This is a genomic window from Shimia sp. Alg240-R146 (genome assembly GCF_947331465.1).
GTDB lineage: Bacteria > Pseudomonadota > Alphaproteobacteria > Rhodobacterales > Rhodobacteraceae > Shimia.
In genome coordinates, this window is record NZ_CAMZOK010000003.1 from 571,235 (window position 1) to 683,888 (window position 112,654).

Genomic DNA, 112,654 nt, shown 5'->3' on the forward strand with positions numbered 1-112,654 from the left:
CAAGATCATGTGACGCCGCTTGCCCCCGCGCCGACGGATTGCTAGGCCTAAGCCAAGCCAGTCGCAGGAGGACCCCATGGACAAGCAAACCCAGATCGAACTCGAAGCCGCCGCCTTCCGCACTCTGCGCGAGCATCTGATGGACAAGCGCACCGATGTGCAAAACATCGACATGATGAACCTCGCCGGGTTTTGCCGCAATTGCCTGTCGCGTTGGTATCAAGAGGCCGCAAACGCGCGCGGTATCGAGATGGACAAAAACCAAGCCCGTGAGATTTTCTACGGCATGACAATGGACGAATGGAAATCCACCTATCAAACCGACGCCAGCCCACAAAAGCAGGTCGAATTTGAGGTCGCTTTCAAAGAAAACGTCGGCGGAAAAGACTAATCAGCCAACACATTGCAGCCACATTTGCCGCAATTGTTTCCAATTTAGCTCCAATTTTCGGTAAATTTGGCCGGTAGGTCTGCCCCTAATTTCAGGCTTTAGGGGCAGAAAATGATTGGCTTATTGGCACTTGCAACAGTGGTCGGCGGAAGCGTCTTGATTTCGACGCTCGAAGCTGAAGATGAGATTTCGTCCGCAACCGATACAGACGCCCCGGATCCCGATCCGGAAGATCTTCCTATTGCCGATGTGTCCGTACTGATTGACGGCACCACCGCCGACGACACGCTTTCGGGCGGTGATGCAAACGACACCATCAACGGCGGCGGTGGCAACGATTGGATCCTCTCGGGCGGCGGCAACGACTCTGTCTCCGGCGGCGCTGATGATGACCGCATCGCCCTGGGTGGCGGCAGCGACATATACGGCGGTGACGGCGTGGACGAGTCCGGCAACGACACCGTGCGTGGCGGCAGCGGCAATGACTGGCTCTTTGACGTCACAGGCGCCGACACGCTTTTGGGTGGCCTGAACGAAGACACGTTGATCGGCGCGCAATCCGGCGTGCTGGATGACGAGGCCGACCTGCTGGGCGGCGGCTATGGCGACGACGTAATTCTTGGTGACAATGGCGACACCATCAACGGCGGCGAAGGCGTGGACACCTTTGGCATCGGCTTTGAATTTGGCCAGGGCTTTGATGCGGTGACCATCACCGATTTTGAATCCACCACCGAGGCCCTGACCCTCGCGGTCACCGGTGACATCGTTCCCGGTTCGCTGGAATGGTCCGTCAGCCTTGACGAGGCCACCGGCATCGCCACCATCGACATTTGGGGCAACGAAGACACCGGCAGCGGCCCTGTCGCCCTGCCTCCCGAAACCGTTCTGATTTTGGAGAACATGGACGCGGCCAGCGTGGCTGCCCTCAACCTCCTGTTTGCCGACGATCTTTCCGAGGTGGAATCCGGCACTGCGCCCGAAACCACTGAAGTGGCTCTCACAGATGGCGCCGATACACACACCGGCACAGATGCCGATGAAACTGTGCATGGCGGTGCTGGTGACGACACACTCTCTGGCGGCGCTGGTGACGACGTGATCACCGCAGGCGACGGCAACGACAGCGTTGACGGCGGCGAAGACGATGACCGCTTGGTTGCCGGCGATGGCAACGACACCATTTCCGGCGGCGAAGGCGACGACACTGTGGTCGGCGGCGACGGCAACGACTTCTACGGCTATGACGGCGCAACCACCACTAACGAAGGCGGCGATGATCTTGTGCGCGGCGGTCAGGGCGATGACTGGCTGCAGGACGCCGAGGGCGCTGACACGCTCTATGGCGGCTTGGGCGACGACACGGTATCCGGTGCTGACGTTGATGTCTTTGATGCCGAGGCAGACTGGGTCAGCGGCGGCTACGGCAACGACGTTGTGGTGGGTGACAACGGCGACACGCTTGTCGGCGGAGAAGGTCATGATGAATTTGGTGTCGGCTTTGATTTCGGCGCAGGATATGACGCGGTGACCATCACCGATCTGGACGCTGAAAACGAAGCCATCACCATCGCAATTTCCAGCGATGCGGCAGTGGACAACATGGATTGGTCCGTCAGCTTTGATGCGGCCACTGGCATTGCCACCATCGATATCTGGGGCACCGAAGACAGCGGCTCAGGCCCCGTAGCGGTTCCTGCTGAGACGGTGCTTGTTCTTGAAGGCATGACCGCTGAGGACGTTGCCGCCCTGTCAATCGCCTTCAGCTACTGACAGACCCGCGACCCTGCGCAGCACGCGGCAGCGTTTGGCAAACTCAAACAAAAAAGGCGGGGAACACCTCGCCTTTTTTGCGTTTTCACAAAGCTTTAGATCGCCGCTTTCAGGCTCTCATCCAGATAGATCTCGCGCAGACGCGTCGCAATCGGCCCCGGAGTGCCTTCGCCCAGCGCCACACCGTCGATCTCCACCACCGGCATAACAAACGCACTGGCCGAGGTGGTAAACGCCTCATCCGCACCCTGCGCTTCTTCAATGGTGAACAGCCGCTCCTCGATCTTGAGCTGCGCCTCAGCCGCCATGCGCAACACAGCCTTGCGGGTGATCCCGTGCAGGATGTCGTTGGACAAAGGCCGCGTCACGATCACACCGTCTTTGACGAAATAGGCGTTGTTGGACGTGCCCTCGGTCACATGGCCATCCTCAACCAGCCACGCATCATCGCAGCCCGCTTTCTTGGCCATCATCTTGCCCATCGACGGATAGAGCAGCTGCACCGTCTTGATGTCACGTCGACCCCAACGGATGTCCTCAATCGAAATGATCTTTGCACCCTTCTTGGCCGCAGGGCTGTCCGCCAGACCCGGCTTGTTCTGCGTGAACAACACAATCGACGGCGGTGTGTCCTCAGACGGGAACACAAAGTCCCGGTCGCCATCGCTGCCGCGTGTGACCTGCAGATACACCAGCCCCTCAACGATGCCGTTGTCCGCGACCAGCTTGCGATGGATCGCCAACAACTCGTCTTTGGTGCATGGCTCTGCCATCTCCAATTCATCAAGCGAGCGTTTCAGGCGCACTGCGTGACCTTCGAAATCAATCAGCTTACCGTCCAGCACAGACGTCACCTCATAGACCGCGTCCGCCATCAGGAAGCCCCTGTCGAAAATCGAAATCTTGGCGTCTTCTTCCGGCAGGTACTCGCCATTGACATAAACGGTGCGGCTCATCTGATCATCCTTCCTGTCTCAATTGCCCTTGATGTGCGGTATTCACACGGATTTCGCAACGGCTTTCATTGCCGCAACAGTTTCATCCAACCCGCGCCGCGCGCCGGTCTGTAGATATTCCATCGCCACCAGCGACGCCTCATGGGCGGTCTCACTTGACCCACCAACACAGTCCTCGATCACACGGCAAAAATAATCGTGCTGATGCCCGTCGACGAATGTGTAGTGCACGCAAACATCTGTCAGCCCGCCAACCATCAGCAACGTGTCGACCTTGAGCCCCTTCAACAGAATCTCAAAATCAGTCCCAAAGAACGCTGAATACCGCCGTTTCGGCACCACATAGTCCGTTGGCAAAACCCCCATCTGCTCCACTGCCAACGCGGTGTTGGGGTTGTCCTCAAGACAATGCACGTCTTCTTGCCCGTCCAGTTCGCGGCCAAAATCCACCAGATCGGGACGGTGTACCTCTTGGATAAAAATCACCGGAATATCGCTGGCGCGCGCCGCATCAATCGCGGTGCGTGCTGCCAACATCCGATCGGCATAGCCCGGCATATTGTCAATCGATCGCACTTCGCTGAAGTCGCGAAACGTGCTGGCCTGAATGTCGATCACAATCAGCGCTGCGCGCCCCTCAATCAGCTCGCGTTTGTTTGCTGCTGCGTTGGCCATATCCGTCTCCCCAAAAATTTAACCCCAAAGGGCTGCACTCGGAGGATGTACTCCCATGTCGTCAAACACCAAAGGCGTGTCGCGATCTTCCGCCAACAAAAGCGGCCCATCCAGATCTGTGACCATTGCCCCCTGCGCCACCAGCGTCGCGGGCGCCATCGCCAACGAACTGCCAACCATACAGCCGACCATGACCTTGTAGCCCTCGGCTAAAGCCGCTTCACGCAGTTTGAGCGCCTCAGTCAGCCCGCCTGTTTTGTCGAGCTTGATATTCACCACATCGTACTTGCCCTTCAGCTTGGACAACGTCGAACAATCATGCGCGCTCTCATCAGCACAAACTGGCACCGGCCGCTCCATCCCGATCAAGGCATCGTCATCTCCCGCAGGCAACGGCTGCTCCACAAGCGCCACGCCAAGCCGCACCAGATGCGGTGCAAGATCGGCATAAACCTCGGCAGACCACCCCTCATTGGCATCCACAATGATCGTCGACTTTGGCGCACCGGCGCGCACCGCCTCAAGCCGTGCCATGTCATCCGGCGTGCCCAACTTGATCTTCAACAAAGGGCGAAACGCGTTTTTGGCCGCTTGCGCCTGCATCTCGGCAGGCTCCGCCAACGACAGTGTATATGCGGTAACTTCGGGCTTTGGTGCAGGCAACCCAGCAAGCTCCCACGCCCGCTTTCCGGCTTTCTTGCACTCCAGATCCCAAAGCGCACAATCCAGCGCATTGCGCGCAGCGCCTGCAGGCAGGGTATACAGCCCGGCCCTTGTGACTGGGCCTTTGACACTTTCGATCAAGTCCGTAACGTTTTCTAACGTCTCGCCATAGCGCGCATAGGGCACGCATTCACCCCAACCGACATGCCCCTCATCCTCAACTTTCACGGTCAAAACCTTCGCCTCGGTCCGCGAACCGCGCGAAATGGTGAACACCTGCGCCAGCTTGAACACATCTCTCTCAACGGTGATCTGCATGCGCCCGCTCCTTCTTTCTGGCCCTAAATACCCTGAGGGTAAGGTCCGGCACGGCCGGACCGAGGGGGCAAAGCCCCCTTGATTGCTTTACACCGCCGCAAGCGCATCCACCAGCTTGGCTGCCCCAAACCGGAACGGATCGGTTGCGGGCAAGCCCATGTCTGCTTCGACCTGCGCCAAATAAGCTTTGGCCTCATCCTCACCCATGTTCTGGGTGTTCACTGACACGCCAATCACCTGACACCCAGGATTGGCCACCTTCGCCAAGGGCAAAGCCATATCGCGCAGCGCTTGCAACGACGGCAAATCGTATTCTGGCAAGCCGCGCATGTGCGTGCGTGTCGGCTCATGCGCCAGAACAAGCGCGTCCGGTTGCCCGCCATGAATAAGCGCCATCGTCACACCGGAATACGACACATGGAACAAGCTGCCCTGCCCCTCGATGTGGTCCCAGTGATCCGCGTCATTGTCAGGCGTCAGGTATTCCACCGAACCCGCCATGAAATCCGCAATCACTGCATCCAGCGGCACGCCATCTCCGGTGATCAGAATGCCGGTTTGACCTGTGGCGCGGAACGACGACTTCATGCCGCGCTTGCGCATCTCCGCATCCATGCAAAGCGCCGTGTACATCTTGCCAACCGAGCAATCCGTCCCCACGGCCAGCACCCGCTTGCCTGTGCGCGTCTTGCCGTTGGCAATCGGATACTCAACCTCGGGAATGCGCACATCGTGCAACTCACGCCCTGTCGCCTCGGCCACAGCCACCAAGTCCGGCTCCTCGCGCAGCAGGTTGTGCAGGCCAGAGGCCAGATCAAAGCCCTCTTCCAGTGCCATAACCAGCACCTTTTTCCATTCTTTGGAAATCACGCCACCGCGGTTGGCCACGCCAATCACCAGCGTCTTGGCGCCCGCTTCACGCGCTTCAACAAGGCTCATGTCGGTCAGCCCGAGATCGGCCTTACAGCCGTCCATCCGGAACTGCCCCACAGCGTTTTCCGGACGCCAGTCCTTGATGCCAATCGCCACCTTGGCGGCCAGCTGATCCGGCGCATCGCCCAGAAACAAAAGATACGGTGTTTTGATCATCGCGCGATCCTTTCAGTCATCCCCAAGTCAATCTTGTTGACCTATATTTGCCCACGCATCGCGCAAATTCCTTGTGAACCTCCTGCCAAATCCACACTGGGTCGAAGATTCTTCGATTATTTCATCCCCAATCGGGATTTTCTCCCGCAATCTTTATGAAACCCTCCGAATCTCCCGAAACCCCGCCGCAACGCAGCGTATTATGCCGCAGGCGCGAAAATTGCCTTGCGATCACCAGCGCAACTTCCTAACACTTCACGCAAGCCAGACGTAATTTCCTTACCGAGAGACCTGACATGAGCTTCCGCATCCAACCCGCCGCTCCGGCCCGCCCCAACCGCTGCCAACTGTTTGGCCCCGCGTCCAACACCAAGCTCTTTGCCAAGATGGCCGTCTCTGCGGCTGATGTGATCAACATCGACCTCGAAGATTCCGTTGCGCCTTCGGACAAAGACATTGCCCGCGCCAACGCCATTGAAGCCATCAACACCATCGATTGGGGCAAGAAAACCCTGTCCGTGCGCATCAACGGTCTGGACACGCCTTACTGGTACCGCGACGTGGTCGATCTGCTGGAACAGGCCGGCGAGCGTCTTGACCAGATCATGATCCCCAAGGTGGGCTGTGCCGAAGACATCTACGCCGTCGACGCCCTCGTGACCGCCATTGAGGCCGCCAAGGGCCGCAGCAAACGCATCGCCTTTGAGGTCATCATCGAATCCGCCGCCGGCATCGCCCACGTCGAAGCCATCGCCGCCGCCTCCCCCCGCCTTGAGGCCATGAGCCTGGGTGCTGCCGACTTCGCGGCCTCTATGGGCATGCAAACCACCGGCATCGGTGGCACGCAGGAAAACTACTACATGGTCCGCGAAGGTGAGAAACACTGGTCCGATCCGTGGCACTGGGCGCAAGCCGCCATCGTCGCCGCCTGTCGTACCCACGGTGTGCTGCCGGTTGACGGCCCGTTTGGCGACTTCTCAGACGACGAAGGCTACATCGCACAGGCCAAACGCTCGGCCACTTTGGGCATGGTCGGCAAATGGGCCATCCACCCCAAACAGATCGCGCTGGCCAATGAGGTCTTCACCCCGTCCGAGGAAGCGGTCAACGAAGCCCGCGAAATTCTCGCGGCGATGGAGCAGGCCAAAGCCAACGGTGAAGGCGCCACGGTTTACAAAGGCCGCCTTGTCGATATCGCGTCTATTAAGCAGGCCGAGGTGATTGTGGCGCAGGCTGAACTGATCGCGGCGAGCTGAGTGCTCACAAATGATGACGACAAAAGGGGCCTCCATGGCCCCTTTCTTTATGCCAAAGCAAAGCTTTGGCAGCGCCCCGTTGACCGGCAGGGGCTTGCGCTGCAAGCTACCGAGAGGTGAAACGCCTCCACGGGGCGGGCGCTACGCTTCCAGCCCCTCGGTTCGGACGCCGTGGCTCCTCAGACTTTGCCCGCTGTGAGCAGGAAGTGGCTTAAACCATACCGGAAACTGGCCATACTTTGGGTCGAAGCTCCAACCGATCCTGTTCGAGGCCGATGATTAAGAAACATTTTGATAATTTCAGGTTGCGATATATCCAGTGAACGCAATTACTGGGCGAAAAGAGACATTGGGCGTGGAGGAAATCGAGTGGGTGCATTGCAGATACTAGTATTGGCTTTTTCGGCTTGGGGAATGTCTTTGCAAGGCGTTGATTTGCATCGAGCTGCGTGGGAGTTGGAAATTGGTGTGGATATCGTTTCGCGCGCTGTTGAGGAACGCCTGCTGCACGATGTGAGCGACGATGAAAATGGGCCTTCTTCTAATTGCGTTTCTGCAAAGGATTTCATTAATGCGTCCGGTGAAATCCAGAACTGGGACAGTTTCGTTCCTTGTACTGACGCAGATGATTTTTTCTTTTACGGCATCGGCAGGGATTTAAATCTGATAGTTCTGCATCCTGGCGAAGTCGTCGTCGAAGATTATTTTGTAATCTACAAACGCTATTTAAGCTTGAAAGAAGAATACAATATTGGACCTATGGAGGCGGGAGATCCCGGTTTTCTTGTTTTGGGGCTTGCAGCCGCTGCGTCTATTGACGATGCGGAAAAGAAGAATTTGTACGAGGCGTATTCGCTTCACCAATTAATTGTTTTGCACGCGCAAGAAATTGATCAGTCATGGCTTAGGGGAGAGACAGCTGCAAATCTGTTTTATGGGTACTTCGGCGATGCGCTTTCACCATCCGGGATCGATACTTTCGGACAACTTGTTTGCGTCGTGAAGTACGACGTACTAGGATTGTCGGTGAGCGAAATCATGGCGTCGAAAGCTTTCACCAATTGCGTCAATAACCTCTAAAGCGAAATCCTCGCCGCCATGAAACAGACCAAGGCCAACGGCGAAGGCGCCACGGTCTACAAAAGCCGCCTTGTCGATATCGCGTCTATTAAGCAGGCCGAAGTGGTCGTCGCCCAAGCCGAGCTGATCGCCGCGGGCTAAACACCCAAAGACACCGATGACAAAAAGGTGTCTCCACGGTCCCCTTTTTTGCACAAGGGCCAGCGCCGGACCGGGGACGGCGCAACACCCCACCGGCTTGGCACTTTATCTCTGCCACTTGTCGCCAGACGTTCCCGTTTCGCACATCTTAAGAAAAAGCGCCGGCCCATGGGACCAGTCCGGCGCTGGCCCGGCGACCTACGGCCTTGACTCCGGGCTCAATCTCCTTAGGCCCGCTCATCCTTGGGCGAGCCCATCACCACATAACTGGTGATCGCATGTACCTGCTCCACTGTGCCCAAAACCTCGGTGTGAAAGCGTTTGTAGGATGGCAGATCCGCCGCTTCCACGCGCAGCAGGTATTCTACCTGACCGGTGATATTGTGGCACTCCCGCACCTCAGGTGCCTGCGCCATGGCCCGCTCAAAAGCCTCCTGCGCGTGTTTGGTGTGTTGATTGAGCCCCACCGTGACGTAAGCCACGAATCCCGTGCCCAAAGCGGCACGGTTCAGCACCGCGCGATAGCCTGAGATCACGCCGGTCTTCTCCAACGCAGCCACCCTGCGCAAACAGGCTGACGGCGACAGCCCAACCTTGTCTGCCAGCGCCAGATTGCTGATCCGCCCATCGCGGCTCAACTCGCGCAATATATGTTCGTCAATGTGATCAAGATCCGCCATTAATTGCAAAAATAGATGACATGCGCACAAATACGCAACCCGCAAGCGCCCATAATGCCTCAAACTGCGCCCATGACTTACGACATCCTCGCCGCCCTCACCTTATTTGCCTTTGTGTCCTCGATCACGCCGGGGCCAAACAATCTGATGCTTATGGCCTCAGGTGCCAATTTTGGCTTTGCCCGCTCTATTCCCCACATGCTGGGCATCGGCGTTGGCTTTGTGGTGATGGTTGTGCTGGTGGGCGTCGGCCTGATGCAACTGTTTGACTATGTCCCTGTGCTGCACACCATCCTGAAGATCGCCTCGGTGGCCTACCTGCTATGGCTGGCGTGGAAAATCGCCCACGCAGGCGCACCGCAAAACGGCAGCAAAAGCGGCACGCCGATGACGTTTCTTCAGGCCGCGCTGTTCCAATGGGTCAATCCCAAAGCATGGACCATGGCGCTCACGGCGGTAACGCTTTATGCGCCCGATCGCAGCTTGTGGGCCGTTCTGTCTGTCGCCGCGGTGTTTGGCGCCATCAACCTGCCCTGCGTCAGCAGCTGGACCGTCTTGGGACAGCAAATGCGCCGTCTGCTGACATCGCCAACCCGCCTGACCACCTTCAACTGGACCATGGCAGCCCTGCTGGTGGTCTCGCTTTATCCAGTGCTTGTCACCGGCTGACGCAAAATCGTGCGCAGCTTTTCTGGCGCCACACGGCGGGGATCGCCAAGGTAAATCTCGTGGTGGTGACCGTTAAACGTCATCCCTGCCTCAGGCATCACAACATCATGCAGATGCGCCAGCACCGGCGCCTCGTCTGAATATGGCCCGACATGCAGCGTCTGAAAACAATCGCCTTCCTCCAGCGTCTTTAGGGACACCTCCGCCAGCGCCGAGGTTTCCGCGCCCTTCTTGGCCAGCTTCACCTGCGCCGCCTCACGCGCAGTGTCCAAATCGGTCTTCGTCACAGCCTCCGGTATCCGGATCATCGCGCTCCAGCGCCATGCATCGCGCTCGGCCCGCACAAAACTGCCGGGATCATCCGCCCACCACAGCGCCTCCAGCGGCGGCACCACAAAATCCGCGTCCTGCGCCTTCTGAGCAAACTTGATACCATAGGCCAACGGATAAAGCGCCCCAAGAGCGCGGGCATAGACCGGTCCGCCAGGATCGCCCTGTCCGGTGATGCTCAAAAACTGAAGCTTGGGAAACACAACGCGATCCCAGCGACCGACCTTGCCGCTGTAATACGGCTTGTCCGCCTTCTTGAAATCCAGCTTCCCGCTCATGCCGTTGCCTCTGCTCTGTCTGCAAGCGGCAGGCAAATCTCTGTCAGCAGATCTTCGCGCGGCGTTTCCATCGGGTTGTTAAGGTACATCTCAAAACACGGCGCATCACCGGGCATCTCACCGGACTCCGGCAGCCATTTGCCAAACAACGCCTCATAAGCCTGCGGAATCAACTCGTAAGGCCCCCGCAGTGTCAAAACCGCATACCGACCACCGGCAACTGCATAGCCCTCAAGCCCCTCCGGCACATCGTCCAGCCGCAGCTCCGCGCCAGCCATTGACCGCAAATCCGCCTCTGGCGCGGCCTCGGGGTTGTCGAAATAGATCCCCACCGGATTGCCAATCCGCGGCCACAGGTTGTTTTTCTGGCAGGTGGCAAAGAACGCCTCAAACGCGGCGCCAATCTGGCTATAGGCCCCCTTGTGCACCACGCCCGCAATCACCCGCGGCGCCTCGTCTCTGATCGTGACTGGAAACATTGGACCTTCTCCCTGTTTGCGTGTCATCAGCGGCGCAACGTGTACGCCCTGTTTTCTGAACTGCGCGGGACTTGCGCCGTATTGGCTGGCAAATGCCCGTCCGAAGCTGCGCGGATTGTCGTATCCCACAGCCCGCGAAATTTCTTCCGGCCGCGTGTCTTCCAACAAAAGCAGGCATGCCGCTTTGTGCAGCCGCACCCGCCGCACGGCTTGCGCACAGGTTTCGCCGGTCATGGCATGAAACACCCGATGCCAGTGAAACCGGCTCATTGCGGCCTCATCGGCCAGCCGATCCAGCGACATGTCGCTCGCCGGATTATCATGGATATAGCGCAGCACCCGTATCAACCGCTTTTCATAATTGGCCACAGACCGCTCCGTTTTCGCTCTCGCCACCACTCTGCCACAGCCCCAACGCACAAATCTTGCTGAATTTGCCAGCGGCGGGCACACTGCCACAGACGTTGCAATTCCGTCAGGTCAGCGTCATATAGCGGGCACAGGGCAAGACCGCCAAAGAGGATGCGATGACCAATTATCTCGACTTCGAAAAACCCCTCGCGGAGATTGAAGGCAAAGCCGAAGAGTTGCGCGCACTGGCGCGGACAAACGAAGAAATGGACGTGGCTGACGAAGCCGCGGCACTTGATCGCAAAGCAGCCGACCTGCTTGACGAGCTTTACAAAGACCTCACGCCTTGGCGCAAATGCCAAGTCGCCCGCCACCCCGAACGGCCGCACACCCGCGACTATGTCAAGGCGCTCTTCACCGAATTCACACCGCTCGCAGGGGATCGCAACTTTGCCGACGACCTCGCGGTTACGGGTGGCCTTGCGCGTTTTAATGACCAACCGGTGATGGTGATCGGCCATGAAAAAGGCCACGACACCAAATCCCGCATTGCCCATAACTTTGGCATGGCGCGCCCCGAGGGCTATCGCAAAGCCGTGCGCCTTTTGGACATGGCCGACCGTTTCAATCTGCCGGTGATCTCGCTGGTGGACACCACCGGCGCCTACCCCGGAAAAGGGGCGGAAGAACGCGGCCAGTCCGAGGCCATCGCGCGTTCGACCGAGGCCTGCCTGAACATCGGCGTGCCGCTGGTGTCGGTGATCATCGGCGAAGGCGGCTCCGGCGGCGCCGTGGCATTCGCCACCGCCAACCGCGTCGCGATGCTGGAACATTCCGTCTATTCGGTGATCTCACCCGAAGGCTGTGCGTCTATCTTGTGGAAAGACGCCGAGAAAATGCGCGAAGCTGCCGAAGCCCTGCGCCTGACCGCGCAGGATCTCAAGAAACTGGGCGTGGCGGACCGCATCATCGAAGAACCCAAAGGTGGCGCACATCGCGACGCCGAAGCTGCGATCGACAGCGTGAAGGCGGCAATCACCGCAATGCTCAAGGAGCTGAGCAAGAAAGACCGCAAACAGCTGATTGCGGATCGCCGCAAAAAGTTCCTCGATGTGGGCAAAAAAGGCCTCGCAGCCTAAGCGACGCTCAACGCAACGCAAAACAGGCCGTCCCTTTCGGGGCGGCTTTTTTGGTTTCCGAGAGCAGGAGATGCCTGTTCTGAGCCCCCAGCGTACGCAGCCCCGAGCGGTTCATTCTCAGTTGTTGGGAGAGTACCAGATGGGCGACGAATACGCGCGTTCCTGAGTTGTCATCGGTACATCTGAACCCATCTCGACACCAAATTTGACGGCGTCATAGGCAGTCCATCGTGGCGTCGGTATTTCGATCACCCGCGCATAGTAGAAAGCCGGTTCAGCGGGATCGAAATCCGGGTCTGTCCAAACCGCCCCCAGCTCCGATGCCCCAATTGTGTTGGTCCAAGTTGGTATGGTTAAATCCACCGTGCTTCCGACAGCTGGGAGTTTTCCGTTGTCGTCCGGGCTGCGGTCTCCGCCCCAAGCCACATCGTAGACTTTCTCCATCACATCCCCAGTTTCTGCGTCTACCCAACCCTTGATTATCTGCACTCGGTCGAGGTTTGCGCCAACAGGGTCACGCAAAGAGTAGACCAAAAAATCCGGCGCTTCACCTTGGGCAACGGACAGGTCTGCGCCCATTGGCACGCCGCCGCTATAGCCCACGCGTGCAAGATCCCGCCGCGCAATCGCATCTTCTGCGTAGTCTCCACCGAAGAAACGAACAGTCATTCGCGGACCTGTTGTGGCATAGGCTTCGCGACGTTCCATGGCGTCAAATATTGATGTTCGGGTGTTTTCTTGCGCCCACACGGCGGTCAAACCGGCTGCGTTGTATCCCCACCCGTAATACGCGACATCACCATCCGAAAGTGTTTTGCCAATATGGCTGGCACGCTCTGAGCTAGGTTCATAAGCCGTATGTTTGCCAAAGAAATTGTCCTCAGCCACGGCAGACAGGCCCGTGTGTGAATCCGTCGCAGCGCTTGCCCCGAACTTGAACGGGTTGACGCCGAGTTCAGATTGCAGGGCGAGACCACGCAGAAGACCTGACCGCGCATATTCACCGGCAAGCATCTCGGGGTCTTTTCGCACGCTGGCATCAAGGTTTCCAAAGTCCCAAGTCTCGTAGTCGGCAAATTCATCTTCCGTCGACAAAAACGGGTGTGCTTCACCATCTCCTTTGATCTGTGACCATTCATAGAGCGGCTCCCACTTCGCACGGGCTTCAGCATATTCGCGATCCAGAGGTGGCCCGCCTTCGGCAAAGTCATCAACCAGCGAAAACACCCATCCATTAGAGAGGTTGCCATTGTGGGCAATCGCAAATGCGTCCCCGCCCGTTGTGTCTTCAAAATTCTGCAACCAAGCATAAAGATCGCGCGGATTTGGTGAGCCCACCGGTGGGGTGGTCGTATAAGGCAGTATCTGGCGTGCGGTCTCCGCACCGTCGCGCAAAATCACATTGCGATGCAGGTTGTTGCCTTCAACGAGCGAGGTCCACTCAAATGCGATGAAGGTGGTAAAGACACCAGGGTCGTTGAACTCTTCCGCTGCATCAATGATCTTCTCCCAAGCCGTTCCGAATGCCGAATTGCCAGGCTGGTAATTGAGCGCAGGCGAGATTGTGCCTTGGGCAAAACCTGCAATGAGTTGCTGCATTGCACGAAGGGCTTCTTCCCCACCTGCATTGAAGGCGTTGTGAAACTCACGCCCTTGCGGGTCAGCCAGAATGTTAGGGGCCCCGGAAATAATGTCCGTGATTGCTCCCATCGCGTCGGAATGGTCAGTGATCATGTAAAAATCAAAGGGACGAAACAGCTTTACTGGCTGCCCGGTATTCGAGGTGACTTGCTCCCCACGCGCAAACCGATAAGCATCGCGAGGCATTAGGCGTGTTCCGCCGCCACCTGCATCTGCTGATAGGCCGGTGTGTACGTGCGTATCCCCAAAAAACACGCGCTCGGGATAGGCACGATCCGCATAAGGTGAATACGGTCGCCCCTTCAAAAACGCATCGCTGGCGTCAGGGGGAGAAACTTGCGCTAGGGATGCACCACCCGAAAGCATGGTCATGCACGCAAAAAGGTAAGTAATCCGCACGAGCAGTATTCCTTTTTGGTTCAACTTGTTTTCCGAATATGGCGATCCTAACCAGCCGAACTGCACGACGCTATCAATTTTTGCATCACCGCTCCGCCCCCAAAGCTGCCCCAACGCCTTCCCAATCCCCGCTTGAAGCCCACCCTGTGTCCGCTACTCTGTCCCCATGCTGACGATCCTCAAACATCCGACCTTTTCCCGCCTCTTTGCGGCTCAGATCGTTGCCCTTATCGGCACCGGCCTCCTGACCATCGCGCTTGGGCTTTTGGCGTACGACCTCGCAGGACCACAGGCGGGTGCGGTGCTTGGCGTGGCCTACACCATCAAGATGGTGGCCTACGTGGGCCTCTCCCCCGTCATGGGCGCGCTGGTCGCCCGCCTGCCGCGTCGCTCCGTGCTGATCGCCGCCGATCTGGTGCGCCTTGCTGTCGCGCTGTGCCTGCCGTTTGTCGACAGTGTCGCACAGATTTACGCGCTGATCTTTGTGCTGCAAGCCGCCTCCGCCACCTTCACCCCCACATTTCAGGCCACCATCCCCGACGTTCTGCCCGACGAGGCGCAATATACCCGCGCGCTGTCGCTCTCCCGCCTCGCCTATGATTTGGAAAACCTGCTCTCCCCCGCGCTCGCTGGCGTCCTGCTCCTGCTGATCAGCTACAGCGGCCTCTTTGTCGGCACCGCGCTTGGCTTTCTGCTTTCGACCCTGCTGATCTGGCAAACGCACTTGCCTCCTCGCACCGACAACACACAGCGCCCTTTTCTCAAACGCATAACCCGTGGGAGTTGGATCTACCTCGCCACGCCCCGTCTGCGCGGACTACTGTCATTCAACCTCTCGGCCGCCGCCGCTGTGGCCTTTGTGTTGGTGAACTCCGTGGTTGTGGTCCGTGACACCTACGGGCTGGGGGAAACCGGCCTCGCCATCGCGATGGGGTGCTTCGGCGCAGGTAGCATGACCGCAGCGCTTCTTTTGCCTCGCCTGCTCGACACCATTTCTGACCGTCGCGTTATGGGACCAGCCGCCCTTGCACTTGCCTGCCTCACCTTGCTGCACGGCGCGATCTATGCGCTGTCCGGCCCGCTTCCGTGGCCGATGTTCCTTGGCCTCTGGGCGCTCACTGGCGGTCTCTATTCGGCGGTACTGACACCCTCAGGCCGGCTCTTGAAACGCTCTGCAAATGCCGACGATCGCCCCGCAGTGTTCACCGCCCATTTCGCCCTCAGCCACGCGTGCTGGCTCATTGCCTATCCCCTCGCAGGCTGGAGCGGCGCTCAGATCGGCATGGACGGCGCTTTGCTGATACTCGGAGCCCTCGCGACCGGTGCCGCCCTTTGCGGCCGCCTCCTGTGGCGTGCCACACCCGACGAGGTGGAACACGACCACCCCGACCTGCCGGACGACCACCCCCATGTGCTGAAATACGGACGCGAAAGTCACAGCCATGCCTTTGTGATCGACGACAATCACCATACATGGCCGACTCGCCCTTAACGCCAGTCGCTCGGCGCGCAACCGTTGCACCGCCGCGCGTTGCGTTCACAAACACGGCGCTCAAAATCCGCACCGTCGCGATACCGACGTGATACCGCCGCGATGCCGAACCCCGATTTTGGCATTTTTTGAAAAAGTAAACGCGGCCTCAGCTGGCCAGCAAACGCAGGCCCTGCGTCACATCAGAACGCACCGCAAGCCGCAATCCCGGCTCATCTCCGGCCTTCAACGCGGCAATGATTAACCTATGCTGAGTCGGTGGATCCGTCCGGCGCAAACGCCCGTAAAGTGCCCGCATCGTCGGCCCCAGTTGCAGCCAGACCGTTTCCGTCATCGCCAACATCGCCGGCGCCTGCGCCCGCAGATAAAGCGTGCGATGAAACTCCAGATTAGCACGGATATACCCAACTGCGTCACGCTGCGCGACCGCCTCAGAGACCGTGTTGTTGATGCTCACCAGCCGCTCAATCAAGGCCATATGCGCACGCGGCAGAGCGCGGCTCGCAAGCTCCACTTCGATCAATGCGCGCAGTGCCGCCAACTCTTCCAATCGTTCATTGCTCAATTCAGGCGTGGACACCCGTCCGGAGGTCGACAAAAACAGCGCGCCCTCGGCCACCAGCCGCCGCACCGACTCTCGTGCCGGGGTCATCGACACGTCAAATTCCTTGCCAATCCCGCGCAACGTCAGTGCCTCCCCCGGCGCCAACTCGCCATACATAATACGTGCCCGCAACGCGCGATAAACACGGTCATGTGCAGAGGTGGAAACGTCTTGCTGGGCACGGCTTGAGGGGATCATTGGTCAATTGTGATCACAAATGGCGCGAAGGTCAATGCACCGTCATGCAAAGCGATACCGGTGCAGTTCCTGCCCCTGATCCCGCAGCCAATTGCGCTGATCCCGATAGGTTCCGTGAATACGTGTCACTTGATCCCAGAACACTTTGGAATGGTTCATTTCCGCCAGATGCGCCACCTCATGGGCAGCGACATAGTCCAGCACCTCCTCAGGGGCCATCACCAACCGCCATGAAAACATCAACGCCCCGGCGGAACTACATGACCCCCAGCGCGACCGCGTGTCCCGAAGCGTCATTCGGGTCGGATGACGTCCCAATCGGGCGCCATAATGATCCACAGCCTCCGCCAGTCGATTGCGCGCCAACTCCCGCAGAAAGCCCTGCACCCGCGCGCCCGCACGCGCCGCATCGCCGGGCACTGCGATCTCATCGACCCCAAGCACCACCGATCGCCCTGAACCGGCCACCACACGCCGCATACGCCCGCCCACCGGCAGTTCAGAGCCCAGGGCGATCTGAACCTGTGTTGGCTGCTTGTCCAATTGCGCCCGCACCCATGATTCCTTTTCGCGCGCAAAAGTCAGCGCCTCGCGCTCCCGCACGCCCTTGGGCACGGTCAGCGTCACCCGCCCGTCCAGGCGCGACACCCGCAGGCTGATCCGCCGCGCACGGGTCGAATGGCGCAAAACCACAGTCAAAGGCGGGTTTCCGGGGAAGATATGTTGCGACATTGGCCCTCCTTGGGCGGGTTCGGGCGAAACCCCTTTGACACGGCCTCTTTCATATGGCAGTTGCCGCAGACCGTCGAGAGAGACTCAACCGATTCAAAGGGGATTTCCCATGCCCAAAGAAGAATGGGGCGTCAAGCGTGTGTGCCCAACCACAGGCAAGCGCTTTTATGACCTGAACAAAAACCCGATCGTCAGCCCCTACACGGGCGACGTGGTGGAAGTAGAAGCTGGCAAAAGCCGCATGATCGCGGCAGATGCCGAAGATGCGGCGACGCTCAAAGCCAAAAACCTTGAGACCACCGATGAGGTGCTTGAGGATGATGAAAACGTGGATCTGGAACTCGATGACGATGTTCTGGATGACGACGAAGAAGACGACAACGTTCCGTTGGAAGAGATCGCAGACGTGGCCTCCGAAGACGACGACAGCTGATCGTCGCACAAAGTTATCGGAGGCGGGATTTTTCACTTGAACCCGCCTCTGAATACGCCTAATCAGGCGCGCACAGGCTGAGAGGCCTGATTGATGGGGCCTTAGCTCAGCTGGGAGAGCGCTTCGCTGGCAGCGAAGAGGTCAGGAGTTCGATCCTCCTAGGCTCCACCAAATTACCCATCAAAACAATCTTCCGCTCGCCAGATATTAGACGTGGCTTTGCGTTTTACTTCAACGCCTTGCACCAAAGGCGCGGGGTAATTCTTCTTTGCTTGATGGCTTGGATATTCACCGTGCGCGGCGATCCCGAACCTCACACGATGCCGCTTATGAAAAACTGCCCTTGTCTGAGAATGCGCCAAAGTGATCTCATATGCAGCGCATCCCGAATCCACGATCAAAGGATAGTCCAATCAGCCGCCAGACGAACTTTTGCGCAACAATCGCGCGACAATCGGCGCGCCCAAAATGACAACAACAATGCGTGTCAAATGGTGGGCTATCACAAATCCCAAATCGGCCCCGACAATAATCGACAAGACCGTCATCTCTGCTTGCCCACCGGGTGCAAACGCCAAAAAAGCCTCCATCGGTGGGGCCAATCCCAAGAGCGTCACAGCTTCTGCAAACGCCGCCGCCAAAGCCGCCAGCACCACCATGAACGCCAATCCCGCGGCAACGATCTGGCGCAACTCTCGCAGCGTGACACCTACATAATGCACGCCAATACCGACCCCGATGAAAAACTGCGCGGTTAGGATCGCTTCGGCGGGCGGGCGCGAATGCAACAGACCCGCCATCGTCAGCGCAGCAGACACAATCATCGGCCCCAGAATCGATGCGCCAAACAAGCCGATTTTTTCACCGCCCTTCCAGCCAACCAAGGCCGCGACCACCATCAGAGCCATCTCGCCTATCGGTATCTCTGATGCGGGCTGACCGATCGGATTGCTCAGACTTGCGCCGTAAAGCCCCGTCAGAATAGCCGGTGCCAACGTCACGATCACCAGAACCCGCGTTGCATGGATCAAGGACAAGACACGCGCGCTGCCGCCGGCCTCTTGTCCGAACAAAATCATGTCCTGCAATCCGCCTGGCATCGCCGCATAATAAGACGTCACAGGGTCAAATTTTCCGACATGGCGGAAAAATGGCACTCCGATTGCAGCAATCAAGACCACATAGAGCGGAACCAACGCAATGGATCCCGCCATCTGCGGCAATGTCGCCACCACCTCCGGCGTCAACGACGTACCGACGGCCACGCCAAGGATAGTCCGCGCCGCCACTGACACCTGCCCAAATCCCGACAGCTTGCCGCCTGACAATGCCAACACAAGACAGGCGCTCATCGGCCCGAACAGAAACGGCAGGGGCAGTCCAAGCGCCCAAAAAAGGCCAGCGCCCGACGCGGCAGCGGCAAAGGTTTTCGCTCTCAGAAGTGTGGTGGTCATGGAAAGCGACTCATCTTTGCGCGGCTTGACGGTATTGCATCCACTTGTATACATTCGGACACAAAGAGGCAAGGCGACACGAAACATGCAAGACGACACACACTCATCCGACGGCCTACACGGAAACGCCACTTACTCCGCGCTCCTGTCCGAGATCCGCGATGGAAAGCTGTTGCCAGGTGATCGCCTGCGGGAGACCGAGCTTGCTGATCGCCTAGGCATCAGCCGCACGCCTGTACGTGAAGCCATCAGGCAATTGGAGGCCGACGGCCTTGTTAGCCATGTGCCACGTCAGGGCGCATCGGTGCGCAGCCTCAGCTATGCCGAAGTCATGGAACTTTACGAGATGCGTGCAGTGCTCGAAGGCGCCGCCGTGCGTTTTGCGGTGCGCTCCGCCTCGGATGTCGAAATCGCCGAATTGCGCGCACTCAACGAGGAACTTCTAGAGGCCGGACAAGGCACCCGCGCCTTTCACCTCAACCGTCATTTTCACGCCCAACTTCTGAACGCGGCCAAGAACCGGTTTCTGACAAAATCTGTGCAGGCCATGCAAAGGGCGATGATGATTTTGGGACCCACAACGCTTGCGGACTCCAGCCGATTTGAAAGCGCTGTGAAGGAACACACAGCAGTGCTAGATGCACTGCAAGCGCGCGACGCGGACGCTGCCGAAGCTGCCATGCGCCACCACATAGAGACCTCGCAACGCGCCCGGATCAAGGCGTTCCGCGCCACCGACGCCTTACCGACGTAATACCGACGCGATACAGCTTAGTCATTTGGCGCCGTGTTCTTCGGGCTTGATCAAGTCAACGCTCAGACCCCACCAAACCTGCAACCCGACATGCACTGAACACGGGGCGTCCACTTCCGTTCATGCGAACGCCCCGACTGAGTCCACGCAACCCCAACGCGAAGGACACCCTTCATCTCCTCCCCCTCGCATACGAAACCGTATGGCTCGCCTAATTCGTTTGGGTTGCAAGAAAAATTTCTCAACACTTCAACCTTTGAGAGTTTTTCAGTCCGTGATAACTTAACGGCACTCAATACCAATACATCTAAAAAAACAGGGATTAGTCATGAGAAAATATTTGCCAGCTGCGTTCGCGGCTGCCCTTTCAATTAGTGCGCCCGCCGCGCCAGTTCACGCCGGGAGCAACCCATCCCTTGGCGATGTGATGCTAATCGGCTTCAATTTTTGTCCACGCGGATGGGCCAATGCTGACGGGCAGCTTTTGCCAATCAACCAAAACCAATCACTGTATTCTCTCTTGGGAACACAATTCGGCGGTGACGGTCGCACAACATTTGGTTTGCCAGACCTTCGTGGACGGGCTCCGATTGCGGCCGGTCAGGGCACGGCCTTGCCTTATTATCAAGTCGGCGCAATGGGCGGGCAGGAATATACATCCATGACCGTCGCCAACATGCCAACGCACAACCACCAGATTGTCGGTGAGCCAACAACTCAGCTGATGGCGACAACAAGCCCAACAGCTTCAAACGCTCCGGGCGGCAATATGCTTGGTACATTTGGTGCCAACGAAAAGGCCTATGCCACGTCGCTTGGAACACCTCAGTTGATGCACAACCGCACGGTTGACCTGAACTCAAATGTGACTTTCGCAAACACCGGAAGCGGCAGAGCTCAGAACAACATGCAGCCGTTTGGCGTGCTGAAATACTGTATTGCAACCACTGGCGATTTCCCCTCGCGCAACTGATGCCCGTGGCGAATGATTTTTATTTCCAAACGCGCGCGACACAGGTCAGGCCTGTTCAGCCGCCGCGTGTTTTCGACCCAAGGATAAATCGATGAAGAAAATTATCACCCTTCTGTTTGCAGCAACCACAGCGGTCGCCGCAACAGCCCCCATAGCCCAAGCGGATGAGCCGTTCATTGGCGAAATTCGCTCGTTCGGCTTTAACTTTTGCCCCCGAGATTGGGCGCCGCTAAACGGCCAACTGCTCGCCATCAGCGGTAATGACGCGCTGTTTTCGCTGCTCGGTACGATCTATGGCGGTGACGGCCGCACAACTTTTGCCCTGCCGGAATTGCGCGGGCGTATTCCGGTTGGCAATGGCAGTGGACCGGGATTGACACCTCGCACCGAAGGCCTGCGTGCCGGGACTGAAACCGAGCTTGTTCAAGTGTCCAACATGCCATCGCACACCCACCAGCCCGCAGGCACCGTCAGTGCGCAATTGGTTGCCAGCAGCGAAGCGCCCACAACCAACGATCCCAATGGAAACTACCTGCCGACCAGTGCCGGAAACTTCTACGCTTCGACGCCCGGCACCATTCAGGACATGGCAACCGGCAGTGTGAGCGTGGACATTTCGGCGGAGCACGTCGCCAACACAGGTGGCAGCCAACCCGTTATCAACATCGCACCGACGCTGGTGACAAACTACTGTATCGCCCTTTTTGGCATTTATCCGTCGCGGTCTTGAGACAAACGGCCTTTCAGAAATTCAGGATGATAACATGAAAAAAATTACAAAAACTCTGGCCGTGGCGCTGTGCACGTTTGGTGCGGGCACAACGCAATCGGTTGCGGACACCGACCCCTTTATCGGAACCATCATGCAAGTTGGCGAAAACTTCTGCCCGCGGGGCTGGGCGTCAGCCAACGGTGCGATCCTCGCGATCTCGCAGCATACCGCGTTGTTTTCGCTGCTCGGCACGACTTACGGTGGCGACGGACGGACAACCTTTGCTCTGCCGGACCTTCGCGGGCGCTATAACATGCATGTCGGCACCGGCCCGGGCCTGTCGCCGAACCGCCAGGGCGAAGTCATTGGCCTGACTGACACCACGTATACGATCACCAATCTTCCTTCGCACTCCCATGCTGTAGGTGGAACGATGACAGCGTCAGTGGCGGCCAGCTCCAATGCGCCGAATACGGCGAGCCCGGCCAATAGCTACAAACCAACCTTCCCGGCTGGCGCCGCAATCTATGCGACCACAACCACGCCAAACGTCACGATGGGGGCCGGATCGGTCAACTTCACGCACAACGTGACGCTGGGCAACAATGGCAACCAGCAACCGCTGACCAATATGCAGCCTTACACCGCGATCAACACTTGCATCGCGCTTGAAGGCACCTACCCCTCGCGCCCATAGACAATCTGGGCCGCCGGACGCTGTCTGGCGGCCCAACCACCAATCGGACCATCAGAATGCGCCCCAAATCCATCGCGATCATTCAGCCTTATTTCTTTCCCTACATGGGCTACTTCTCCTTGTTTGACAGGGCAGACGAGGTTGTATTTCTTGACTGCGTGCAATTCCCGCGCCGCGGACGGGTCCACCGTTGCGAAACGCCATCAGTTGAAGGAGCCGGCTGGCTGACGCTACCCGTCGCCAAGGCCGAAAGATCCATTAAAATCAGATCACTGCAGTTTGCTGACAACGCGAACCAAGAATGGTCAAAACGCCTTGCGCGTCAGCCATGGCATGACACCATAGCCCACAGCACAGCGATGAACTTGGTCGACCTTCTCTGTATTTCAACCACCTCTGTCACTGATTACCTGTGTCGCCAAATCGACCGGATCTGCGACTATCTCGGTGTGCAACGCGCTCACGTGCGCAGCTCGCAACTCGACATCGATCCAACGCTGCGCGCGCAGGACCGCATTATCGCAATCGCCAAAAGCCGTGGGGCATCACACTATATCAACCCACCTGGTGGGCACGCGCTCTATTACCAGGACCGGTTTTCTCAGAACGGAATGAACCTGAGTTTCCTTCCGCCTTATGATGGCCCGTTTCGGTTTTTGTTGCCCGCGCTGGCCACATCCGACCGGACCGCCTTGCGAAATGACCTGGCACGACAACGCACGCGGCCTTTGGTGTCGCCAAAACGATGACACGCTCCGCAGACACCATCCACACCACCCTTTCTGATCCGAAAGTGCCAGTCTCCAAGCCCCGTTTGCCCACGGCGCAGGCGATCATGCCTTATCTGGAGTGTCTGGATCAAAGCCGGATTTACTCAAACCTGGGTCCGGTCAGCCAACAACTTCAAAAGCGGCTCGGAATGCTGCTTGGTGTGACTGAGGGCGGACTGTCGCTCACGTCGTCCGGCTCTACCGCACTGATCGGGGCCATTTTGGCCCGGGCGGGTCGCGCCGGCACCCGAAAACCTTTGGCGATATGTCCATCTTACACCTTTGTCGCCACGGTTTCCGCGATCCAATGTTGCGGCTACACGCCCTATCTTGTGGACGTCGCCCGCGACAGCTGGACGCCCGATCCAGAGGCACTGCACACCCATCCCCGTCTCGATGAAGTCGGTCTGGTGGTTATCACCGCGCCCTTTGGCCGTGTGCCCGACCTGGGGGCTTGGGCCAACTTCAGTCGCGACACCGGCGTGCCCGTGGTGATGGACGCCGCCGCAAGCTTTGACGTCTTGCTGCGCAGCGCCCAAGACTACCCGCCCGACATCCCAATCGCACTGAGTTTTCATGCAACCAAGGCATTTGGCTGCGGCGAAGGCGGTGGCGTTTTGACTTCAGACCCAGAGCTTCTGGAACGCGCTGTTCGCGCAACAAACAACGGTTTTTATGGCACACGGCAAGTCACCGGCGACAATATCAACGGCAAGATGAGCGAATACCACGCCTGTGTTGCTATGGCCGCGTTGGACGATTGGGCCGCCAAACTCTGGCAATTTCAGCAGGTGGCCAGCGCCTATCACCGCGCGGCCAAAACAAACGCAGTGACGCCGTTCCTCTGGATCGGCGGGGATGTTTCTTATGCCTATTCTCTGTTTGAGTCGGCGACGCCTGCGCAAGCCTTCGACCTTCGCCACCGCCTTGCAAACAAAGGGATAGACAGCCGGTTCTGGTACGGGTTTGGTCTGCATGCCGAGCCAGGTTTCGGCCCCTTTGAGGCTGACCCTTTACCGGTCACCCACGACCTGTCGCGGCGCTTGCTGGGCATTCCGTATTATTGCGACATGCCCAAAGGCGCGACGCAGGACATCTGCGCGACGATAGCAAAGGCCACGGCTGTTAGCTCAACAACAATTTCCCGAAACGTTGCGCAGCTTTAGGCACCACATGAGTGGCACTCTCGCGGGCAAATGAACCCGCCTCCAGATCACTCAATACCGATGCACCAGCTCCAATCAGACACCCTTCGCCAACCGTGACGTTGTCGGCCACGCCACTTTTGCCGGCAAAGAAGCAGGACGGGCCAATCCGACAACTGCCGGCAATCGCCACATGGGTGCTCACGAAACAATGGTCCCCGACATGCGTGTGATGCCCGATGTGGTTTCCGCTCCAGATCATCACGTTGTTGCCGATCTTGGCAAAAGGCTGAATTGTATTGGCTTCGAGGATCAAACAGTTCTCACCTATCTGATCGGTATAAACGTGACTGGCAGGGTGAATGAACGTCAGAAAATCATACCCGCGCGCCTTGCCTTCCTCATACCGCTCCCGCCGCAACTGGTTCATGCCGCGATAACTCAGCGGTCCAAAAACCACCCCCTGATCCGGCGCAAAATGGGTCTCCAGCGTTTCCCAGTCGAAAACCGGTTTCCCCATGAATTGGGTCTTTCCGTCCCGGAATGCGGCGTCCACGGTGTAGCCGACGATCTCATGATCTGACTCCCGTTCAAGATATACCGTCAGGGTCTCTGAAACCTGACCGATGCCAAACAAAACCACCCGAGCCATTACACGTCCGCCATGTGATTTTTCGCGACACCTTCCTTGGCCTCAACACGCGCGGGTCCGATTATGTTCATCCCACGTTCAGTATTGTCGCGGGCATACAAATGCGTCTGGCGATAGTGGTGCCAATGCAACGCACACAGATACAGAAACACAGGAAAAGACATAGCCTTTACGGCCCGTTGCTTGCGATACTCCCGCATGTACATCTGAATTCCGCGCCACAACATGCCTTCACGCGCCATCGCGCGCGCCAACCGAAAACCGATGATCCCCGAAGACACCAGCGCGCCGATGACACTGCCCCCCGTATCTGCGCGGGCAGCCATCGCCGCGCGTTTCTCTCGGAAGCCTTCCGAGCTTGTCACGTTGCGAACAACCCGCCCAAGGAACGCCTCAGCAGAATAGAGTTCCCGAAGCGCATCAGCGCAGCCATCAACCAACTCTTCGCGGGACATCTGTTTGGGGACAAAATTGCAGGCGTCATTGTCATCCGTCAGACGTCCCTCGGCACCAAGCCGATCATACAACGGAGTTTTGGGCAGGGCGACCAAAAGCCCGACAGACACCTGCGCGATGCTGGCGGCTTCGATGAACTGGACCTGCTCCTGAAAAATGCGCGTGTCATCATTATCGAACCCGACGATGAAACCTGCTGAGGTCACAAGACCCGCGTCGCGAATGTGATCGAGCTTGGACAACATCGACTCACCGCGAATGTTTTGCAGCTTTTTGGTTTCCTTGAGCGACTCCGCACGCGGGCTTTCGATGCCAATGAAAACCTCGCGAAAATTGGCCTGAACCATAAGATCCATCAACTCCGGATCATCCGCCAGATTCAACGTCGCCTCTGTCGCTAAAGACAGCGGGTAGCCGTTCTCCTCCTGCCATTTAATGACCGCTGGAAGCATCTTTTTGACCGCGACCTTGTTGCCGATGAAATTGTCGTCCACCACCACACACACGCTGAACCCAGCCTGCCGCACGCCTTCAAGTTCGGCAACGACCTGCTCCGGTGTCTTCACCCTGGGACGCCTGCCAAAGATCACAATGATGTCGCAAAACTCGCAGGTAAACGGGCAGCCGCGGGAATACTGAATGGACGCTGACACATAATGCTTGGTTTTCAGCAACTCAAAACGGGATGGCGGAAGTGTCGACATATCCGTCGGCTCTTTTTGCTCGTAGCGGGCCTCAACGGGAGCCCCCTGCGCCAATGCTTCGATAAAATCCGGCCAGGTCTGATCAGCTTCCCCGACAAAAACTACGTCGCACAAGCCGGCGAAAAACTTCTCGTTGATGGCGGCATATGGCCCGCCGACAACCACAGTTGCGGGCAGGTCCCGCACGTGTTCCAAAATCTCAACCATGCGCGCGCGTTGCACGATCTGGCCGGTCACACCAATCACGTCAAACCGGCGCAAAGCCTCAAAGTCGATTGCCTCCACCGACTCGTCAATCAACACAACTTCGTGGGTCGCAGGCAAAAGGCCTGCCAAAAGGGTCAGCACGCCCGGCATTGTCCAAGCCCGCTTGTCACCGGGCAACAGGGGCAAAGCGTATTCCCGCCCCCAATAAGAAGGCTCAAATTTCGGTGCAATCAGACAGATAGACAGTCTTTTCAATGGGATACCACCTGTATACATTTCACGATAAACGGGTAATTGCACTTGTAAACACACTGTAACGTAGTCAATGTCTTATCAGAGGATTAGAAATCGGCATAGCTTTCTCAGCGCTTTGATTGGCGCGTTTCCGGTCCAGAGCTTTCGGCACGCATTGCCAATTGGGGAGATATTTGCATGCAGTCGTGCTGGCTTAGAAAGGGACAGTTTTTGTCTGTGCCGGACACCCACCCCTGGTGGCGATCACATGCGCAAATTCCAACGGTTTTACCAATCCACGACCGGTTATGGCGGCTGTATGTGGCCGGTCGAGACGCCAACAACCGTGGCGCCAGCGTCCGCATCGACCTTGACCCGTCAAACGATATGAAAGTTCTATCAATTGCGCCGCAACCGTGCCTGCGGGTCGGGCCGGCAGGTGCATTTGATCAGGATGCGTCCGGCGTCACGTGCGCCGCGCCAGATGGCGACAAGGTGGTTTTTGGAACCTCCGGCCTGAGGCAGCTCACGGCGACGCCATACGAGCTTGGCATTGGCCTCGCTCACAGTTTGGACGATGGGGAAACGATCGAAAAGTCCGGTCAGGCCCCCGTGCTTGCAGCCGGGTCAACCAACCCTGCGGGCTGTGGTATTCCGCAAGTTATTCGTATGGGATCGCAATGGCACATGTGGTTTTCCAGCCTGCGAGAATGGACGTTTCCGTCCGACACCGACCCTGAGTTGCGATATGATATCCGGCACGCGGTTTCCGACGATCTCGCACGCTGGCGCGAGGACACTACACCCGCCATAGCCCTCGCCGGACCACACGAAGGCGGGCACATGCGCCCTTGGGTTCAACAGACGTCTGACGGGTTTGAAATGTGGTACTGCACGCGCGGCCGGTATGACGCATCCGACCCAAGCCTGCGCGCCTACAAAATAGGCTATGCCACCTCGACGGATGGACGGGCTTGGACACGGCGCGATACCGCACATGCATACGCCAATCCACCGCAGCAGGGGGATTGGGACCACGACATGCAATGTTACCCTTCCATCATCCGCCACAACGGAACCAGCTATATGTTTTACTGCGGGAATGAATACGGACGACACGGCGTCGGCTATGCTGTGCGCCAAGAGGGGGACTGCTGATTGGCCCAAGTCGACCCGATCACCGTCATCATCCAATGCCGCAACCGCCCCCTGTACCTGTGGGCGTGCCTGGACAGCTTGTATCGCCACACTCACCACCCGGCACGCTTCATTTTGACCGACAATGCCTCCGATGATCCGATGGTGCGCGAGGTTGTGCGCGGCTTTGAACGCCGATCGATGTTTCACAAAGTTGAGTGGCATTCTGAGAACGACCCAACCCGTTTGTTGCAGGCTGTACGAACCTATTCTGATGGTCTCGGTGACAAAATCGTGGTTTTTGACAGCGACGTCGTGGTCTTTGACAGCGACCCCTGCTGGCTGACCCGGATGAGCACTTTGATGGACGAAAATCCTAAGCTAGGTCTGCTTGGGTCATATGTCGACAAGCGCGATTTCATTCCATACGACGACATAGCGCCGTTGCTGCACGACAAAACTCGCGCCGAGGCCAACGCGCTGACCAAGGCCACAAGTCCTGAGCGTGACTTGCCAGCCATTCAGCCTGATGAGCCGCTTATTGATCCGTTCAACCCGGCGGGACGCCTTGTGATGGCGCGCAAAAGCATCCTGCACAAATTGGTGTTCTCGCGGGACGGCCAAGTATATCGCCACGCCCGCAAAGCCGGTGTCCAATGCGCTATCGCGACCACAGTACTGCATCGGCATCTGTCGTTGCTAAATGCCTATGACTATAGCGACTACAGCATGGAAGCCCGCAACGCGCATTTCGAAAAAGTCAGTGAGCCAACGCCCGTGGTCGAACCGCCGGATGACCAGGATTAATGAAATGCAGTAAGACGCCAGCGGGTTTGTCGTGCACTATAGCGCGGGCGCAGTTGTGGCCGTGCAACGACCGATTGGTCCTCCCCGAACTGAAGCGGTCCGCCCCTATTAGTTAGGAAACGGAGGATCAGGTATGATCGAGAGCTGGGCGGTTCTGCCACCTGAGGGCATCTATGCCAGTGTGGCACTCGCAGAACGCGAAGTTGAGGCATTGATGGGTGTAGTAAAATAACCGCTCGGGATCCGGTTGAACCCTCAACCATGTGCAGAGTTCACCTCAGCATCAAACCTATGACATCCCAATGACGTTTGAGGGCATCATTCTGGCCAAACGCACCGCAAGCCAGCGGATTTTGCCGTTTCGGTATTTTGTTGCTGGCCCACAGAATGGTCGGATGAAGGTGCTATAACCTGACGACGGTCACTGTTTCACGACGATGAAAACAGATTTTATGTACCCCATGGGCAGAGTTCTTCGACCTGTCGACGCCCAATTTTATTCAGTGTTTCTATGTTATCCAAATAAATCTTCTCGGGATCGGAAACGTGCGCAAGGACTTTGGTCATCTGATCTTGCCGCAGAAGATGTATGGTTGGGTAGGGTGAGCGATTGGTAAAGTGGCTAAGATCGTCTGCGGCCACTCCCTCAAATTGATATTGAGGGTGAAAAGATGCCAATTGCACATGCTCTGTCAGGTCTGCTTGCTCCAATAACTGCTGAAACCAGTCGAGTAGGGCGAGGTATTCATCGAACTCTTCCAGACCTTTAGTAAACATGAGCAAGCTGGTGGCAATGTCATGTTCGTTGGCTCCAAGCAGGCGCTGCAATTCACCCAAAAAGAACTGCTTTAGTAATGCATCGGTGGTGGCATCACATACAGCATAGTAGACTTGATCTCGGGTTATGACGCTGGAGGAAAATGGGCATAAGTTTAATCCTACGACCATTTGTTCAAGCCACAGACGGGTGTTTTTAACCACATCTTGATGAGCTATTGATAGCGTCTTGGGGTCAAACTTGGTGATACGATCAATCCTTCCTTGTTTGACGAGCTTAAAGCATATTTTTGCCCATACTCTGGTTTGTTTGCAAAAACCAAAACCATCGACTTAGCGCTGTTGCAACCGTCTGTTTACCGCCAATGGCCTGAAGCACACAGGCTACACAACACACCTTCGATTATTGTGCTTAGACGGACGTCGTGAGCAGTATTTCCCGAAGTAATAACCTTCGACCACTCAAATACTATCGCAATCGGCGTCGATATTAAGCTCTTGCTGCAAACACCATTCACACACTATCGGCGGTGCCTTGTTCTGGGAGAAACTCGTCAACAACGACGTAAGCTGTGATGACGATTAACGCTGCCAGACCAACTTGCATTACGCGCACAATGCTTTTGACGTCGGCTTCGTCTGAAAATGGCGCAATTGTTCCACCGTAGACAATTATCGCCGTGGTCAGCGCGGACCCTGCGGCGGGCGCGAGTTTGTGGTCGGACTTCATCAAGGTGCCCAGAAGCAAACAGGTTAGGACACTCAACAAAATGGGCGTCATTACTGAGGGTGCGATGACCGTGATTTCATACAAAACGATCGAAAATCCCGCCCCTAAGAGGTTCGCAGTTAACATGGCTTTAGCGACCGTTGTTCCGGCGGCTGGCATGGCGGCAAGCTGCTGAGCAAGGATCGCGACAAAGAATAGTACGAGCAATGCGGACGAGCCCGAGACAAAGAAGGCCAAAGCAAAGGGGATGGTCACAAGACACATACGCAGCAAGCGACGACGCTTGTCGAACGCCTTGGGCGCAGTTTGGGGTGTGGCCTGTGCAGGGTCTGGCGGGGCTGCTGGAAAGATTGCAAAGCACAAGGAGGTCACAAGGCCGGCAATCAATAGATTTGCCGGAATCCAAACTACGAGCAGCATTGCCAAATCGCCGGATTGCAAAACCATGTTAGGGACCATCATAGCCGCCATCAACGCGATGATACCCTGCAGGACCCCAGCCCCCAACACTGAGTAGGCAAAAGCGACCATGATGGCCAAAGCCACTCCGCAGAGAAACACAAACGGGTATGGCGCAAGCATAGAAAACAACAGCCATGACCCCAGCAGGGCCAGGATCGCGAACTTGAACAGATTTATGCTGGCCCTGATCGGCATCGCCGCAGGTGCCTGCAGGAAAAGCGCTGAGAACACAGCACCAATCGACCACATTGGCCACCCTAGAAGCAGCCCAAGCGAAAACACCCCTGCGGTTCCGCACGTCAGACGTAGAATTGCTGGCCTGGCTTCAATAGGCATAAGAAATATAGGCCACAGACCGGATGTATACGCGGCCGAGAAAGTTCAATATCGGACGTTCTGTAAGGTAAAAAATGACATCGGCCTGCCCGTTTAGTTGAAACTTCAGGTCGTCCTCATCATCGCCTTCTTCATAGCCTGGTAGAACAATTCGAACCGGAAATCGTTCCGCCTCTCGCATGAAGCCTTTGGTTGTTGGCGCGCTGGCCAAATCGCCTACGGTGTCCGCACCACTGACCGAAACTGCGCCACTAAAGCTTTCGATACGCCCTTTGACGACGCGGCCAGGGTGCATGTTGAGCACAACATCGACCGTATCGCCGACCTTGGCCAGCCCAAGGTTGTTTTCAGTCATGTAAGCCTCAACCCAGACATTTCGCGCATCCAGGAATGTCAGCAGGTCGCTACCCGACCTTGCATAGGTGCCGGGTGCGACCAGAAGATTTGAAACCACACCATCTGATGGCGCCTTAAGCTCGGTTCGTTCCAGATTTAGGTTAGCTTCAGCCAATGCGGCTAGAGCTTTCTGAATCTTGGGGTTTTCCTGCCCTTTCTGTCCGAGTTGCTGTTTGGCGCGCTCCAGGTCGGCTTGCGAGCTTTCCAACTCGGCTTCCGCCTCCATGATCTGTCCCCGCGCATCATCTGCTTTGGAGAGGGCGATCAATCCTCTTTTTTCAAGTGCGAAAACTCTCTGGGCCTGCAAGCCCAGGGTATCAAGATCTGCACGCGCCCGCGCCACTCTGGCTTGGGCGCCGCTGACTTCGGCGGATGACGCGCCGACATCCTGTGTAGCGGAAGCCAACTCTGCCTCGGCCTTGGCCTTATCGATCTCATAAGGTCTACGGTCGATCCGTACCAAGACCTCACCCGCATAGACAATTTGCCCGTTTTCGACCAAAACCTCGGTAACGGTGCCGCTCACTTCCGGCACGACCTGCGTCGCGATCACTTTGACACGCGCATTGCCTGTGAAAGGCGTCATTCTGTCGGCAGCGATGTACCAAATCAGGAAAATCGCCAGAAAACCTACGCTCGACCAAATTGTCTTTCTCATGACGTCTGTTCCGTTGTTTCGTCTACATCTTCTTGTTCTTGGTCGCCATCAATCCAGGCTTTGAACAACTCATAGAAAACCGCGAACAGCACTGGCCCCATGAATATCCCGATCATGCCATAAGCCATCATACCGCCGATCACGCCAATCAAGATAACAAGCATGGGCGTTTCCAATCCCTTGGAAATAAAGACTGGGCGTAGAAAACTATCCATAATTGCAGTAGGAACTGCAAGCACAGTCAAAACGAGTGCCGCCCCTCCGGACATCGAACTCCACGCATAGATCACAACAGGTAAAAGCACCAATCCGGGTCCAACCTGAATGATGCTCAGGATCAACGAGATCAGCGCCAGTGTTGCCGCCGAGCTAAACCCGAACGATGCCAAAAGAAGCCAGACGACGAAGGCCTGAATGGCGGCCACGCCAACAACACCTTTAGTAACATTGCGGATTGTGGCGCCTGCCATAAGGATAAACTCGCCGCCACGTGGTGCAAAAACGCGGTTCGCAAATCGCTGAACACCCGCCACAAGGGTTGGGCCGGGTTTCAGAAGGGCCCCCATAATGATCGCTGAAAGCGCCAATCCCAAAAGCCCAAGACCAAGTCCAACGGCCTTGCCCAGAACGGCCTGAAGGATTGCGATAATCTGCTCACTGTAGGTTTTCAAAGCCCCATCAAGGTTTCTTTCAAACATCGACCAGACTTCGCTCGCCTTTTGGCCAAGCAGAGGAATCTCACTCAGACCTTCTGGCGCTGGTGGCACCTTAAGCGTCCCTTCAGACAAACCCGTTGCAAGCTCTGAGCCCAGACTTGCCGAACTCGACACTGCCGAAGCTAACGGCCCAAGGGTTATGGCCAGACCGATCAGAACAAAGATCGCCGAAACAAGAGATTTGCGACCTCCCAGCCTTTTTTGAAGTCCGTCAAAAGTTGGATAGAGGGCTACGGCAAGAATAACCGCCCAAATTAGGACGCTCGCCAATGGGGTGACCATGACAATTGCGCTGTAAATAAACAGCCCCAAAAAAACCATTCGAATGGCCATGTCGACAAATTTGGCTTCCTGATTGGTTGACATAATTACCTCCGTTTTTATTGCCCATGTGTTTGGGAAATGGACCATTGTGTCGTTTGGTGCTCAATGGTCTCTGTTAAATTGAGTACTGTAGTTTGATTTAGGCCTTGCCGTCGTCGTCCCGATTTTGGGTTATGATAGCGTCGGCAAAAGTTGTTGCGGCAGCTAAAAAAACGCCCAGGCCGATGATCAGATAAAACATTGTAAAGATTTTTCCAGCAGCGGTTTCCGGCGAGAAATCCCCGTAACCAACTGTGGAAATGGTAATGACAGAAAAGTAGATTGCGTCGAGCCAACTCCACCCCTCAACAAATCGGTAAAACACACTCGCCCAAACCACCATTCCTAAAGTGACAGCAAGCAGCCATTTCACGCGACCATCACTCAGCGCAACCCCAACGCCGCGGAGCATTATTTTCATAGAATTCACACCCAGCCCTCCTGACTTGTTTTTGCAGTGCTTCGTTTTACGATAGCCCACGAGGCACTGGTATCGTTGGAACCCGACTTGCGCTCAAAGTTTGGGCCAGCTCGAACCCAAAGGCGCAGGTCAGATACACTATATTGTGATCACTCTGCCACAGCATTCCGATTTGTCGAGTTTTTTGAACCACTGTTGATTAGATTGATGGGATGACGTGCCCAAGTTGAGAGGGCTTAGGCAACCGCAATATTCTTCGCTGAGACCTCCAATGGGCAAAACCTCAAAACGAGTCAGGGCTTTCTCGGAGGTCCCTGAGGCGCGGTTTCCTTCTAGTAACTTCGCGCTGCTGAACAATTGGAAACCGGAAATCTGCTGTGGCGAGAAAGAGCAAACACTGCAGCTGCAAATGATCTCTGCGTTCGCAACCGCGCACGTACAAATGGCTGCAAAGTCCCGCCCAGTCGACATCCAACCCATGAACTTCACGGCGCTCTACACCAATGGCAGCGTCTCACGCAGCACTGCAGGGTTGGCTTTACTGTTTTGTCGGCTGAAGGCCCAACTTTGCAAACGCCGCTAACTGCGCATAAACGTGATTGGTGCATTCCACAGTGAGTGTCTGCTATCCGCCCACTCACGTATCGCACCCTCAAACTCCATTTTCCATAATGCGGATGCGACACTTGTCGAAATTCTAAGTTTTCAGCGGGTGGTCAGAATCGAACGCCAGAAAACTGCAAAAAATGCGGAGAAGGCAAACTGCATCGGAGGCTTATCGGGCACAAGCGTAACGCGCTGAAATTGGATAAAATTGGTGCCCGGGGGCGGAATCGAACCACCGACACGAGGATTTTCAATCCACTGCTCTACCCCTGAGCTACCCGGGCACGGGTGAACGTTCAACGTTCGGGTTGCGGCGTTCTATGTCACGCTCGGCATGGTGTCCAGAGGGATTCGCGAAATAATTCAGTGCAAACGTGACGCCTGCTTTTCCATCTCTTCCATGGCTTCCTCCGCCGCTTCTGGATCCTCGGATGCCACCGCATATGTGCCGTCAAACCACTTGCCCAGATCGATATCTGCGCAACGCTTTGAACAAAACGGGCGATACCTCTCAACGGCATCTTTTTTGCAGATCGGACAGCTCATTTTAGAACCTCCCGCAATTCCTGACGGGCCTTTTTGCGTTGCAATTCAAAATGTCCAAGAGGCGTCCAACCCACAAGGGTCGTGTCGATCGGATCACGTTTGAACGCCGCGCGCAGCGCACTTTCAAATCCGCGCCGGTCCTTCTTTGGCATTGGCGCCAAGTCCAGCACCACCTGCCCGCCAAGACCGCGCACACGCAAAGCCCTTGGAAGCGCGCGCGCGGCCGCAAAATTGGCCTTGGTGCCAGCCGCCGGCGAAGTATCTCTGCCGGTGTTCACATCCACCGCCACCAGGGCGCGGGTTGGCTCTACAAACAGGCTCACACCACCATCCAGCGAGACGCGACTGCCTTGCGCATCCTCCAGCGCGTCCAACACGCCGTGGGTATCAAAACAGCCTGCATCCGTCACCACCTCTGCCGGTTCGGACCAGTCGCGCCAAGCCGCCACGTGCGGGCCGTCGCCATCAATCAGCTTTTCTGCTGCGCCTTCAGCGTCCGCCAGGACCTGCTCGGCGAGATCAAGCATATTGGCGATGTCTTCGGCGATCTCGTCTCGATCCGCCCCCTCGCACGCAGAGCGCAAGATGAGCCCCACGCCATCTTCACGGGAGACCTCATGCGCCACCTCCAGAATGCGATCTCGCTCGTCATCCTCATGAATAGACCGACTCACATTGATCCCCGGCGCATCCGGCGTCACGATCACATACCGGCTCTTGAACAACACTTTCTGCGTCACCGGAATCGCCTTGCCCGGCTCCGCGTATCCTGTCACTTGCACCAGCATCACGTCACCCGGCGCCAGCCCTTTGACCTGCCGCAAAAACACGTTGCCGTCCGGGGTTTTCAAAAACATTCCCCCCTGCCCTTTGACAGGCCGGTCCGCAACCGCGCGATAGATCGTCCCGGGTCGCGGCGCATCGCCTTCAACCAGCAGGTCGTCCAATTGTCCGTCCACCATCAGAGCCGCGGCCTCGCGCCCGTTGATCTGGTCGAGAATAATCTGACGTCCCTTCATTGGCGTCCCTTTCAGTCTGATGTGTAAAGCGGAAAGCCTGCCGCTTGCAGCAGGTTGGCGGTTTCCGCCACTGGCAGGCCCATAATGGCCGTAAATGATCCGGAAATCCACGGGATGAACGCGCCAGCCGGACCTTGAATGGCGTATCCACCGGCCTTGCCTTGCCAATCATCTGTAGCGAGATAGGCAGTGAGCTCGTTTGAGGAAAGCCGCTTCATCTTGACGACGCTCTCCACATCCTTTTCCCAGATGTGATCACCCGTACGCACGGCAACAGCGGTCACAACCCGATGTCGACGCCCCGACAGCGCGTTCAGGAATTCAGCAGCTTCAGCAGCATCGCGTGGTTTGCCCATGATCCGACGCCCCAGCGCGACAGTGGTGTCCGCACACAGAACAATCTCATCAGGCGCGGCGGCCACCGCCAGCGCCTTTTCATGTGCAATCCGCCGGCAATAGGGCCGCGGCAGTTCACCTTTGTGGGGGGTCTCATCAATATCGGGCGGGCGGATGTCATCCGCCACCACACCGATTTGTGCCAGCAATTCCCGACGGCGCGGGCTGCCGGAGCCAAGGATCAATTTCATCCCAAGCCTCGCTTTCGCCCGCGCAAGGCGGTTACTTAAAGCGGTAGTTGATCCGACCCTTGGTCAGATCATATGGCGTCATTTCCACCTGAACTTTGTCGCCAGCCAGAACGCGGATACGGTTCTTGCGCATCTTGCCTGCCGTATGTGCGATGATCTCATGGCCGTTTTCCAGCTCGACCCGAAATGTCGCATTTGGCAGGAGTTCCTTTACGACGCCGGGAAATTCGAGCAGTTCTTCCTTGGCCATGGTCTCTCCTTCACATTGCACCCGCTTGGTGCGGGCTGCCCCTAAATGGGACCAATAACGGCGATATACAAGGGGATTCTCAGCGCGTTTGTTGGAATGTGACCTGACCGTCACGCAGGTTTCGGCGGTCGCTTGCCGGCTTTGATCTCGTCACACTCAAATTCTTCGACGAGGATTTGGTCACAACGAATTTCAACAACGTGGAATATTTGACTTAGGCGGCTCCTGTGCCCCACCGTTCCTTGAGTTGTGCCACGATGGCATCACGCGATCCACGATAGGCCGCGAGCCGAGCGTCACGCCCGTCACCTGCCCCCGTCGGATCAGATATCGGCCAAAACTCCAGCTCCGTGTGGTAATACTGCGTCAGCCGCTCCGCCTCCGCTTTACTTGCTGGCGTCAATGCCACAACTAGGTCGAAAGACGACAGTTGATCGCCGCCCTTTTCCATTTCGTCAAAGCTGCGCGATTGATGGCGGGCCAACTCAACACCGATTTCCTCACAGACCGAGATGGCAAACCCGTCGATCTCCAGATCCGAGTGAATGCCCGCCGACTGAACATAGACGTCCGTGCCATACAGCTTTTTCATGATGCCCTCCGCCATCGGCGAACGCACTGAATTCTGGTCACAGCAGAATAGAACGGACTGCGGCAAAGGTTTAAAAGGCGTCTCCTCCGACATCGCCTCAGCCCCCGAAGTGCAGCACGCAAATCAGCGTGAACAACCGCCGCGCTGTGTCCGTGTCGACCTCGGCCTTGCCTTCAAGCCGTTCCTGCAAGACGCGCGCGCCCTCGTTGTGGATACCACGGCGCGCCATATCGATTGTTTCGATTTGGCTTGGCGGCAGGTTTTTCACAGCGTCGAAATAGCTTTCGCAGATCGCCCAGTAGTCTTTTACCACCTGGCGGAACGGCGAAAGGCTCAGGTGGAATTCTGCCGCCTTGTCGCCTTCGTCCACCTTCACATCAAACACCAGCCGCTTGTCGCGGATCGACAGTTCAACGGCGTATGGCCCCTCGGGGACGACACGATCATCACGCACGGGCAGCTTGAAACTGTTCTCCTCCAACAGATCAAACACTGCGACCTTGCGTTCTTGATCGATCTCCGGCGTCGGAGGCGGCAGGTTTCGATCATCGATCTCGATGCGGGCGATATAGGACATGGCTGTCTCGCTGGCAGATGTTGCAATGCAGCATGACTATCCCAGCCGGCGCTTAGGAGCAATGCAGAGCTTGACTTCGCCTCTTTTGCCCGCAACCTCGCCGGACCACAATCAAGCGAGGCCAACATGTCTGACCTGCCTATTTTCGACCTCTCGGGCCAAAACGCCCTTGTCACAGGAAGCTCTGACGGGCTTGGTTTTGCGGCCGCCGAACTTCTGGCCAAGGCAGGCGCACATGTCTGGATCAATGGACGGGACAGCGCACGCTGCGACGCGGTCGCTGCCGAAATCTCTGCCAAAGGTGGTAAGGCCACTGCTCTGCCGTTCGATGTGGCAGACGAAGCCGCCGCCGACGCGGCCTTCGCAACGTTGGCCAAGGCGGGCGGGCTCTCAATTCTTGTGAACAATGTCGGCATGCGCGACCGCCGCACTTTGCAGGAATTCACACGCGATGATCTGCGCCGTTTGATGGACGTTGACCTGATTGCGCCTTTCCGGTTGTCCCAACGCGCAGCCGAGCAAATGGCGCCCAACGGGTATGGGCGCATCGTGAACATCTCCTCGATCGCCGGCCTGATCGCCCAATCCGGTGACGCCGCGTACACGTCTGCAAAGGCAGGCATCAACGGCATGACCAAAGCGCTCGCTGCCGAACTTGGCGCCCAAGGTATCAACGTCAACGCCGTCGCACCGGGCTACTTCAAGACCGCCCCGAACGAGGCCGCCGCCGCTGATCCAACCGTCACCGCCAAACTCAAAGCCGCCTCGGCGCTGGGGCGGTGGGGAGAGCCCGCCGAACTGGCCCCAGCGATCCTGTTTCTCGCCTCACCCGCCGCAAGTTACGTCACCGGCCACATCCTTGCCGTGGATGGCGGCTACACCAGTCACTACTAGCAAAAACAAACGCCCCGCAGAAACTGCGAGGCGTTCAATATTCTTACTGTGGAATGCTGCCTTAGTTGCCGGCGCTTTCCATCTTGCGATTGGCGATAACATCTTCCAGCCAGCCCAACTTCATCTCCGGCACGGAGCTCAGCAGAAGGTCGGTATAGTCGTCAAACGGCGGGCTTAGCACGTCGGTCTTACCGCCATAGCGCACCACTTCACCCTGATACATCACCGCAATACTGTCGGCGATGGCCTTCACCGTCGCCAGATCGTGGGTGATGAACAGATAGGCCACATCCTCAACCTTTTGCAAATCCAGCAACAGCTTGAGAATGCCGTCCGCCACCAGCGGATCAAGCGCGGATGTCACCTCGTCACAGATGATCAGCTTGGGCTTGGCTGCCAACGCACGCGCAATACATACACGCTGCTTTTGTCCGCCCGACAGCTCCGCCGGATAGCGGTCGATAAACTCGACCCCCATCTCGATTTCATCCAGCAACTCGATGATGCGATTGCGCTTCTCTTCGCCCTTCAGGCCGAAATAAAGCTCCAGCGGACGACCAATGATCGTGCCTACGGTCTGGCGCGGGTTCATCGCCACATCGGCCATTTGATAGATCATCTGCAACTCGCGCAGATCTTCCATATCGCGGCCCGCCAAATCGATCGACAGATCACGCCCCGCAAAATGCACGCGGCCTTGCTTTTGTGGCAACAGTCCGGTGATCACGCGCGCCAGCGTCGATTTGCCGGAGCCACTTTCGCCCACCACAGCCAAGGTCTGACCGGGATGCAGCTCGACGTTGATGTTTTTGAGAACATCAAAGTTCGTGCCTTTGTAGCGCGCGGTGATGTTTTGCACCTTGAGAACCGGTTCTGGCGTCGGCTCTTTTTCCTCGTGTGAAATCGAACGCACCGACACGAGGGCCTGTGTGTACTCTTCCTGAGGGTTGTTGATGATCTGATCCACAGAGCCGTATTCAACCATGTCGCCCATCTTGAGCACCAAAATATCGTCACTCACCTGCGCCACAACGGCGAGGTCGTGGGTGATATAAAGCGCCGCAACACCGGTGTCTCGGATGGCTTCCTTGATCGCCATCAGAACGTCGATCTGCGTGGTCACGTCCAGCGCCGTAGTTGGCTCGTCGAACACCACCAGATCCGGTTCCGGACACAGCGCCAACGCCGTCATACAGCGTTGCAACTGACCACCCGATACTTGGTGCGGATAGCGATTGCCGATATTTTCCGGATCCGGAAGGCCCAGTTTTGCGAACAACTCAATCGCTCGCGCCTCGGCCTCTTTCTTGGAAAACTTGCCCTGCAGGATCGCAGCCTCAGTCACCTGATCCATGATCTGTTTTGCGGGGTTAAACGACGCCGCTGCGGATTGGCTGACATAGGTCACCTCGCCGCCACGTAAGGCGCGAATATCGCCGAGACCGGTCTTCAGGATATCGCGCCCGTTTACCCAGACTTCGCCGCCCGTGATCTCGACACCGCCACGGCCATAGGCCATCGCCGAAAGGCCAATGGTCGACTTGCCCGCACCGGATTCCCCAATCAGACCAAGCACTTTGCCCTTTTCCACCTCAAAGCTAACGCCATGCACGATTTCGATGTCATGCGGCTTTTCACCGGGTGGATAGACTGTCGCGCCAATTTTCAGGTCACGGACTTTTAGAAGCTTATCGTCGCTCATCCGCGGCCCCCTTTCAGCGATGTGGTGCGGTTGAGAATCCAATCCGCAACGAGGTTGACGCTGATGGAAAGCGTCGCGATGGCCACCGCAGGATAGAGCGCTGCGCCGATGCCATAAACGATGCCGTCAGCGTTCTCTTTCACGATGCCACCCCAGTCGGCTTGTGGCGGTTGCACCCCAAGACCAAGGAACGACAGCGTCGACACAAACAGAACCATAAAGATAAACCGCAGGCCCATCTCGGCCACCAGCGGCGACAGGGCGTTTGGCAGGATTTCACGGAAGATGATCCACATCCGCCCCTCGCCGCGCAATTTGGCGGCTTCGACATAGTCCATCACGTTGATGTCCACAGCCACAGCGCGCGCCAATCGATAAACACGCGTGCTGTCCAAAAGCCCCATAACGACGATCAGAACCGGTACGGTCACCGGCATCACCGACAGAACCACAAGCGCAAAGATCAACGACGGGATCGACATCAGCAAGTCGACAAACCGGCTCATGGCCTGATCTGCCCACCCGCCAAGTACGGCAGCCAGGAAGCCCAGAATGGAGCCTGTTGAAAAACTCAGGATGGTGGCTGCGGTCGCGATAAAGATCGTTGTGCGCCCACCGTAGATCATCCGACTCAGCAGGTCGCGACCAAGGTTGTCGGTGCCCAACAAAAACTCTGATGATGGTGGCAACCACACATCACGGCTGACCACTTCGGCCATGCCATAAGGCGCAATCCACGGTGCAAAAATCGCGACAAAGAAATACGCGAAGGTGAAGATTAGCCCGATAAGGGCAGCAATGGGTATTCTCATAGCTTTTCCCCTATTTCGGATGCCGCAAGCGCGGATTGGCGACGATGGACACAATGTCGGCGATCATATTCAGGCCGATGTACACGGCCGCAAAGATCAGACCACAGGCCTGCACCACCGGAATGTCGCGCTTACTCACGTGATCCACGAGGTATTGACCCATGCCCGGATAGGTAAAGACCACTTCGATCACCACCACGCCTACGACCAGATAAGCCATGTTCAGCATGACAACGTTTACGATGGGGGCGACGGCGTTTGGAAAGGCGTGCTTCCAGATGATGTTGAACATCCGCAGGCCCTTCAGCTCTGCGGTTTCAACATAGGCCGACTGCATCACGTTCAAGATCGCAGCGCGTGTCATGCGCATCATGTGCGCCAACACAACAAGCGTAAGAACCGCCACAGGCAACGAAATTGTGTGCAGCTTTTCACCCAACGACATAGAGTCGTTGATCGTCGTGACCGACGGCGCCCAGCGCAAACGCACCGAGACGACAAAAATTGCCACATAAGCGATGAGGAATTCCGGCACCGAAATCGACGCCAGTGTGACGGCCGAGATCACTTTGTCCGGCCAGCGTTCGCGATAGCGCACGGCGATAAGGCCCAGCAAAATCGCGAGAGGCACGGAAATGATGGCGGCCCAGAAAGCGAGGAACATTGTGTTGCCAAGGCGTTTGCCAATGGCGGTTGCGATGTCTTGACCTGAGGCCAGAGACGTCCCGAGATCACCTTGCAGCACACCTCCCAGCCAATTGAAATAGCGTGCGACCGGCGGTTCGTTCAGCCCGAGATCCCGGCGCAGGTTGGCAAGCGCTTCAGGTGTCGCGGATTGACCCAGAATGGATTGTGCTACGTCTCCTGGCAGAATGATCGTGCCAGCAAAGATCAGAATCGAGACGAGAAAGAGCAGAAGAAGGCCCAGCGCGATGCGCTGGACCAGTAGTTTCACAATGAGTGGCATATTAACCTGTCACCCACATGCGCACAGGCGCATAGCTGTTCATCAGGGCAAAGCCCTTGGCGTTTTCAACCCAACCCGCAACCTTGTCGTTGTGAGCGTCGATGAAATCGTTGAACATTGGGCAAATCAGACCACCTTCGTCACGCTGGATGGCACCCATGTCTGCATACATCTGAGTACGCTTCGCCAGGTCCAATTCGGCACGTGCCGCGATCAGCAACTGATCGAATTGCTCGTTCTTAAAGCGTGTGTCGTTCCAGTCAGCTGTCGACAGATACGCTGTGGTGTACATCTGATCTTGCGTTGGACGACCACCCCAATAGCTGGTGCAGAACGGCTTGTTGTTCCAAACTTCAGACCAGTACCCATCGTTAGGCTCACGCTTGATTTCAAGCTCGATGCCAGCACCTGCCAGCGATTGCTGGAACAGAGCCGCCGCATCAGGAGCGCCCGGGAACGAGTTGTCCGACGTGCGCAGCAGAACCGAACCGGAATGGCCGGATTTTTTGAAGTGATGCGCCGCTTTCTCCGGATCATACTCACGCTGCTCAGTTTCAGTGAACATCGGATAAGATGAGTTGATCGGGCTGTCGTTGCCAACAGAGCCATAGCCAAACAGGATCTTGTCGACCATTTCCTGACGGTTGATGCCGTGCTTCAGCGCCAGCATCAGGTCCTGATTGTCAAACGGTGCCGTATCGGCATGTGCGATAAACACATAGTGGCCCGGACCGCTTGTGGAGGCGACAGTGATGCCCGGTGCGCGAGCAACCAGACCGGCGGTGCGCGGAGGCACGCGGTCGATCATGTCCACCTGACCGGACTGCAATGCAGCAACGCGGGCGGTGTTGTCGTTGATCACAATCAGTTCAATGGTCTGTGCGTGGCCGATGTCACCCCAGTAGTTCGGGTTTTTCTCAGCGACAAAACGCACGCCCATGTCGACTTCTTTTAGGACATATGGGCCTGTACCGATCGCTGCGTCCGGTGCGGACTTGCCGCCACCCGGCTGTACGATCAGGTGATAGTCCGCCATCAGGTAAGGCAGGTCGGCGTTGGCGTTGTTCAGCTCGATGATCACATTGCGACCGTCGGTGCGCACATCTTTGATGTCCCGCAGCAGGCCCAGCGCACCGGATTTGGTGTCTTCACCAGCGTGGCGATCCAGAGTTTCTGCAACATCCGCTGCAGTCACTTCCTGACCGTCGGAGAAGGTCAGGCCCTGACGCACAGTGAAAGTCCAGGTTTTCGCGTCCGCGCTTGCTTCAAAGCTTTCGGCCACTTTGCCGTCGATGCCACCATCGTCAGCAAGCTCAACCAGCGGCTCACCCCACAGGCGGATCAGCATCAGCGCAACCTGGTTGGTTGCCAGCGCTGGATCAAGACTGTCAGTGGTCGATCCACCCTGCAGACCCATGCGCAATGTGCCGCCTTTTTGCGGACCTGCGGCCATAACAGCGCTGGACATCATGGTCGTCGCAGCAGCAGCTGTCAGACCCAATGCGCCGGCACGACCGACAAATTCACGGCGGGTCAACAGACCCGTCGCAGCACGGCGACTGAGATATTTCAGTTCATCATTCATAGTTATACTCCCTATTGAATTCTTGTTTTTCTACATGCTGCGGTTCGCCCGCGGTACAAAGCAAGGAAAAAGTTAAATGGTCGGCCAAGATTTTCGCCGCGTCGTTTCCGACGCTGAACTCACCCTTCGCCATCCCCCTAAAACCGGCGCATCATGTTCTGATTCCGACAGTAGTGTCGGTTTTCGGCTTTGGCGACCCTAACACGACGTAATCAGGGATTTTCTCGCTAAACGAGAGAATCTGAAAGGACATTCTTGAAAAACGGCGGTGCACGGTCGCCACCGCTCAGAGGCGCGGGATCTGCGCATTCCATTCTTTGTAAAAGGCGTAATCCCCCTCCCCCGAGGTGCGCAGGCTGGCAGTCACTTCGAAACAGTCGTCCAGACCGGTCATGGTCACATGGGCCTCAACGGTCACTGCCCAACCGCCGCGCGCCATGCGCCGCTCCCACCGGAAATCCGCCACCGCCGAAGACGCATCGTCCTCTTGAATGCTAAACCGTTCCTGATGTTTGATCCGATGCGACAACCCTGTCGAAAGATCCTCTTCGATGCCGGTGTCGCTTGCAATTTCAAGTGTCACGCTGCGATCAGAGGCATCCCGGATCACCCGTTTGGCTTCAGTACCCTCGCTTAGCATGCGCGTCTCTCGCTTGGGGGCCGCCTTTGGCGGCTCAAAAGCCCACCCTTCGCCCATGCCTTCAGGCAAAACAGGCAACGCCAACGTGCCACTATCCACCAGTAAGGTAACGGGCTTCGCCTCTGGCCACACGAACGGCCAATAGCTGGTCGAAATCGCCACCCGCAACTTGTGTCCCGCAGGCAAACGATACCCGCACTGATCCAACACAACCGACACATCCACCATGCCACCCACCGGCATGTCGACCGCTGCCTCATGCCCGCCTCGATGACGTAGGTTTAAGAACCCATGCGAGATCAAAGCGCTGCTGCCATCCGGCGCCACATCACACAACCGCACCGCCACTTGCGCGCGTGGCTGATCGCTCGCCAGACGCAGTTTCACCGTTGGCGCACCAACGATATCGCAGGCCTGTTGCGCCACAGCTCCATCAAAACACAGGCTCAGGGCATCATCCATGCGCTGATCATCGGGCAATTCTCCGGGGCCAAAGCCAAAGGGAAAGAATTCGCCGGCTGCCTGTCCACATGCCAGCGCCGGATAGGCTTTGCGCTGCACCGGTCCAGCCTCCGCCGCCAAGGCCTCAGCGTTAAAATACAAGATCTCCGGCTTGGGTCGCGCCGACCAATCGTCCAACGCCACCCAGCGCCCGGGCCGGTGATCATAGCTCACCTTCGGCGGCACACTGTCCATCACCCAAAGCCGCATGTCGGGCAGGTCTTCGACACCGTTCTCGATCCCTTTGAGCCAGCGATCCCACCACCGCAGCATCTCGCCCAGAAAATCAATCCGCGGCTCAGGCACGGCAAAATGCGGATACTTGTGGTTCCACGGCCCGATCAGCCCTTTGACCGGCGCATCAAGATTTTCCACCAAATGGGCAATCGTGTTGCGATAGCCGTCGTGCCAACCGCCCACGCTCAACACGGCGGCAGTGATCGCGCTGTAGTCCTCGCAAACCGAACCGTGTTTCCAATAATCATCCCGCAACTGATGCTCTGCCCAGCGCCCGACCAGAAACGGCGTGTCGTCCAACCGCTCTTGCCACATGTCCATGCCGCCCTCGCGCACGATTTCGGGGTCCGGTGGCAGCGCAAACCAGCTCAACACCGTCGCAGCCCACGCCGGATTTTCGCCCAGCATGATGCCGCCCTTGTAGTGAATATCGTCCGCATACCGGTCCACCGTCGAGCATATCGAGACAACGGCCTTTAGTGGTTCAGGACGCAGTGCTGCAATTTGCAAACCGTTAAAGCCGCCCCAGCTGATGCCCATCATCCCAACTGTGCCCGAACACCACGCCTGCGCCGCCAGCCAGTCAATGACCGCCACACCATCGGACAGTTCCTGTTCGGAGTATTCGTCGTCAAACAACCCCTCGCTATCGCCGGTGCCGCGCATATCAACCCGCACACAGGCATAGCCGTGCCCCGCCATATAAGGATGGGTCAGCGCGTCACGTTCAGCGGTGCTGTCGCGCTTGCGATAGGGCAAGTATTCCAGAATGGCGGGCACCGGTCCCGCGTCTTTGGGTCGCCAGATCCGCGCGGACAACCGCACGCCGTCAGGCATCGTGATCCAGACATGGGGCTCTTCTGTGATTTCATACGGAAACTCTGTGACATGCTGCATGGCTGCGCTCTCCCAACGACCTCTGTCGCCAGCTTTGCCGCAACGCACAGAATTTTCTAGGGATTTCTACCGCTCACCCGTCCAATGTACTTTGAGCCTTCATATCCATACGCGCTATCACGATCAGCCGCACCAGCAGCATTCCGAGGAAACACACCCCTGACGCCACTTCCTCGCCAATCCAGTCATTCAGGACGAGATAGGTCACCCCACCGATCAACGAGATTGTGGCGTATAGATCTTCTTTCAACACGGACGGCGTCACGTTGCACAGCACATCGCGGATCATTCCCCCAACGGTGCCGGTGATCACGCCAATCACCACGGCAATCGCGGCATGTGTCTCCATCTCCTGAGCCACGCGCACCCCAACCAGTGTGAACAACGCCAACCCCACGGCGTCAAACTGCATCAACAGCCGCAACCGCTTGCCATTGCCTGTCGGCAAGCGCGTCGACACGTAAAACATCACCACAGCCACGGGCACCGCAGTGTACAAATAGGTCAGGTCGGTGATCCAGAAAACCGGCATGCGCCCCAACAGCATATCCCGCACCGTGCCTCCGCCTACCGCAGTGGTCACGGCGATCACGGTTGCGCCAAACAAGTCCAACTCAAGCCGCGCGCCCTGAATCGCAGCCGACGCAGCCATCACCGCGGTGGCAATCACCGTCAACACAAACATCAATGTCGGGAGCTGCTCAATCATCCTCTGATCCCTCAGCCTCTCGCCGCATACCGGCCAGCGCACCAAGCGTCACCGGCTTGATCGGCGGTCGCGCGTTAAGCGTGCCGATCTCATCAATCTTGGCATCGCTTTCCCGCACAACAATTCGTGCCAATGCCGCTGCGCACATGCGCCCCTGACACCGACCCATTCCAGCCCGCGTGCTCACCTTGACGTGGTTGATCCCCGTCGCACCGTCCCGAACTGCTTGTCGCACCTCACCGGCGCTGATTTCTTCGCACCGGCACACCGTGACGTTGTCCGCCGGAGCCAGTGCGGCCGCGTAAGGCGGGAACGCCTTTTCAATCAACGGTCGCAAACTCAACTCGAAATCCCGCTCTTCAATCCACCCCGACGTTCGACGATCCCGTTCCGGGCTATGCACAAAGCCCAAATCGTGGGCAATGGCCAACCCTGCGATCCGCCCTGACAATTCTGCCGCCCGCGCGCCGCCGATCCAGGCGCCATCTCCGGCCACCCAGACGCGTGGCACCTCGGTGCGGCCCCAGCTATCGCAAACCGGCACATGCGCTTGGATTTTGTCACTCCAGATATGAGGCACCCCCGCCGCGCGGCTGGCCTGCACATGGGGCACAACCCCGTGATGCAACAGCGCCGCATCACAGCTCAATTCCTGCCGCCGCCCGCCGCTAGAAAAACTCACGGTATCCACGCGCCGCTCCCCCAACAGCGCAACATCAGCGCAGGCCATATGGCGGGGAACACCCGCGTTGCGCAGCTCGTTGAGGTCAGCAAGGCTGCGTTGGATATACCGCCCTGCCCGCAACATCAGCCGCCACATCAGCAACGCCCGCCGAGAATCCCGACGCTGTCGCGTCTCGACCAATGCCACAGGCGGCGCCCCCGCGCGCAACAACTGCACGGCGACCAAATGCAACAACGGCCCGGAGCCGACGAGCACCGCGTTCTCAACCGCCAAACCAGATTGTTTGAGCATAATCTGTGCCGCCCCGGCGCCCATCACACCCGGCAACGTCCAGCCCGGCACCGGCATCGGTCTTTCAATCGCGCCCGTGGCCAAAAGCACGCAACGTGCCCCGATCTGACGCGCCCCGTCCGGCGAGTTCAACGCCAGTTGCCCTTTCTCGATCGCCCAAACCGAATGACCCGAGAAATGGGTGATCGCCTCGTGGTCAATGCCTTCTACCAGCGGTACCCCGCGGAGATACTCCTTGCCAAGCTGCGCGCCATAGGTTTGCGCCGCTTGGCCCACGTTGCGATAAATCTGCCCGCCAGCGCGCGGCTGCTCGTCCACGAGCGCCACCTTCAGCCCCGCTTCGGCCGCCTCGCGCGCCGCCGCCATACCGGCCGGACCGGCGCCGACAATTGCCAGATCAAAGCGATGCATACGGGCCCTCCCGCCGCTGCCGCGCCGGACGCAAATCCATGCCGGCCCGCACTTGCACCATACAGGACTGCTGTGACACGCCGTCCACCTCAAGCAGGCAGTCAAAACAGATGCCCATCATGCAATACGGCGCTCGCGCGACCCCTTGATACGGAGTTTGCCGGAAACCATCGATCCCCGCCGCCAGCAACGCCGCCGCAAGGTTGTCACCTTCAGGCAACATTAGGGCTTCCCCGCCGAACTGCACCTCCACCAAAGGCGCATCCGGTGTCAAAGATTTAAGCCGCAAACCGGGTTTCACCAAATACCTCCAGATCGGGCGCAGAATCACGCCGCAAAAGCCATGATGGCAATGACATCGCATGAACTGCAGCCAGCGTGACGCCGCTGTGACAGCTGATGAGAAACGCGCCCGGACACGTCGGGCTTTCCTGATAGATCGGCAATCCGTCCGGCGACATCACCCGCAAGGCACCCCAAGCCCGCAATACCTGCGCACGGGCCAAAACCGGATAGGCGTCCACCGCCTCGGCTGCCAGTTTCGCCATCCCGTCCAGCGTCACTCGCCGGTCCATTCCGACGTCTTCATTCGTGGCCCCGATCTGAATACCGCCCGCGCGGTCCTGACGGGCAATCAGCGAGGGCCGTCGGATCAACGGCGGCAACTTTTCAGTGATCAGGATCTGACCACGTTCGGGGCGCAAGGGCGCGGCAAAACCCAGACCTGGCCCCAACTGCGCCGATCCCAATCCTGCCGCCAAGACAACCTTGGCCGCCTGAATTTCCGCGCCATCCGCGCATGTCAAACGAAACCCCGCGTCCGCCGCGCCACGCGCCGCAACGTCCGTGACAGCTGTGGCGCCGATGATCCTCCCGCCTCGTGCCACCACCGCAGCCGAAAGCGCTTTGATCAAAGCAAGCGGGTCCACATGCCCGTCGCCATGGTGCAAAATCGCGGCTGCCACCTTGGGCCCGACCTCAGGCTCTTCAATGCTCAGCGTTTCAGGCGTCAATACCTCAAAAGGGTACTCTGCGCCCAACTCAGCCTGCAGCGCCTCATGTTCGGTCACCGCGTCTGCAAGGCTGTCGTCGTTGAAATGCAGGTCCAAGCCGCCGTCCTGCCGCAGCCCGACGTCTACGCCGCTTGTCTCTTTCAATCTGGCGGCAAAACCCGGCCACAAGTCGGCACTTTCTTTGCTCCACCGCGCGTATCTCGGCTGGTGAACACCTTTCCCCTGCAACCAGATCAGCCCGAAATTGCCGCGGCTCGCCTTGGGGTCTGCGTCACTGCCGTCCAGCACGACGACGCCCTGGCCCGCGTCAAGCAGACCCAGCGCCACCGACAGGCCGACAATTCCCCCTCCGACTATGGCAAAATCCGCGTCCATGCGGGACTCCTGCAATAAACTGTTCTCAATCTGATTACGTTAGTGGAGGTTGCCCCGTGGGCCAAGGTTGTCCAGCCACGCCGCGCGGATCTGGCCCCAAAAATTTTCGGGGGGCCTGATGCCCCCCGTTTTCTTGCCTGCCTGTCCCGATAAGTCCGAGGTCTTCCGCATTTTGATTTTTTGCTTCGGAAAACCCGCGTTGGGAGGACTATAGCGCCACCGATTCGAATCAGTCAACTGGGTGATTCGCAAAAACGAATCGCACTAGATAAAAATGGACGAATCGCCTGCGCAATTTGTCAGCCGTTCAGCCGTTAGACCGCAGCACATGCCCTGCCAGATACAGCGACCCACAAATCAGCACCCGCGCGTTTGGGTTTTGCGCAACAATGGCAGCCAAAGCCGCCTCGACGCCGTCCGCTTCCTGCGCCGTCAATCCTGCCGCTTGTGCAGCCGCCGCCGTTTCCGCAGCGCTCAGCGTGGCCGCCTCTCCGGGAATGGGCACTGCGTGCAACGCCTCGGCCTGCGCCGCCAAAGGCGCCATATACCCGCCAACGTCTTTTGTGTTCAGCATGCCGCAAATCAAAAAGGTCGGGCGTTTGGGCAAACTGGCCAGATGTGCGCCCAGCGCCTCACCCGCCGCGGCATTGTGCCCGCCGTCCAGCCACAACTCCGCATCCGGCGCGGCCTCAACCAATGGTCCTTCCCGCATCCGCATCATCCGCGCAGGCCAAAACACATCGCGCATTGCTGCCTCACAAGCGGCCTCATCGCAGCCAAGATGGCGCAACGCCGCAATTGCCGCGCCCGCGTTCTGGATTTGATGCGCGCCCGGCAGGGCTGGCAATGGCAGATCCAAAAGGCCGGTTTCATCCTGAAACACCAGACGCCCGCGCTCTTCCCACACGTGCCAGTGCTGACCATAAGCAATCAGTGGCGCGCCCAGCTTCGATGCTGTCGCCTCGATCACATCCATCGCCTCATCCGGCTGCGGTCCGACAATCACCGGCACACCGCGCTTGATAATACCCGCCTTCTCGGCAGCGATTTTGGCAACGGTGTCGCCCAGAAACTGTTCGTGGTCTTTGCTGACCGGCGTGATCACCGTAAGTTCGGGCGCATCAATCACATTGGTCGCATCCAACCGCCCGCCAAGGCCGACCTCTAGCAACGTGTAATCCGCCTTGCTGCGCGCAAAGGCCAACAAGGCTGCACAGGTGGTGATCTCAAAATAGGTGATGTTTTCGCGATTGTTGGCCTCCCAACATTCGTCCAGCACCTCGGTCAGATGCGCCTCGCCGATCAACGTGCCAGCCAGCCGGATGCGCTCATGAAACCGTGCCAAATGCGGACTGGTGTAGGCGTGCACCGACTTGCCTGCCCCTTCCAGCCCCGCCCGGATCATCGCCTGCGTGCTGCCTTTGCCATTGGTGCCCGCCAGATGGATCACCGACGGCAGTTTGCGTTCGGGATGGTCCAGCGCGCCAAGCAGCCGCCACATGCGGTCCAGCGTCAGATCAATGATCTTCGGATGCAGCGCCAACATGCGAGCGAGGATGGCGTCGGAGGTGTTTTCAGTCATTGCCCACTCTTTTACGCACGGCTGCAACACAGGTGGCGCCGCCTCAGGGGCGACGCCGCCTTTATGCCTTCGCTTCAGGCTTATTCTTTTTCACGTCAGCTTTCGGCGCTTCGGCCTCAGCCCCGTCTGCACCGTCTTCAACCATCTCAGGTGACGGCAGATCGCCTTTGACCGCTGGCGTCATGCCCATCAACATGCGGATGATGGTGACCAGTTCGTCTTTCATCTTGGTGCGATCAATCACCCGATCAAGCATCCCGTGATCCAACAGGTATTCCGCCCGCTGGAACCCTTCCGGAAGCTTTTCGCGGATGGTTTGTTCGATCACCCGCGGACCGGCAAAACAGATCAACGCGTTGGGTTCCGAAATATGTACATCGCCCAGCATCGCATAAGACGCGGTCACGCCGCCAGTTGTCGGGTGGGTCAACACAACGATATACGGCAGGCCCGCTTCTTTCAGCATCTGAACGGCAACCGTGGTGCGCGGCATCTGCATCAAAGACAGAATGCCCTCCTGCATCCGCGCGCCACCTGCAGCCGAAAACAGCACCAGCGGGCGTTTCAGCTCCACGGCACGCTCAGCAGCCGCAATGATCGCGTTGCCGACATACATGCCCATGGATCCGCCCATGAACGAGAAATCCTGCGCTGCCGCCACAATCGGGGTGCGGCCCATTTCGCCTTCGGCCACCAGCATGGCTTCTTTTTCGCCGGTGTTCTTTTGCGCCGTCTTCATACGCTCGGGGTATTTCTTGCTGTCGCGGAACTGCAAAGGATCGGTCACCGGCTCTGGCACAGCAACCTCGACAAATGCACCACCGTCAAACAATGCCTCAAACCGCGCCCGCGGCGTGATGTGCATGTGATGGCCGCATTGGGTACAGACGTTCAGATTGCCCGCCATCTCGCGGTGAAACAACATCGTGCCGCAGTCGCCGCATTTGGTCCAAAGATTGTCCGGTGTCTCGCGACGCGAGAAGATCGAGTTGATCCGCGGACGGACATAGTTGGTGATCCAGTTCATGCGATCAGGCCCTCTGATAACGTTGGGGCATGAAATAAGACGACCCGCGACGAATTGCAATCAGCGTCGCAGGGCAATCCGCGCCGTCAGCCACAAACACACCATGCTCAGGAACTCAAACGGCATCATGGCTCCCATGACCTCGGCATTTCCGGGTCCATAGGGCAGATGAAACAGTGCCAGCCCGCCAAGCTCGTCTTTGAACCCAACCACACAGAGCGACATGAAATTGTTCAGCATGTGAATCGCAATCGCCGGCCCCAAAGTCCCGGCCCGCGCAGTGATATCCGCCATCATGGCGCCAAACACGGTCGCCCAAAGCGCCACCAGAACCGCCGTATCGCCATAAATTTCGGGCGAATAGTGCAACAGGCCGAACAACACGCTCGGAACGCCCATCCAGACCAACGGCGATCGGCTTTCAGCCGCCAGCTGACTTTGCAGATAGCCGCGGAACACCAACTCCTCGGCGCCACATTGAATGGCCAAAAGCACCAGAGACAGCGGCAGTAAAGCCACCCAATTGCCCAGTGGCATAACCTGCGTCACCGCTCCATCGCCGGGAAAAGGTATCAAAAACAGGACAGCTGCAAGCAACAAACAGTATTTGCCGACCCGCCACGCCTGTGCCATCGCCAGCGATTTTGGCCCAACCAGACTGGCCAGATCGCGTTTATGCAGCAGCCCGATCACCATCTTCAGCGCCAGTATAAGCGTGCCAAAGCCGCTCATCAGGATGGCCATGTTCAATACCGTCCCGCCGCGCAAAATCGCGTCGATGTCTGGTTCAACCGGCAAGACAGAAGCCGTGAACACCACCCATATCAGCAAAAACGCGAGATAGAGCGCGATTATGATCACTACTCCGGTGCCAAGCCGCAACAAACCGCGCCGCGCGCGAGCCGGGGCCACAAGGGCATCAAATGCTGCATAAGACTTCATGTCTTTTTCCTAGGCGATTGCGACGGGTCTGCCTACCGCTCCGTGCGGTCATTCGGAAAATTTTTCTGCGCTTAACGCGGTTTAAGTGCAATGCAGGTTTGTCTCACGACATCCATTTGGGTAGACAGGTAAAAACGAAGGCCGGATTGTTTCGCCTTCGGAAACAATTGAGGACACGCGAAACAGCATGGCGCGCACGAGCGGATTGATTGAACGCATTTATCAATGGGGGCAAGCCCGCTATTGGGCCAAGAACGCGCGTAAGGCCGCCCTGACCGAACTGCCCGCTCTGCGTGTACAGCGTCGCCGCGCCCGAGGATTGCGCCAGCATTTGGATACGTTGATCTCGGTGAGCGAAAGCCGTCTGGCGCTGCCAATCATCGGCTCTAACGCCTTTCCCAAACCCCACGGCACCGACTGGTCATGGCGGCCCGCCCTCTGGCGGGAACCGATCCCGGTCAAAGGCCGCGCCGCAGTGGAGAACAAGGAAAAGCTCGGCGAAGAGGTCACGCTGTTTCACGATTGCCGAATTTCCGAACTGACCCTGCGCCAGCTCAGGAACACCCGCGAAAAAGACCTCGCCCCTTTTGGCCTACGCATGGACGTTTTCCGCTTTGACGGCTCGTTTCTGTCTCTGGTCGTGGACATGCCGATCGAAAGTGTTGAAGGCTTGCTGCGCAGCCACGTTATCCGCATGGACACCATCGTCGAGATGGAAAAGCCGCTGGAAATCTTTGCCCGCCTCAACATCCGCCACGGTCCCAACACCGAACAAATCGTGCGCGAGTTGCCGCTTCAGGCCGAAGACATCCGCGTGGAGTTTGACCTCGCCTATTCCAACCTCAACGAAAAGCGGGTCGAAAAGATGTGGATCGACCTGATTTTTGAGGGCCCCGAAATGAACCAGGTCATCTTGCGGGACCTGACCTTTAGCCGCCGCCCCCGCGCCGAATTTTGACGCAGCCTTAGGAGTCTGAGTATGAGCCAATTGATCCTGACCAAGACCCGGCTGTTTGAAGGCAACTGGGAAGGCGTGCTGCACTATGAAGGCGGCACCGGACCGGAGCCCGCTGTCGAGGTGACATATCTTGAGAAAGCCGTCCCCGGCGTGGCACTGAGCGCGGCAGGGGACGATGGCAAATGGGCGCTGCGCATCCCGCTGCCGCCCGAAAGCCTGTCCGATGGCACCCATACCATTCTGATCGAAAACGCTGGCAACGGCGAGCGGCTGGAAAAGATCACCTTCATCGCCGGCGAGGCGCTTGCGGACGATTTGCGGGCGGAAATCGATCTGTTGCGCGCCGAACTCGACATGCTCAAACGGGCGTTCCGCCGCCACTGCGTCGAAACCATGTGAGGGGGGCGATGATCACCGAGATTGTCAGCTTTGACTTACCGGCGGACATGCCACGCGACACTGTGCTCGCCCTCTTTGAGAAAACCGTCGCGCGTTGGCAGGATTATCCGGACCTGATCCGCAAACAGTACCTCTATGACCCTGCCACAAACCGTGGCGGCGGCATTTATCTCTGGACCAATCGAGCCGCAGCCGAAGCCGCACACGACAGCGCATGGTGCGACATGGCCGAAACGCTTTACGGCAGCCGCCCGACATTTGCCTATTTCGAAACCCCACTTGTGGTGGACAACCGCGCCTGTGAAATCCTGCGCTGATGACTTAAGCCCGACAACGCAAAGGCGTCGCTTGCGCTTCCACGCGATGAGGTGCCTCCCTTTTTTGTGACGCTGGGTTTCATGACGCGGCGTTCAAGATGACAGAGGTCCCGCTTTACGTTTTGGTAAAGCACAAAGCACTCCGCGCCTTCTTGCGCGCGGGCGCCCCTGAGGAGACACCCATGACCCAATACCCGCATATGCTGGCCCCGCTCGACCTTGGCTTCACCACGCTGAAAAACCGCGTTTTGATGGGATCGATGCACACCGGCCTTGAAGAGACCAAAGACTGGAACCGCGTCGCCGAATTCTATGGCGAACGTGCTCGTGGCGGTGTTGGCCTGATTGTGACCGGCGGCATGGCGCCGTCCAAAGAAGGTGGCGTGTTCCCCGGCGCGGCTGGCTTGTTTAATGACCAAGACATCGCCAACCACAAGATCATCACTGACCGCGTGCACGACGGTGGCGGCAAGATCGCGATGCAAATCCTGCATGCGGGCCGCTATGCCTATGGCCCTGAATGTGTGTCGGCGTCTGCAATCAAATCTCCGATCTCTCCCTTCCCGCCCAAAGAGCTGGACGAAGACGGCATCGAGAAACAAATCCAGGATTTTGTCACTGCCACCGTGCGTGCCCGCGAGGCCGGCTATGACGGCGTCGAAATCATGGGCTCCGAGGGATACTTCCTCAACCAGTTCATCGTCACCCACACCAACAAGCGCGAAGACCGCTGGGGCGGGTCGTATGAAAATCGCATCCGCCTGCCCATCGAAGTGGTGCGCCGCTGCCGCGAGGCCGTAGGCGAGGACTTCATCATCATCTACCGCCTGTCGATGATCGATCTGGTGCCAAATGGCTCGACCCACGAAGAAGTCGTGCAACTGGCACAGGAAGTCGAGAAAGCCGGCGCCACCATCATCAACACCGGCATCGGCTGGCACGAGGCCCGCGTTCCGACCATCGCCACCTCGGTGCCGCGTCGCGCCTTTGCTTGGGTGACCAAAAAGCTAATGGGCAAAGTTGGCATTCCGGTGATTACGTCTAACCGTATCAACACACCCGAAGTGGCCGAAGACGTGTTGGCCGAGGGCTGCGCCGATATGATCTCGATGGCGCGTCCGTTCCTTGCGGATTCCGACTTTGTCAACAAAGCCGCCGAAGGAAAAGGCAACACCATCGCGCCTTGCATCGGCTGTAACCAAGCCTGTCTGGACCACACATTTGGCGGCAAGCTGACGTCTTGTCTGGTCAACCCGCGCGCCTGCCACGAAACCGACCTGCCCATTCTGGCAGCCGAAGACATCAAATCCATCGCCGTCGTCGGTGCAGGCCCCGCTGGTTTGTCCGCCGCCATGACCGCCGCCCAGCGCGGCCACAAGGTCACGCTGATTGATCGTGCCGATAGACTTGGCGGGCAACTGAACGTCGCCAAACAAATCCCCGGCAAAGAAGAATTCTGTGGACTGGTGGACTGGTATGAAGTCATGATCGCCGACCTCGGCATCGACGTGAAACTCAACACCGAAGCCACGGCCAACAGCCTCGCAGGCTATGACGAGGTCATCATCGCCACCGGCATCATGCCCCGCGATCCCAGCATCCCGGGTCAAGACCGCCCCGAGGTTCTGTCTTACCTCGACGTGCTGCGCGACAAGAAGCCCGTAGGTGAGAAAGTCGCCGTTATCGGTGCTGGCGGCATCGGCTTTGACGTGTCGGAGTTCTTGGTACACGAAGGCGAAAGCCTGACCGAGAACCTGCCGGAGTGGATGGTCGAATGGGGCGTGTCTGATCCAGAAGTCCACCGCGGCGGCCTCGCGCCCGAAGGTCCACAACCACATGCAGCGGCCCGTCAGGTCACTTTGATGCAGCGAAAGGCCAAGGCGCTTGGCAAAGGTCTGGGCAAAACCACCGGCTGGATCCACCGCGCCGCGCTCAAGATGAAGAACGTCGAAATGCTTGGCGGCGTGAACTATGAAAGGATCGACGACGATGGTCTGCACATCTCCTTTGGCGAAGCCCGCGAAAACCCGCGGGTTCTGGATGTGGACAATGTGGTGATCTGCGCAGGTCAGCTGTCTGACCGCTCGCTAGCCGACGCGCTTGAGGCCGAAGGGGTGACGTGTCACGTGATCGGCGGCGCCGACGTGGCCGCAGAACTTGATGCCAAACGCGCGATCAATCAAGGCACACGCCTCGCAGCCGCGCTCTGATCGCAAAACTTAAACAACAAGAGGGCGCCAAACACGGCGCCCTTTTTGTTTCTCTCCGCCACCGTTTCCAGCGAAACAATCACTGTTTCTCTGTTTCCCCGCCGCAAACGATCCCCGACAAAATCTAGATATTGTCTGCCCTTTGCCCTCATCCTGCCTGATTTCGACGTCATTCATGGTCCCCAACGACGAGAAAGAGGACGAGTGGATGGACCGCCTGACTGAAATGGAAGCTTTTGCCACCGTGGTGGACCAAGGTGGATTTACGGATGCAGCCCGCAAGATGGGCATTTCCAAATCCGCTGTGTCTAAACACGTCTCAAGCCTTGAGGCCCGCCTTGGTGCCCGCCTGTTGAACCGAACAACACGCCGTGTCAGCCCAACCGAAATTGGTTTGGCCTACTACGACCGTGCCCGCCGCGTTCTGAATGACGCGGGTGAGGCCGACGCGCTGGTTACTTCTATGCAATCCGCACCCTCGGGCCTTCTGCGCATTTCCGTGGCCACCGACTTTGGCGTGAACCACCTATCTCCGGTGTTGGGCGAATTCTTATCCGAATTCCCCGAAATCACCGTGAACATGGTGCTCAACAACCGCTACGTTGAACTGATCTCCGAAGGTTTTGACATGGCGATCCGCATTGGTGAGCTGGAAGACAGCACACTTCGGGCCCGTAAGTTGACTGAGACTACGAAACGTATGATCGCCTCGCCAGCCTATTTCGAAAAATACGGCCGCCCCGAAAAGATCGACGATCTGAACGATCACAAGCTGTTGCACTATTCGAGCCAATCCAACGGCGCCGTTTGGAAACTGACTGCACCCTCGGGTGAAAAACGTCAGGTCCGCACCGCCGGCTGGCTTTCGGTGAACGACGGCCAATCCCTGTTGAACGCAGCTGTGTCCGGTCTTGGCATCGCTTATCTGCCCAGCTTCCTTTATGCGGATGCGCTGGATCAAGGCTTGGTGATGGACGCGATCCCCGAGCTGCCAATGGAGACCCAAGGCATCTATGCGGTTTATCCCCCCGGTCGCTTTACCCAACCCAAAGTGCGCGCCTTCATCGACTTTTTGGTGCACGCCTTTGCCGAAAAGGGCCCCAGCGTCTGGTAAAACACCACGACACCGAAATTCCCTGGCTTTCACCGCGAAAGCACCTGCGACCCGGGTTCCTGCATGACCCGGGTCTTTTTTTGCTCACTTCTGTCCGAAAACCGTTGGGGGGCGCCCCTCACTCGGTATCCAAAAATACCGCTTCAACCCGCCGGTTGGCCGTTCGTCCGGCGTCGGTCTGGTTGGACGCAACCGGCGCCAGATACCCGACACCCTGCGCCTCAAGCTGGGACTTGGGCACACCATGCGCCTCGATCAGCCGCTGCATCACCGCCGCCGCCCGCCTGCGCGAAATCTCGACGTTAACGTCCAGACCGCCCACGGCGTCCGTATGCCCCACCAAAGCAACACGTCGGCCAGCGTCCGCTTTCAGAAATGCCGCCAGATCCTCCAGCGACCGGAACGGCCCCTCACCCAGCTGTGACGATCCTGTTTCAAACTCCAGATCACGCAGGGTTTTGTATCCGGCACTTTCCAACGGATAGGCTTCAGGCGACGCCTGAGGCACGGTCAGCCGCTCCGGCACGGACCCCGGTCGCAGCTTGGGCCGCCCGCGCACCACCTCTATGGAGGGACCAACGTCGATCACCTGCAACATTCCGGCTTCGTCCGTGCGGCTGATCATAATCCCTACCGCGTGCAAACCGTCCTGCGACGATTTTAGCGCGGACAAAAACACATAGTCGGACAAATCGACAAACATCAGGGGTGGCAGCAAGACCTCGACATCAAACCGGAAATCAAACCCGCCGCAGGCTGCCGCATCGCAGGAAAACAAGATGTCATAGTCTTCCTTAAGCAACTGCGAGGCCAGATTGGACGCCAAGGCCGCCGTGCCATCAAACCCGCTGGCGATCCGCCAGCTGCGCTGCCGCACATCACCCGGCACCCGGTCCACCGGCACCGCCCCGTCCTCATATGCGCCAGTCGGCAGCGCATAAATCCGCGACACTGCCGGCTCATTTGCCACCACTTGCGCGCCATCCGGCAACGCAGGTTCAAACGCCGCCGCAGGCAGCCCGACCCCAAGGGCCAGTGCTATGGCGACGCGCCGTATCATCGCGCGAGCGCGTGGTACTCGTCATTGGGCCGCATGTCGGTCGCCGAGGCGACACGGTTAGACATGTTGTAAAACCCGGCCACATTGGCAATGTCCCAAATATCGCGATCCGAAAACCCGACATCGCGCAGCCCTTGGCGGTCGGCCTCTTCGATGGTGTAGCTCGCCATGGTCATTTTCTCGGAGAACAAAAGCATCGCTCGTTGCCGCGCATCCAAATCGGCCACACGCCAGTTCATCACCATCATCTCACCCAGCATCGGATCATTTGACAGCTGCCGCACAGCGGCGCCATGCGCTACAAGGCAGTAGAAACACTTGTTGATCGAGCTCACGGCCACCGCGATCATCTCACGTTCCAGCTTGCTCAACCCGCTCTCGCCCAGCATCAGGTCGTTATAAAGCGCCGTGAACGCGTTCAGCTTTTCGACGTGAATCGCATAAGCCTGAAGCACATTGGGCACCATGCCCAACTTTTCCTGACAGATCTCGAAGTAGCGCTGCGTTTCCGGTGGCAGCGGGTCCGCCATCGGAATGTCCAAAGCCGTTGGTTTGCCCTGTGTCGACATGAGTTCTCCTCCTCAATCCGTCGTCTTTTGTCTGTAATGATACTGTCCCACAACCGTCATGCCGAGGGAAGCATAGAGCCCGTTAGCTCCGTCATTGGCTTGGGTGCAAATCACAGAAAGCGTATGCCCGCCCTGATCCAGCACCCAAAAAGCAGCGCGGCGCATCAAAAACCGCCCGACGCCCTGGCGACGTTGAAACGGCAAAATCTCAACCGCGTGCACCATGCCGATACCTTTGTACATCGCCAGAAAAGACGTGCCCGCGGGCTTGTCGTTCCATCGTGACACAAAACCGGTCTTGGGTCCCTTGGCGCGCTTCATCACATTGATCCGCGCAGGACCAATGCCGCCCGATGCCCAAATCTCTTCCATAATCTTCAGAGGTTCCCACCCCGGAATGGCCGCAGTGCGCGGCGGGCGTTCGGTGGCGATGTCAGCAGCAGGTGCCGCGTAGATATTCACCGGATCAATCACGCCATAGCCTCTTTCGGCCAATGCGGCATCCAGCGCGGCGTCCCCGTCACGGATCATGAACAGCCTGCCTTGTCCCAATGCCTCCATCGCCGCCTCAGCGGCATCAAGTTCAGCCTCGTCAAAATCCCCGTTGACGGTCGCAGCCTCAACACGCTTGCCGCCGCCTTGCCCGTCACGGATGGTAAATCGCCCCACATCAAAGCGCTCCGCAGGCGGCCAGGTTGCTTCGGTCACGTCATACAACGTCTGCACCGTGGGCAAGTTCATGCAAACATCCCCGCAAGTTTGGTGATCGCCGCATCAACCCGCGCGCCGTCCGTGCCGCGAATGACAATGTTGGCCCCAAACGCACCGTTTTTCTGGAAAGGGTAAGACCCAATCGACAGGTCGGAAAATTCCGCGGCCAACTCGGCCAACGGTCCGGCGATATCACCTTCGCCGCGATCAATCCGCAAGGTCTGGCTCAACAGCGGCGCGCCGCCTGTGAGGGTCGGCAAAACGCTTGCCACCATCGCTTGAAACACCATCGGCACCCCTGCCATCACATGCACATTTTCCACGGTAAATCCCGGCGCAACCGACACCGGATTGTCAATCAACGTGGCGTGCTCGGGAATGCGCGCCATGCGTTGACGCGCGGCGTTGAACTCCTGCCCGCTGGCATCGTAATGCGCCTGCAACAAAGCGGCCGCATCAGCGCGCACATCAATGCTCTGACCAAAGGCCTCAGCGACACAATCCGCCGTAATATCATCATGCGTTGGCCCGATCCCGCCCGAGGTGAACACGGTGTCATACCCTGCGCTCAGCGCTTGCAAAGCCGCCACAATCTGCGGCGTATCATCTGCCACAATCCGCACTTCACTCAGGCTGATCCCCAGCTTGGTCAATTCGCCCGCGAGGAAATGCATATTCGCATCCCGCGTGCGGCCAGACAGGATTTCATCGCCAATCACCAACATCGCCGCCGTCGGATTTGCCATAGCACCGTCTCCCGTTTCCATAGCTTGCCAGAGGATAGCGCCATCTATACGTCTGAGGCCATGCGATTTTCCACCCCCCTTGTGCCCGCCGTGCTGATCCGCCGCTACAAACGCTTCCTTGCGGACGCCCGTCTTGCAGATGGCTCCGAGATCACCGCCCACTGCGCCAACCCCGGCTCGATGATGGGACTGGCAGAGCCGGGCATGAAAATCTGGCTAGAGCCCAATGATGATCCCAAGAAAAAGCTCAACTTCGGCTGGCGTTTGGTGGACCACGAAAACGGCCATTTCACCGGCGTCGATACCTCGGTGCCCAACCGCGCCCTCAAAGGCGCGCTGCTAAACCGTGAGGTCGCGCGTCTTGCCGATTACGCGATGGTGCGCCCCGAAGTGAAATACGGTGAAAACAGCCGCATCGATTTCCTAATGACGGATGACGGCAAACCGGATCTCTACGTCGAGGTCAAATCCGTCACACTCATGCGCCAGCAGGGCCTTGCCGAGTTCCCCGACAGCGTCACCACCCGCGGCGCAAAACACTTGACCGAGTTGCGAAACATGGTTGCCCAAGGCCATCGCGCGATGATGCTCTATCTTGTGCAGCGCACCGATGCGAACACTGTCACGCTCGCCGAAGACATCGATCCCAAATATGCCTCCGCATTTGACGCCGCAGTGGCAGCGGGTGTCGAAGTGATGGCGCTCAGCTGCAGCATCACACCCACCGCCATCGAAGTCGGCGACCTTTTGCCGTTCAAACGTCACCTCTGATGCCCACGTCCTTCCGCCCCTTTGCCTCCTCAGCAAGCTGCGTTTCAAAGCGTTGGGCGTGGCTCAAACCTGCGGTTTGAGCCTAAAATCGCCCGCCATCTTCCTTTTGCTCCAAATATCCTGGGGGAGTCACAAACCCTGTTTGTGACGGGGGCAACGCCCCCGATGTGCACGACCTCTGGTTCTTTGTGCAAAGAGCCCTTAAATAGCCCCAAACGCAGTCTTTCTACGGAGCACCACAAGATGATCGGCAAGGCCCGCCAAACCAAGGACGGCATCCGCATCCACGATTCTTCCGACTTCGCTGGCATGCACGCCGCCGGAGCGCTGACCGCGCGCATTCTGGATGACATCGCTGACCATGTCTTTCCGGGGCAAACCACCCGCGAACTCGACCGGATCATCGAAGAAATGGTCGACGCCGCCGGCGCCAAGTCCGCCACCATCGGCTATCGCGGGTATGAACACGCCAGCTGTATTTCGGTGAACCACGTGGTCTGCCACGGCATTCCCGGCGCGCCGATTCCCAAAAGTGGCAGCGAAACCGTCTCCAAAGACTTTGAAAAACGCCGCACCAACGACACCCTTCAGGATGGCGATATCCTGAACATCGATGTGACCGTGATTGTTGACGGATGGTTCGGCGACAGCAGCCGTATGTACATTGCCGGAACCCCGTCAAAACACGCAACAAAGCTGATTGATGTCACCCATGACGCGCTCATGAAGGGCATCGAAGCGGTCAAGCCCGGCAACACATTCGGCGATATCGGCCACGCCATCCAAAGTTTTGCCGAAAGCCACAAGATGTCCGTCGTGCGCGATTTCTGCGGCCACGGTTTGGGTCAGGTGTTTCACTCAAAACCCAACGTGCTGCACTATGGCAAACCCGGCACGCAGGCCGTGCTCGAAGAGGGCATGTTCTTCACCATTGAGCCGATGATCAACCTTGGCAGACCCGAAACCTTCGTGCTTGCGGATGACTGGACTGCGGTCACGCGTGACAAAAAGCTGTCTGCCCAGTTTGAACACTCCATCGGCGTGACTGCGACCGGATTTGAGATTTTCACCCTTTCGCCAACCGGCGCGTTTCACCCGACCCGCAGCTGACCCAACCAGTTTCAATCGCCAAAGACCGGCGCTGCCAATGGCGGCGCCGATGCCCATGATCGAAGCCCTGTCACTAAAGTGAAAATGCGGCGCGTCGGAAATGTCTGCGTGTATTTTGGGTGCCCTCAGAGAGTTCCGGCACCCCGGTCTGCGTGAATGCGCGGATCTGTTAGGCCGCTTGGTAGTGATACGAAATGCCCGCGTTGGACTCTTGTTGCATCGCCGCACCGGCGATCTCGCCCGTTTTGGCAGTGCCCGGGAAGCCTGGCAGATTGTAAAATGCCGGAGACGCCTCAGCAATATTGAAAACGATGTACTCACCCGTGTCCGGGTTCACCAAGGCAATCGCGCCTTCAATCCGCTCATCCTGAGCCCCCGCACAAAGCGCGTTTTGTCCGATCTCGACCTCGCTGGCAACGTGTTCCCAATACTTGTCCTGACTCAGCTCTGTCACCACCCAAAGCGGCTCATTTGGCGCCAAAAACGTGGCTTTCGCAAATTCATGTGCCAGCCCGTTTTGCCCAAGAACAAGTCCACTCGAGCCTGTGGACACGGCCCACACTTGCCAACCGGAAAGGTCTTTTAAATCGGCGCCTGTGTTCTGAAACGAAACAAATTCGTCCCCGCCTTGCGCGGCACCAGTGGTCTGGGCGTTGATTTGTTTAAACGTAATGCCTTCGAGATTAATTGCCATATGGGATGCTCCGAAAATAAATCCGTTAACAAAAAACATAAAAACACGGCGTTAACGGACACCTAACGCAAACACTCCAAATCGAAGGCGCGCGCAACCAACACCCCGATTTCCTAAAAATTTAGTCATTCTTCCGCGCAACATGCACTTCACGGCGCAAGAATCCGCCCATTCAAACTCTCGCCCACAGCGGCGGCACTATTGGCTCGGCTCCAAAAAGGTCACATGCGTGTCGCCATAGCGTCTCTGATCCAACATTGAAAATCCGATTGGCGCCTGCTTTGGGGCACTTTCTTCCCAAACGATCAGCGCCGCGTCGTCTATCCAGCCGCTCTTGGATGCGGCCGCAAGTGCTGTTTCCCCCAATCCTTTGCCATAGGGCGGATCAAGAAAGATCAGATCAAACGGCGCCTCTGTGTTCACCGGCAACCGCGTCGCATCCGCCGAGATCAATCGCGTCGACGCCTTGGCCTGCGTGATGCGGATGTTTTCGCGGATCAACTGACCCGATTTGCGCCCGTCATCAACAAAACACACCTCAGAAGCACCGCGTGATAACGCCTCAAGCCCCAACGCACCGGTGCCTGCAAACAGGTCCAGCACCCGCGCGTCGGCAATTGGGTCGCCAAACTTGCCCCCCAAAAGAACATTGAACAGGCTTTCGCGCACGCGATCGGTTGTGGGTCGCAAATGCGCACCCGCGTCGCCTTTGCCAACGCTCGCCAGCGCCACCCCACGAAACTCTCCGGCAATGATCCGCATCGCGGCTCCTTACATGCGCATCAGCGCCTTGAGGTCAGTTTCAGGATCTGAAATCGCGGTCGAATCCGGTGATTTTCCACCTTCGATCAAGCGCTTACCCACCATGTAGTCGCGTGGAGCGTTCATTGCATCCACCGCCAGCAACACATCGCCAAGGTAATACCAGAACGACACCGATCCGCCGTCGCCGTCGCGGCGTACGACGTGGTCGTAACCAGTGTTCAGACCGGCGATTTGCAATTTCACATCATACTGATCCGACCAAAACCACGGTCTGGCGACATAGTCCTTGCCCACCCCCATGATGTTTTCCGCCACCACTTCGGCCTGATCAATCGCGTTGGGTACACTCTCCAACCGGATGCGGGTGCCGCGATACGGGAAAGACGCGCAATCTCCCGCGGCCCAGATATTCGGATCAGAAGTCCGCCCCTGCGCGTCGGTCTTGATACCGTTTTCAATCTCAAGCCCGGCGGCTTCTGCGAGAGCTGTCGCTGGCCCGATGCCGACGCCAACAATCACAAAATCCACGTCCAGACTGCGCCCGTCACTCAGCTCGGCACCACCCACGCGATTCACACCCGTCAGCCGTTCAAGCCCCACGCCTTCGATGATCTCGACACCATGCGCGCAGTGCAAGTCGCGAAAATAGCCGCTGGTTTCCGGCGCTGCGACCCGTTGCAGGATGCGATCCGCCATTTCTACCAACGTCACCTTGAGTCCCTTGGACGCGGCCACTGCCGCTGCCTCCAACCCGATGTAGCCGCCGCCCACGATCAGTACGCTGTGCCCCTCGGAAAACTCGGGCGCCATGCCGTCTACGTCCGCCAACGTCCGCACCACGTGCACGCCCTCAAGCGCGCCACCGATCGCCGCTGGCAACCGCCGTGGCACCGATCCGGTGGCCAGCACCAGCGAGTCATAGGAAACCTGCTGCCCGCCCGCGATCACCACTTTGTCCGCGCGGTCAATTGCCGTCACCGTTTCATTCAAATGCAGGTCGATGGCGTTTTCGCCATAGTAACTCTCGGGTCGCAGATAAAGCCGTTCGACGTCCATCTCCCCCAACAGGTATTTCTTGGACAAGGGAGGGCGCTGATAAGGCGGCACGTGTTCTTCACCAATCAAGGTGATCTTGCCGCTGAACCCACCTGAACGCAGCTTTGCAACACAAGACGCTCCGGCCTGTCCGGCCCCAATCACAACCACGTGCGTCACGTCACTCTCCCTCGAAATGATTTGCGTTGACCGCCCACGAGCCTATATCGCGGACTTAGGGAAACGCAATCGGAGAGAGACATTTCATGACCATTTCTATTGGTGAAAAACTGCCCGCGGGCACCCTGATGAAAATCGGCGCCGAAGGACCGGAGCCTGTGGACGTGTCCGCGCTGACAAAGGGGCGCAAAGTGGTGATCTTTGGTCTGCCCGGCGCCTTCACTGGCACCTGTTCAACCGCCCACCTGCCGAGCTTCATGCGCACGGCTGATGACTTCAAAGCCAAAGGCGTGGACGAGATCATCTGCCTGTCGGTCAACGACCCATTCGTGATGGATGCTTGGGACAAGGCGCACGCCGCATCCGATGCCGGTGTCACCATGCTGACCGACCCTGTTGGCGACCTAACAGTCGCTATGGGCCTTGAGTTCAATGCGCCCGCGATTGGTTTCGTAAACCGCTCTCGTCGCTACTCAGCCCTGTTTGAGGATGGCGCGCTGAAACTGCTGAACGAAGAAGACGCGCCCGGCACCTGCGAGATTTCCGCTGGCGAAACACTTCTGGCCCAACTCTAAATCTGTAAGGTGCGCGGACTCCGCGCACCTATCACTGTCCGACCAGCCCGTCCATTTTGCGCGCCAGCTTGGCATCCAGCGCCGAAAGCCCGCCCACATCATGCGTGCTCAGCACCACTTCGACGCGGCTGTAGACATTGAACCACTCAGGATGGTGGTTCCATTTTTCCGCCCACATCGCAGCCCGCGTCATCCATCCAAACGCCTCCACAAAACTGGAGAAGCGAAAGGTTTTGGTGATCGCATCGCGACCTTCAACCATTTCCCAGCCGCTCTCAAACAGCGGCCCCAAGACGGCGTCCCGCGCCGCGTCGCTCAATACTTCGCTCATTCGTGGTCCTCCTGTGGCTCGTTGCGAAACGGCCCCCAGCCGGTCAGCACTTCAATCTCTTCGCTGACTGCTGCCCGCTCCGCTTCCAGATAGTTGGCAATCGCCTCACGAAACCCCGCGTCGCGTATCCAATGCAGCGAATGGGTCTCCACCGGCAAGTAGCCGCGCGCCAGCTTGTGTTCACCCTGCGCGCCCGCTTCCACGGTCTTCAATCCATTGGCAATCGCCCAATCAATCGCCTGATAGTAGCACAATTCGAAATGCACGCAGGCATGATGCTCCACACAGCCCCAATACCGCCCATAAAGCGTCTCGCGTCCAATCATGTTCATGGCACCGGCCACGGGCACGCCATCGCGCATTGCAAAAACCATCAGAATGTCGTCGCGCAGGCTGTCATGCGCGATGTCAAAAAACGCCCGCGTCAAATAAGGCGAGCCCCATTTGCGCGCGCCGGTGTCCTGATAAAACTGCCACATCGCGTCCCAGTGTTGGGGCTCAATATCGCCTCCTGTGGCCGCAACAATCTCGCCACCAAACCCCTGGGCGGTGGCGCGTTCCTTGCGGATGTTCTTGCGTTTGCGCGAACTCAGTGCCGACAGAAAATCGTCAAAACTGCCATAGCCGTCATTCACCCAATGAAACTGCTGCCCTGTTCGGTGCAACAGACCCATTTCACGCCCCGCGGCTGCCTCGGCGTCGCTGCAAAACGTGATATGCGCCCCCGATACCTCGTTGTCGGACGCCACCTGCACCATGCCTTGCACCAAGGCCGCTTGCCCCGCAGCCTCAAATCCCGGACGCGTCAGAAACCGCCGTCCCGTTACCGGCGAAAAAGGCACTGCCACCTGTAATTTCGGATAATACCGCCCGCCGGCATTTTCATAGGCATGCGCCCAGTTGTGATCGAATACATATTCGCCCTGACTGTGCGACTTGGCATAAAGCGGCGCCACCGCAATCATATGCCCGTCAGATTTAGCCGTCAGGTATCGCGGCTGCCAGCCCGTGCCCGGCCCGACCGATCCGCTTTCTTCAAGCGCGCTCAGAAACCGATGTGTGGTGAATGGATCATTCGCGCGACCGCCATCCTCGGCTTCGGGACAGGCGCAAGCGTCCCACACTTCCCGCGGGATCGACGCCAGCGAGCTGTGCAATTCGATTTCGATCTGTCCGCCGTCCATATGCGCCTCCCTGCCCTGATACTATCTGGTGCATCTTACGCCTGCATCAAGCGCGCGGATGCATCAGGCCGGTGGAATTGCTGCGAAGTAGCCCTCAAAGGTCACGTTTTCCGCAACCTGCCGCGCAATCGCCTCTTGCTCCGCCGACCGGATGGTCCAACAGAACACATGCGCACCCGTCGCCTTAAGCTCCGCCACACGGGGGCGGTCCAGATCGCTGGCCTGATGGCTGATGAAAGACGCGCCCACGCGGTCGTACTCCGCAATCTGGCGCAACTCATCGCGCACTGCAGGTTTCAGCAATTGCCAATCCTGCGCGGTATAGCCATCGGTCACAATCCCGCGCGGCACATCCGGCGCCACCTCGGCCATTTTGGCCACACTGTGCGGATTGAACGACATGAACGCCAGCGCCCCGTCGTAGCCTGCCACATCCTGCGCCGCCGCCTCTTCGAGCGGGCCGATGTTTGGCCCCATCACCCCATCCTGATCCTTGATCTCGACCAGCACAGGCACCCGCCCCGCCACCAGCGCAAGCACCTCGGCAAATGTGGGAATACCTTCGTCCCCGCCCTTGAGCCGAATCCCGGCCAACTCTGCCGCGGTGCGCTGCTGAACAGCGCCCTTGGCCTCGGCCAACCGCTCAAGCTGATAGTCATGAAACACCATCGCCACGCCGTCGCGGGACAATTGCAGATCGATTTCAATGCCATAGCCATGGTCAATCGCCGCGCGGATCGCCGCACGGCTGTTTTCCGGACGCCCGTCAGTCACATCGTGCAAGGCCCGATGCGCCAATGGCGTCGTGACAAAACGAGGGTCCAATTTGGGCATAGCGCCCCCTTATTTGATCTGGAAGATGCCTTCGATCTCGACAGCAACACCCAAAGGCAGTGCACCGGCAGAGACGGCAGATCGCGAATGACGGCCCTTTTCACCCAGCGCTTCGACAAGGAAATCTGACGCGCCGTTGATGACTTTGGGCTGCTCGGTGTAATCGCCGGTCGAGTTCACAAAGCCTGTCAGCTTGACCACCCGCACCAGACGATCCAGATCGCCACCACAGGCCGCCTTCACAGCGGCCAGCAAGCCAATCGCGCAGGTCTTCGCAGCGACAGCACCGGCGTCGGTTTCAAGGTCGCGCCCCAGTTTTCCAAGGATCAATCCATCGGCATTCTGTGAAATCTGACCAGAGATATAAACGATGTCGCCGACCTGAACGAACGGCACATAGTTGGCGGCAGGTGCCGCCACATCAGGCAGGCTCACACCCAGTTCGGCAAGACGTGTTTCAATAGCACTCATGATTTAGCTCCCATCACGGTTGTCGCGGCGACGCTAATCCGCCACGACCCGTTTTGAAAGCGCAAATCCACCGCGATTAACTCTCGCGGAAGGCCTTCACGAAATAGTCCGACAGCGGCTTGATCAAATACGCCAGCGGTGTGCGGTCCTGCGTGCGCAAATAGGCGTCCACCGGCATGCCGGGGATCAACTCCACATCGGTGGGCAGTTTGGTTTCTTCGCCCTCCGCCAACTCAATCTCGGTGCGATAAAACGACATGCCGGTGCCTTCATCCTGAAACGCATCCGCCGAAATCTGCGTCACGCGCCCAATCAATTCGGGCGTTGTGCGCTGATCAAACGCGGAAAACCGCAGCGTCACGTCTTGGCCTGGATAGACCTGATCGACGTGGATTGTCGGCACTTGTGCTGCCACCACCAGCGGTCGGTCCTGTGGCACCACAAAAAGCACCGGATCGGCTGGCCGGATCACCGATTGCAAGGCAAACACCTGCAAGCCATAGACCACACCTGCCACAGGCGAGCGGATATCAAGCCGGTCAAGCCGCGACAGGATATTCACGCGCTTCTCAATCAGTTCCAACTCGCGATACCGCAGATCACGCAACGTGGTGATCGCTTCTTCGCGCCGCGCCGTCGCCAGCTTCAGCTTTTCGATATCGATCTCGGTGATGCGCCCTTCGGCTTGCGCACGGTTTGCGGTCAACTCACCCACGCGCCCCGCAAGGCCCGCTTCTTCGCGCTGCAATCCCAGCACCCGCGCGGCCTGTGCCAAGCCTTTGTCCAACAGCTGCTGCTGATCCGCCAATTCTTGCTGAATAAGGCTCAATTGCACGCCCATCGCCTGAAGCTGTGCGTCGATACCCTCAATCTGGTTGCCGATCTGCACAACCTGTTTGTTCAGCTGCTCGTTGGCTTGCTTCATCGTATCGCGTCGCGCGTGAAACAAGTTGCGCTGACCGCCGACGATTCCGGCCACATCTCCGTCCTCTGCCGCGGCCTTCAGCAGGTCCAGCTCAAAGGCAATTTCCTCCAACTCGTCACGTTCCGCCTCAAGCCGACCACGACGCGCCATCATTTCCCACAACTGGCTTTCCACCACCGACCGGTCCGATTCCAACAACGAGTCATCCAGCCGGATCAAAAGCTGCCCTTCCTCGACGACGTCACCTTCGTCGACGTTGATTTCCGTGACGATACCGCCGTCGATATGCTGCACCACCTGACGGTTGCGATCTACCTCGACCCGACCCGATGCGATGATCGCACCGGAAATCTCGGTCATCACAGACCAGGCCCCAAATCCGCCCAACAACACCGCCACAGCGAGAACGCCAAAGACCAAAGGCCCGCGCACACCAAACTGGTTCCGCGGCTTACCGGCGCTGCTCATTGCACACCTCCCGGACCGGTGCTGCCTTGGACATCCTGATAATTCTTCAACACGTCTTTCATAACTTCATCCCGTGGGCCAAACGCCCGCCGACCGCCGTTCTCCAGCATCAACAACAGGTCGCATTCTTTGATCGCCGCTGGACGATGCGCCATGATCAGCACGGACCGCCCATCTGCCTTGGCCGCCCTGATCGCATTGTTCAGCGCGTTTGAACCCTCGTTGTCGAGGTTGGAGTTCGGCTCATCAAGCACCATAAACATCGGATCGCCATACATCGCCCGCGCAAGCCCGATCCGTTGGATCTGGCCGCCAGACAACCGCCCGCCATGCGCCGCAACCTGTGTGTCATAGCCGTTTGGCAGCTTCAGGATCATCTCATGTGCATCCGCTTTGCGCGCGGCCGCAACCACCATCTCAGGATCAGGTGCTTCGGCCAGCCGCGCGATGTTTTCCGCGATACTGCCGTCAAACAGTTCAACCCGCTGCGGCAAATACCCAACGTATTTGCCCAGATCGTTGGGATCGTATTGCTCCAGCGCCGCCCCATCCAGCCGCACTTTGCCACCCGCAGGACGCCACACACCGGTCAAAGCCCGCGCCAGCGTTGATTTCCCCGCACCCGACGGCCCAATCACGCCCACGGCTTGACCGGGTTTCAGCTCAAAACTCACCATCCGCAACGTCGCTTGCGATTCTCCCGGTGGCAGAACCGTCAGTTGCTGCACCTCAAGCTTGGCATCCGGCACCGGCAGCTTCGTGCGCTGCGGTTCAGGTGGCACTTCGCTCAGCAGTTCTGCGAGGTTCGTCCAGCCGCGGCGCGCGGACTGCACGACTTGCCACTGGTTCACGGCTTGCTCCACCGGCGCCAAAGCGCGACCCAGCAGGATCGAGCCCGCGATCATTGCACCGGGGCTAACCTCGCCCTTAAGCGCCAGATAGGCCCCAAGCCCCAGCATCGCTGACTGCAGGAACAGTCGGAAGGTCTTGGTCACCGACGAAAACCCGCCCCCACGGTCGGACGCAGCCAAAGTTGCCTGCAACGACCGGTCGCGGGCTTTTTCCCACCTGCCAAACGCCGCCTCACGCATGCCCAGTGCACTGACCATTTCGGCTTCGCCCTGCATCTGTGACGACATCCGGTTGGCCGTATGGCCTGCCATCGCCATCTCTGCCGACAACCGGCGGGTCGAGAACTGGTTGATCACGGTCACCACAATCAGCACACCGCCCCCAACAATCGCCAAAGCGCCCAGCCACGGGTGGAAAACCGCAATCCCCACCAAAAAGACCGGCGTCCACGGCATGTCAAAAACGCTCATCAACACCGGGGACGTCATCAGCCGCTGCACTGATTCCAGATCCGACAGACCGGTTTCCGCCCGCTGCGACGTGCCAAGGGCGGACCGGCGCATCGCCGCGTCAAACACCCGTCGGTCCATTTGCGCCTGAAACCGCGCCCCAACCCGCGCCATCACGCGGCCACGCACAAAATCCAGAATACCCATCATGGCAAACAGGAACGTCGCCAACAAAGCCATCGCAAACAGGGTCTCTTCGGATTGGCTGCCCAACACGCGGTCATAGACCTGCAACATAAACAGTGGTCCGGTCAGCATCAGCAGGTTCACAAACACGCTGAACAAACCCACCGCCCAATACAGCCCCCGGCTTTCCGCCCGTGCGCTGCGCAATTCTTCCAATCCGTTATGCGGGGATCTGGCGTTCATCGATCAATCCTGCGTCTTCTTGCTTTGGCCTGCCACAAAACTATGGCAATCATACCCGAAGGGGCCTTACTGTTTCTAAATGGCCACAGGCGCAACAGAATCTCTGCGCACCATTTTGGTCCATCATGTGTTCGACTAAATGTCCTTGAAGTGTTTACTAATTGAGAATTTATACGGTGTCATCTCGTCTAAAGATCACGCGCAACCCAATATTGCGACCCGCCATCCTCTGCGCGGCTCTTTTGGTGACCGCCTGTGGGTCCGCCAACAACGTCGATCGCGGACTGGTCTATGACCCCTATGAAGACAACAACCGCGCCGCCCACAACTTCAACAAGGGTGTGGATCGCGTCCTGCTTTCACCTGCGTCCAACGGGTACGGCAGCGTCGTGCCACAAGAGATCCGCGACCGCGTCACAGACTTCAGCGATCACCTGTCGCTGCCCAACGACTTTATCAACAATGCACTGCAGGGCGACTTGCCCGCGGCTGGCAACAGCGGCGCCCGCTTCGTGATGAACACCATTCTCGGCTTTGGCGGCTTCGTTGACGTGGCCTCGCTGTTTGGCATGAAACGCCACGATACCGATTTTGGGGAAACCCTGCACACATGGGGCGCCGGTGAAGGCGCCTATGTTGAACTGCCTTTCCTTGGCCCCTCTACCACGCGCGATTCTGTCGGGCTGATGGTGGACATTGTCATGGATCCTTTCTTTGTCGTGCTGCGCGACCCGCAACGCTACATCGGCCCTACGGCGTATGTGGTGAACGCCATGGGCCAGCGCTACGATTACAGCGACACCGTGGACTCGCTTCTGTATGACAGCGCAGACAGCTATGCTCAGGCCCGCATCATCTTTTTGCAGAATCGCCGTTTTGAGCTTGGCATAGACACCACTTCCGAGGACGGCGAAGCTGGATTTGACCCTTACGAGGACCCGTATGACGATTTCTAAGGTTACCCGCCGCAGTTTTTTTCTGACTTCCACCGCTGCCTTGGCCGCGCTTGCTGTGCCAGCATTTGCGCTGACGGATGCTCAGGCTAAATCGCTAATCGATCGCGCTGTCGCTGACATCAACAAGGTCATCGCGTCCGGCAAGTCTCTGAACGTAATGATCCGCGATTTCGAAAAGGTATTTGCCAAATATGCCGACGTGAACGTCATTGCCCGCAGCGCACTGGGGCCGGATGCCCGCAGCCTTTCCAGCAGCCAGTCCCGCGCCTACACCAAAGCCTTCCAAGGCTATATCGCGCGCAAATACGGCAAGCGGTTCAACGAATTTGTCGGCGGCCAGATCGAGGTGCAAGGCGTGCGCAAGGTCAAGAGCTTCCACGAAGTCAAAGCCCTCGCCCGTTTGCGCGGACAGTCCCCGTTTGAAGTCAACTTTCTGGTGTCTGACCGGTCTGGCAGCAGCAAGTTTTTTGACATGATCATCGAAGGCATCTCGCTGCGCCTGTCGGAAAAATCCGAAATCGGCGCAATGCTCGACAAGAATCGCGGCGACATCAACGGGCTGATCGCGGACCTCAAAAAGGCTGGGTGACACCCGCCTTTTCACGGCTTTTCTGAATAGACCAATAGCCGCTGTGGCTATGTGACTCCGGCAAATCCACTTCTCGCAAAATCCTATTGTTATGTTATAACATAATTGATACATGGGTGCCTCTGACCGGACGCCATCAGGTGCCCCCCACATGCTAGGATTACCCAAATGCCAGACACGCGCCTTCCCGTAACCGTACTTTCCGGCTTCTTGGGTGCCGGCAAAACGACCTTGCTCAACCGCGTATTGAACAACCGCGACGGACGCCGCGTCGCGGTGATCGTGAACGACATGTCCGAGGTGAACATCGATGCCGATCTTGTGCGCGCCGACACCGAACTCTCCCGTACCGACGAAACCCTCGTGGAAATGTCCAACGGCTGCATTTGCTGCACCTTGCGAGACGATTTGCTGCTGGAGGTTAAACGCCTCGCTGGCGAAGGCCGCTTTGATTATCTGCTGATTGAATCCACCGGCATTTCCGAACCCCTGCCGGTCGCTGCCACCTTTGAGTTCCGCGACGAATTTGGCGAGAGTCTCGCCGACGCTGCACGGCTTGACACGATGGTCACCGTTGTCGATGCCGTGAACCTGCTTCAAGACTATTCCAGCCACGATTTCCTGCATGACCGCGGCGAAACCATGGGCGAGGAAGACGACCGCACGCTGGTACATCTCCTGACCGATCAGATCGAGTTTGCTGACGTGGTGATCCTGAACAAGGTCGCTGACGCAGGTCCCGAACGGACCGACGCCGCGCGCAAAATCATTCGCAGCCTGAACGCAGACACCCGCATCATCGAAACCAACCATTCCGAGGTGTCGGCTGACGACATCCTCAACACGGGTCTGTTCGATTTCGACAAGGCGCATGAACACCCGATGTGGGCCAAAGAACTTTATGGCTTTGCTGACCACGTACCGGAAACCGAAGAATATGGCGTCACCAGTTACGTTTTTCGCGCCCGCCAGCCATTTATCCCTGAAAAGATACTGGACATCCTCAACGGCGACCTACCCGGTGTGATCCGTGCCAAAGGGCACTTCTGGATCTCTTCCCGTCCCGAATGGGTCGCGGAATTTTCCCTCGCTGGTGCACTGTCTTCCGTGAAACCGCTGGGCACATGGTGGGCCACCGTCCCCAAAGACCATTGGCCCGACAACGACAGCGCCCAAAGCTATCTCAAGCAGCACTGGCAGGAACCTTGGGGCGACCGCCGTCAGGAAATCGTCTTCATCGGCAGCGGTATCGACTGGCCCGCGCTCAAAGCCCGTCTGGATACCGCACTTGTTCCCGCCATGGCCGCCGACAGCATCGACACCCTGCCAGACCTGCCTGACCCTTTCCCGATTTGGCGCCGCACCGAGGCCGCCGAGTGATGCTGGACCACACTCTGATTCCACAAGGCGTACGCCTGTCCAACTCCTTGGACGGGCTCGCCGAAATCCAGCAACCGGACTGCGGCGCGGCGGTCTGCGCGCGTGCGCCTTCGGACGCATTTCAACACTGGATCGATACACTCCCGCCTGCGCAACTGCCCAAGGCCCGTGTCATCTTTGCCCCCCGCGACGTGCTGAACACCGTTCAGGATATTTTCGCCAAATCTTCTATGCAATCATGCCGTCATAGCGACCAAATGATACAGGACATCACAGCGCTCGCAGACCAGTTCGCCAAACTCACCTCCGCCAAATGGCTGCGCTTGCGTCTGGATGTTGTTACCACCAACGCCTGCCGAAAATTTCACATCGACGCCGTCACTGCCCGCCTTCTGTGCACCTATCGCGGCACGGGTACGCAACTCGCCACCGCCAAAGTGGATGCAGAGCCAACGCACGTTCACACCGTTCCTACGGGCGCAGTAACAATCCTGCGCGGAACTCTCTGGCCCACAAAAATCCACACCGGCCTACGCCATCGCTCGCCCCCGATAGAAGGCAGCGGCGAAACCCGTTTGGTGCTGGTGCTGGACCCGCTTGATGCCCCGATGGAGGAGGTCTGCTACTAGGCCTGCCTCACCGCGTCGGGAACATGTCCTCAAAAGCTTCGCGCATCCGAAGCCGCAGATTACAAAATCACTACTTCGCCTTAGCGCCCGCCAAAGATGTCTTTCAAAATTCCGTTCACAACGCCTTCCAGCCCATTTTGCTGACGTCGCTGACCGGGGCGTGTTTTCGGCGCTTGCGGCTTGGGAACAAAGGCCGGCAAGGGTCGCGGCTCGATCCCCTCATGCACGCGCGTCATGGTTTCCCGCCAGATCTCCGCCGGAAGACCGCCTCCCGTCACCCCTGTGAGCGGCGTGTTGTCGTCATAGCCCATCCAGACGCCTGCCACATATTCATTGGTAAAGCCTATAAACCAGGCGTCGCGCGCGGCCTGTGTGGTGCCGGTCTTTCCGGCCACTTGCCAGCCATCAATCTTGGCCCGTCCGCCGGTGCCTTCACTGACGACCTTTTCCATCATCCACACCAACTCACGTGCCGCCGCATCCGAGATCACCCGTTCGCCAATACCGCCGCCCGTGCCCATCAGCGGCTCTTTATCGCCCATCAGGCGCAACTCAACCAACCCATAGGGCGTCACCGACGACCCACCGTTGAGAATACCGGCGTACGCACCCGCCATCTCAAGCACACTGCTTTCTGATGCTCCCAGCGCCAATGCCGGTCCTGCCGCCAGATCACTTTCGATACCAAACATATTGGCCACGGTGCGCACGTTTTCGCGTCCTGCCTTCTCGGACACTTTCACCGCCGGAATGTTCAGCGAATTCATCAACGCAAACGTCAGCGTCACGTCACCAAAATACTTGCCGGTATAATTCTTCGGGCACCATTCTCCCGACCCAGGAATGTTCTGGCAATAGGGCTCGTCGATAACGCGGTCGTCATAATGCCCGCCCAAATCCAGCGCAGTGGCATAAACAAAAGGCTTAAACGCGCTGCCGGTTTGCCGTTTCGCCTGAACAGCACGGTTAAAGGCGCCGCTGACCTTAGTTTGTCGCCCGCCAACCATTGCGCGCACCGCGCCATCTGCGCTCATCACCACAATCGCGGCCTGCGCTTTGGACCCTTCGCGCACTTTGTTCTCAAACACCCAAGCCAGCCCGTCTTCGGCAGCCTGCTGAATACGGCCGTCAAAGGTGGTCTTAAGGATCACATCCTCGGTGGTGTTGCGGGTGAAAAACTCCGGGCCCGTCGACATCACCCAATCCGCGTAATACCCGCCTGCGTTTTCCTCAGCCGCCACCGACAGTGTCGCCGGATTGGCCTGCCAGCGGGCAGTCTCCTCATCAGACAGATACCCCTGCTCGTTCATCAGGCGCAGCACGGTCGCAGCGCGATCCTGCGAGCGCGACAGATTGGCCGTGGGCGCCAATGACGACGGCTTGGTCAAAAGCCCCGCCAACATCGCCGCCTCGGCGGGTGTGGCATTGGCCGCCGGCTTGCCAAAGTAGCGCTGCGTCGCCGCTTCTGCGCCATAGGCTCCGCCGCCCATATAGGCGCGGTTCAGATAAACCGACAGGATTTCGTTTTTGGTGTATTTGGTTTCCATCGCCATCGCATAGACAGCTTCCTTGACCTTGCGCCACAACGACCCCTGCCGACAGTCCTGCACATAGGCCGCTTCGCTCTCCCAGTCTTCGGCTTTGTAAGGTTCACCCAAACACAAAAGCTTGGCGGTCTGCTGTGTAATGGTCGACCCACCATGACCCGACAATGGTCCACGCCCTTCTTTCAGGTTGATACGCACGGCGCTTGCCACACCGCGCGGACTCACCCCGAAATGCCAGTAAAATCGCCTGTCCTCGGTCGCCACCACCGCGTTTTTCAGATGTTCCGACACGGTCTCCGCCGTGACCGCCCCGCCAAACTGGTCTCCACGCCAAGCGAACACTTTGTCGTCGCGATCCAGCAATGTCACCGACCCGCGCGCGCGTCCGTCCAACAGCTCGTCCACGTCCGGCAACTGGAGATAGACATAACCAACAGCCATGCCAACCACGAGGCCAACGACAAGACCAATGCGCCACGTAAACGCCCAGATCACCCGCCAGATCCAACCAAAAATGCCTAGAAAAAAAGCAACGATCGGATTGCGCTTCTTGGCCGGACGCTTCGGAGCCGCGCGCCGTTTGCGCGCCGTCTTCTTGGGCGCGGCCTTGGTCGTCCGCTTGGTCGCAGTTTTTTTCGCTGTGGCTTTGCCAAAACGTTTCTCCGCCACCAGCGGCGGTTTCTTCCGACGTGAATCACTCATCAAGTAGCCCTGCTCGCCACGATATTTTTGCTCAGTCTATCGAAGTCCCACCCCGTTGTAGAGCCAAAGGCAGCGCCAAAACCGTACACTATTCGATTAATTTTTATGCGAAACACATGTGTCGCCTACTTTTTGGGCATATGCCGCCGTTTTTGGCACCCAAATTCCAATCAAGCCTTCGTTTTCGGCAGCCCAGCGGTCTTTTCTGCGACTGCAAAGACGCGGAGGGACGCTCCGCTCACGACAAAGGGGAACAAGGTGAAACTGATTATTGCAACGATCAAGCCGTTCAAACTCGAGGAGGTCCGCGAGGCGCTGACCAACATCGGTGTACGCGGCATGATGGTCACCGAAATCAAGGGCTTCGGCTCTCAGTCGGGCCACACAGAAATCTATCGCGGCGCGGAATACGCTGTGAACTTCGTACCGAAGGTCAAACTCGAACTCGTGGTTGCAGCCAACATGGCCGACCAGGTTGTCGAAACCATCACAACAACTGCTCAAACCGGCAAAATCGGTGACGGCAAAATCTTTGTGCTCGACGTGCAGCAAGCCATTCGCGTGCGCACCGGCGAAACGGACGCAGACGCCATCTAAGGCGCCGCAAGGAAGGAATACACACAATGAAAACCCTCACGAAACTGGTCCTGCCCGCCGCGTTGATCGCGTTGCCGAGCTTGGGCTTTGCACAAGAAGAAGCCGCTGCACCCGGCTTTGATGAAATCGGCCCCTACATCATGACAACGCTGTTGTTCCTGGTGGGTGGCTTCCTGGTGTTCTGGATGGCCGCAGGCTTCTCGATGCTCGAAGCAGGCCTCGTGCGTTCCAAGAACGTGACCATGCAGCTGACCAAAAACATGGCGCTCTTCTCCATCGCAGCCATCATGTACTGGCTGGTTGGCTTCAACCTGATGTACCCTGGCGACTTCAACGGTTTCTTCGCATTCAACTTCGTCCCCACAACGCTTGAGCCTGTTGGCCTTGGCGCTGCAGACGCTGCTCTGGATTACGCTTCCGTTGGCTCCGACTTCTTCTTCCAGCTGATGTTTGTTGCCGCAACCGCGTCCATCGTGTCCGGTGCTTTGGCAGAACGCATCAAACTGTGGCCCTTCCTGGCCTTCGTTGTTGTCCTGACAGGTATCCTCTACCCGATCTCCGGTTCCTGGCAGTGGGGCGGCGGCTGGCTGTCTGAACTCGGCTTCTCCGATTTCGCTGGCTCCACCATCGTACACTCCGTAGGCGGCTGGGCTGCTCTCGCTGGTGCCATCGTACTGGGCCCACGTATCGGCAAGTACAAAGACGGCCGCACCATCCCGATGCCTGGCTCCAACCTCGCTCTGGCCACTCTGGGTACGTTCATCCTGTGGCTCGGCTGGTTTGGCTTCAACGGCGGCTCGCAGCTGGCAATGGGCACAGTGGGTGACGTCACCGACGTATCGCGCATCTTCGCCAACACCAACATGGCCGCCGCAGCTGGCGCAGTTGCCGCTCTGATCCTGACACAGGTTCTTTATAAGAAACCTGACCTGACCATGATCCTGAACGGCGCACTGGCAGGCCTCGTGTCCATCACTGCAGAACCTCTCGCACCTTCCCTCTTCGGCTCGCTGCTGATCGGTGGTGTCGGTGGTGTCATCGTAGTGCTGACCGTGCCAATGCTCGACAAGCTCAAAATCGACGACGTTGTCGGTGCCATCCCGGTTCACCTCTTTGCAGGCATCTGGGGCACCATCGCCGTGGCCTTCTCCGGCTCCGCCACCATCAGCGCACAGCTGACAGGTATCGCAGCTTACGGTGTCTTCACCTTCGTAGCCTCGCTGGTTCTGTGGCTCATCCTCAAAGCAGTCGTGGGCATCCGCGTCAGCGAAGAAGACGAGATCAACGGCCTGGACATGTCCGAACTCGGCATGGAAGCCTATCCTGACTTCACCAACGGCTAAGCCTTGGCGACATAAGCAAACGGAAAACCCCGGGCCATTTGGTCCGGGGTTTTTCTTTGTGCAAACCGACGTGAAAAACAAACACCCTCAGGCGGTCCCGCCCGAGGGTGTTGTTGTCCCGTGATCTCTGAAAATCCAGAGGCTCACCCGTATTTCCGCATCGCTTCCAGCTCTAGGTGAAACCGCGCGTCCAGATCTGCAATCAGCTGCATCTGTTCCTTGCGTTCTGTCGGCTCGGTCATGGTCCGCAACCGTCCCCGCGCCTGTGTCAGTTGCTGATTGAGACACACACCCAACGGCTGGGCGTTGGCCTCCTTCATCAGCTTATCAAACACCGAATCCTGTGGGTTCCGCAAAAACGCCAACGGCTTGCCTGCGCCGGGCAGATCCTGAAACAAGTGCGCCCGATCTGCGGCCTGCAATGCCATCTCAATGGCGGGGTTCATCACATGTGCCATCTCTTTGTCCAATCTATTGCCTGTAATGCTCTGCTCCACAGATAGGGTGCGCCAATTGAACTTGCCGCGTCGCCGCCTCCTATTGGCGGAAATTCGCCAAACCCTGACAAGAAATCTAAAGGCTTGCATATTCCGACTATTTCAGTCAGGTTATTCGGAACAGCCACCCGACCACGCGGGAAGCCACGAATCCAACGCGCAAACCGGAGGCTTCCATGACCTTTCAATTCAGCGATTCATCTTCGATCACATCCAGGCCCGTGCATGACGCCGATCTTCTGACCGGCACCAACGGACTGGCCCACATCCGCTTGAACGACCAGCTTTACACCCTGCGCATCACCCGCGCGGGCAAGCTGATCCTCACCAAATGAGCCGCCCCCGCAATCCCGGCGCACGCCGCGTAGGCTGGTTGGCCGACCTCCCCGCCGCGGAGCGCATGGCCGTACGGTGCCTGCGCGCTATTGGCCGCGATGCCGCCTCCGACACGCAACTGACCGCCGACTTGGCCCTCGCACTTGGCCCCGCCCGCGGCCACAGCACCAAAGCAGTGCTGAACGAACTGATGCAGGTCGCGCAATACTACGGCCGCCGCCCGCTGTGCCGCCATGCCGACACCTGCGATTGCCTCGACGCAGACGAAGCCGTGTTTGCCGCCCTCGTGGGCTATGCCTTGAATAGCGCGCAAGAAGACGCAACGCTGATGGCCTCCCTGCTGGTGCGCCCCGACATGGCGCAATGTTTCGCGGGGCTGGCCACTGAATTCGGCCTCGCCATGGACGCCATGACCCGCACCGCCGCGCCCTTCGTGCCACAAACCCATCGTGCTCAGATGGTGGTGCACTGAGCGCCGCCCTCAGAAACCACTACGCCCGAACCGAGAGGCGGAAGCAAAGCGCCCACCCCGTTGGGGTGGTTCGGGCGTTGCCAAATCGGAGATTTGGCACTGGCCCTTCGTCGGAAAAGCAATGGCTGTTATGCGGACCTAGCCGACCTTGCGTACTATTGAATCGACGGCCGGTTTCGGTGCATCGCGACCCCCGCCGATGAATTCGGTTCGAGATTGATCCGGTGTATGCATCGCGTCAAACTAGCAAAAGCAGCCGTTCGAGCAAATTTTAGCGAAATTCACCTTCAGATGATTGAGTTGCAGGACAAAGTTGCGGTTTGCGAAGCCTAAACTAGCAGCTGCTTTGCTCGTGTAGGCCATCGCCAAAGCCATCCTTCATCAAAGCGTCCAGCATTGGACAGTCTGCGGTGCCGTCATCGCAGTTCTTGGAGAGGCTCAAGAGCGCTTCTCTGAGGCGCATAAGGTTCTCAATCTTCGCGTTTATCTCACCCAAATGGTTCTCGGCCATGGTTCTCACCTCACCACAGGATCGGTCATACTGCGGAGTGAGGGATAAAAAGGTCTGTATGTTCGAGATCGGAAAACCCAGATCGCGACACCGGCGCACGAACCTGAGTTTGGCGATTTCGTCGGACGAGTATAACCGACGCCCACCAGCGGAGCGTCCGGGCTTTGGGACAATCCCCTCTCGTTCATAGTAGCGGATCGTTTCGATGTTCACGCCGCTTTGTTCCGACGCTTTGCCGATGGTGAACATTTTGCTTGCTCCTGTAGTCACTACAGGAAGTAGAAAAGCAAAATGGATTTGAATGCAAATCAACAACCGGTCGCGAACTCTGGCGTTGCTTCCAAGCTTGTGATGCCCTTCGCAGCACTTCTGGCGCTGTTGTCGGCGTCGTGCTGTGTTTTGCCTATCGGCCTTTCGATACTGGGCCTAGGTGGTTCATGGCTCACCATGCTTGGGCCATTCGTCGCTTACCGGGACTTCATTCTTGTCGGCGTCGCGATTGCACTCGTTTGGGCATGGTATCGGGTGCTTCGGCGCAGGCCATGTGCAACGCGCAGGCAGTCCACAATCGTCTGGACTACAGTCGCGTCCATCGCCTTTCTGGTCGCGCTATCTTCGCCCATGTGGGAGGCGTCTGCACAGCGTTTTATGTGGGATTTGCGGAGATCGACACAATGAAGAACAAACTATTGGCCCTAGGAGTGGGTGGCACGATCTTGGCCGCGCTCTGTTGCTTCACACCGTTACTGCCGGTCGTACTGACTGCGCTTGGTCTGACGGGCTTGCTTGGTGTCGTCTACAGCGATGCGATCTTGCTGCCGATATTGGCCGGATTTCTAATTCTGACGGGGTACGCGCTATGGCGACAGAAGAAACAAAAGTAGTGCTGCAATCTACTCTCACATGTCCAAATTGTGGACACGCTGAGACCGAGACTATGCCGACAGATGCTTGCCAGTGGTTCTATGAATGCAAATCATGTCAGACCGTCTTGAAACCGCTTGAGGGGGATTGCTGCGTCTATTGTTCTTACGCAACTGTTCCATGCCCACCGATTCAAAAAGGTAAGTCCTGCTGCCCCTAGGGGCGATTCAGGCCTCGCGCAGCTGAAGGGTCAACGAACCTCCGAAAAGCTTCTTAGCGAGGCGGCTCAGATAAAACGACGGGTTGACGCCATATACTCGTCAAAATCAGACCCGTATTGCTTCTTGAGCCACGGTTCTTCCGCGAATGGCGCAGCTACCAAAACCAAGATCGAAGCCGTTCCAACAATGAGCGTTGTTGGTGTTGCAGTAAGGATCAACCAACCTCCTACAATCGCGATATCGGCCATGTACTGAGGATTGCGAGAGTAGCGATACATGCCAGCGGTCCTCAGCGTGCCTTTCGCGCCGCCCGTTTGTGGCACCCCGAAATGCGAGACTTCAAACCAGACTACGATATTGCCGAACACAATGAGCGGTATCCCAACCCCGAAACGCAGCCAGGTGGGAAACGCCAGATCACCCCAGCCCAAGACGCCAAGCATGATCAGAATGCCAAACAACGAAAACGTTGGCACCCAGACCAGAATTGGTGTGATCGACGTGTAGCGCTTGGGTGGCCAGATACGACGCGCGGGGAAAGCGATTGACCAAAGGATCGAAGCAAGTGTCACCGCAGCAATTCCCAGACCTAAGTAAATCAAGATGACTTCTATCATTATCTGGTCTCCTCATGCCCATAGAGCTGCGCTCCATCGTGTGCATTCCCCAGATCCTCCAATTCGAGAGTGGAGTGCTGGATGCCGAACTTTTCGGCGAGGCGCGCTTTCACTGCCGCTTTGATCCTTTCGCCCGACGCGCCATCAGCCGTCACGACATGGCAATCCAATGCCGCGTCGTTCTCTTGCATCTGCCACAGATGAACGTGGTGGACATCATGGACCCCGTCGACCTCCCTGATTGCAGCAACAACGGCATCATTGTCGATGTCGGGTGGGCTACCTAGCATCAGGATGCGGATGGGTTTGCCGATTTCAGTGAAGGCGAGATAAAGTAGGTAGAGCGCGATGCCGATCGTGATCGCCGGATCGACCCACCACATGTTATAGAGCAGGATGAGCGAGCCGCCGATAATTACGGCAACAGAAGCCAACGCGTCTGACAAGTTATGCAGGAAGAGCGCCCGGATGTTCACGCTGCCCTTTTGCATGGAATAAGTCAGCAGCGCTGTCAGCGTGTCTACGGCCAGCGCCACCGATCCCAGGATCACCACGGTCCAACCGGCCACTTCGGTCGGTTCGATCATGCGCATTCCGCCCTCGTAGATGAGATAGAACCCAACGAGGATGAGGGTGGTGTAGTTGATCAAGGCAGCCACAACTTCGATCCGGCCATAGCCGAATGTCATGCGCCCGTCCGCAGGGCGTCTTGCGATTTTCCGAGCTGCAAAAGCGATCACCAAGGATGCCATGTCGGAGAAATTGTGCAGAGCATCCGCAATAAGCGCGAGGCTGCCCGACAAGATCCCGCCGACGATCTGCGCGACCGTCAGAAGTGCGTTGGCCCAGATCGCGATTGAGACACGGCGGTCCCCTGACGCGGGATCAATATGCGCGTGACCGTTATCATGAGGCATGACGCGATTCCTCGTGTTTATGATTGGGCAACGCCAAGCCAGGTATTTGCGGCACATTGCCTGATCTGATCCGGCGCACGCGGGCGTTCATCCAATGGCGGACTATATGGCGATACAATATGCCTTTTACGAAGCTAAACGACTGCTGATGAGCGGCGTAGAATTCGTCGGGCGCGTCGAAAATACCAAAGTCCTGGGCAATACCGGTTTCTTGGATGTAGGTATCGCCACCCGTCCACTCTACAGGGGGAGCCTGCAGGCAGTCGGTGCCTGCCCCGTAACCGCAGAGGCTGGGTGAATCGGTAAATGTGGATTGGAGCGCCGATAGAAACTCTGCATCCAGAATAAACCCTTCGAGGTTCGCCCAACCCGTCTCGGTCTGCACCTCAACCCATGAGTGGACGATCTCATTGGGGGCGAGGGGGTAGACGATTTCTGGCACAACACCCCGCTGCAGTTCTTTGTGGATCGTGAACCCGTGAAGGCGGCACCGCACACCGACCGCGCGCAACAAAGCCATAAGTAACGTGCCCTTGGTATTGCATTGACCAAAACCGTCAGCGAGTACTTCTGCCGCCGGGATATCGTCTGCGCGGTTGTACCCAAAGGCAACTTCGTTGCGGACGAAATCGTAGACCGCGCCGATCCGGTCATGCTGAGAAAGGGCTTTCCACCCTCGGTCCTCGATCAGTTGTGCAATCGACGGGTGGTTGAAGTTCAGGATTGGGGTTGCTGCTAACAACGGATCATCAGCGCTCATTTTCATCTCCTCGAATCGCCTTTGAGATAGATGTAATTGCTACAGTGACTTTAGGTTCAAGGGTTCTTTTCGTTTTGGTAGCTTGAGAGCCGTGGAAACGGTTAAGCCCCAATTTCATCGTGGTCGGTCAGACACTCTGAGTGATCGCGCAAGACCTCGAGAACCTTGCAGTCCGCCGTATTGCCTCCGCTGCATTCGTGGATCATGCGCTTCAACTCTGTGCGTAGCGCTTTCAGCCGATCCATCCTTAGTTCTACCTGCTTGAGTTGCCGCCGGGCGATGGAATCCGCCTCATGGCAGGAGCGGTCGGGATTATCACTGAGATCGAGAAGCTCGCGGATCGCTTCAAGGGGAAACCCCAACTGGCGTGCGTGCCGGATAAAGGACAAGCGGTCAACTTCCGCATCCCCGTAGCGCCGCTGCCCGCCTTCGGTGCGACCTGGTTCGGGCATCAGGCCGATCTGTTCGTAATACCGGACAGTCTGAACTTTTGTTCCGGTCTTCTTTCCCAAACTTCCAATTGTCAGCATGTGACCTCCATATCTATAGCGTTGGTAGCTATAGCTATTGGCATCCGCAAGCCAGCACGGTAATCACAGATCCGTGACACGCTGCCGCAATGCCGAAATACAACTTGAACCTCTAGCAGCTAGAACATTTAGAACGCTTTAAAAATGGGCGGAATCGGGCGCAATACAACCAATGAAATTTTCTACGTTACAAAAAATGCTTTGGGGACTTACCGCGATCGTGGTTGTTGGGTTCATTTTTTTGCAGGTTTCTATCAGAGAGGAACAGCGCGCTGATGCGCCCGCGTTCCAAGCCGACTTCGAACTGACCGATCACCGAGGCATAGTTCAGACGGACGAAGATTTCGCGGGGCGCTGGTTGCTCGTCTTCTTCGGCTTTGCGAATTGCCCCGATGTGTGCCCCACGACTATGGCCGAGGTTGCCGCCGTCATGGATGCGCTCGGCTCTGACGCGGCCCAAGTCCAGCCTCTCTTTATTTCAATTGATCCCGAACGTGATACGCCCGAACAACTCGCAGAGTTCGTACCGGCGTTTGGCGCAAACATCATTGGGCTGACCGGTACGGCCAATCAGATCAAGCGAACATCTGAAACCTTCCGTGTGTACTTTGAGAAAATCGAGGAAGCGGCATCGCCCGACGGATACACGATGGGGCATTCGTCTCAGCTGTTCCTCTTTGATCCGCAAGGCGGATATGTGGGGGCGTGGGTCTACGGCACACCGGCAGAGGAAATCCTTGCCGATCTGAAGGCGCGGATGTCGATATGAGACGGGTGATGTCAAAAGAGACGGCTTTGACCGCCGCGTGGATCGTCGCTTTGGGGAGTTCGCTGGCCGTGCTCTTTATAGGTGAGGTTCTGGGGCAGGCTCCGTGCAATCTGTGCTGGTTTCAGCGTGCGTTTATGTTCCCTCTGGCCGTCGTGTTGGGCCTCGGTCTCTGGTGGGATGATCACCGGGTCGGTCGCTACGGTGTTGCGCTCGCCCTTGGTGGGGCCGCCATCGCACTCTGGCATCTGGGCCTTTATATCGGGCTCCTCCCGGAGCGTATCCAACCCTGCACTGCGACCGGTCCGTCCTGCACCGATGACAATCAGGTCTTCCTCAGCGTCCCAATCCCACTTTTGTCGTTGGTCGCCTTTGGGCTGATCGCGATCCTGTCCATTTTCTCCCTGAAGGAGCAGCGCACATGAAAAACAAATCAGTCGTTCTATCGGTCCTAATCGTTGGCCTTGCGATCTTTGCCGCCGCCGTTTGGTACCAAACCCGCCCTGCGCCGGTTGCTCAGGTCGAACCTGTCCAGCCCGAAATTGCAGAGGCACTGATCCGGTCCTACTCTCCTATCCTTGGCCCCGAAGAGGCCCCTGTCACCATCGTCGAGTTCTTCGATCCGGCTTGCGAAGCCTGCCGCGCTTTTCATCCGATTGTGAAGGACATACTGGCCGAATATGACGGCGCAGTGCGTGTTGTGCTGAGATATACGCCCTTTCACGGGGAAGGCTCAGAGCAGGCCATACGTGTCCTTGAGGCGGCCCGCATGCAGGGCATTTTCGAGCCGGTCCTCGAAGCACTCCTAGAGTATCAGCCCCGTTGGGCCTCCCATGGCGCGCCAGACCCCGGTCGGATCATTGGAATTGCTGAACAGGCTGGCCTGGACGCGGAAGCCGCGAAAGCCCAAATGATGGCACCACAGACGGTTGGCGTTCTCAATCAAGATCGCGCAGATGTCGACGCTGTCGGCGTGCGTGGTACCCCCACCTTCTTCGTAAACGGCAAACCCCTAGATCCCTTCGGCGCTGACGAGTTGCGCGCCCTCGTCGCAGCGGAAGTCGCCGCGAGTGGATCTTGAACAGAAAACGATCAGGAACAGACCTATGAGAGAATCTACCTTCGCTGCCGTTGCATTTAGTATTCTGGTCGGATTGCCCACAGCTTCCCTTGCGGGTTCGGAAGACATTGTGATCGAAGACGCGTGGTCCCGCGCGTCTATCGGCACCAACCGCCCGGGCGCAGCCTACATGACCCTGCGCAACACGGGCTCTGACCCGGTGACATTGGTCGGGCTGGAAACCCCATTGGCCATGATGCCGGACATCCACGAAACCACAACTGATTCAAATGGTGTCAGTTCCATGGGCCCTGTCGGTGAAATCACCATTCTTCCGGGCGAAAGTGTTTCGCTGGAACCGGGCGGCATGCATGCCATGTTGATGCGTTTGCAAACCAAGATGGTCGAAGGGGAGACCTTTCCGCTGACACTGAACTTTGCTGATGGCGAGACACTGACTGTAGACGTTCCCATTCTTGGCATTGCGGCACGTGGGCCGGAGGGCTGATGAACCGGCGCACGCTCCTTACTTATGGCGCAGCCGTGAGCGGCGTTGTTGCGCTGACGCTGTTCATAGGCTGGTGGCAGGTTGATGGGCCGAGTGCGCCTGAACCGGTGGCTCAACGACCTTTGCCGCTTACACAAATGGAATTCCAGATGACCAACCAGGACGGGGCAACCGTTGGACCTGCGACACTTATCGGCAATCCATCCATGGTGTTTTTTGGCTTCACATACTGCCCGGACGTTTGCCCCACTACATTGTCAGATATCTCTGGTTGGCTCGACAATCTTGGAAATGACGTCGCCGACATGAATGTCGTATTCATCACGGTGGATCCGGAGCGTGATACCGTGGACGCCATGGCTGAATATGTCAGCTACTTTCACCCAGCCATCCAAGGATGGAGCGGAACGCTGGAAGAAACAGCACGCGCTGCTGCAGGTTTCCGTGCGAGCTATGAGAAGGTCGCGACAGACGGCGACTATACGATGAACCACACGGCAAGCGTCTTTCTGTTTAATGCCGAAGGACAGTTTGCTAGCACAATCGATTACCATGAAGCACGAGAGTTCGCGGTACCGAAAATCCGCCGCATCCTTGCAAGAACCGGAGAACAATCCTCATGAAGCTTTTTACGCTCGCAATATTTTTTTCAATGAACTTCGCTACACAGACGATCGCTGAAGCGACCCCGATAGACGTCATTAAGACGAATGGCTGCGGGTGCTGCCTTGCTTGGATGAACCACCTTGAAGAAAACGGCTTTGTACCCACCGGCGAGGACATGTTTGCGGGCCTTTTTGTACGCTTCAAACTCGATAATGGCGTTCCGCAAAGAATGGTGTCCTGTCACACGGGTCTGGTAGAGGGCTACGTAATCGAGGGCCACGTGCCAGCAGATGATATTCGCAGGTTACTCAGCGAAAGACCGGACGCAATAGGCCTCGCGGTGCCGGACATGCCGCTTGGCTCACCCGGTATGGATCAGAGCCGCTGGCGCGAGGCCTACGACGTGTTTCTCATCAACAACGACGGGTCGACAGAAGTCTTCTCAAGCTATTCTGGCGACTGAATAAATTTACAACGAAAGATCTGAATTTGGACACTCTCTCCCCTATTATGCTCGGATTTCTGGGTAGTCTTGCCGCAGGCTCAATGACCGCCATTGGCGCAATACCCGTGCTTTTTGGTCGCGTGCCGTCTCGCGCTACCCGAGACCTGTCACTTGGTTTCGCAGCGGGCGTGATGCTTGCTGCATCCTTCTTTTCACTGATTATTCCTGCTCTTGATGCGGCTGAACTGCGGTATGTGAATGAGGCAGCACCGGCCGCAATCGTTTGTATTGCGATCCTTCTTGGGATGGGTGCCGTGGCACTTATGAACGAGAAACTCCCGCATGAGCATTTCAGCACAGGGCGAGAGGGACCAGAGGCAGCATCCCTTCGAAGGGTATGGCTGTTCATCATCGCCATCACGATCCACAATTTCCCCGAAGGGCTGGCGGTGGGCGTCGGCTTTGGCGCAGATGGTGTGTCAGGCGGTATGCCGCTTGCCATCGGGATCGGACTGCAGAATGCGCCCGAAGGTCTGGCCGTCGCGGTGTCACTGCTCGGCGAAGGGTATTCGAAAGTCCGGGCTTGGGGGATCGCCGCATTAACTGGCATGGTTGAACCCATTGGCGGACTTTTGGGTGCGGGGATCATCACGATCTCGGAACCGCTTCTCCCTTGGGGTTTGGCGTTTGCGGCAGGCGCGATGCTCTACGTTATCAGTCACGAGATCATTCCTGAAACCCACCGAAGCGGTCATCAGAACAAGGCCACGCTTGGCCTTGCGATCGGCTTGGTCATCATGCTGTTTTTGGACGTCTGGCTCGGGTAAAAAAACGATGAAGATATCCATCCTTCCCGGCCTCACTGCCGTGTTGATCGCTCTTTTCGTGGATCAAGTCACGAAGTTCTTTGTCATGGACAACGCGTCCTCGTTTGCCACCGGCATTCAAATCCTACCCATTTTCGACCTTGTGTATGTTCAAAATGATGGGGTTAGCTTCGGGATGTTCGGGGGCATGCCTTGGTGGGGACTGTCGGCATTGGCGCTCGTGATATGCACTGTTCTCGGTGTGATGCTTTTTCGCAGCGACAATCACATTGAAGCTGTCGCGCTTGGTGCGATCATTGGCGGCGCACTCGGTAACGTCGTAGATCGCTTCCGATTTCAAGCCGTTACCGACTTTCTGAGCTTCCACATCGCGGGCCTGTCTTGGCCGGCCTTCAACCTTGCCGATGTATTTGTCGTGTGTGGCGTGGGGGTACTTTTGTTGTTTCCGCTGCGAAGGGCACGTTGTCAGGCATAAATATCGATGGGCGTTCCGTCGCGCACCATAGCATAAATCTCTTCAATCTGCCGATCGCTGACCGCAATACATCCGGCGGTCCAGTCCTGCTTATTTGTCGGATCAATGCCCCGCCTTGGGCCACCGTGGATAAAGATATCACCGCCTGGAGACTGGCCCTGAGCTACCGCGAAAGCGCGATCTTCGGCATTGGGGTAAGAAATGCCGATTGAAAGATGAAACAGGCTCTCGGGATTTCGGCGATCGATGGTGTAGGTTCCTTCGGGCGTGCGTCCGTCGCCCTCGAATTGCTTGTGTCCTTCCGGAGCAAAACCAAGCCCGACCGGGTAAGTGCGCAGCACACCCTGCGCGCCATCAAGAGCAAGCAGTCGTTGAGATTTGTAGAGGCGCAGGCGTGTCACTTCCGGACCAGTGTACGACCTGAATTTGTTGGCGCATCCGGCCAAGAATGTCGCCACCGCACCAGATAGGAAAAGCCGTCTTGGTAATTTTGTAATCTTCACTGCCCTATGCCTCTTCATTGGAGGTTCGATGTGCTTATCGGATACAGCGTTGTCTTTTTCCGATCAATGGCCGTGTGCCAGCGCGCCTTTTGCCATTTCCTCGCCAACTTGCTCTCCGCTGCGCGGTCCTTGGTCGTCGTCGCGCGCTCGTAACAACCGCAAGGCGTTGGCGACAACGAGAAGCGATACGCCGACGTCTGCAGCAATTGCGCCCCACATGGACGCCATACCGAAGGCAGTCGCGACAACGAAGATTGCCTTGGTTGCCAAAGACAGGCCGATGTTCTGTTTGATGATCGACATGGTCCGGCGCGAATGCCCGATCAGCCATGGAACTTTGCCGATGTCGTCTGTCATGAGAGCGATGTCTGCCGTTTCAATCGCGGCGTCCGACCCGACCGCGCCCATTGCGATGCCGTAATGCGCACGCGCCATTGCCGGTGCGTCGTTCACTCCGTCCCCGATCATCGCGACGGTCGTATATTGCGCCACCAGCTCTTCGATGGCGGTGACCTTATCCTCGGGCAGGAGCTCGGCCCGCACCTCGTCGATACCGACTTCGGCAGCCACTGCTCTTGCCGTGGCCGCGTTGTCGCCGGTGAGCATCACGATCTTTTTGACACCCTGTGCGTGCAAACGCGCGACAGTGCCCTTGGCATCTGGCCGGATCCGGTCCCGCAGTTCGAGAACGCCGCTGACGCCGTTGGCATCACCGATCGCCACCAGCGTGCTGCCCGCGCCTTCGATCTGATTGCGCAGATCAGCCGGAATATCCCCGCCAAGGCCCTTTTCCTCGGCAAACCGGTCTGAGCCGAGCCAGATGGACTGACCGCCCATTTGACCCTCAAGGCCGCGCCCTGGGACGGTTCGGGTATCCTCGGCGGCGACGATTTTTATTCCGTCCTGCTCTGCACGGCCAAGGATAGCCCGCGCCAGAGGATGTGAGGAACGCGCTTCGAGGGCCACGGCCCGTGCCATCAATTCGGCTTCGGTTGTGCCACCAAGCGGATAAATGGCCGCAACCTCGGGCTCACCCATGGTGATCGTACCGGTCTTGTCCATGGCCAGCGCTGTCGTGCGACCCGGGGCTTCGACATAGGCTCCGCCCTTGATCAGCACACCATTGCGCGCCGAGGCGGCAAGAGCCGCGACAATGGAGACAGGGGTCGATATCACCAAAGCACAGGGGCAGGCGATGACCAAAAGAACCAGTGCGTTGTAGAACCAAAAGCCCCAATCGCCGCCCGCGACAAGTGGCGGGATTAAGGCAATGAAAATAGCAAGCACCATCACAACTGGTGTGTAAATGCGGGCGAACTTTGTCACCCATTGTTCGACCTCTGCGCGACGCGAATGTGCATCGCCGACCATGCGAATGATCTTGGACAACACTGTGTCAGATGCCGCTTTCGTTGCCAGTACGGTCAACGTGCCCTCACCATTTATGGTGCCCGCGTAGACATCGTCGCCCGCCTCTTTTGGCACCAAAGCGCTTTCACCCGTAATGGGCGCCTGATCGACAGCTCCCGCCCCGTCGACAACTTCACCGTCCAGGGGAATGCGGTCCCCTCCGCGCACAATGAACTTGGTTCCGACAGCGACGGCCGCGGCGGGAATATCCGTCTCAGACCCATCCTCGTTTATCACCCGCGCGGTCGGAGGCGCGAGGTCGAGAAGCGCCGAGACGGCATTGCGTGCGCGCCCGACGCTCCAGCTTTCAAGATACAGTGAAAGTGAGAAGAAAAACGCAACAGTTGCGGCCTCGAAGAACTCTCCAAGCGCGATTGCACCGGCAACGGCAACCACCATCAACAGGTTCATATCAGGAGAGATCCGGCGCGCAGACGACCATGCTTTAGGTGCCACCAGCCACACACCGAATAGAATTGCGCCAGCGAACAAGGCAACTTCCGCCATTGGCATCGCGGATTCCCCATGGCCGGAAAAGATGCCGATGGCCCCGCCAATCCCGGTTTCAACCAGATGGTATGTGAACCCCGCCGCCCAAAAGCCTCCGCTCAACATCGTAAACTGCTTTTGTTTCTTCAGATGTGCAGCCTGATCGGCGCTGGCGTCCTCGGCATCCCACGGTTTGGCCGTCATGCCAGTTGATGCGACCGCCTTGATGATGTTGTCCGAGGACACTGACGTGCCACCTTCAAGAACGGTCATTCTGGCGTTGATGACGTCAAAGGCCAGAAATTCCGCCCCTCCGACCTCTGGACCGACGACTTTGTTGAGGATCGAGACCTCTTCCGCGCAGTCCAAGCCGCTGACGTGGAAACTCCGCCCGTCGGAGGCGCTGACTTGCGTTGGCGGAACAGCATCACCACCACAGCAACTTGTGCCTGTTTCAGGCGAAGAAGCGGCATGATCGTGATCATGATGAGCAGCATCGTGTGGCATGAGTTATCCTTAGATTCGCGACTATTTTGACAAGGATACGAGCTACAGCAACTAGAGCTACAAGAAGAAAAATGACAGCGCGTCCTATATTCGTTTGAACTACGAAAACCTGCCTCAGTTAGTCACCTTCCAACAACGCGCCGGAGGAAGTTTTGAGGCCGAAGGCGGGAACGATTGAATATCGTCTGGCTTTCATCATATCAGCGAAGCAACAATACTTGGGTAAAGGGAGCCAAAAGATGATCAAGCGAAATGCAGCCGTATTCACGCTCATACCGCTCGTGAGCGCTTGCGCGGTCACCATGACCGAGCCTCAAGACGCAAGCCCGACACCTTCCATTCCTGAGGAAGTGATTGCTATTGCAGGACCCAACCAAGACCTCATGTCAGCCTTCCTGCGTCCTGAAGACAGTTGCTATTGGTACATGCACAATGGCCCGGTTGAAAAGACACCTCTGCCGCTTCGGACTGCTGACAACCGTCCCATCTGCATTCAACAGCCCGCAGAGGCATAACAAACAAAAACGGCCCTGAATTCATCAGAGCTGTCTTCATTTGTTCGCAGTCATCGACGATGCTTTGACTGTTAGCTGGTGGAGACCACGCTGTCCGAAGCGGAGTAGAGATATACAGTTGAGCCGATTTCGACATTTGGATACAGCGCATTGATATGCGCCATCACCATCCGCACGCAGCCTGAACTCGCGCGGCCGCCAATCGATCTGGGGTGAGGCGTGCCATGAATACGCAAATACGTATCGCGCTGCCCGACGTAGAGGTAAATCGCACGAGAGCCGAGGGCATTTGTAGGACCAGGCTCCATGCCGTCAGCCCATCGCGCGTTCTCAGGGTCACGTTCGATCATCGATTGGGTCGGTGTCCAATGCGGCCATTCGACCAGACGGCGCACGGTATAAGTGCCCGGTTCATAAAGATTACCGCGCGCAATCGCGACGCCGTAGCGCATCGCCGTGCCCCCCTCTTCGATGTGGTAGAGATATCTTGCGACAGCATCGACGTGGATATCGCCAGGCGCCAGCCCATCCCGTGCCTCGACCCGTTGCGGAAGGAAACGCGGTGCAAGATCCCATGGGTTAGATGTTTCAAGAACGAAGTTTTCTGGAGTAACTTGCGCGTCCCAAGCAGCCTTTTGTGACGCCGTTGGCCATGTATTGGCAAAAGCGGGCGAAGCCAGCGGCGCTGAGAAAAGTGCAGTAGTGGTCGCGATGAAATGGCGTCTGGTCAGCATATTGAACTTGTCTCCGTCCTAATAGTCAATTTGCGTAATATGTGCCGCATGCTCCATATGACAGGTACAACCTACACCAACTAGAGGTTCAATAAGAATCTTCGCTTCACACAAATTTGTGTATTTGCATTTGCGTACTGACAACATTTTGTCACGCGACGGAGGCCAGCAGCCAATGGCCGCTTTCGGGAAAACCCGGCGTCGGCGTGAGCTTCCCCTTAAATCGGGGCTGAAAAAGGTCGAACGACAGCTTTGTGCGGATTCAGGTCATTTGTGTGGCGTCCAGAATCTAGGACTCTGGGCTCAAAACCGACCTTCGCCGCTCCCCCACCCCCAAAACAAAAACGCCCCACTCTCACCAAGCGGGGCGCCTCAATTTTCTTCGCAAACCCAATCAGACACCTGCGTCGATGATCGCCTGTGCCAGCGTCGGGATGGTGTCTTTGTTCAGGCCCGCGATGTTCATGCGGCTGTCGCCCACCATGTAAATCGCATTGTCCACGCGCATCTTCTCCACCAGATCAGGCGTCGTGCCCAACAGGCTAAACATGCCGCGGTGCTGCGCAAGGAAGCCAAACCGGTCCGACCCGCTCAAACGCTGCAATTCATCGGCCAACTGCTGGCGCAGCGCCAACATGCCCAAACGGGTTTCTTCCAGCTCGGCCATCCAATCGGCCTTCAGCTCGGGATCTGTCAGGATCGTGGTCACAACCCGCGCACCGTGATCGGGTGGAAACGAGAAGTTCTGTCGGTTCAGGTGGTTCAGGTTGCCCTGCGTCACCGGCGTATCCGCCGCGTCCTTGCTGATGGCCATCAACAGACCGGTACGCTCACGATAGATGCCAAAGTTCTTGGAACAGGACGCCGCGATCAGCAGCTCAGGCACTTGTGACGCCACCAAACGGGTCGGCGCGGCGTCTTCTTCCAGACCATCACCAAAGCCCTGATAGGCAATGTCGATCATCGGCAGACAGCCTTTGTCGAGGATCAGATCGATCACCGACTGCCACTGCGTCAGGTTCAGGTTTGCACCCGTCGGGTTGTGACAGCAGCCATGCAGCAAGATCACATCGTCCGCCGTCGCATCCGCCAGATCTTCCATCATGCCATCAAAATTCACCGCGCGGGTTTCCCCGTCGAAATAGCGATATTTCACCACCTCGATGCCGAGATAGCCCAGAATGCTGACATGGTTCGGCCACGTCGGGTCAGACACAAACACCCGTGCGTTCGGGCTCATCTGTTTGGTCAGCTCAAACGCCTGCCGCACAGCGCCTGTGCCGCCCGGTGTCGCCGCCGCCGCAATGCGCGCACGATCCACGCTGTCGGCCAGCAACAGATCACACATCGCCGCCGAATAGGCCGGATCGCCCGCCAGACCGGTGTAGGCCTTGGTTTCCTGCTCAGCCACCAGCTTGCGTTCGGCCGCTTTCACAGCGCGCATCACAGGCGTCACGCCCTGCGCGTTTTTGTACACACCCACACCCAGATCCACCTTGGTGGCGCGTGGGTCTTCGCGATACTGGGCCATCAGGCCGAGGATTTTGTCTTTGGGTTGCTCTTTGAGGTTCGTGAGCATCAGGTTTCTCCGGTGGCTACGGGCATGGTGGGAAACGCGCCCCACTCCGCCCAGGATCCGTCATAAAGCGAATGATCGGACTTGCCGAACCGCTCCATGGCGAGGCTCAGGACCGCGGCGGTGACGCCCGATCCACATGTTGTGATCGCCGGTTTGGACACATCCACACCCGCCGCTTCAAATACCGCGCGCAAGTCATCCGGCGACTTCATGGTACCATCTTCAGTCAGCAAGGTCCCGAACGGCACATTCTTTGACCCCGGAATATGCCCACTGCGCAATCCTTCGCGTGGCTCCGGCGCTTCGCCGCGAAACCGCGGTGCGGCGCGGGCATCGATGACCTCATGATCGCCAAGCTTGGCGGCCTGCGCCACCTGCGTCACGTCGCGCACCATATGGTTTTGACGCCGCACTGTCATGTGCCGGTCGCGCACCATTGGCGGCAGGTCATCCGTGTCGCGTCCTTCTTTGATCCATTTCGGCAAGCCACCGTCCAGCACAGCGACGTTCATTTGCCCCATCAGGCGGAACAACCACCAGACGCGGGCCGCCGAGAAAATCCCGTGGCCGTCATAAACCACCACCTGATGCCCGTCGCCCACGCCCATGGCCCGCAAGCGGGACATGAACTTTTCAACCGGCGGCACCATATGCGGCATCTCGCTGCGGGCGTCAGACACGTCATCAATGTCGAAAAACCGCGCTCCCGGAATATGCGCCTCAGCGTATTCCGCTTTGGGGTCGCGCCCCATCGCCGGCAGATACCAACTCGCATCCAGAACACGCAGATCAGGATCCTTCAGATGCGCGGCCAACCATTCCGTTGAGACCAGCGTTTTCGGATCGTCCAAAGCCATTCTATCCCCCTCGTTCTGCGCCGCCACGCACGATTGTTGCGCGGCCAATCCAGAGTCATCTGAATGCCTACATCCGGGGGAGGAGAGAGGCAAGGGTGCGACCCCAACAGGCCGCACCAAAGGCGTTATTTTGCAAGCGCGTTGCGCACAACGCTGACGATCGCCAGCACAACACCGCCGCCTACGCCACCGCTGGCGACCTGACCGATGATGCCAGCGATGTCCATGCCACCGCCCGCAAGCCCACCGGCGCCGATCATGCTCAGCACCTGACCGCCAAGGCCACCGCCAACAATACCCGAAATCGAGTTGATTAGCGGGCCCTGATCAATCTTGCCCACCAGCTTACCAGCTGCATTGCCGCCCACAGCGCCTGAAATCAGCGAAATCAAAAGTTCCATCATACGTCCCTTCGTTTTCAGGCCTTGATTGAATCATTGTTTGTTGGGGCGGGCCTGTCGCCTGCCGCTACATAGGCTGCGGCTTCAAAGTCACATAAGGGGAATTCTCACCACTTCTCCCCGCCTTAAGTGCCGCATCGTGTTTCCAAACCTTTGTAAATCTGATCTATTTTCTTCAACTGCGCGTAGTTTCTTTTAAGCAAACCCTGTAAATCGCCCGATCGCGGAGGCCGTTATGTCCGCCAGTTGTTCCACAGCCCTGATCCTTGGCAGCGCCCCCAATGCGGTAGAGGCGGCCCCTTGGCCACGCGCGCATTTCGATCACATCGTGGCCATCAACAACGCATGGGCCGTAAGGCCGGACTGGACCCATCTGATCCACCCCGAAGATTTCCCCGAAGAGCGCCGCCCGCTCGACCTGCGCGAAGACCAGCAGCTGGTTGATTACACGCACTACATCCCGCAACAAAACGCCTTTGGCGGCATCGTTTACGCCGGTGGCACCATGGCCTTTACCGCCGGTTATTGGGCGCTTGGCGCACTGAAGCCGCGCGTTATGGCCTTCATGGGCTGCGATATGATGTACGCCAGCGCGGGCAGCACGCATTTTTATGGCACCGGCACAGCAGACCCATTGCGCGACGACATCACCTTGCAATCTCTTGAGGCCAAATCCGCACGTCTGGCGCTTTTGGCCGCCGAGCAAGGATGCGCCTGTGTGAACCTGTCCAAGGACCCCAGCCGTCTGGTGTTTCCACGCCTGTCACCAGAGGATGTGAAACGCACCCCCCGCCCTAAGCTTGCGGATCTTCATGGCATCGCTGCCGCCCGCGCACAGGAAGCGGCGCTGGATTACGCGGCACCTGACGGCCGTTACTGGAAAGTCCAAGATCAATTTGATGCGGCCGAACTGGCCCGGGTCGATGCGCTGTGGCTCACCGCCTACAAGGCCGCCTCAATCGCCGTGGCGTAGCAACCGCTGTTTCTGGCGACCCCAATCACGCTTGGCATCATCAGCCCGTTTGTCGTGATTTTTCTTACCCTTAGCGATGCCGATCTTCATTTTCACAAGACCCTTGTGATTGAAATACATCACCAGCGGCACCAAGGTCATGCCTTTGCGCTGGGTTGCGTTCCACAGGTTCGACAGCTCTTTGCGGCTGACCAAAAGCTTGCGCTTGCGCCGCTCCAGGTGCGGAAACATCGCCCGCTCGTATGGCGCGATATAGGAATTCACCAACCAGAGTTCACCGTCTTCCACCGCTGCATAACTCTCGGCGATGTTGCCAGATTTTTCGCGCAGGGATTTGACCTCGGACCCGGACAGCATCATGCCAACTTCAAGATCGTCGTCGATGGCATAATCATACCGCGCCCGCCGGTTCTCGGCGATCACCTTATAGTTGGGATCCGTATCTTTCTTTTTCTTCGCCATAGCGGGGACGGGATACCGCGCGGATCACCCCTTGTCCATAAGGCGTGTACCGATCGCCCGCAATTGTCCGCAAACCCACGCCGAGTGTGTACCTCCCTGCCGTTTCCCCCTCGCAGCCGCTGCGTTTTCCCGCTAAACCGCCCCTATGACCCAAGCACCCCCCAAGTTCGAGATCTTCGTCACCACCGCCCCCGGCCTGGAAAAGCCGCTAGCGGCTGAAATGACCCAAGCCGGTTTCAAAAAGCCCAAGATGATGCCCGGCGGTGTGCGTTTTCGCGGCAATTGGCACGACGTTTGGCGCGCCAACCTGACCCTGCGTGGCGCGGTCAAAGTGCTGGCCCGCGTCGGTTCCTTTCAGACGATCCAACTTGAGGGGCTGAAAAACCTCACCGCAGATCTGCCGTGGCTCACGTTCCTAAGCCCCGATGTGCCGGTAAAGGTGGACGTCACCACGCAAAAGTCGAAAATCTATCACGCGGGCGCCGCGCAAGAGCGTATCGAAAACGCCCTGCGCGAGGCGATTGGCGTGACCATTTCGCCAGATGCGCCGATCACCATCAAGGTGCGCATCGACAACAACATGGTTACCTTCTCGTTGGATACCTCTGGCGACAGCCTGCACAAACGCGGCTTCAAAGCCGCCGTCGCTAAGGCGCCCTTGCGCGAAACTATGGCCGCAATGTTTTTGCGTCAGATGGGCTATGATGGCACGCAAACCGTGCTGGACCCGATGTGCGGCTCTGGCACCTTTGTCATCGAAGCCGCCGAAATCGCCGCTGGCCTTTTGCCGGGCCGCGAACGCAGCTTTGCTTTTGAACATCTCGCCACGTTTGACATGGAAGCCTACGCCGCCCTGCGCGCCACGGACGCCACAACTGCGCCAACCGCGCGCTTTTTTGGCTCCGACCGCGATGCAGGCGCGATCCGCATGTCCCAAGACAATGCAACCCGCGCTGGCGTCGCTGATCTCTGTACGTTCACCAAGATGTCCGCAGGCGACATCACCCCGCCCGATGCCCCCCCAGGCATCGTGATCGTGAACCCGCCTTACGGCTCGCGCATTGGTGACAAGAAGCCTCTGTTCTCGCTGCATGCCAGCTTGGGCAGCGCGCTCAAAAAGCACTTCTCCGGATGGCGCGTTGGTCTTGTGACAACTGACAAAGGCTTAGCCAAATCCACCGGCCTGCCGATGGAGGCCCCCTTTGTCTCTGTCGCCCACGGCGGCCTGTCGGTCAGCCTGTACACCTGCGATCTCTAAGGGCGCGGGTCCGGCACATCTTTGCTTTCGCACGCCTCGCTTGACGGAAGGCCGGCTGCGTGGCCTTATCTTGGCTTTTTGTCCGAGTTGATCCAATGCGCAATTTTTTTGATGCCGACGTCGCTGAAACCTATGACGCGACCCACGGTGGCACCGACACCACATTGATCGCACAAACCGCCGACACATTGGCCGACCTTGCCGGTGACGGACCGGCGCTGGAATTCGCCGTTGGCACAGGTCGCATTGCCCTACCTTTGGCAAAACGCGGCGTGGCTGTGTCCGGCATTGAACTCTCTGAACCGATGGTGGCCAAGATGCGCGCCAAACCGGGCGGAGCGGAGATTCCCACGACTGTCGGCGACATGACCACAACCCGCGTGCCCGGCGCCTTCTCATTGGTCTTCCTGGTCTTCAACACCATCGACAACCTGACCACGCAAGACGCGCAGGTCGCCTGTTTTGAAAACGCCGCAGCCCACCTTTCGCCGGGAGGGCGGTTTGTGATTGAAACCCTGATCCCGCCGCTGCAACGCCTGCCGTTGGGCGAAACCCGTCTGCCCTTTGCCAATGACGCCGACCACTGGGGCGTGGATGAATTCGACGTCACCACCCAGACCTACACCTCTCACCATATCTGGCTGCGCGACGCGCGGGCCGAACATCTTTCTGTGCCGTTCCGCTATGCGTGGCCCGCCGAGATGGACCTCATGGCCCGCATCGCCGGCATGCAGCTTGAACACCGTTGGTCCGACTGGTCCCGCGCGCCCTTCACCAATCTCAGCCGCAGCCACATCTCGGTTTGGCAAAAACGACCATAGCCTGCGAAGGCTCTGCGTCACCCTTCGTCGTCTGCCCGCAACGCGCGCGCCATTTGCCGGCCCCAAAACGCATATCGTACCGACGCAATACCGACGTGACACTGCTGCTTTGCAGACCCTGAAAACTGCTCTAGATCAATCCATTAACCCTTGGTTCGGCTCCCCCGGCGTCAACAGATGCCGCAACAGCGCGACAGGGTGTTTGCGCAGCGTCAGCCGCATCGACACATAGTCCTCCACCACCTGCTCGCCCATGCTCATCTCAGGCAGATGTGCCGCAGGCTCCATGATGCCCTCACCATCCATATCGCCTGCAAACAACGGCAGGGGCTTTTCGGAATTGATCGCCTTGGTCTCCCACAACGCCTCCCGCCGCTTCAGCCCCAACGACGCAAAGGCATCCGCCTCCGCCAAGCGCGTCAACACATGCGGCCCAATGCCTGCACGCCGCCACACATCCTCAACTGTTTGATAGCCATTGCCCCGCGCCGCCGCGATCCACGCCGCATCCTCTTCACGCAGCCGTCGTATCTGGCGAAACCCAAGCCGCAACGCCAACCCACCGCGCCCGTCAGGCTCCATCACATTGTCCCAAAAACTCTCGTTAATATCCACGGCCCGCACCTCGACGCCATGCTCGCGTGCATCCCTAACTATCTGGGCAGGCGCATAAAATCCCATCGGCTGCGAGTTCAAAAGCGCGCAGGCAAAAATGCCTGGATGGTGGCATTTGATCCACGCGCTGGCATAGACCAACAGCGCAAAAGACGCGGCATGGCTCTCGGGGAACCCATAGGATCCGAACCCCTCAATCTGGCTGAAACAGCGCGCGGCAAAGTCTTCCTCATAGCCGTTTTTGCGCATCCCGCGCATGAACCGATCCTGAAACTCCGACACAGATCCATGTTTCTTGAACGTCGCCAAAGACCGCCGCAATCGGTCGGCTTCCTCTGGCGAAAACCCCGCCCCGATGATGGCAATCTGCATTGCCTGTTCCTGAAACAACGGCACACCCAGCGTCTTGCCAAGGACCTCGCCCAGCGCGTCTGACGGAAAGCTCACCGTCTCCTCGCCATTGCGCCGCCGAATATAGGGATGCACCATATCGCCCTGAATGGGCCCCGGTCGGATGATCGCCACTTCGATCACCAGATCATAGAAATTGCGCGGCTTCATACGTGGCAAAAAGTTCATCTGCGCGCGGCTCTCCACCTGAAACACCCCAACGCTGTCGGCCTTGCACAGCATGTCGTAAACCACTGGATCTTCAGGCGGAATCGTCGCCAACGCCAACTCCATCCCGTGATGCTGCTCCAACAAATCAAAGCCCTTGCGGATGCAGGTCAGCATGCCTAGCGACAGCACATCGACCTTCAAAATCCCCAGTGAATCGATGTCGTCTTTGTCCCAACAAATGACCGTGCGATCCTCCATGCTGGCGTTCTCGATCGGCACCAATTCATCCAACCGCCCCTCGGTCATAATGAACCCGCCCACATGCTGGGACAGATGCCGAGGAAAGCCGATGATCTCATGCACAAGGTCCATGGTCTGCGCCAAGCGCCTGTCGTTAGGGTCCAAGCCGATCTCGCGCATGCGCTCATCCTGCACCGCATCGACGGAAAAGAAGCCCCACAACTGCGAGGACAGCGCGCTGATCGTATCCTCTGTCAGCCCCATCGCGCGCCCCACCTCACGGATCGCGCGCTTGCCACGGTAATGCACCACCGTCGCACACAGCCCCGCACGATGCCGGCCATAGCGCTCATAGATGTGTTGGATCACCTCTTCGCGGCGTTCATGCTCGAAATCCACGTCAATATCCGGCGGCTCATCGCGCGCCTCAGACACAAACCGCTCAAACACCATCGTGCCGATCTCGGGGCTGACCGACGTCACGCCAAGGCAATAACAAACCACTGAATTCGCAGCACTTCCCCGCCCCTGACACAGAATATCGCGACTGCGGGCAAAGGCCACCACATCGCGCACCGTCAGGAAATAGGGCTCGTAATTCAGCTTGGAAATCAACGCCAGCTCATGGGCCAACATGGCCCGCACTTTCTCCGACGCCCCTTGCGGATACCGCCAGCGCAACCCTTCAAAGGCCAGCCGGTGCAGCCGCTCTGTGGCGGTCTCCCCGCGCGCCACTTCGCTGGGGTATTCATAGCGCAGCTCATCCAACGAAAACGTGCACTGCGCCTGCAACCAGTCTGTCCGCGCCAAAGCTTCTTCATAGCCCGCAAACAACCGCGCCATCTCGGATGCCGACCGCAACCGCCGCTCGCCATTGGCCTGCGCCCCACGGCCCAATGCATCCACCCGACAGCCCAGCCGCACAGCGCTCAGCACATCCGCCAACCGCCGTCTCTGCCCCTGATGCATCACCGGTGCCGCCGTCGCCACCAACGGCATCCCCATCCGCGCCGCCTCCGCTGCGCGGGCCGCAAACCGCGCGCCATCCTCGCCATCATAGGCAGGCGTTAACCCAAGCTGCATTTTGCCAGCAAAGCGGCGCGTCAGGCGATGCACATGTGTCTCCCATCCACTCGCGCCGCACGCCCCCGCCAGTCCCTGCTGCGCCGGATGCAGGATCACCTGCAAGCCTTGCGCAAAATCCACCAAATCCGACAGATTGAGGATACAGCTGCCTTTTTCCGCCCTCAGCCGCCCTTTGGACAAAATACGACACAGGCTCGCCCAGCCCTGCCGGCTCTCGGGGATCACCGTCACCGGCGGCGCATCGCCGAACTCCAACCGCGCCGCAGGCATCAACCGCGGCGTCGCATAAATCGGCGCACTCGGTGGTGCAGCAACCCCCTCAGGCCGCGGCGGCCCAATCAAACCCGTTGCGTCATCCGCCCGCCGCCGCTCGCCCACTTTACGCGCAATTTCACGCGCTTGGGTATGTGCACGCACAATACCCGCCACACTGTTCACATCCGCAATCGCAATCGCCTCAATCCCGACCATCGCCGCACGGCGCATATACTCCTCCGGATGCGACCCCCCGGTGAGAAACGTGAAATTAGACGTGATGCAAAGCTCTGCGACCATAACGCAACGCATAATATTCACGTTTTGTTCTCATTGCGAGTCCCAGATCGCAACACGCCCCCGGCTTTTTCTTTCTCCAAATACCTTTGGGTGAATGCGCCAAAGGCGCAGAGGGGCAACGCCCCTAAAAACCTGCCTAAAACGGCGCCTTAGCCCGAAACGACATGCCTTTACCGCTTTCCGGATGATTGAACCGCAACTCCTCGGAATGCAGCATCAAGCGCTCAAACGCCCGCGCCTCCCCCTTGGCATACAAAGGATCGCCCAGAATCACATGCCCCAACGCCAGCATATGCACCCGCAACTGATGGCTCCGCCCGGTCTTTGGAAACAGGCGTACACGGCTCTCGGTGTCGCCAACCTTCAGCACGCGATACTCCGTCATCGCCGGTTTGCCATTTTCGTGATCCACCATCTGCAGCGGCCGGTTCGGCCAGTCCACAATCAGCGGCAAATCCACCGTACCGGTCTTCTCGGTCATTTGCCCCCAAACCCGCGCCACATAGGTCTTGCGCGTCTTGCGCTGCTCAAACTGCATCGACAGATGCCGCTGGGCATGGGCGGTCAAGGCAAACACCATCACCCCCGATGTGTCCCGATCCAGTCGGTGCACCAACAACGCCGTCGGAAACGCCGCCTGCACCCGCGTGATCAAACAATCCGCCAAATGCGCGCCCCGGCCCGGCACCGACAAAAGCCCCGACGGCTTGTCGACAACCACAACATCGCTGTCCTCATGCAACACTGCAAGCGGCCCCATAGGCGGCTCATACGGTGTGATATCGGAATGGCGAGGTTCGGCTGGGGGCTCAACAGATTGGGTCATAGGCCCCGACATACGGTTTTGACCCCGCGTCGGCAACCCAACGTCAGTCTTGCTTTGATCCACGCACTCGGCAATCTGAGCACTGATCAGATATACAGATCCCAAGGGAGAGAGACATGCACCCAACCATCGTGAAAATGCAGGAAGTTGTCGCCAAGGGCAACGAAGACGACATCAAAGGCCTGCTCGCCGAAGACGTGACATTCCAGCCCCCCACCTATTGGGCCACTTGGACGGGCCGCGACGCGGCTGCAGCAGTGCTTGGCCATGTCGGTCAGGTGTTCCAAGACTTCCGCTACCGCCGCGTGATGGGCGGCGACAACGATTGGGCTTTGGAATTCCAATGCAAAGTTGGTGACTTCGATTGTGTGGGCGTCGACTTGATCACACTCAACGATGCTGGCGAAATTCAACACTTCGAAGTTGTGATGCGCCCCTATAAAACCATCGGCGCCCTGCGCGAGGCGATGAACAAACGCGTCATGACCGACGCGCGCTTCCTCAAATTCAAAGACGCGCTCAGCTAAGCTCACCCTGCGTCACCCCCTTGGGCAGGTTTTCCATCCTTGCCCAAGGCGTTCTGGATTCATACGGTGCGCCAAACGATTTCAGGATTGATTTTCAAATGCTTAGATTTGCACCCTTCCGCACGACAACAGCCGTTCTGGCCTTTCTGCCCGCCACATGGGCGCACGCCGATGTCACCGCCCAAGACGTTTGGACCAACCTGCAAGCCTATGGCGCTGCCGTTGGTGGCACGCTCAGCGCCGAACTTGTAGACACTGCGGACGGGCCGACCCTCACCAACCTCACCTATGGCCTCGCGCTCGACATGCCCGCCACGGAAGCTGGCGACAGCCCCACACCTTTGTTTGATGCCACGGTCACGCTGCCCGATATGGCCTTGCAAAACCGCGCGGATGGCACAGTGACGATTGCCTATCCCGACACGACAACACAGACCATTTCAGTCACTATGGCAGAAGGCACTGCATTCGAAATCCCCTTTGCGATGGAAACAAAAGGCTTTATCGCCACCGCCAGTGGGATGCCCGGCGACATCACCTATGACTACAGCGCCACGGAAATGGCCTATAGCTCGGTCTTCGCAGTGCCATCGGAATTCGCAGCCGCATTTGATGGTGCGACTGACTTCGACATGCAAATCAACTACAAGGACGTCCTCGGCAAAGTCACAATTACCGAAGGCGACCTGATCAAGATCCGCTCTGATGCTCGCATCGGAAAAACACACACGTTGACCAAAACCGGCCACGCCTCCGACTCCCCAGCCAAGGCGACAAGCGACAACAGCACCACAGGCCAACACATCACTGGCACGATGGATTTGCCGGCGTCTGGCATCACATTTTTTGACATGTCACAAGCGCTGCGCGCGGGTCTCAATTTCGCAATGACCCTACGCAGCGAAAGCTTTGCGCAGACGGAAACCGTCGCTATGGGCGAGGACCTGATCTCGGAAACCCAACTGACATCCGGCCCGGAAAACATCGACATGACCGTCAACACAGCCGGCCTGTTGATGGACGCGACGGCCTCTGACACCAGCCTTTCGGTTTCTATGCCCGCCGCCATGCCCGTGCCCATGCGCTTTGAAGCCAACGAAGTGAGCATTGGCCTGCGAGTGCCGCTGCTCACGTCCGACGCACCGTCTGGCTTTGCCTTCAAAACACAGTTCAAAGACGTCACCGTTGGCGACGAGATCTGGGGCATGTTTGACCCCAACAGCCAATTGCCACGCGATCCGGCCCAGTTGGCGATCGACCTGTCCGGCACCCTGATCCACAAAGTGGAATGGTTGAACTTCCTCGCCGTGCCAGACGCCATCGACGCGCTGACCTCCTTGCCGGTCGAGCCGCACGACCTGTTGATCAACGCCCTCTCGATTGACGCCGCAGGGGCCAAAGCCAGCGCCAAAGGTGCGTTGACTTTTGATCTGTCGGATTTGCAAACCTACGACGGCATGCCACGACCCGACGGGCAGATCAGCGTTGACGTTCAGGGCCTGAATGGCCTTCTGGACGCTCTGATCGCCATTGGCCTGTTGCCCGAAAACCAGGCTATGGGAGTACGTATGATGCTGGGCGGCTTTGCCAAATCTGTTGGCGAAGATCATCTGACATCCACCATCGAGATGACGCCGAGCGGCCAAATTCTCGCAAACGGTCAAAGGCTGAAATAGCGGATGATTGCCATCGACCAAATCGCCCGAATCCCACTTGTGCCCCTTCTGGTGGCGCAAGGCTTGGGCATTCGGCGCAGGGTCAACCAACTGCCGGAACCTCCGGGCGCGCGGTCCGGCACCGAAGGCCAAGGTCCAACGCTGCGCCTTCTGATCATCGGCGACAGTTCCGCCGCAGGCGTCGGTGCCACCACTCAGGCAACCGCGCTGTCCGGCCAGCTGGTCGACCAGCTGGCCCAAACTCATCGCGTGCATTGGCGGCTTGAGGCCGCCACCAGCGCGACCACCCGTGTCACGCTGGACCACATTGCGTCGCAGATGCCGCAAAGGGTTGATGTGGTGGTTTCAGCCCTTGGGGTGAACGATGTGACGCGCGCGACATCCAACACCAAATGGGTAGAGCGTCAGACAAGGTTGGCCGATTTCATGGCCGACACTTATGGCGCCAAACTGATGGTAGCCTCTGGCTTGCCGCCAATGGGAAACTATCCGAAACTGCCGCAGCCGTTGCGATGGGTGTTGGGGGAACAGGCCAACCGTCTCGACCGTGGCCTTGCCAATCTGGCATCCAGACACGCGATCCTGTCCCATTTGCCGATTGATATCCCCTTTGAGCCACGCTTTCAGGCTGAAGACGGATATCACCCATCTGAGGAAGCCTACGCGCTTTGGGCCAAACTCATCGCAGAGCACATTCACGCAAATCTGACGACCTAGCTCTTACGCCGAAACTCGCGCAGCATCGGAATTGAGTAGATCACCAAGGCCGCCCAGATCATCGGAAAGGCGATCATGCGGGCTTGGCCAAACGGTTCTTTGAAAACAATCACAGCCACGAGAAAGATCATCGTGGGCGCGATATATTGCATGATGCCGATGGTCGACAACCGCAGCAGTTTGGCGCCATTGGCATACAGCAAGAGCGGCACCGCCGTGACCACGCCACAGACCAACAGAAGCCATGTGTCTTGCGTGCCTTGCAGAAAATGGCTCTGCCCCTGCGCGGTCAGCCAAAGCAGATACAACGTCGCCGGAATGCTCAGGATCAGCACCTCAAGCAAGAAGCCCTGATTGGGGCCAATCGGCAGCGATTTCTTGAAAAAGGCATAGAAACCCCACGACACCGTAAGGGTCAGCGCGGCCCATGGCAGCGTGCCCGCATCCAGCCACAAAACACCAACAGCTGCAGCCGCAAGAGCCACCGCAACCCATTGCAACCGCGTGAGTTTTTCACCCAATAATATGGCCGCAAGCGCAATACTGAACAGCGGGTTGATGTAATACCCCAGAGCTGCATCCAACGCGCGATCCGTCGCTATCGACCAGACATAAATGCCCCAGTTGATCGACACCAACGCCGCCGTCACGCAGGCCATCATCAACGTTCGCGGGCTTTTTAACGCCGCCATTAGCGCATCTGTGCGGCGCATCAACAGCAGGATCGCACCCGCAATCGGTACCGACCAAATCACCCGATGCGCGACGACCTCTACCGGCGGGATATGCGCCACCATTTTCATGAACAGCGGCAAGAACCCCCAAAACACATAAGCGCCCAGCGCAAAGGCAAAGCCTTGCTTCGTGTCCACATTGTCTGCGCGATCTGTTGGGGTTGCCATTGGCGTCTCCTCAGGGGCGGCCACGCGCCCCGACGCTCTTTGGTAGACGGGCTTTGCCGCAAAGGAAAGCCGTTAAGATGTGAAGTAAACCATCAATTCCAGTGATGCCGCGCCGCCAACTCAGACCCACGGTCCTACAGTTATCGCTGCAATCATTTCCTTCATATGGCGCATGTCGGTGCCGCAACATCCGCCCACAACATTGATCTGCGAAAACCTGCGTTCAATGTCTGCAAGTTGTTGGCCGAACTCTTTTGGATCACCACTGTCCAGCGTGTCTGCCTCATCCAGTTCAGCATGACTGCAACGCGACGCATTGGCGACCACACCGCGCAGGCGCTCCCGACACAAAGGCGCATCAATTGCGCCGATCAAATGTTCAGGGTGAGCACAATTCACCATGAAATAGGCGGGATAATAGTCACAGGCCTCGTCAACCTCTCGGATCGCCGTCTCCAAGGAAACGCCAACAGGCAAGCGCCCATCCGTTTCCACCGTGAAGGCGATTACGACCGACAAACCCGCTTTCTTTGACGCCAACGCAATGCCGGCAGCTTCGTTTGGATAGGACAGTGTATAGCCCGTCACCAAATCCGCTTCCGTTTCTGCCAAAACCGCAATCTGCTCTGTGTGATACGCCGTTGCTTCGGCCACGGTCATCTGTTCACGCGGTGCGTAAGCGTCTTGGCGCGGACCAACATTTCCACTTAGCAAAACCGGATGCACCGCGCTTGCGCGCAATTCATCCATAAACGCCATTGCCGTCCGGTTGGCTTTGGCCAAGGCATCCGGCTCATACCCTATCGCCGCCGCGCGATCCCTATTGGCCAGCCAAGTCGTGCTTTCCAAAATCACGCCAAGCCCGGCCTCTTGGCCCAGATCGATCACCTGCTGGTACGACCGGCGCAACAACTCCCGCCCCTCGGCCGTTTCCAACAGCGGATAGGAGGCAAATCCTGGCAACTCGGCGCCTTGCGTAAACAGCAAATCGGTTTCCATACCTGTGTAAGCAAGGAACAAATCACCGCTTTCGTGCGGAAGAAGGTTAGGCATTTGTGACACCGGCAATTCCTGTAGGTTTTGCCGACCTTAACAGAGCTTTCAAGGCGCAGGGAAAAGGATGCATTTGACGGGTTTCACCACTTTGCGCCCCCCATACATCCTACACCTTCACGCGTTCCGATTTGGGATCATACATCGGCCGGATCGACGCCTCGGCACGCACCTTTGTGCCCATCACATCGATCTCATAAGTCGAGGCCAACACCTCCGCCGCCTTTTCCCCCGCGCAGGGCACATAACCCAAGCCAATCGCACCGCCCAATGTGTGGCCATAGTTGCCCGAGCTGAGGTATCCAACATATTCGCCATCCCGCAGGATCGGTTCATTGTGGAACAACAGCGGCTCTGGATCGGTGAGTTTGAACTGAACCATACGCGCCTGCGGACCCGTCTCTTTGCGGGCAATCACCGCCTCTCGGCCAATGAAATCCGGCTTGTCTGTCTTGACCGCAAAGCCCAGCCCCGCGTCCACCACATGATCCTCGCATGTGATGTCATGGCCAAAATGCCGGAAGCCTTTTTCGATCCGGCAACTGTCCATCATATGCATGCCACAAAGCTTCAGCCCCATGTCCTGACCAGCGTCAAACAATGTCTCAAATGCATGACCCGCCATATCGGACGACACATAGATCTCCCAACCAAGCTCGCCCACATAGGTCACCCGATGCGCCCGCGCGAGGCCCATGCCAAGCTCGATTTCTTGCGCTGTGCCAAACGGGTTCGTCGCATTGGTGAAATCGGCGGGCGAAACTTTCTCCAACAGTTTACGCGCATTTGGCCCCATGATCGCCAACACACCTTCGCCCGCCGTGACATCGGTGATCACCACGTTGAACGCCCCTTTGTTGCGCATCAACCACGTCTGATCCGCCAGTCGCGTCGCCGCGGGGGTTACCACCAAATACGCGATCTCGCTCAGGCGCGTGACGGTCACATCCGCCTCAATCCCGCCCTGACGATTGAGAAATTGCGTATAGACGATCTTGCCATTTGGCACCGAATAATCGCCGCCGCCTACATAGTTCATAAACGCCTCGGCATCCGGCCCTTCGACGCGGATTTTGCCGAAAGACGACATGTCGTACATGCCGACGTTTTCACGCACGGCGCGGTGCTCGGCCGCGGAATTCTCAAACCAGTTCTGACGCTTCCACGTGTAGTGATAGTCGCGTTCCTGACCCTCATTGGCAAACCAGTTGGCCCGCTCCCACCCTGCCAATTCGCCCATCACCGCGCCTTGTTCTTTCAGCTGATGATGAAACGGCGTGCGCCGCACACCGCGCGCGGTGGCCTTTTGGCGATAGGGGTAATGGTCCGCATAAAGCAGTCCCAGCGTTTCTTTGGAGCGTTCAAACAGATAGGTTTTGTTGCCTTGAAACGGCTGCATGCGGCTGATGTCTACATCGCCCAGATCAAACGGTTTTTGCCCGTCTTCCATCCACTGCGCCAATGCCATGCCCGCGCCGCCCGCAGATTGAATGCCAATCGAGTTGAACCCCGCCGCGACCCAGACATTGTCCATCTCGGGCGCGAGACCAAGGTGATAGGCGTCATCGGGCGTAAAGCTTTCCGGCCCATTGAAGAAGGTATGAATACCCGCCTCGGCCAACATCGGCATACGATTGACCGCCGCCTCTAGGATGGGTTCAAAGTGGTCAAAATCCTCGGGCAGTTGATCGAATTCAAAACTGTCGGCAATGCCGTTCATGCCCCAAGGTTTGGCCGTGGGTTCAAAAGCACCCAGCAGGATTTTACCCGCGTCCTCTTTGTAATACGCGCATTCATCCGGCACCCGCAGCACCGGCATTTGCGTCAACTGGGGGATGTTTTCCGTGACGATATAGAAGTGCTCACAGGCATGCAGCGGCACATTGACCCCCGCCATGCGACCAACTTCGTGACCCCACATACCTGCACAGTTCACGACCATGTCGCAGGCAATGTGGCCTTGATCCTGGCCATCGTCGCTGACCCAGTCCACGCCCGTCACATTGCGGCCGGACTTGGCGATATTGGTGACCTTCACACGCTCTTTGACAATCGCGCCATTCTGACGCGCGCCTTTGGCCAGCGCCAGCGCGATATTGGCCGGATCCCCCTGCCCATCGAGCGGCAGATAAACACCTGCGGTCACATCATCAATGTTGAGATGTTCGTATTTGGCCTTCACTTCGGCGGGTGAAATTTCCTCGACCTCAACCCCAAAGGCACGCGCCATGGCAGCTTGGCGGAAAATCTCTTCGCGACGTTCCTCGGTTAGGGCTACCGTGATCGAGCCGCACCGCCGAAACCCGGTGGCGACGCCAGTTTCAGCCTCGAGATTGCCATAGAGCTCTTGGCTATATTTCGCGAGTTTGGTCATATTGGCGGTCGCGCGCAGTTGCGCGATCAGGCCAGCGGCATGCCATGTGGTGCCGGACGTGAGCTGTTTGCGCTCCAGCAGGACCACGTCCTTCCAGCCCAGTTTGGTCAAATGATAGGCGACTGAGCAGCCGACAACGCCGCCGCCGATGATGACCACACGGGCCTTTTGGGGAAGATCAACCAAAGCTAAGTCCTTTCAGGTATTTCGGAAGGCTCACGCCATCCGACCGGCCGGGGGCGCTGCCCCCGGACCCCCGGGATATTTTGAGCAAGAGGAAATCATGCACCGACAATTGTGTGACCCGCGGCGGTGAGACGTGTTGCAAGTTCTGCAATATGCGCCGGACCCACCTCGCAGCAGCCGCCGATCAGCTTCAAGCCTTGATTGGCCCAGCCCATTGCAAAATCGGCATGCGCCGCGGGGGTCAGGTCTTGGCGAGCCGACAAGGTGTCCACTGTGCCGCCAATTTTGAGCGCGCCGATGCCGGTGAAGCCATTGGCATAAGCGCCCGTCGGCAAACCTGCAGCCAGCACGGTCGCGATATTGGCGTCGACCACCTCGGGTTTGCAGCAATTGAGGCCGACGCCCGCGACGCCGGAGCCTTGGAGCGCGGCAAGCGCATCTGCCAGTGGTTCGCCCGAGCGCAAGGTGCCGCTGTCGTCATCGGTCAACGTCATGAAGACCCATGTCGGCACACCCGTCTCAACCGCCGCCTGCGCCGCAGACGTGACCTCGGCGATGCTGGAGAGCGTTTCTGCAAGGATCAGATCGCTGGCCGCGACCTGACCGGCGATAATCTCGCGGTAAAGTGGCAATAGATCATCGTGGCTCACGGCCATATCGGGCCGGTAAGAGCCGTGCAAAGGCGACAGGCATCCAGCAAGTTTAACGCCCTCAACACCAACCTCATCTCGCGCCGCATT

General features: G+C 58.0%; 122 protein-coding genes, 2 tRNA genes and 1 pseudogene (2 of these 125 cut by a window edge). 55 read left to right on the top strand and 70 right to left on the bottom strand.

Going from position 1 to position 112,654, the window contains the following annotated elements:
• The 3 genes from PG871_RS18395 to PG871_RS18405 form a co-directional block, all read left to right on the top strand.
• Window positions 1–13, top strand: the final stretch of a protein-coding gene (locus PG871_RS18395; protein WP_270732091.1) for a DUF6868 family protein. 227 nt of this gene lie to the left of the window's left edge; the window shows 13 of its 240 coding nt (coding positions 228–240); its start codon lies off the left edge, out of view; it ends in the stop codon at window positions 11–13.
• A gap of 63 nt (window positions 14–76) precedes the next feature.
• Window positions 77–391: a DUF1244 domain-containing protein gene (locus tag PG871_RS18400; protein ID WP_270732095.1), complete on the top strand. Its 315-nt coding sequence runs from the start codon at window positions 77–79 to the stop codon at window positions 389–391.
• A 111-nt stretch (window positions 392–502) separates the two neighbouring features.
• On the top strand, window positions 503–2,164 hold the full coding sequence (locus PG871_RS18405) for a calcium-binding protein (RefSeq protein WP_270732098.1): 1,662 nt from the start codon (window positions 503–505) through the stop codon (window positions 2,162–2,164).
• A gap of 95 nt (window positions 2,165–2,259) precedes the next feature.
• Here PG871_RS18405 and PG871_RS18410 read toward each other — a convergent pair whose 3' ends face one another.
• The 4 genes from PG871_RS18410 to dgcN form a co-directional block, all read right to left on the bottom strand.
• Complete coding sequence (locus PG871_RS18410; protein WP_270732100.1) at window positions 2,260–3,120, bottom strand: D-amino-acid transaminase; 861 nt, start codon at window positions 3,118–3,120, stop codon at window positions 2,260–2,262.
• Between the two features lie 42 nt (window positions 3,121–3,162).
• Window positions 3,163–3,795 (bottom strand): cysteine hydrolase, encoded by a 633-nt coding sequence (locus PG871_RS18415; protein WP_270732103.1) that lies wholly within the window; start codon window positions 3,793–3,795, stop codon window positions 3,163–3,165.
• Window positions 3,796–3,813: 18 nt separating this feature from the next.
• Window positions 3,814–4,776, bottom strand: coding sequence for an N-acetyl-D-Glu racemase DgcA (dgcA, locus tag PG871_RS18420; protein ID WP_270732107.1), 963 nt, complete (start codon window positions 4,774–4,776; stop codon window positions 3,814–3,816).
• Between the two features lie 87 nt (window positions 4,777–4,863).
• Window positions 4,864–5,865: an N-acetyltransferase DgcN gene (dgcN, locus tag PG871_RS18425; protein ID WP_270732109.1), complete on the bottom strand. Its 1,002-nt coding sequence runs from the start codon at window positions 5,863–5,865 to the stop codon at window positions 4,864–4,866.
• Window positions 5,866–6,161: 296 nt separating this feature from the next.
• Here dgcN and PG871_RS18430 point away from each other — a divergent pair, with 296 nt between their 5' ends.
• From PG871_RS18430 to PG871_RS18440, 3 genes and pseudogenes are all read left to right on the top strand, one after another.
• Window positions 6,162–7,121: an L-malyl-CoA/beta-methylmalyl-CoA lyase gene (locus tag PG871_RS18430; RefSeq protein WP_270732111.1), complete on the top strand. Its 960-nt coding sequence runs from the start codon at window positions 6,162–6,164 to the stop codon at window positions 7,119–7,121.
• Window positions 7,122–7,490: 369 nt separating this feature from the next.
• Window positions 7,491–8,201 (top strand): hypothetical protein, encoded by a 711-nt coding sequence (locus PG871_RS18435; RefSeq protein WP_270732113.1) that lies wholly within the window; start codon window positions 7,491–7,493, stop codon window positions 8,199–8,201.
• A gap of 3 nt (window positions 8,202–8,204) precedes the next feature.
• Window positions 8,205–8,342, top strand: a pseudogene (locus PG871_RS18440) (CoA ester lyase); the annotation flags it as partial.
• Between the two features lie 227 nt (window positions 8,343–8,569).
• On the opposite strand, the gene PG871_RS18445 reads toward PG871_RS18440, so the two are convergent.
• Window positions 8,570–9,022: an Lrp/AsnC family transcriptional regulator gene (locus PG871_RS18445; protein WP_270732115.1), complete on the bottom strand. Its 453-nt coding sequence runs from the start codon at window positions 9,020–9,022 to the stop codon at window positions 8,570–8,572.
• Window positions 9,023–9,094: 72 nt separating this feature from the next.
• Between PG871_RS18445 and PG871_RS18450 the strand changes: the two genes are divergently transcribed.
• Entirely contained in the window at window positions 9,095–9,691 is a 597-nt protein-coding gene (locus tag PG871_RS18450) for a LysE family translocator (protein ID WP_270732117.1), read from the top strand.
• On the opposite strand, the gene PG871_RS18455 is transcribed toward PG871_RS18450, so the two are convergent.
• Together PG871_RS18455 and PG871_RS18460 are read right to left on the bottom strand one after the other, a co-directional pair.
• Window positions 9,667–10,299: a GyrI-like domain-containing protein gene (locus PG871_RS18455; protein ID WP_270732119.1), complete on the bottom strand. Its 633-nt coding sequence runs from the start codon at window positions 10,297–10,299 to the stop codon at window positions 9,667–9,669. The two genes, PG871_RS18450 and PG871_RS18455, sit on opposite strands and share 25 nt — an antisense overlap.
• The gene (locus PG871_RS18460; RefSeq protein ID WP_270732121.1) at window positions 10,296–11,147 is read right to left on the bottom strand and encodes an AraC family transcriptional regulator; all 852 of its coding nucleotides are present in this window, start codon (window positions 11,145–11,147) and stop codon (window positions 10,296–10,298) included. Before PG871_RS18460 ends, PG871_RS18455 begins: the two co-directional genes overlap by 4 nt.
• Window positions 11,148–11,305: 158 nt before the next feature.
• On the opposite strand from PG871_RS18460, the gene PG871_RS18465 reads away from it, so the two are divergent.
• The gene (locus PG871_RS18465; protein ID WP_270732123.1) at window positions 11,306–12,268 is read left to right on the top strand and encodes an acetyl-CoA carboxylase carboxyltransferase subunit alpha; all 963 of its coding nucleotides are present in this window, start codon (window positions 11,306–11,308) and stop codon (window positions 12,266–12,268) included.
• Window positions 12,269–12,385: 117 nt separating this feature from the next.
• Here the strand turns inward: PG871_RS18465 and PG871_RS18470 are convergent, their stop codons facing one another.
• Window positions 12,386–14,308, bottom strand: coding sequence for a DUF3604 domain-containing protein (locus tag PG871_RS18470; protein ID WP_270732125.1), 1,923 nt, complete (start codon window positions 14,306–14,308; stop codon window positions 12,386–12,388).
• Window positions 14,309–14,474: 166 nt separating this feature from the next.
• Between PG871_RS18470 and PG871_RS18475 the strand changes: the two genes are divergently transcribed.
• Window positions 14,475–15,800, top strand: a complete 1,326-nt coding sequence (locus tag PG871_RS18475; RefSeq protein ID WP_270732128.1) for an MFS transporter — start codon at window positions 14,475–14,477, stop codon at window positions 15,798–15,800.
• A gap of 148 nt (window positions 15,801–15,948) precedes the next feature.
• Here the strand turns inward: PG871_RS18475 and PG871_RS18480 are convergent, their stop codons facing one another.
• Window positions 15,949–16,602: a GntR family transcriptional regulator gene (locus PG871_RS18480; protein WP_270732131.1), complete on the bottom strand. Its 654-nt coding sequence runs from the start codon at window positions 16,600–16,602 to the stop codon at window positions 15,949–15,951.
• A 42-nt stretch (window positions 16,603–16,644) separates the two neighbouring features.
• Entirely contained in the window at window positions 16,645–17,334 is a 690-nt protein-coding gene (locus PG871_RS18485) for a M48 family metallopeptidase (protein WP_270732132.1), read from the bottom strand.
• A 109-nt stretch (window positions 17,335–17,443) separates the two neighbouring features.
• Here PG871_RS18485 and PG871_RS18490 point away from each other — a divergent pair, with 109 nt between their 5' ends.
• Entirely contained in the window at window positions 17,444–17,767 is a 324-nt protein-coding gene (locus tag PG871_RS18490) for a TIGR02300 family protein (RefSeq protein ID WP_270732134.1), read from the top strand.
• 95 nt (window positions 17,768–17,862) lie between these two features.
• A tRNA-Ala gene (locus PG871_RS18495) sits at window positions 17,863–17,938 on the top strand.
• 242 nt (window positions 17,939–18,180) lie between these two features.
• On the opposite strand, the gene PG871_RS18500 is transcribed toward PG871_RS18495, so the two are convergent.
• On the bottom strand, window positions 18,181–19,221 hold the full coding sequence (locus PG871_RS18500; RefSeq protein ID WP_270732136.1) for an AbrB family transcriptional regulator: 1,041 nt from the start codon (window positions 19,219–19,221) through the stop codon (window positions 18,181–18,183).
• Window positions 19,222–19,306: 85 nt separating this feature from the next.
• On the opposite strand from PG871_RS18500, the gene PG871_RS18505 reads away from it, so the two are divergent.
• From PG871_RS18505 to PG871_RS18530, 6 genes are all read left to right on the top strand, one after another.
• Window positions 19,307–19,975 carry a GntR family transcriptional regulator gene (locus tag PG871_RS18505; protein WP_270732138.1) on the top strand — a complete coding sequence of 223 codons (669 nt, stop codon included), beginning with the start codon at window positions 19,307–19,309 and terminating at the stop codon, window positions 19,973–19,975.
• Between the two features lie 427 nt (window positions 19,976–20,402).
• Complete coding sequence (locus PG871_RS18510) at window positions 20,403–20,948, top strand: phage tail protein (RefSeq protein WP_270732744.1); 546 nt, start codon at window positions 20,403–20,405, stop codon at window positions 20,946–20,948.
• A 91-nt stretch (window positions 20,949–21,039) separates the two neighbouring features.
• Window positions 21,040–21,678, top strand: coding sequence for a phage tail protein (locus PG871_RS18515; RefSeq protein ID WP_270732140.1), 639 nt, complete (start codon window positions 21,040–21,042; stop codon window positions 21,676–21,678).
• A 34-nt stretch (window positions 21,679–21,712) separates the two neighbouring features.
• Complete coding sequence (locus PG871_RS18520; protein ID WP_270732141.1) at window positions 21,713–22,357, top strand: phage tail protein; 645 nt, start codon at window positions 21,713–21,715, stop codon at window positions 22,355–22,357.
• 56 nt (window positions 22,358–22,413) lie between these two features.
• The gene (locus PG871_RS18525) at window positions 22,414–23,106 is read left to right on the top strand and encodes a WbqC family protein (protein WP_270732144.1); all 693 of its coding nucleotides are present in this window, start codon (window positions 22,414–22,416) and stop codon (window positions 23,104–23,106) included.
• Window positions 23,103–24,293, top strand: coding sequence for a DegT/DnrJ/EryC1/StrS family aminotransferase (locus tag PG871_RS18530; protein WP_270732147.1), 1,191 nt, complete (start codon window positions 23,103–23,105; stop codon window positions 24,291–24,293). Before PG871_RS18525 ends, PG871_RS18530 begins: the two co-directional genes overlap by 4 nt.
• On the opposite strand, the gene PG871_RS18535 is transcribed toward PG871_RS18530, so the two are convergent.
• Both PG871_RS18535 and PG871_RS18540 read right to left on the bottom strand, forming a co-directional pair.
• A complete protein-coding gene (locus tag PG871_RS18535; RefSeq protein WP_270732149.1) occupies window positions 24,253–24,924 on the bottom strand; it encodes an acetyltransferase in 672 nt (223 codons plus the stop codon). The two genes, PG871_RS18530 and PG871_RS18535, sit on opposite strands and share 41 nt — an antisense overlap.
• Entirely contained in the window at window positions 24,924–26,546 is a 1,623-nt protein-coding gene (locus PG871_RS18540; protein WP_270732151.1) for a radical SAM protein, read from the bottom strand. Before PG871_RS18540 ends, PG871_RS18535 begins: the two co-directional genes overlap by 1 nt.
• A 177-nt stretch (window positions 26,547–26,723) precedes the next feature.
• Between PG871_RS18540 and PG871_RS18545 the strand changes: the two genes are divergently transcribed.
• From PG871_RS18545 to PG871_RS18555, 3 genes are all read left to right on the top strand, one after another.
• Entirely contained in the window at window positions 26,724–27,683 is a 960-nt protein-coding gene (locus tag PG871_RS18545; RefSeq protein ID WP_270732154.1) for a hypothetical protein, read from the top strand.
• A complete protein-coding gene (locus tag PG871_RS18550) occupies window positions 27,684–28,469 on the top strand; it encodes a glycosyltransferase family 2 protein (protein ID WP_270732158.1) in 786 nt (261 codons plus the stop codon).
• A 263-nt stretch (window positions 28,470–28,732) separates the two neighbouring features.
• The gene (locus tag PG871_RS18555) at window positions 28,733–28,879 is read left to right on the top strand and encodes a hypothetical protein (protein ID WP_270732160.1); all 147 of its coding nucleotides are present in this window, start codon (window positions 28,733–28,735) and stop codon (window positions 28,877–28,879) included.
• 40 nt (window positions 28,880–28,919) lie between these two features.
• Here PG871_RS18555 and PG871_RS18560 read toward each other — a convergent pair whose 3' ends face one another.
• The 5 genes from PG871_RS18560 to PG871_RS18580 form a co-directional block, all read right to left on the bottom strand.
• Complete coding sequence (locus tag PG871_RS18560; protein WP_270732162.1) at window positions 28,920–29,450, bottom strand: DUF1415 domain-containing protein; 531 nt, start codon at window positions 29,448–29,450, stop codon at window positions 28,920–28,922.
• 310 nt (window positions 29,451–29,760) lie between these two features.
• The gene (locus PG871_RS18565) at window positions 29,761–30,687 is read right to left on the bottom strand and encodes a hypothetical protein (RefSeq protein WP_443020513.1); all 927 of its coding nucleotides are present in this window, start codon (window positions 30,685–30,687) and stop codon (window positions 29,761–29,763) included.
• A 76-nt stretch (window positions 30,688–30,763) separates the two neighbouring features.
• Window positions 30,764–31,828, bottom strand: a complete 1,065-nt coding sequence (locus tag PG871_RS18570; protein WP_270732167.1) for an HlyD family secretion protein — start codon at window positions 31,826–31,828, stop codon at window positions 30,764–30,766.
• Window positions 31,825–32,910 carry an AI-2E family transporter gene (locus PG871_RS18575; RefSeq protein WP_270732169.1) on the bottom strand — a complete coding sequence of 362 codons (1,086 nt, stop codon included), beginning with the start codon at window positions 32,908–32,910 and terminating at the stop codon, window positions 31,825–31,827. Before PG871_RS18575 ends, PG871_RS18570 begins: the two co-directional genes overlap by 4 nt.
• A 97-nt stretch (window positions 32,911–33,007) precedes the next feature.
• The gene (locus tag PG871_RS18580; RefSeq protein WP_270732171.1) at window positions 33,008–33,328 is read right to left on the bottom strand and encodes a potassium channel family protein; all 321 of its coding nucleotides are present in this window, start codon (window positions 33,326–33,328) and stop codon (window positions 33,008–33,010) included.
• A 271-nt stretch (window positions 33,329–33,599) separates the two neighbouring features.
• Here PG871_RS18580 and PG871_RS18585 point away from each other — a divergent pair, with 271 nt between their 5' ends.
• Window positions 33,600–33,911, top strand: coding sequence for a hypothetical protein (locus PG871_RS18585; RefSeq protein WP_270732174.1), 312 nt, complete (start codon window positions 33,600–33,602; stop codon window positions 33,909–33,911).
• A 232-nt stretch (window positions 33,912–34,143) separates the two neighbouring features.
• Here the strand turns inward: PG871_RS18585 and PG871_RS18590 are convergent.
• From PG871_RS18590 to PG871_RS18620, 7 genes are all read right to left on the bottom strand, one after another.
• Window positions 34,144–34,218, bottom strand: a tRNA-Phe gene (locus PG871_RS18590).
• Window positions 34,219–34,297: 79 nt separating this feature from the next.
• The gene (locus tag PG871_RS18595) at window positions 34,298–34,480 is read right to left on the bottom strand and encodes a DNA gyrase inhibitor YacG (protein ID WP_270732177.1); all 183 of its coding nucleotides are present in this window, start codon (window positions 34,478–34,480) and stop codon (window positions 34,298–34,300) included.
• Window positions 34,477–35,499, bottom strand: coding sequence for a ribonuclease E/G (locus PG871_RS18600; RefSeq protein WP_270732179.1), 1,023 nt, complete (start codon window positions 35,497–35,499; stop codon window positions 34,477–34,479). The genes PG871_RS18595 and PG871_RS18600 overlap by 4 nt, the downstream gene beginning before the upstream one ends.
• Before the next feature lie 11 nt (window positions 35,500–35,510).
• Window positions 35,511–36,086 (bottom strand): Maf family protein, encoded by a 576-nt coding sequence (locus PG871_RS18605; protein WP_270732182.1) that lies wholly within the window; start codon window positions 36,084–36,086, stop codon window positions 35,511–35,513.
• A gap of 31 nt (window positions 36,087–36,117) precedes the next feature.
• Window positions 36,118–36,336: a translation initiation factor IF-1 gene (infA, locus tag PG871_RS18610; RefSeq protein ID WP_007205486.1), complete on the bottom strand. Its 219-nt coding sequence runs from the start codon at window positions 36,334–36,336 to the stop codon at window positions 36,118–36,120.
• A 214-nt stretch (window positions 36,337–36,550) separates the two neighbouring features.
• Entirely contained in the window at window positions 36,551–37,021 is a 471-nt protein-coding gene (locus PG871_RS18615; RefSeq protein WP_270732277.1) for an arsenate-mycothiol transferase ArsC, read from the bottom strand.
• 4 nt (window positions 37,022–37,025) lie between these two features.
• Window positions 37,026–37,505, bottom strand: coding sequence for a UPF0262 family protein (locus PG871_RS18620; protein ID WP_270732278.1), 480 nt, complete (start codon window positions 37,503–37,505; stop codon window positions 37,026–37,028).
• 126 nt (window positions 37,506–37,631) lie between these two features.
• Here PG871_RS18620 and PG871_RS18625 point away from each other — a divergent pair, with 126 nt between their 5' ends.
• A complete protein-coding gene (locus tag PG871_RS18625; protein WP_270732279.1) occupies window positions 37,632–38,399 on the top strand; it encodes an SDR family oxidoreductase in 768 nt (255 codons plus the stop codon).
• A gap of 61 nt (window positions 38,400–38,460) precedes the next feature.
• Here the strand turns inward: PG871_RS18625 and PG871_RS18630 are convergent, their stop codons facing one another.
• The 12 genes from PG871_RS18630 to PG871_RS18685 form a co-directional block, all read right to left on the bottom strand.
• A complete protein-coding gene (locus PG871_RS18630; protein WP_270732281.1) occupies window positions 38,461–40,101 on the bottom strand; it encodes an ABC transporter ATP-binding protein in 1,641 nt (546 codons plus the stop codon).
• Window positions 40,098–40,913, bottom strand: coding sequence for an ABC transporter permease (locus PG871_RS18635; RefSeq protein WP_270732283.1), 816 nt, complete (start codon window positions 40,911–40,913; stop codon window positions 40,098–40,100). Before PG871_RS18635 ends, PG871_RS18630 begins: the two co-directional genes overlap by 4 nt.
• 10 nt (window positions 40,914–40,923) lie before the next feature.
• Window positions 40,924–41,880, bottom strand: a complete 957-nt coding sequence (locus PG871_RS18640; protein ID WP_270732285.1) for an ABC transporter permease — start codon at window positions 41,878–41,880, stop codon at window positions 40,924–40,926.
• 1 nt (window position 41,881) lies between these two features.
• Window positions 41,882–43,465, bottom strand: a complete 1,584-nt coding sequence (locus PG871_RS18645; protein WP_270732287.1) for an ABC transporter substrate-binding protein — start codon at window positions 43,463–43,465, stop codon at window positions 41,882–41,884.
• 286 nt (window positions 43,466–43,751) lie between these two features.
• Window positions 43,752–45,740 (bottom strand): CocE/NonD family hydrolase, encoded by a 1,989-nt coding sequence (locus tag PG871_RS18650; protein ID WP_270732289.1) that lies wholly within the window; start codon window positions 45,738–45,740, stop codon window positions 43,752–43,754.
• Between the two features lie 73 nt (window positions 45,741–45,813).
• Complete coding sequence (locus PG871_RS18655) at window positions 45,814–46,449, bottom strand: trimeric intracellular cation channel family protein (RefSeq protein ID WP_270732291.1); 636 nt, start codon at window positions 46,447–46,449, stop codon at window positions 45,814–45,816.
• A complete protein-coding gene (locus PG871_RS18660) occupies window positions 46,442–47,836 on the bottom strand; it encodes an FAD/NAD(P)-dependent oxidoreductase (protein WP_270732293.1) in 1,395 nt (464 codons plus the stop codon). Before PG871_RS18660 ends, PG871_RS18655 begins: the two co-directional genes overlap by 8 nt.
• The gene (locus tag PG871_RS18665) at window positions 47,823–48,137 is read right to left on the bottom strand and encodes a 2Fe-2S iron-sulfur cluster-binding protein (RefSeq protein WP_270732295.1); all 315 of its coding nucleotides are present in this window, start codon (window positions 48,135–48,137) and stop codon (window positions 47,823–47,825) included. Before PG871_RS18665 ends, PG871_RS18660 begins: the two co-directional genes overlap by 14 nt.
• A complete protein-coding gene (locus PG871_RS18670; protein WP_270732296.1) occupies window positions 48,115–49,224 on the bottom strand; it encodes an NAD(P)/FAD-dependent oxidoreductase in 1,110 nt (369 codons plus the stop codon). Before PG871_RS18670 ends, PG871_RS18665 begins: the two co-directional genes overlap by 23 nt.
• A 307-nt stretch (window positions 49,225–49,531) precedes the next feature.
• Window positions 49,532–50,806, bottom strand: coding sequence for a bifunctional folylpolyglutamate synthase/dihydrofolate synthase (locus PG871_RS18675; RefSeq protein WP_270732298.1), 1,275 nt, complete (start codon window positions 50,804–50,806; stop codon window positions 49,532–49,534).
• Between the two features lie 61 nt (window positions 50,807–50,867).
• A complete protein-coding gene (gene accD, locus PG871_RS18680) occupies window positions 50,868–51,833 on the bottom strand; it encodes an acetyl-CoA carboxylase, carboxyltransferase subunit beta (protein WP_270732299.1) in 966 nt (321 codons plus the stop codon).
• A gap of 60 nt (window positions 51,834–51,893) precedes the next feature.
• Window positions 51,894–52,775, bottom strand: coding sequence for a CPBP family intramembrane glutamic endopeptidase (locus PG871_RS18685; RefSeq protein WP_270732300.1), 882 nt, complete (start codon window positions 52,773–52,775; stop codon window positions 51,894–51,896).
• Between the two features lie 187 nt (window positions 52,776–52,962).
• Between PG871_RS18685 and PG871_RS18690 the strand changes: the two genes are divergently transcribed.
• The 5 genes from PG871_RS18690 to PG871_RS18710 all read left to right on the top strand — a co-directional run bounded on the left by PG871_RS18690 (window position 52,963) and on the right by PG871_RS18710 (window position 57,773).
• On the top strand, window positions 52,963–53,733 hold the full coding sequence (locus PG871_RS18690; RefSeq protein WP_270732302.1) for a DUF6478 family protein: 771 nt from the start codon (window positions 52,963–52,965) through the stop codon (window positions 53,731–53,733).
• Window positions 53,734–53,754: 21 nt separating this feature from the next.
• Entirely contained in the window at window positions 53,755–54,132 is a 378-nt protein-coding gene (locus PG871_RS18695) for a hypothetical protein (protein WP_270732303.1), read from the top strand.
• Between the two features lie 8 nt (window positions 54,133–54,140).
• Window positions 54,141–54,449: a hypothetical protein gene (locus tag PG871_RS18700; RefSeq protein ID WP_270732305.1), complete on the top strand. Its 309-nt coding sequence runs from the start codon at window positions 54,141–54,143 to the stop codon at window positions 54,447–54,449.
• Window positions 54,450–54,631: 182 nt separating this feature from the next.
• Window positions 54,632–56,659, top strand: coding sequence for an NADPH-dependent 2,4-dienoyl-CoA reductase (locus PG871_RS18705; protein WP_270732307.1), 2,028 nt, complete (start codon window positions 54,632–54,634; stop codon window positions 56,657–56,659).
• A 208-nt stretch (window positions 56,660–56,867) separates the two neighbouring features.
• Window positions 56,868–57,773 carry a LysR family transcriptional regulator gene (locus tag PG871_RS18710; RefSeq protein WP_270732308.1) on the top strand — a complete coding sequence of 302 codons (906 nt, stop codon included), beginning with the start codon at window positions 56,868–56,870 and terminating at the stop codon, window positions 57,771–57,773.
• A gap of 118 nt (window positions 57,774–57,891) precedes the next feature.
• Here the strand turns inward: PG871_RS18710 and PG871_RS18715 are convergent, their stop codons facing one another.
• Genes PG871_RS18715 through PG871_RS18730 form a run of 4 tightly spaced genes read right to left on the bottom strand, consistent with a single transcriptional unit; the run spans window position 57,892 to window position 60,859 of the window.
• Window positions 57,892–58,833 carry an OmpA family protein gene (locus PG871_RS18715; protein WP_270732309.1) on the bottom strand — a complete coding sequence of 314 codons (942 nt, stop codon included), beginning with the start codon at window positions 58,831–58,833 and terminating at the stop codon, window positions 57,892–57,894.
• Window positions 58,830–59,402 (bottom strand): peroxidase-related enzyme, encoded by a 573-nt coding sequence (locus PG871_RS18720; RefSeq protein WP_270732310.1) that lies wholly within the window; start codon window positions 59,400–59,402, stop codon window positions 58,830–58,832. Before PG871_RS18720 ends, PG871_RS18715 begins: the two co-directional genes overlap by 4 nt.
• A 12-nt stretch (window positions 59,403–59,414) precedes the next feature.
• The gene (locus PG871_RS18725) at window positions 59,415–60,143 is read right to left on the bottom strand and encodes a GNAT family N-acetyltransferase (RefSeq protein WP_270732312.1); all 729 of its coding nucleotides are present in this window, start codon (window positions 60,141–60,143) and stop codon (window positions 59,415–59,417) included.
• Entirely contained in the window at window positions 60,140–60,859 is a 720-nt protein-coding gene (locus PG871_RS18730) for a competence/damage-inducible protein A (RefSeq protein ID WP_270732313.1), read from the bottom strand. Before PG871_RS18730 ends, PG871_RS18725 begins: the two co-directional genes overlap by 4 nt.
• A gap of 60 nt (window positions 60,860–60,919) precedes the next feature.
• Between PG871_RS18730 and sfsA the strand changes: the two genes are divergently transcribed.
• Both sfsA and map read left to right on the top strand, forming a co-directional pair.
• Window positions 60,920–61,630 (top strand): DNA/RNA nuclease SfsA, encoded by a 711-nt coding sequence (gene sfsA, locus PG871_RS18735; protein WP_270732315.1) that lies wholly within the window; start codon window positions 60,920–60,922, stop codon window positions 61,628–61,630.
• Window positions 61,631–61,873: 243 nt separating this feature from the next.
• The gene (gene map / locus PG871_RS18740) at window positions 61,874–62,740 is read left to right on the top strand and encodes a type I methionyl aminopeptidase (protein WP_270732316.1); all 867 of its coding nucleotides are present in this window, start codon (window positions 61,874–61,876) and stop codon (window positions 62,738–62,740) included.
• A gap of 169 nt (window positions 62,741–62,909) precedes the next feature.
• Here map and PG871_RS18745 read toward each other — a convergent pair whose 3' ends face one another.
• From PG871_RS18745 to PG871_RS18755, 3 genes are all read right to left on the bottom strand, one after another.
• On the bottom strand, window positions 62,910–63,434 hold the full coding sequence (locus PG871_RS18745; RefSeq protein ID WP_270732317.1) for a hypothetical protein: 525 nt from the start codon (window positions 63,432–63,434) through the stop codon (window positions 62,910–62,912).
• Between the two features lie 198 nt (window positions 63,435–63,632).
• A complete protein-coding gene (gene rsmD / locus PG871_RS18750; RefSeq protein WP_270732321.1) occupies window positions 63,633–64,196 on the bottom strand; it encodes a 16S rRNA (guanine(966)-N(2))-methyltransferase RsmD in 564 nt (187 codons plus the stop codon).
• A 9-nt stretch (window positions 64,197–64,205) separates the two neighbouring features.
• Window positions 64,206–65,414 carry an NAD(P)/FAD-dependent oxidoreductase gene (locus tag PG871_RS18755; protein ID WP_270732323.1) on the bottom strand — a complete coding sequence of 403 codons (1,209 nt, stop codon included), beginning with the start codon at window positions 65,412–65,414 and terminating at the stop codon, window positions 64,206–64,208.
• A gap of 86 nt (window positions 65,415–65,500) precedes the next feature.
• Here PG871_RS18755 and PG871_RS18760 point away from each other — a divergent pair, with 86 nt between their 5' ends.
• Window positions 65,501–65,989 (top strand): peroxiredoxin, encoded by a 489-nt coding sequence (locus tag PG871_RS18760; protein WP_270732324.1) that lies wholly within the window; start codon window positions 65,501–65,503, stop codon window positions 65,987–65,989.
• 31 nt (window positions 65,990–66,020) lie between these two features.
• Here PG871_RS18760 and PG871_RS18765 read toward each other — a convergent pair whose 3' ends face one another.
• The 6 genes from PG871_RS18765 to PG871_RS18790 all read right to left on the bottom strand — a co-directional run bounded on the left by PG871_RS18765 (window position 66,021) and on the right by PG871_RS18790 (window position 71,932).
• Window positions 66,021–66,320, bottom strand: a complete 300-nt coding sequence (locus tag PG871_RS18765; protein WP_270732325.1) for a 4a-hydroxytetrahydrobiopterin dehydratase — start codon at window positions 66,318–66,320, stop codon at window positions 66,021–66,023.
• Entirely contained in the window at window positions 66,317–67,504 is a 1,188-nt protein-coding gene (locus PG871_RS18770; RefSeq protein ID WP_270732327.1) for a GNAT family N-acetyltransferase, read from the bottom strand. The genes PG871_RS18765 and PG871_RS18770 overlap by 4 nt, the downstream gene beginning before the upstream one ends.
• A 63-nt stretch (window positions 67,505–67,567) precedes the next feature.
• Window positions 67,568–68,338, bottom strand: a complete 771-nt coding sequence (locus PG871_RS18775) for a glycerophosphodiester phosphodiesterase family protein (RefSeq protein ID WP_270732329.1) — start codon at window positions 68,336–68,338, stop codon at window positions 67,568–67,570.
• Window positions 68,339–68,347: 9 nt separating this feature from the next.
• A complete protein-coding gene (locus tag PG871_RS18780) occupies window positions 68,348–68,809 on the bottom strand; it encodes a RidA family protein (protein WP_270732330.1) in 462 nt (153 codons plus the stop codon).
• Window positions 68,810–68,885: 76 nt separating this feature from the next.
• Window positions 68,886–70,202, bottom strand: a complete 1,317-nt coding sequence (locus tag PG871_RS18785) for an HlyD family type I secretion periplasmic adaptor subunit (RefSeq protein WP_270732332.1) — start codon at window positions 70,200–70,202, stop codon at window positions 68,886–68,888.
• Window positions 70,199–71,932: a type I secretion system permease/ATPase gene (locus tag PG871_RS18790; protein ID WP_270732335.1), complete on the bottom strand. Its 1,734-nt coding sequence runs from the start codon at window positions 71,930–71,932 to the stop codon at window positions 70,199–70,201. Before PG871_RS18790 ends, PG871_RS18785 begins: the two co-directional genes overlap by 4 nt.
• Before the next feature lie 176 nt (window positions 71,933–72,108).
• Here PG871_RS18790 and PG871_RS18795 point away from each other — a divergent pair, with 176 nt between their 5' ends.
• From PG871_RS18795 to PG871_RS18810, 4 genes are all read left to right on the top strand, one after another.
• A complete protein-coding gene (locus PG871_RS18795) occupies window positions 72,109–72,888 on the top strand; it encodes an MlaA family lipoprotein (protein WP_270732337.1) in 780 nt (259 codons plus the stop codon).
• The gene (locus PG871_RS18800; RefSeq protein WP_270732338.1) at window positions 72,875–73,477 is read left to right on the top strand and encodes an MlaC/ttg2D family ABC transporter substrate-binding protein; all 603 of its coding nucleotides are present in this window, start codon (window positions 72,875–72,877) and stop codon (window positions 73,475–73,477) included. The genes PG871_RS18795 and PG871_RS18800 overlap by 14 nt, the downstream gene beginning before the upstream one ends.
• A 168-nt stretch (window positions 73,478–73,645) precedes the next feature.
• Window positions 73,646–74,857: a GTP-binding protein gene (locus tag PG871_RS18805; protein ID WP_270732339.1), complete on the top strand. Its 1,212-nt coding sequence runs from the start codon at window positions 73,646–73,648 to the stop codon at window positions 74,855–74,857.
• A complete protein-coding gene (locus PG871_RS18810; protein ID WP_270732341.1) occupies window positions 74,857–75,486 on the top strand; it encodes a DUF1826 domain-containing protein in 630 nt (209 codons plus the stop codon). The genes PG871_RS18805 and PG871_RS18810 overlap by 1 nt, the downstream gene beginning before the upstream one ends.
• Before the next feature lie 80 nt (window positions 75,487–75,566).
• Here PG871_RS18810 and PG871_RS18815 read toward each other — a convergent pair whose 3' ends face one another.
• Window positions 75,567–77,735 carry a transglycosylase domain-containing protein gene (locus PG871_RS18815; protein ID WP_270732344.1) on the bottom strand — a complete coding sequence of 723 codons (2,169 nt, stop codon included), beginning with the start codon at window positions 77,733–77,735 and terminating at the stop codon, window positions 75,567–75,569.
• A gap of 258 nt (window positions 77,736–77,993) precedes the next feature.
• Between PG871_RS18815 and PG871_RS18820 the strand changes: the two genes are divergently transcribed.
• Complete coding sequence (locus PG871_RS18820) at window positions 77,994–78,332, top strand: P-II family nitrogen regulator (protein ID WP_054003188.1); 339 nt, start codon at window positions 77,994–77,996, stop codon at window positions 78,330–78,332.
• A 26-nt stretch (window positions 78,333–78,358) separates the two neighbouring features.
• A complete protein-coding gene (gene amt / locus PG871_RS18825; RefSeq protein WP_270732352.1) occupies window positions 78,359–79,675 on the top strand; it encodes an ammonium transporter in 1,317 nt (438 codons plus the stop codon).
• A 143-nt stretch (window positions 79,676–79,818) separates the two neighbouring features.
• Here amt and PG871_RS18830 read toward each other — a convergent pair whose 3' ends face one another.
• Window positions 79,819–80,133, bottom strand: coding sequence for a DUF1992 domain-containing protein (locus PG871_RS18830; protein ID WP_270732354.1), 315 nt, complete (start codon window positions 80,131–80,133; stop codon window positions 79,819–79,821).
• Window positions 80,134–80,348: 215 nt separating this feature from the next.
• Here PG871_RS18830 and hemP point away from each other — a divergent pair, with 215 nt between their 5' ends.
• Both hemP and PG871_RS18840 read left to right on the top strand, forming a co-directional pair.
• Complete coding sequence (gene hemP / locus PG871_RS18835) at window positions 80,349–80,507, top strand: hemin uptake protein HemP (protein WP_270732355.1); 159 nt, start codon at window positions 80,349–80,351, stop codon at window positions 80,505–80,507.
• Window positions 80,504–80,980: a hypothetical protein gene (locus PG871_RS18840; protein WP_270732357.1), complete on the top strand. Its 477-nt coding sequence runs from the start codon at window positions 80,504–80,506 to the stop codon at window positions 80,978–80,980. Before hemP ends, PG871_RS18840 begins: the two co-directional genes overlap by 4 nt.
• A gap of 334 nt (window positions 80,981–81,314) precedes the next feature.
• On the opposite strand, the gene PG871_RS18845 is transcribed toward PG871_RS18840, so the two are convergent.
• Entirely contained in the window at window positions 81,315–81,740 is a 426-nt protein-coding gene (locus tag PG871_RS18845; protein WP_270732358.1) for a MerR family transcriptional regulator, read from the bottom strand.
• Between the two features lie 425 nt (window positions 81,741–82,165).
• Between PG871_RS18845 and merF the strand changes: the two genes are divergently transcribed.
• Entirely contained in the window at window positions 82,166–82,375 is a 210-nt protein-coding gene (merF, locus tag PG871_RS18850; protein WP_270732359.1) for a mercury resistance system transport protein MerF, read from the top strand.
• Complete coding sequence (locus PG871_RS18855; RefSeq protein ID WP_270732361.1) at window positions 82,351–82,575, top strand: GDCCVxC domain-containing (seleno)protein; 225 nt, start codon at window positions 82,351–82,353, stop codon at window positions 82,573–82,575. Before merF ends, PG871_RS18855 begins: the two co-directional genes overlap by 25 nt.
• Window positions 82,576–82,641: 66 nt before the next feature.
• Here the strand turns inward: PG871_RS18855 and PG871_RS18860 are convergent, their stop codons facing one another.
• The 4 genes from PG871_RS18860 to PG871_RS18875 form a co-directional block, all read right to left on the bottom strand.
• Window positions 82,642–83,193: a methyltransferase family protein gene (locus tag PG871_RS18860; protein ID WP_270732364.1), complete on the bottom strand. Its 552-nt coding sequence runs from the start codon at window positions 83,191–83,193 to the stop codon at window positions 82,642–82,644.
• The gene (locus tag PG871_RS18865) at window positions 83,193–84,110 is read right to left on the bottom strand and encodes a cation diffusion facilitator family transporter (protein WP_270732366.1); all 918 of its coding nucleotides are present in this window, start codon (window positions 84,108–84,110) and stop codon (window positions 83,193–83,195) included. The genes PG871_RS18860 and PG871_RS18865 overlap by 1 nt, the downstream gene beginning before the upstream one ends.
• Entirely contained in the window at window positions 84,100–84,870 is a 771-nt protein-coding gene (locus PG871_RS18870) for a transglutaminase-like domain-containing protein (RefSeq protein ID WP_270732369.1), read from the bottom strand. The genes PG871_RS18865 and PG871_RS18870 overlap by 11 nt, the downstream gene beginning before the upstream one ends.
• A gap of 101 nt (window positions 84,871–84,971) precedes the next feature.
• Window positions 84,972–85,400 (bottom strand): MerR family transcriptional regulator, encoded by a 429-nt coding sequence (locus PG871_RS18875; RefSeq protein ID WP_270732370.1) that lies wholly within the window; start codon window positions 85,398–85,400, stop codon window positions 84,972–84,974.
• Window positions 85,401–85,596: 196 nt separating this feature from the next.
• Here PG871_RS18875 and PG871_RS18880 point away from each other — a divergent pair, with 196 nt between their 5' ends.
• The 8 genes from PG871_RS18880 to lspA are packed head-to-tail and all read left to right on the top strand — an operon-like array spanning window position 85,597 to window position 90,087.
• The gene (locus PG871_RS18880) at window positions 85,597–86,169 is read left to right on the top strand and encodes an SCO family protein (RefSeq protein WP_443020514.1); all 573 of its coding nucleotides are present in this window, start codon (window positions 85,597–85,599) and stop codon (window positions 86,167–86,169) included.
• The gene (locus PG871_RS18885) at window positions 86,166–86,591 is read left to right on the top strand and encodes a disulfide bond formation protein B (RefSeq protein WP_270732376.1); all 426 of its coding nucleotides are present in this window, start codon (window positions 86,166–86,168) and stop codon (window positions 86,589–86,591) included. The genes PG871_RS18880 and PG871_RS18885 overlap by 4 nt, the downstream gene beginning before the upstream one ends.
• On the top strand, window positions 86,588–87,247 hold the full coding sequence (locus PG871_RS18890; protein ID WP_270732379.1) for a DsbA family protein: 660 nt from the start codon (window positions 86,588–86,590) through the stop codon (window positions 87,245–87,247). The genes PG871_RS18885 and PG871_RS18890 overlap by 4 nt, the downstream gene beginning before the upstream one ends.
• Window positions 87,248–87,272: 25 nt before the next feature.
• Complete coding sequence (locus PG871_RS18895) at window positions 87,273–87,734, top strand: copper chaperone PCu(A)C (protein ID WP_270732382.1); 462 nt, start codon at window positions 87,273–87,275, stop codon at window positions 87,732–87,734.
• A complete protein-coding gene (locus PG871_RS18900; RefSeq protein WP_270732385.1) occupies window positions 87,734–88,357 on the top strand; it encodes an SCO family protein in 624 nt (207 codons plus the stop codon). The genes PG871_RS18895 and PG871_RS18900 overlap by 1 nt, the downstream gene beginning before the upstream one ends.
• The gene (locus PG871_RS18905; protein WP_270732387.1) at window positions 88,354–88,803 is read left to right on the top strand and encodes a DUF411 domain-containing protein; all 450 of its coding nucleotides are present in this window, start codon (window positions 88,354–88,356) and stop codon (window positions 88,801–88,803) included. The genes PG871_RS18900 and PG871_RS18905 overlap by 4 nt, the downstream gene beginning before the upstream one ends.
• 26 nt (window positions 88,804–88,829) lie before the next feature.
• Window positions 88,830–89,612: a ZIP family metal transporter gene (locus tag PG871_RS18910; RefSeq protein WP_025054192.1), complete on the top strand. Its 783-nt coding sequence runs from the start codon at window positions 88,830–88,832 to the stop codon at window positions 89,610–89,612.
• Between the two features lie 7 nt (window positions 89,613–89,619).
• Window positions 89,620–90,087, top strand: a complete 468-nt coding sequence (lspA, locus tag PG871_RS18915) for a signal peptidase II (protein WP_270732399.1) — start codon at window positions 89,620–89,622, stop codon at window positions 90,085–90,087.
• Here the strand turns inward: lspA and PG871_RS18920 are convergent.
• Together PG871_RS18920 and PG871_RS18925 are read right to left on the bottom strand one after the other, a co-directional pair.
• Window positions 90,078–90,590 carry a L,D-transpeptidase family protein gene (locus PG871_RS18920; RefSeq protein ID WP_270732402.1) on the bottom strand — a complete coding sequence of 171 codons (513 nt, stop codon included), beginning with the start codon at window positions 90,588–90,590 and terminating at the stop codon, window positions 90,078–90,080. The two genes, lspA and PG871_RS18920, sit on opposite strands and share 10 nt — an antisense overlap.
• Window positions 90,591–90,653: 63 nt before the next feature.
• On the bottom strand, window positions 90,654–92,996 hold the full coding sequence (locus PG871_RS18925) for a heavy metal translocating P-type ATPase (RefSeq protein ID WP_270732406.1): 2,343 nt from the start codon (window positions 92,994–92,996) through the stop codon (window positions 90,654–90,656).
• A 239-nt stretch (window positions 92,997–93,235) separates the two neighbouring features.
• Between PG871_RS18925 and PG871_RS18930 the strand changes: the two genes are divergently transcribed.
• Window positions 93,236–93,511: a hypothetical protein gene (locus tag PG871_RS18930; RefSeq protein ID WP_270732407.1), complete on the top strand. Its 276-nt coding sequence runs from the start codon at window positions 93,236–93,238 to the stop codon at window positions 93,509–93,511.
• Window positions 93,512–93,582: 71 nt separating this feature from the next.
• Here the strand turns inward: PG871_RS18930 and PG871_RS18935 are convergent, their stop codons facing one another.
• The 4 genes from PG871_RS18935 to PG871_RS18950 all read right to left on the bottom strand — a co-directional run bounded on the left by PG871_RS18935 (window position 93,583) and on the right by PG871_RS18950 (window position 97,082).
• Complete coding sequence (locus tag PG871_RS18935; RefSeq protein ID WP_270732409.1) at window positions 93,583–94,245, bottom strand: L,D-transpeptidase; 663 nt, start codon at window positions 94,243–94,245, stop codon at window positions 93,583–93,585.
• 394 nt (window positions 94,246–94,639) lie between these two features.
• Window positions 94,640–95,824, bottom strand: coding sequence for an amino acid aminotransferase (locus tag PG871_RS18940; protein ID WP_270732411.1), 1,185 nt, complete (start codon window positions 95,822–95,824; stop codon window positions 94,640–94,642).
• Window positions 95,824–96,681, bottom strand: coding sequence for a 3-mercaptopyruvate sulfurtransferase (gene sseA, locus PG871_RS18945; RefSeq protein ID WP_270732414.1), 858 nt, complete (start codon window positions 96,679–96,681; stop codon window positions 95,824–95,826). Before sseA ends, PG871_RS18940 begins: the two co-directional genes overlap by 1 nt.
• 125 nt (window positions 96,682–96,806) lie before the next feature.
• Window positions 96,807–97,082: a hypothetical protein gene (locus tag PG871_RS18950; protein ID WP_270732417.1), complete on the bottom strand. Its 276-nt coding sequence runs from the start codon at window positions 97,080–97,082 to the stop codon at window positions 96,807–96,809.
• Between the two features lie 235 nt (window positions 97,083–97,317).
• On the opposite strand from PG871_RS18950, the gene PG871_RS18955 reads away from it, so the two are divergent.
• Window positions 97,318–98,055: a hypothetical protein gene (locus PG871_RS18955; protein WP_270732420.1), complete on the top strand. Its 738-nt coding sequence runs from the start codon at window positions 97,318–97,320 to the stop codon at window positions 98,053–98,055.
• Here PG871_RS18955 and smpB read toward each other — a convergent pair.
• Window positions 98,038–98,517 (bottom strand): SsrA-binding protein SmpB, encoded by a 480-nt coding sequence (gene smpB / locus PG871_RS18960; RefSeq protein ID WP_054003057.1) that lies wholly within the window; start codon window positions 98,515–98,517, stop codon window positions 98,038–98,040. The two genes, PG871_RS18955 and smpB, sit on opposite strands and share 18 nt — an antisense overlap.
• A gap of 145 nt (window positions 98,518–98,662) precedes the next feature.
• Here smpB and PG871_RS18965 point away from each other — a divergent pair, with 145 nt between their 5' ends.
• Both PG871_RS18965 and PG871_RS18970 read left to right on the top strand, forming a co-directional pair.
• Window positions 98,663–99,775 (top strand): THUMP domain-containing class I SAM-dependent RNA methyltransferase, encoded by a 1,113-nt coding sequence (locus PG871_RS18965; RefSeq protein WP_270732423.1) that lies wholly within the window; start codon window positions 98,663–98,665, stop codon window positions 99,773–99,775.
• A gap of 95 nt (window positions 99,776–99,870) precedes the next feature.
• Window positions 99,871–100,596: a class I SAM-dependent DNA methyltransferase gene (locus PG871_RS18970; protein ID WP_270732425.1), complete on the top strand. Its 726-nt coding sequence runs from the start codon at window positions 99,871–99,873 to the stop codon at window positions 100,594–100,596.
• A gap of 135 nt (window positions 100,597–100,731) precedes the next feature.
• Here the strand turns inward: PG871_RS18970 and PG871_RS18975 are convergent, their stop codons facing one another.
• Entirely contained in the window at window positions 100,732–103,653 is a 2,922-nt protein-coding gene (locus tag PG871_RS18975) for an error-prone DNA polymerase (protein WP_270732747.1), read from the bottom strand.
• Window positions 103,654–103,789: 136 nt separating this feature from the next.
• Entirely contained in the window at window positions 103,790–104,479 is a 690-nt protein-coding gene (locus PG871_RS18980; RefSeq protein WP_270732427.1) for an RluA family pseudouridine synthase, read from the bottom strand.
• A 116-nt stretch (window positions 104,480–104,595) separates the two neighbouring features.
• Between PG871_RS18980 and PG871_RS18985 the strand changes: the two genes are divergently transcribed.
• The 3 genes from PG871_RS18985 to PG871_RS18995 all read left to right on the top strand — a co-directional run bounded on the left by PG871_RS18985 (window position 104,596) and on the right by PG871_RS18995 (window position 107,399).
• Complete coding sequence (locus tag PG871_RS18985) at window positions 104,596–105,006, top strand: nuclear transport factor 2 family protein (protein ID WP_270732430.1); 411 nt, start codon at window positions 104,596–104,598, stop codon at window positions 105,004–105,006.
• A gap of 98 nt (window positions 105,007–105,104) precedes the next feature.
• The gene (locus tag PG871_RS18990; protein WP_270732432.1) at window positions 105,105–106,682 is read left to right on the top strand and encodes a hypothetical protein; all 1,578 of its coding nucleotides are present in this window, start codon (window positions 105,105–105,107) and stop codon (window positions 106,680–106,682) included.
• Between the two features lie 3 nt (window positions 106,683–106,685).
• The gene (locus tag PG871_RS18995; RefSeq protein WP_270732434.1) at window positions 106,686–107,399 is read left to right on the top strand and encodes an SGNH/GDSL hydrolase family protein; all 714 of its coding nucleotides are present in this window, start codon (window positions 106,686–106,688) and stop codon (window positions 107,397–107,399) included.
• Here PG871_RS18995 and rarD read toward each other — a convergent pair.
• The 4 genes from rarD to PG871_RS19015 form a co-directional block, all read right to left on the bottom strand.
• Window positions 107,396–108,301: an EamA family transporter RarD gene (gene rarD / locus PG871_RS19000; protein ID WP_270732435.1), complete on the bottom strand. Its 906-nt coding sequence runs from the start codon at window positions 108,299–108,301 to the stop codon at window positions 107,396–107,398. The genes PG871_RS18995 and rarD overlap by 4 nt on opposite strands.
• Window positions 108,302–108,421: 120 nt before the next feature.
• Window positions 108,422–109,354 (bottom strand): homocysteine S-methyltransferase family protein, encoded by a 933-nt coding sequence (locus PG871_RS19005; protein ID WP_270732438.1) that lies wholly within the window; start codon window positions 109,352–109,354, stop codon window positions 108,422–108,424.
• Between the two features lie 109 nt (window positions 109,355–109,463).
• A complete protein-coding gene (locus tag PG871_RS19010) occupies window positions 109,464–111,914 on the bottom strand; it encodes a GcvT family protein (protein WP_270732440.1) in 2,451 nt (816 codons plus the stop codon).
• Between the two features lie 95 nt (window positions 111,915–112,009).
• On the bottom strand, window positions 112,010–112,654 hold the 3' portion of the coding sequence (locus PG871_RS19015) for a homocysteine S-methyltransferase family protein (RefSeq protein ID WP_270732443.1). Its footprint extends 258 nt past the window's final position; 645 of the gene's 903 nt are visible here — the last part of the coding sequence; its start codon lies beyond the right edge, outside the window; it ends in the stop codon at window positions 112,010–112,012.

Coding starts and splice junctions, on each gene's coding strand:
- PG871_RS18400 (WP_270732095.1), top strand. CDS start 77: ATGGACAAGCAAACCCAGATCGAACTCGAAGCCGCCGCCTTCCGCACT.
- PG871_RS18405 (WP_270732098.1), top strand. CDS start 503: ATGATTGGCTTATTGGCACTTGCAACAGTGGTCGGCGGAAGCGTCTTG.
- PG871_RS18410 (WP_270732100.1), bottom strand. CDS start 3,120: ATGAGCCGCACCGTTTATGTCAATGGCGAGTACCTGCCGGAAGAAGAC.
- PG871_RS18415 (WP_270732103.1), bottom strand. CDS start 3,795: ATGGCCAACGCAGCAGCAAACAAACGCGAGCTGATTGAGGGGCGCGCA.
- dgcA (WP_270732107.1), bottom strand. CDS start 4,776: ATGCAGATCACCGTTGAGAGAGATGTGTTCAAGCTGGCGCAGGTGTTC.
- dgcN (WP_270732109.1), bottom strand. CDS start 5,865: ATGATCAAAACACCGTATCTTTTGTTTCTGGGCGATGCGCCGGATCAG.
- PG871_RS18430 (WP_270732111.1), top strand. CDS start 6,162: ATGAGCTTCCGCATCCAACCCGCCGCTCCGGCCCGCCCCAACCGCTGC.
- PG871_RS18445 (WP_270732115.1), bottom strand. CDS start 9,022: ATGGCGGATCTTGATCACATTGACGAACATATATTGCGCGAGTTGAGC.
- PG871_RS18450 (WP_270732117.1), top strand. CDS start 9,095: ATGACTTACGACATCCTCGCCGCCCTCACCTTATTTGCCTTTGTGTCC.
- PG871_RS18455 (WP_270732119.1), bottom strand. CDS start 10,299: ATGAGCGGGAAGCTGGATTTCAAGAAGGCGGACAAGCCGTATTACAGC.
- PG871_RS18465 (WP_270732123.1), top strand. CDS start 11,306: ATGACCAATTATCTCGACTTCGAAAAACCCCTCGCGGAGATTGAAGGC.
- PG871_RS18475 (WP_270732128.1), top strand. CDS start 14,475: ATGCTGACGATCCTCAAACATCCGACCTTTTCCCGCCTCTTTGCGGCT.
- PG871_RS18480 (WP_270732131.1), bottom strand. CDS start 16,602: ATGATCCCCTCAAGCCGTGCCCAGCAAGACGTTTCCACCTCTGCACAT.
- PG871_RS18485 (WP_270732132.1), bottom strand. CDS start 17,334: ATGTCGCAACATATCTTCCCCGGAAACCCGCCTTTGACTGTGGTTTTG.
- PG871_RS18490 (WP_270732134.1), top strand. CDS start 17,444: ATGCCCAAAGAAGAATGGGGCGTCAAGCGTGTGTGCCCAACCACAGGC.
- PG871_RS18500 (WP_270732136.1), bottom strand. CDS start 19,221: ATGACCACCACACTTCTGAGAGCGAAAACCTTTGCCGCTGCCGCGTCG.
- PG871_RS18505 (WP_270732138.1), top strand. CDS start 19,307: ATGCAAGACGACACACACTCATCCGACGGCCTACACGGAAACGCCACT.
- PG871_RS18510 (WP_270732744.1), top strand. CDS start 20,403: ATGCTAATCGGCTTCAATTTTTGTCCACGCGGATGGGCCAATGCTGAC.
- PG871_RS18515 (WP_270732140.1), top strand. CDS start 21,040: ATGAAGAAAATTATCACCCTTCTGTTTGCAGCAACCACAGCGGTCGCC.
- PG871_RS18520 (WP_270732141.1), top strand. CDS start 21,713: ATGAAAAAAATTACAAAAACTCTGGCCGTGGCGCTGTGCACGTTTGGT.
- PG871_RS18525 (WP_270732144.1), top strand. CDS start 22,414: ATGCGCCCCAAATCCATCGCGATCATTCAGCCTTATTTCTTTCCCTAC.
- PG871_RS18530 (WP_270732147.1), top strand. CDS start 23,103: ATGACACGCTCCGCAGACACCATCCACACCACCCTTTCTGATCCGAAA.
- PG871_RS18535 (WP_270732149.1), bottom strand. CDS start 24,924: ATGGCTCGGGTGGTTTTGTTTGGCATCGGTCAGGTTTCAGAGACCCTG.
- PG871_RS18545 (WP_270732154.1), top strand. CDS start 26,724: ATGCAGTCGTGCTGGCTTAGAAAGGGACAGTTTTTGTCTGTGCCGGAC.
- PG871_RS18565 (WP_443020513.1), bottom strand. CDS start 30,687: ATGTGGTCGATTGGTGCTGTGTTCTCAGCGCTTTTCCTGCAGGCACCT.
- PG871_RS18570 (WP_270732167.1), bottom strand. CDS start 31,828: ATGAGAAAGACAATTTGGTCGAGCGTAGGTTTTCTGGCGATTTTCCTG.
- PG871_RS18575 (WP_270732169.1), bottom strand. CDS start 32,910: ATGTCAACCAATCAGGAAGCCAAATTTGTCGACATGGCCATTCGAATG.
- PG871_RS18580 (WP_270732171.1), bottom strand. CDS start 33,328: ATGAAAATAATGCTCCGCGGCGTTGGGGTTGCGCTGAGTGATGGTCGC.
- PG871_RS18585 (WP_270732174.1), top strand. CDS start 33,600: ATGGGCAAAACCTCAAAACGAGTCAGGGCTTTCTCGGAGGTCCCTGAG.
- PG871_RS18595 (WP_270732177.1), bottom strand. CDS start 34,480: ATGAGCTGTCCGATCTGCAAAAAAGATGCCGTTGAGAGGTATCGCCCG.
- PG871_RS18600 (WP_270732179.1), bottom strand. CDS start 35,499: ATGAAGGGACGTCAGATTATTCTCGACCAGATCAACGGGCGCGAGGCC.
- PG871_RS18605 (WP_270732182.1), bottom strand. CDS start 36,086: ATGAAATTGATCCTTGGCTCCGGCAGCCCGCGCCGTCGGGAATTGCTG.
- infA (WP_007205486.1), bottom strand. CDS start 36,336: ATGGCCAAGGAAGAACTGCTCGAATTTCCCGGCGTCGTAAAGGAACTC.
- PG871_RS18615 (WP_270732277.1), bottom strand. CDS start 37,021: ATGTCGGAGGAGACGCCTTTTAAACCTTTGCCGCAGTCCGTTCTATTC.
- PG871_RS18620 (WP_270732278.1), bottom strand. CDS start 37,505: ATGTCCTATATCGCCCGCATCGAGATCGATGATCGAAACCTGCCGCCT.
- PG871_RS18625 (WP_270732279.1), top strand. CDS start 37,632: ATGTCTGACCTGCCTATTTTCGACCTCTCGGGCCAAAACGCCCTTGTC.
- PG871_RS18630 (WP_270732281.1), bottom strand. CDS start 40,101: ATGAGCGACGATAAGCTTCTAAAAGTCCGTGACCTGAAAATTGGCGCG.
- PG871_RS18635 (WP_270732283.1), bottom strand. CDS start 40,913: ATGAGAATACCCATTGCTGCCCTTATCGGGCTAATCTTCACCTTCGCG.
- PG871_RS18640 (WP_270732285.1), bottom strand. CDS start 41,880: ATGCCACTCATTGTGAAACTACTGGTCCAGCGCATCGCGCTGGGCCTT.
- PG871_RS18645 (WP_270732287.1), bottom strand. CDS start 43,465: ATGAATGATGAACTGAAATATCTCAGTCGCCGTGCTGCGACGGGTCTG.
- PG871_RS18650 (WP_270732289.1), bottom strand. CDS start 45,740: ATGCAGCATGTCACAGAGTTTCCGTATGAAATCACAGAAGAGCCCCAT.
- PG871_RS18655 (WP_270732291.1), bottom strand. CDS start 46,449: ATGATTGAGCAGCTCCCGACATTGATGTTTGTGTTGACGGTGATTGCC.
- PG871_RS18660 (WP_270732293.1), bottom strand. CDS start 47,836: ATGCATCGCTTTGATCTGGCAATTGTCGGCGCCGGTCCGGCCGGTATG.
- PG871_RS18670 (WP_270732296.1), bottom strand. CDS start 49,224: ATGGACGCGGATTTTGCCATAGTCGGAGGGGGAATTGTCGGCCTGTCG.
- PG871_RS18675 (WP_270732298.1), bottom strand. CDS start 50,806: ATGACTGAAAACACCTCCGACGCCATCCTCGCTCGCATGTTGGCGCTG.
- accD (WP_270732299.1), bottom strand. CDS start 51,833: ATGAACTGGATCACCAACTATGTCCGTCCGCGGATCAACTCGATCTTC.
- PG871_RS18685 (WP_270732300.1), bottom strand. CDS start 52,775: ATGAAGTCTTATGCAGCATTTGATGCCCTTGTGGCCCCGGCTCGCGCG.
- PG871_RS18690 (WP_270732302.1), top strand. CDS start 52,963: ATGGCGCGCACGAGCGGATTGATTGAACGCATTTATCAATGGGGGCAA.
- PG871_RS18695 (WP_270732303.1), top strand. CDS start 53,755: ATGAGCCAATTGATCCTGACCAAGACCCGGCTGTTTGAAGGCAACTGG.
- PG871_RS18700 (WP_270732305.1), top strand. CDS start 54,141: ATGATCACCGAGATTGTCAGCTTTGACTTACCGGCGGACATGCCACGC.
- PG871_RS18705 (WP_270732307.1), top strand. CDS start 54,632: ATGACCCAATACCCGCATATGCTGGCCCCGCTCGACCTTGGCTTCACC.
- PG871_RS18710 (WP_270732308.1), top strand. CDS start 56,868: ATGGACCGCCTGACTGAAATGGAAGCTTTTGCCACCGTGGTGGACCAA.
- PG871_RS18715 (WP_270732309.1), bottom strand. CDS start 58,833: ATGATACGGCGCGTCGCCATAGCACTGGCCCTTGGGGTCGGGCTGCCT.
- PG871_RS18720 (WP_270732310.1), bottom strand. CDS start 59,402: ATGTCGACACAGGGCAAACCAACGGCTTTGGACATTCCGATGGCGGAC.
- PG871_RS18725 (WP_270732312.1), bottom strand. CDS start 60,143: ATGAACTTGCCCACGGTGCAGACGTTGTATGACGTGACCGAAGCAACC.
- PG871_RS18730 (WP_270732313.1), bottom strand. CDS start 60,859: ATGGCAAATCCGACGGCGGCGATGTTGGTGATTGGCGATGAAATCCTG.
- sfsA (WP_270732315.1), top strand. CDS start 60,920: ATGCGATTTTCCACCCCCCTTGTGCCCGCCGTGCTGATCCGCCGCTAC.
- map (WP_270732316.1), top strand. CDS start 61,874: ATGATCGGCAAGGCCCGCCAAACCAAGGACGGCATCCGCATCCACGAT.
- PG871_RS18745 (WP_270732317.1), bottom strand. CDS start 63,434: ATGGCAATTAATCTCGAAGGCATTACGTTTAAACAAATCAACGCCCAG.
- rsmD (WP_270732321.1), bottom strand. CDS start 64,196: ATGCGGATCATTGCCGGAGAGTTTCGTGGGGTGGCGCTGGCGAGCGTT.
- PG871_RS18760 (WP_270732324.1), top strand. CDS start 65,501: ATGACCATTTCTATTGGTGAAAAACTGCCCGCGGGCACCCTGATGAAA.
- PG871_RS18765 (WP_270732325.1), bottom strand. CDS start 66,320: ATGAGCGAAGTATTGAGCGACGCGGCGCGGGACGCCGTCTTGGGGCCG.
- PG871_RS18770 (WP_270732327.1), bottom strand. CDS start 67,504: ATGGACGGCGGACAGATCGAAATCGAATTGCACAGCTCGCTGGCGTCG.
- PG871_RS18775 (WP_270732329.1), bottom strand. CDS start 68,338: ATGCCCAAATTGGACCCTCGTTTTGTCACGACGCCATTGGCGCATCGG.
- PG871_RS18780 (WP_270732330.1), bottom strand. CDS start 68,809: ATGAGTGCTATTGAAACACGTCTTGCCGAACTGGGTGTGAGCCTGCCT.
- PG871_RS18785 (WP_270732332.1), bottom strand. CDS start 70,202: ATGAGCAGCGCCGGTAAGCCGCGGAACCAGTTTGGTGTGCGCGGGCCT.
- PG871_RS18790 (WP_270732335.1), bottom strand. CDS start 71,932: ATGAACGCCAGATCCCCGCATAACGGATTGGAAGAATTGCGCAGCGCA.
- PG871_RS18800 (WP_270732338.1), top strand. CDS start 72,875: ATGACGATTTCTAAGGTTACCCGCCGCAGTTTTTTTCTGACTTCCACC.
- PG871_RS18805 (WP_270732339.1), top strand. CDS start 73,646: ATGCCAGACACGCGCCTTCCCGTAACCGTACTTTCCGGCTTCTTGGGT.
- PG871_RS18810 (WP_270732341.1), top strand. CDS start 74,857: ATGCTGGACCACACTCTGATTCCACAAGGCGTACGCCTGTCCAACTCC.
- PG871_RS18815 (WP_270732344.1), bottom strand. CDS start 77,735: ATGAGTGATTCACGTCGGAAGAAACCGCCGCTGGTGGCGGAGAAACGT.
- amt (WP_270732352.1), top strand. CDS start 78,359: ATGAAAACCCTCACGAAACTGGTCCTGCCCGCCGCGTTGATCGCGTTG.
- PG871_RS18830 (WP_270732354.1), bottom strand. CDS start 80,133: ATGGCACATGTGATGAACCCCGCCATTGAGATGGCATTGCAGGCCGCA.
- hemP (WP_270732355.1), top strand. CDS start 80,349: ATGACCTTTCAATTCAGCGATTCATCTTCGATCACATCCAGGCCCGTG.
- PG871_RS18840 (WP_270732357.1), top strand. CDS start 80,504: ATGAGCCGCCCCCGCAATCCCGGCGCACGCCGCGTAGGCTGGTTGGCC.
- PG871_RS18845 (WP_270732358.1), bottom strand. CDS start 81,740: ATGTTCACCATCGGCAAAGCGTCGGAACAAAGCGGCGTGAACATCGAA.
- merF (WP_270732359.1), top strand. CDS start 82,166: ATGAAGAACAAACTATTGGCCCTAGGAGTGGGTGGCACGATCTTGGCC.
- PG871_RS18855 (WP_270732361.1), top strand. CDS start 82,351: ATGGCGACAGAAGAAACAAAAGTAGTGCTGCAATCTACTCTCACATGT.
- PG871_RS18860 (WP_270732364.1), bottom strand. CDS start 83,193: ATGATAGAAGTCATCTTGATTTACTTAGGTCTGGGAATTGCTGCGGTG.
- PG871_RS18865 (WP_270732366.1), bottom strand. CDS start 84,110: ATGCCTCATGATAACGGTCACGCGCATATTGATCCCGCGTCAGGGGAC.
- PG871_RS18870 (WP_270732369.1), bottom strand. CDS start 84,870: ATGAGCGCTGATGATCCGTTGTTAGCAGCAACCCCAATCCTGAACTTC.
- PG871_RS18875 (WP_270732370.1), bottom strand. CDS start 85,400: ATGCTGACAATTGGAAGTTTGGGAAAGAAGACCGGAACAAAAGTTCAG.
- PG871_RS18880 (WP_443020514.1), top strand. CDS start 85,597: ATGCTTTGGGGACTTACCGCGATCGTGGTTGTTGGGTTCATTTTTTTG.
- PG871_RS18885 (WP_270732376.1), top strand. CDS start 86,166: ATGAGACGGGTGATGTCAAAAGAGACGGCTTTGACCGCCGCGTGGATC.
- PG871_RS18890 (WP_270732379.1), top strand. CDS start 86,588: ATGAAAAACAAATCAGTCGTTCTATCGGTCCTAATCGTTGGCCTTGCG.
- PG871_RS18895 (WP_270732382.1), top strand. CDS start 87,273: ATGAGAGAATCTACCTTCGCTGCCGTTGCATTTAGTATTCTGGTCGGA.
- PG871_RS18900 (WP_270732385.1), top strand. CDS start 87,734: ATGAACCGGCGCACGCTCCTTACTTATGGCGCAGCCGTGAGCGGCGTT.
- PG871_RS18905 (WP_270732387.1), top strand. CDS start 88,354: ATGAAGCTTTTTACGCTCGCAATATTTTTTTCAATGAACTTCGCTACA.
- lspA (WP_270732399.1), top strand. CDS start 89,620: ATGAAGATATCCATCCTTCCCGGCCTCACTGCCGTGTTGATCGCTCTT.
- PG871_RS18925 (WP_270732406.1), bottom strand. CDS start 92,996: ATGCCACACGATGCTGCTCATCATGATCACGATCATGCCGCTTCTTCG.
- PG871_RS18930 (WP_270732407.1), top strand. CDS start 93,236: ATGATCAAGCGAAATGCAGCCGTATTCACGCTCATACCGCTCGTGAGC.
- PG871_RS18935 (WP_270732409.1), bottom strand. CDS start 94,245: ATGCTGACCAGACGCCATTTCATCGCGACCACTACTGCACTTTTCTCA.
- PG871_RS18940 (WP_270732411.1), bottom strand. CDS start 95,824: ATGCTCACGAACCTCAAAGAGCAACCCAAAGACAAAATCCTCGGCCTG.
- sseA (WP_270732414.1), bottom strand. CDS start 96,681: ATGGCTTTGGACGATCCGAAAACGCTGGTCTCAACGGAATGGTTGGCC.
- PG871_RS18950 (WP_270732417.1), bottom strand. CDS start 97,082: ATGGAACTTTTGATTTCGCTGATTTCAGGCGCTGTGGGCGGCAATGCA.
- PG871_RS18955 (WP_270732420.1), top strand. CDS start 97,318: ATGTCCGCCAGTTGTTCCACAGCCCTGATCCTTGGCAGCGCCCCCAAT.
- smpB (WP_054003057.1), bottom strand. CDS start 98,517: ATGGCGAAGAAAAAGAAAGATACGGATCCCAACTATAAGGTGATCGCC.
- PG871_RS18965 (WP_270732423.1), top strand. CDS start 98,663: ATGACCCAAGCACCCCCCAAGTTCGAGATCTTCGTCACCACCGCCCCC.
- PG871_RS18970 (WP_270732425.1), top strand. CDS start 99,871: ATGCGCAATTTTTTTGATGCCGACGTCGCTGAAACCTATGACGCGACC.
- PG871_RS18975 (WP_270732747.1), bottom strand. CDS start 103,653: ATGGTCGCAGAGCTTTGCATCACGTCTAATTTCACGTTTCTCACCGGG.
- PG871_RS18980 (WP_270732427.1), bottom strand. CDS start 104,479: ATGACCCAATCTGTTGAGCCCCCAGCCGAACCTCGCCATTCCGATATC.
- PG871_RS18985 (WP_270732430.1), top strand. CDS start 104,596: ATGCACCCAACCATCGTGAAAATGCAGGAAGTTGTCGCCAAGGGCAAC.
- PG871_RS18990 (WP_270732432.1), top strand. CDS start 105,105: ATGCTTAGATTTGCACCCTTCCGCACGACAACAGCCGTTCTGGCCTTT.
- PG871_RS18995 (WP_270732434.1), top strand. CDS start 106,686: ATGATTGCCATCGACCAAATCGCCCGAATCCCACTTGTGCCCCTTCTG.
- rarD (WP_270732435.1), bottom strand. CDS start 108,301: ATGGCAACCCCAACAGATCGCGCAGACAATGTGGACACGAAGCAAGGC.
- PG871_RS19005 (WP_270732438.1), bottom strand. CDS start 109,354: ATGCCTAACCTTCTTCCGCACGAAAGCGGTGATTTGTTCCTTGCTTAC.